102 protein-coding genes and 2 tRNA genes (1 of these 104 cut by a window edge) are annotated in these 115343 nt (G+C 60.5%); 51 read left to right on the forward strand and 53 right to left on the reverse strand.

The genetic code is table 11. From position 1 onward, the window contains the following. The 6 genes from O2N64_RS06845 to O2N64_RS06870 all read left to right on the forward strand — a co-directional run. Positions 1-1044: the 3' portion of an asparagine synthase-related protein gene (locus O2N64_RS06845; protein WP_271079529.1), read on the forward strand. The gene continues 858 nt to the left of window position 1, outside the view; 1044 of the gene's 1902 nt are visible here — the last part of the coding sequence; its start codon lies off the left edge, out of view; the stop codon is at positions 1042-1044. Beyond that, positions 1041-1958, forward strand: coding sequence for a hypothetical protein (locus tag O2N64_RS06850; RefSeq protein WP_271079530.1), 918 nt, complete (start codon positions 1041-1043; stop codon positions 1956-1958). The genes O2N64_RS06845 and O2N64_RS06850 overlap by 4 nt, the downstream gene beginning before the upstream one ends. Then, a complete protein-coding gene (locus O2N64_RS06855) occupies positions 1955-2797 on the forward strand; it encodes a sulfotransferase domain-containing protein (RefSeq protein ID WP_271079531.1) in 843 nt (280 codons plus the stop codon). Before O2N64_RS06850 ends, O2N64_RS06855 begins: the two co-directional genes overlap by 4 nt. Before the next feature lie 86 nt (positions 2798-2883). Next, positions 2884-3774 (forward strand): LOG family protein, encoded by an 891-nt coding sequence (locus O2N64_RS06860; protein ID WP_271079532.1) that lies wholly within the window; start codon positions 2884-2886, stop codon positions 3772-3774. 100 nt (positions 3775-3874) lie between these two features. Next, on the forward strand, positions 3875-4954 hold the full coding sequence (locus O2N64_RS06865; RefSeq protein ID WP_271079533.1) for a PAS domain-containing protein: 1080 nt from the start codon (positions 3875-3877) through the stop codon (positions 4952-4954). Between the two features lie 8 nt (positions 4955-4962). Beyond that, positions 4963-5328, forward strand: coding sequence for a response regulator (locus O2N64_RS06870; protein ID WP_271079534.1), 366 nt, complete (start codon positions 4963-4965; stop codon positions 5326-5328). 56 nt (positions 5329-5384) lie between these two features. Here the strand turns inward: O2N64_RS06870 and O2N64_RS06875 are convergent, their stop codons facing one another. From O2N64_RS06875 to glmM, 4 genes are read right to left on the reverse strand one after another with little or no spacing between them, the layout of a single operon-like run. Continuing rightward, complete coding sequence (locus O2N64_RS06875) at positions 5385-6302, reverse strand: acyl-CoA desaturase (protein ID WP_271079535.1); 918 nt, start codon at positions 6300-6302, stop codon at positions 5385-5387. Continuing rightward, positions 6299-7054, reverse strand: coding sequence for a bifunctional hydroxymethylpyrimidine kinase/phosphomethylpyrimidine kinase (gene thiD, locus O2N64_RS06880; protein ID WP_271079536.1), 756 nt, complete (start codon positions 7052-7054; stop codon positions 6299-6301). Before thiD ends, O2N64_RS06875 begins: the two co-directional genes overlap by 4 nt. A 6-nt stretch (positions 7055-7060) precedes the next feature. Continuing rightward, on the reverse strand, positions 7061-7285 hold the full coding sequence (locus tag O2N64_RS06885) for a DUF1272 domain-containing protein (protein ID WP_271079537.1): 225 nt from the start codon (positions 7283-7285) through the stop codon (positions 7061-7063). Between the two features lie 3 nt (positions 7286-7288). Then, positions 7289-8626, reverse strand: a complete 1338-nt coding sequence (gene glmM, locus O2N64_RS06890) for a phosphoglucosamine mutase (RefSeq protein WP_271079538.1) — start codon at positions 8624-8626, stop codon at positions 7289-7291. Between the two features lie 185 nt (positions 8627-8811). On the opposite strand from glmM, the gene O2N64_RS06895 reads away from it, so the two are divergent. Beyond that, the gene (locus O2N64_RS06895) at positions 8812-9423 is read left to right on the forward strand and encodes a superoxide dismutase (RefSeq protein ID WP_271079539.1); all 612 of its coding nucleotides are present in this window, start codon (positions 8812-8814) and stop codon (positions 9421-9423) included. A 61-nt stretch (positions 9424-9484) separates the two neighbouring features. Here O2N64_RS06895 and O2N64_RS06900 read toward each other — a convergent pair whose 3' ends face one another. Genes O2N64_RS06900 through O2N64_RS06910 form a run of 3 tightly spaced genes read right to left on the reverse strand, consistent with a single transcriptional unit; the run spans position 9485 to position 11504 of the window. Continuing rightward, on the reverse strand, positions 9485-10642 hold the full coding sequence (locus O2N64_RS06900; protein ID WP_271079540.1) for an AI-2E family transporter: 1158 nt from the start codon (positions 10640-10642) through the stop codon (positions 9485-9487). 47 nt (positions 10643-10689) lie between these two features. Then, positions 10690-11325 carry a sigma-70 family RNA polymerase sigma factor gene (locus O2N64_RS06905; RefSeq protein WP_271079541.1) on the reverse strand — a complete coding sequence of 212 codons (636 nt, stop codon included), beginning with the start codon at positions 11323-11325 and terminating at the stop codon, positions 10690-10692. Then, on the reverse strand, positions 11322-11504 hold the full coding sequence (locus tag O2N64_RS06910) for a NepR family anti-sigma factor (RefSeq protein ID WP_271079542.1): 183 nt from the start codon (positions 11502-11504) through the stop codon (positions 11322-11324). The genes O2N64_RS06905 and O2N64_RS06910 overlap by 4 nt, the downstream gene beginning before the upstream one ends. Before the next feature lie 163 nt (positions 11505-11667). On the opposite strand from O2N64_RS06910, the gene O2N64_RS06915 reads away from it, so the two are divergent. From O2N64_RS06915 to O2N64_RS06930, 4 genes are read left to right on the forward strand one after another with little or no spacing between them, the layout of a single operon-like run. After that, positions 11668-13350, forward strand: a complete 1683-nt coding sequence (locus O2N64_RS06915; RefSeq protein ID WP_271079543.1) for a CHASE domain-containing protein — start codon at positions 11668-11670, stop codon at positions 13348-13350. Positions 13351-13400: 50 nt separating this feature from the next. Continuing rightward, positions 13401-14171, forward strand: coding sequence for a molybdate ABC transporter substrate-binding protein (modA, locus tag O2N64_RS06920; protein WP_271079544.1), 771 nt, complete (start codon positions 13401-13403; stop codon positions 14169-14171). Continuing rightward, positions 14168-14857: a molybdate ABC transporter permease subunit gene (modB, locus tag O2N64_RS06925; protein WP_271079545.1), complete on the forward strand. Its 690-nt coding sequence runs from the start codon at positions 14168-14170 to the stop codon at positions 14855-14857. Before modA ends, modB begins: the two co-directional genes overlap by 4 nt. After that, a complete protein-coding gene (locus O2N64_RS06930) occupies positions 14847-15473 on the forward strand; it encodes an ATP-binding cassette domain-containing protein (protein ID WP_271079546.1) in 627 nt (208 codons plus the stop codon). The genes modB and O2N64_RS06930 overlap by 11 nt, the downstream gene beginning before the upstream one ends. 18 nt (positions 15474-15491) lie before the next feature. Here O2N64_RS06930 and O2N64_RS06935 read toward each other — a convergent pair whose 3' ends face one another. From O2N64_RS06935 to O2N64_RS06960, 6 genes are all read right to left on the reverse strand, one after another. Then, positions 15492-16613 (reverse strand): endo-1,4-beta-xylanase, encoded by a 1122-nt coding sequence (locus tag O2N64_RS06935; protein ID WP_271079547.1) that lies wholly within the window; start codon positions 16611-16613, stop codon positions 15492-15494. After that, entirely contained in the window at positions 16606-17646 is a 1041-nt protein-coding gene (locus O2N64_RS06940) for a formylglycine-generating enzyme family protein (RefSeq protein ID WP_271079548.1), read from the reverse strand. Before O2N64_RS06940 ends, O2N64_RS06935 begins: the two co-directional genes overlap by 8 nt. A 7-nt stretch (positions 17647-17653) precedes the next feature. Beyond that, positions 17654-17986 (reverse strand): hypothetical protein, encoded by a 333-nt coding sequence (locus O2N64_RS06945; RefSeq protein ID WP_271079549.1) that lies wholly within the window; start codon positions 17984-17986, stop codon positions 17654-17656. A 67-nt stretch (positions 17987-18053) separates the two neighbouring features. After that, positions 18054-19532 carry a sulfatase gene (locus O2N64_RS06950; RefSeq protein WP_271079550.1) on the reverse strand — a complete coding sequence of 493 codons (1479 nt, stop codon included), beginning with the start codon at positions 19530-19532 and terminating at the stop codon, positions 18054-18056. A 24-nt stretch (positions 19533-19556) separates the two neighbouring features. Next, complete coding sequence (gene gluP / locus O2N64_RS06955; protein ID WP_271079551.1) at positions 19557-20831, reverse strand: glucose/galactose MFS transporter; 1275 nt, start codon at positions 20829-20831, stop codon at positions 19557-19559. Positions 20832-20847: 16 nt separating this feature from the next. After that, positions 20848-22269 (reverse strand): sulfatase-like hydrolase/transferase, encoded by a 1422-nt coding sequence (locus O2N64_RS06960; RefSeq protein WP_271079552.1) that lies wholly within the window; start codon positions 22267-22269, stop codon positions 20848-20850. Positions 22270-22457: 188 nt separating this feature from the next. Here O2N64_RS06960 and O2N64_RS06965 point away from each other — a divergent pair, with 188 nt between their 5' ends. The 3 genes from O2N64_RS06965 (at position 22458) to O2N64_RS06975 (ending at position 28713) form a co-directional block, all read left to right on the forward strand. Further along, on the forward strand, positions 22458-25340 hold the full coding sequence (locus O2N64_RS06965; RefSeq protein WP_271079553.1) for a TonB-dependent receptor: 2883 nt from the start codon (positions 22458-22460) through the stop codon (positions 25338-25340). Positions 25341-25428: 88 nt separating this feature from the next. Continuing rightward, entirely contained in the window at positions 25429-27024 is a 1596-nt protein-coding gene (locus O2N64_RS06970; protein ID WP_271079554.1) for a sulfatase family protein, read from the forward strand. 21 nt (positions 27025-27045) lie between these two features. Next, positions 27046-28713 carry a sulfatase family protein gene (locus O2N64_RS06975; RefSeq protein ID WP_271079555.1) on the forward strand — a complete coding sequence of 556 codons (1668 nt, stop codon included), beginning with the start codon at positions 27046-27048 and terminating at the stop codon, positions 28711-28713. Here O2N64_RS06975 and O2N64_RS06980 read toward each other — a convergent pair. The 3 genes from O2N64_RS06980 to O2N64_RS06990 are packed head-to-tail and all read right to left on the reverse strand — an operon-like array spanning position 28682 to position 33598. Further along, positions 28682-29905, reverse strand: a complete 1224-nt coding sequence (locus O2N64_RS06980; RefSeq protein ID WP_271079556.1) for an MFS transporter — start codon at positions 29903-29905, stop codon at positions 28682-28684. The two genes, O2N64_RS06975 and O2N64_RS06980, sit on opposite strands and share 32 nt — an antisense overlap. Continuing rightward, a complete protein-coding gene (locus tag O2N64_RS06985; RefSeq protein WP_271079557.1) occupies positions 29902-30978 on the reverse strand; it encodes a LacI family DNA-binding transcriptional regulator in 1077 nt (358 codons plus the stop codon). Before O2N64_RS06985 ends, O2N64_RS06980 begins: the two co-directional genes overlap by 4 nt. A gap of 16 nt (positions 30979-30994) precedes the next feature. Further along, a complete protein-coding gene (locus O2N64_RS06990) occupies positions 30995-33598 on the reverse strand; it encodes a glycoside hydrolase family 3 protein (RefSeq protein ID WP_271079558.1) in 2604 nt (867 codons plus the stop codon). A 135-nt stretch (positions 33599-33733) separates the two neighbouring features. Here O2N64_RS06990 and O2N64_RS06995 point away from each other — a divergent pair, with 135 nt between their 5' ends. Next, complete coding sequence (locus tag O2N64_RS06995) at positions 33734-35221, forward strand: sulfatase (protein ID WP_271079559.1); 1488 nt, start codon at positions 33734-33736, stop codon at positions 35219-35221. Between the two features lie 108 nt (positions 35222-35329). Here O2N64_RS06995 and O2N64_RS07000 read toward each other — a convergent pair whose 3' ends face one another. The 7 genes from O2N64_RS07000 to O2N64_RS07030 all read right to left on the reverse strand — a co-directional run bounded on the left by O2N64_RS07000 (position 35330) and on the right by O2N64_RS07030 (position 42730). Then, positions 35330-36619 carry a spinster family MFS transporter gene (locus tag O2N64_RS07000; protein ID WP_442866746.1) on the reverse strand — a complete coding sequence of 430 codons (1290 nt, stop codon included), beginning with the start codon at positions 36617-36619 and terminating at the stop codon, positions 35330-35332. 121 nt (positions 36620-36740) lie between these two features. Next, the gene (locus O2N64_RS07005) at positions 36741-37604 is read right to left on the reverse strand and encodes a crotonase/enoyl-CoA hydratase family protein (RefSeq protein WP_271079560.1); all 864 of its coding nucleotides are present in this window, start codon (positions 37602-37604) and stop codon (positions 36741-36743) included. After that, positions 37597-38529: a hypothetical protein gene (locus O2N64_RS07010; RefSeq protein ID WP_271079561.1), complete on the reverse strand. Its 933-nt coding sequence runs from the start codon at positions 38527-38529 to the stop codon at positions 37597-37599. The genes O2N64_RS07005 and O2N64_RS07010 overlap by 8 nt, the downstream gene beginning before the upstream one ends. Further along, on the reverse strand, positions 38526-39497 hold the full coding sequence (locus O2N64_RS07015) for an NAD(P)H-dependent flavin oxidoreductase (RefSeq protein ID WP_271079562.1): 972 nt from the start codon (positions 39495-39497) through the stop codon (positions 38526-38528). Before O2N64_RS07015 ends, O2N64_RS07010 begins: the two co-directional genes overlap by 4 nt. A 136-nt stretch (positions 39498-39633) precedes the next feature. Next, a complete protein-coding gene (locus O2N64_RS07020; RefSeq protein WP_271079563.1) occupies positions 39634-40632 on the reverse strand; it encodes an NADPH:quinone oxidoreductase family protein in 999 nt (332 codons plus the stop codon). A 20-nt stretch (positions 40633-40652) separates the two neighbouring features. Then, positions 40653-41459: a tyrosine-protein phosphatase gene (locus O2N64_RS07025; protein ID WP_271079564.1), complete on the reverse strand. Its 807-nt coding sequence runs from the start codon at positions 41457-41459 to the stop codon at positions 40653-40655. Next, complete coding sequence (locus O2N64_RS07030) at positions 41456-42730, reverse strand: TetR/AcrR family transcriptional regulator (protein ID WP_271079565.1); 1275 nt, start codon at positions 42728-42730, stop codon at positions 41456-41458. The genes O2N64_RS07025 and O2N64_RS07030 overlap by 4 nt, the downstream gene beginning before the upstream one ends. Before the next feature lie 116 nt (positions 42731-42846). On the opposite strand from O2N64_RS07030, the gene O2N64_RS07035 reads away from it, so the two are divergent. From O2N64_RS07035 to O2N64_RS07065, 7 genes are all read left to right on the forward strand, one after another. After that, the gene (locus O2N64_RS07035; protein WP_271079566.1) at positions 42847-43890 is read left to right on the forward strand and encodes a phosphotransferase family protein; all 1044 of its coding nucleotides are present in this window, start codon (positions 42847-42849) and stop codon (positions 43888-43890) included. Positions 43891-43917: 27 nt separating this feature from the next. After that, positions 43918-44694, forward strand: coding sequence for an SDR family NAD(P)-dependent oxidoreductase (locus O2N64_RS07040; protein ID WP_271079567.1), 777 nt, complete (start codon positions 43918-43920; stop codon positions 44692-44694). Continuing rightward, complete coding sequence (locus tag O2N64_RS07045) at positions 44694-45494, forward strand: SDR family NAD(P)-dependent oxidoreductase (protein WP_271079568.1); 801 nt, start codon at positions 44694-44696, stop codon at positions 45492-45494. The genes O2N64_RS07040 and O2N64_RS07045 overlap by 1 nt, the downstream gene beginning before the upstream one ends. A gap of 244 nt (positions 45495-45738) precedes the next feature. Beyond that, positions 45739-47775 carry a 3-hydroxyacyl-CoA dehydrogenase NAD-binding domain-containing protein gene (locus tag O2N64_RS07050; protein WP_271079569.1) on the forward strand — a complete coding sequence of 679 codons (2037 nt, stop codon included), beginning with the start codon at positions 45739-45741 and terminating at the stop codon, positions 47773-47775. Beyond that, a complete protein-coding gene (locus O2N64_RS07055; RefSeq protein ID WP_271079570.1) occupies positions 47768-48952 on the forward strand; it encodes an acyl-CoA dehydrogenase family protein in 1185 nt (394 codons plus the stop codon). Before O2N64_RS07050 ends, O2N64_RS07055 begins: the two co-directional genes overlap by 8 nt. Before the next feature lies 1 nt (position 48953). After that, positions 48954-50090, forward strand: a complete 1137-nt coding sequence (locus O2N64_RS07060; RefSeq protein WP_271079571.1) for an acyl-CoA dehydrogenase family protein — start codon at positions 48954-48956, stop codon at positions 50088-50090. 8 nt (positions 50091-50098) lie between these two features. Further along, positions 50099-51598, forward strand: coding sequence for a class I adenylate-forming enzyme family protein (locus O2N64_RS07065; protein WP_271079572.1), 1500 nt, complete (start codon positions 50099-50101; stop codon positions 51596-51598). On the opposite strand, the gene O2N64_RS07070 is transcribed toward O2N64_RS07065, so the two are convergent. Genes O2N64_RS07070 through O2N64_RS07085 form a run of 4 tightly spaced genes read right to left on the reverse strand, consistent with a single transcriptional unit; the run spans position 51595 to position 56409 of the window. Then, entirely contained in the window at positions 51595-52668 is a 1074-nt protein-coding gene (locus O2N64_RS07070; RefSeq protein WP_271079573.1) for an acyl-CoA dehydrogenase family protein, read from the reverse strand. The two genes, O2N64_RS07065 and O2N64_RS07070, sit on opposite strands and share 4 nt — an antisense overlap. 3 nt (positions 52669-52671) lie before the next feature. Beyond that, on the reverse strand, positions 52672-53868 hold the full coding sequence (locus O2N64_RS07075; RefSeq protein WP_271079574.1) for an acyl-CoA dehydrogenase family protein: 1197 nt from the start codon (positions 53866-53868) through the stop codon (positions 52672-52674). Positions 53869-53893: 25 nt separating this feature from the next. Further along, positions 53894-55102 (reverse strand): thiolase family protein, encoded by a 1209-nt coding sequence (locus O2N64_RS07080; protein ID WP_271079575.1) that lies wholly within the window; start codon positions 55100-55102, stop codon positions 53894-53896. Next, a complete protein-coding gene (locus O2N64_RS07085) occupies positions 55099-56409 on the reverse strand; it encodes an acyl-CoA dehydrogenase family protein (protein WP_271079576.1) in 1311 nt (436 codons plus the stop codon). Before O2N64_RS07085 ends, O2N64_RS07080 begins: the two co-directional genes overlap by 4 nt. 222 nt (positions 56410-56631) lie before the next feature. Between O2N64_RS07085 and O2N64_RS07090 the strand changes: the two genes are divergently transcribed. Then, complete coding sequence (locus O2N64_RS07090) at positions 56632-57663, forward strand: Zn-dependent alcohol dehydrogenase (protein ID WP_333781580.1); 1032 nt, start codon at positions 56632-56634, stop codon at positions 57661-57663. Positions 57664-57675: 12 nt separating this feature from the next. Here the strand turns inward: O2N64_RS07090 and O2N64_RS07095 are convergent, their stop codons facing one another. Next, positions 57676-59421, reverse strand: a complete 1746-nt coding sequence (locus O2N64_RS07095) for a class I adenylate-forming enzyme family protein (protein WP_271079578.1) — start codon at positions 59419-59421, stop codon at positions 57676-57678. Positions 59422-59559: 138 nt separating this feature from the next. On the opposite strand from O2N64_RS07095, the gene O2N64_RS07100 reads away from it, so the two are divergent. The 4 genes from O2N64_RS07100 to O2N64_RS07115 all read left to right on the forward strand — a co-directional run bounded on the left by O2N64_RS07100 (position 59560) and on the right by O2N64_RS07115 (position 65440). Continuing rightward, a complete protein-coding gene (locus tag O2N64_RS07100) occupies positions 59560-60810 on the forward strand; it encodes a serine hydrolase domain-containing protein (RefSeq protein ID WP_271079579.1) in 1251 nt (416 codons plus the stop codon). A gap of 206 nt (positions 60811-61016) precedes the next feature. Beyond that, positions 61017-63779 carry a TonB-dependent receptor gene (locus tag O2N64_RS07105; RefSeq protein WP_271079580.1) on the forward strand — a complete coding sequence of 921 codons (2763 nt, stop codon included), beginning with the start codon at positions 61017-61019 and terminating at the stop codon, positions 63777-63779. A gap of 89 nt (positions 63780-63868) precedes the next feature. Beyond that, positions 63869-64741 carry an acyl-CoA thioesterase gene (locus O2N64_RS07110; RefSeq protein WP_271079581.1) on the forward strand — a complete coding sequence of 291 codons (873 nt, stop codon included), beginning with the start codon at positions 63869-63871 and terminating at the stop codon, positions 64739-64741. A gap of 402 nt (positions 64742-65143) precedes the next feature. Next, entirely contained in the window at positions 65144-65440 is a 297-nt protein-coding gene (locus tag O2N64_RS07115) for a hypothetical protein (protein WP_271079582.1), read from the forward strand. A 158-nt stretch (positions 65441-65598) separates the two neighbouring features. Here O2N64_RS07115 and O2N64_RS07120 read toward each other — a convergent pair whose 3' ends face one another. From O2N64_RS07120 to O2N64_RS07165, 10 genes are all read right to left on the reverse strand, one after another. After that, complete coding sequence (locus tag O2N64_RS07120) at positions 65599-66390, reverse strand: alpha/beta fold hydrolase (RefSeq protein ID WP_271079583.1); 792 nt, start codon at positions 66388-66390, stop codon at positions 65599-65601. Positions 66391-66741: 351 nt separating this feature from the next. Continuing rightward, positions 66742-67359 (reverse strand): hypothetical protein, encoded by a 618-nt coding sequence (locus tag O2N64_RS07125; RefSeq protein WP_271079584.1) that lies wholly within the window; start codon positions 67357-67359, stop codon positions 66742-66744. Continuing rightward, a complete protein-coding gene (locus tag O2N64_RS07130; protein ID WP_271079585.1) occupies positions 67359-68678 on the reverse strand; it encodes an MvaI/BcnI family restriction endonuclease in 1320 nt (439 codons plus the stop codon). The genes O2N64_RS07125 and O2N64_RS07130 overlap by 1 nt, the downstream gene beginning before the upstream one ends. After that, on the reverse strand, positions 68679-69131 hold the full coding sequence (locus O2N64_RS07135; protein WP_271079586.1) for a very short patch repair endonuclease: 453 nt from the start codon (positions 69129-69131) through the stop codon (positions 68679-68681). A gap of 2 nt (positions 69132-69133) precedes the next feature. Beyond that, positions 69134-70264, reverse strand: a complete 1131-nt coding sequence (gene dcm / locus O2N64_RS07140; protein ID WP_271079587.1) for a DNA (cytosine-5-)-methyltransferase — start codon at positions 70262-70264, stop codon at positions 69134-69136. A 239-nt stretch (positions 70265-70503) separates the two neighbouring features. Then, the gene (locus tag O2N64_RS07145) at positions 70504-71115 is read right to left on the reverse strand and encodes a rolling circle replication-associated protein (protein WP_271076936.1); all 612 of its coding nucleotides are present in this window, start codon (positions 71113-71115) and stop codon (positions 70504-70506) included. A 333-nt stretch (positions 71116-71448) separates the two neighbouring features. Continuing rightward, positions 71449-71631, reverse strand: coding sequence for a helix-turn-helix domain-containing protein (locus tag O2N64_RS07150; RefSeq protein WP_271076937.1), 183 nt, complete (start codon positions 71629-71631; stop codon positions 71449-71451). 201 nt (positions 71632-71832) lie between these two features. Beyond that, a complete protein-coding gene (locus tag O2N64_RS07155) occupies positions 71833-73056 on the reverse strand; it encodes a tyrosine-type recombinase/integrase (protein WP_271076938.1) in 1224 nt (407 codons plus the stop codon). 166 nt (positions 73057-73222) lie between these two features. Continuing rightward, positions 73223-73298: transfer RNA gene (locus tag O2N64_RS07160), tRNA-Thr, on the reverse strand. A gap of 19 nt (positions 73299-73317) precedes the next feature. Continuing rightward, a tRNA-Cys gene (locus O2N64_RS07165) sits at positions 73318-73391 on the reverse strand. Between the two features lie 217 nt (positions 73392-73608). Here O2N64_RS07165 and O2N64_RS07170 point away from each other — a divergent pair. Beyond that, positions 73609-73893, forward strand: coding sequence for a PilZ domain-containing protein (locus O2N64_RS07170; protein ID WP_197922562.1), 285 nt, complete (start codon positions 73609-73611; stop codon positions 73891-73893). On the opposite strand, the gene O2N64_RS07175 is transcribed toward O2N64_RS07170, so the two are convergent. Together O2N64_RS07175 and O2N64_RS07180 are read right to left on the reverse strand one after the other, a co-directional pair. Beyond that, entirely contained in the window at positions 73848-74453 is a 606-nt protein-coding gene (locus O2N64_RS07175) for a winged helix-turn-helix domain-containing protein (protein WP_271076939.1), read from the reverse strand. The two genes, O2N64_RS07170 and O2N64_RS07175, sit on opposite strands and share 46 nt — an antisense overlap. Positions 74454-74732: 279 nt before the next feature. Beyond that, positions 74733-75935: an LL-diaminopimelate aminotransferase gene (locus O2N64_RS07180; RefSeq protein ID WP_271076940.1), complete on the reverse strand. Its 1203-nt coding sequence runs from the start codon at positions 75933-75935 to the stop codon at positions 74733-74735. Positions 75936-76089: 154 nt separating this feature from the next. On the opposite strand from O2N64_RS07180, the gene O2N64_RS07185 reads away from it, so the two are divergent. From O2N64_RS07185 to O2N64_RS07210, 6 genes are all read left to right on the forward strand, one after another. After that, entirely contained in the window at positions 76090-77973 is a 1884-nt protein-coding gene (locus O2N64_RS07185) for a PHA/PHB synthase family protein (RefSeq protein ID WP_271076941.1), read from the forward strand. A gap of 138 nt (positions 77974-78111) precedes the next feature. Further along, positions 78112-78996 carry a phasin family protein gene (locus tag O2N64_RS07190; protein ID WP_271076942.1) on the forward strand — a complete coding sequence of 295 codons (885 nt, stop codon included), beginning with the start codon at positions 78112-78114 and terminating at the stop codon, positions 78994-78996. A 200-nt stretch (positions 78997-79196) separates the two neighbouring features. After that, on the forward strand, positions 79197-79586 hold the full coding sequence (gene clpS, locus O2N64_RS07195; protein ID WP_271076943.1) for an ATP-dependent Clp protease adapter ClpS: 390 nt from the start codon (positions 79197-79199) through the stop codon (positions 79584-79586). A 134-nt stretch (positions 79587-79720) separates the two neighbouring features. After that, positions 79721-80965 (forward strand): LptF/LptG family permease, encoded by a 1245-nt coding sequence (locus tag O2N64_RS07200; RefSeq protein WP_271079613.1) that lies wholly within the window; start codon positions 79721-79723, stop codon positions 80963-80965. Next, entirely contained in the window at positions 80955-82052 is a 1098-nt protein-coding gene (lptG, locus tag O2N64_RS07205; RefSeq protein ID WP_271076944.1) for an LPS export ABC transporter permease LptG, read from the forward strand. Before O2N64_RS07200 ends, lptG begins: the two co-directional genes overlap by 11 nt. A 78-nt stretch (positions 82053-82130) precedes the next feature. Next, positions 82131-82388 carry a hypothetical protein gene (locus O2N64_RS07210; protein WP_271076945.1) on the forward strand — a complete coding sequence of 86 codons (258 nt, stop codon included), beginning with the start codon at positions 82131-82133 and terminating at the stop codon, positions 82386-82388. Between the two features lie 89 nt (positions 82389-82477). Here O2N64_RS07210 and O2N64_RS07215 read toward each other — a convergent pair whose 3' ends face one another. Then, complete coding sequence (locus tag O2N64_RS07215; RefSeq protein WP_271076946.1) at positions 82478-83563, reverse strand: fatty acid desaturase family protein; 1086 nt, start codon at positions 83561-83563, stop codon at positions 82478-82480. Positions 83564-83714: 151 nt separating this feature from the next. Here O2N64_RS07215 and O2N64_RS07220 point away from each other — a divergent pair, with 151 nt between their 5' ends. From O2N64_RS07220 to O2N64_RS07230, 3 genes are all read left to right on the forward strand, one after another. After that, positions 83715-84869: an N-acetyltransferase gene (locus O2N64_RS07220; protein WP_271076947.1), complete on the forward strand. Its 1155-nt coding sequence runs from the start codon at positions 83715-83717 to the stop codon at positions 84867-84869. Between the two features lie 82 nt (positions 84870-84951). Beyond that, positions 84952-85380 carry a response regulator gene (locus tag O2N64_RS07225; RefSeq protein ID WP_271076948.1) on the forward strand — a complete coding sequence of 143 codons (429 nt, stop codon included), beginning with the start codon at positions 84952-84954 and terminating at the stop codon, positions 85378-85380. A 355-nt stretch (positions 85381-85735) separates the two neighbouring features. Continuing rightward, a complete protein-coding gene (locus tag O2N64_RS07230; protein WP_271076949.1) occupies positions 85736-86530 on the forward strand; it encodes a response regulator in 795 nt (264 codons plus the stop codon). Here O2N64_RS07230 and O2N64_RS07235 read toward each other — a convergent pair whose 3' ends face one another. After that, a complete protein-coding gene (locus tag O2N64_RS07235) occupies positions 86531-87994 on the reverse strand; it encodes an MATE family efflux transporter (protein WP_271076950.1) in 1464 nt (487 codons plus the stop codon). It abuts the gene before it with no gap. A 163-nt stretch (positions 87995-88157) separates the two neighbouring features. Here O2N64_RS07235 and O2N64_RS07240 point away from each other — a divergent pair, with 163 nt between their 5' ends. Beyond that, the gene (locus tag O2N64_RS07240) at positions 88158-88736 is read left to right on the forward strand and encodes a (2Fe-2S)-binding protein (RefSeq protein WP_271079614.1); all 579 of its coding nucleotides are present in this window, start codon (positions 88158-88160) and stop codon (positions 88734-88736) included. Positions 88737-88754: 18 nt separating this feature from the next. Here the strand turns inward: O2N64_RS07240 and O2N64_RS07245 are convergent, their stop codons facing one another. Continuing rightward, complete coding sequence (locus tag O2N64_RS07245; RefSeq protein ID WP_271076951.1) at positions 88755-91031, reverse strand: TonB-dependent receptor; 2277 nt, start codon at positions 91029-91031, stop codon at positions 88755-88757. 117 nt (positions 91032-91148) lie between these two features. Between O2N64_RS07245 and arsC the strand changes: the two genes are divergently transcribed. Both arsC and O2N64_RS07255 read left to right on the forward strand, forming a co-directional pair. Next, entirely contained in the window at positions 91149-91490 is a 342-nt protein-coding gene (gene arsC, locus O2N64_RS07250; RefSeq protein ID WP_271076952.1) for an arsenate reductase (glutaredoxin), read from the forward strand. A 90-nt stretch (positions 91491-91580) separates the two neighbouring features. After that, positions 91581-92237 carry a class I SAM-dependent methyltransferase gene (locus O2N64_RS07255; RefSeq protein WP_271076953.1) on the forward strand — a complete coding sequence of 219 codons (657 nt, stop codon included), beginning with the start codon at positions 91581-91583 and terminating at the stop codon, positions 92235-92237. A gap of 6 nt (positions 92238-92243) precedes the next feature. Here O2N64_RS07255 and O2N64_RS07260 read toward each other — a convergent pair whose 3' ends face one another. Beyond that, positions 92244-93077 (reverse strand): glycerophosphoryl diester phosphodiesterase membrane domain-containing protein, encoded by an 834-nt coding sequence (locus O2N64_RS07260; RefSeq protein ID WP_271076954.1) that lies wholly within the window; start codon positions 93075-93077, stop codon positions 92244-92246. Positions 93078-93149: 72 nt separating this feature from the next. On the opposite strand from O2N64_RS07260, the gene lipB reads away from it, so the two are divergent. Continuing rightward, complete coding sequence (gene lipB, locus O2N64_RS07265; protein WP_271076955.1) at positions 93150-93833, forward strand: lipoyl(octanoyl) transferase LipB; 684 nt, start codon at positions 93150-93152, stop codon at positions 93831-93833. Further along, positions 93830-94135: a hypothetical protein gene (locus O2N64_RS07270; protein ID WP_271076956.1), complete on the forward strand. Its 306-nt coding sequence runs from the start codon at positions 93830-93832 to the stop codon at positions 94133-94135. The genes lipB and O2N64_RS07270 overlap by 4 nt, the downstream gene beginning before the upstream one ends. 2 nt (positions 94136-94137) lie before the next feature. Here O2N64_RS07270 and O2N64_RS07275 read toward each other — a convergent pair whose 3' ends face one another. Continuing rightward, on the reverse strand, positions 94138-95028 hold the full coding sequence (locus tag O2N64_RS07275; RefSeq protein WP_271076957.1) for an HpcH/HpaI aldolase/citrate lyase family protein: 891 nt from the start codon (positions 95026-95028) through the stop codon (positions 94138-94140). Positions 95029-95095: 67 nt separating this feature from the next. Here O2N64_RS07275 and O2N64_RS07280 point away from each other — a divergent pair, with 67 nt between their 5' ends. After that, complete coding sequence (locus tag O2N64_RS07280) at positions 95096-95983, forward strand: DMT family transporter (RefSeq protein ID WP_271076958.1); 888 nt, start codon at positions 95096-95098, stop codon at positions 95981-95983. On the opposite strand, the gene O2N64_RS07285 is transcribed toward O2N64_RS07280, so the two are convergent. From O2N64_RS07285 to O2N64_RS07300, 4 genes are all read right to left on the reverse strand, one after another. Continuing rightward, positions 95958-97298, reverse strand: a complete 1341-nt coding sequence (locus O2N64_RS07285) for a DUF2254 domain-containing protein (protein ID WP_271076959.1) — start codon at positions 97296-97298, stop codon at positions 95958-95960. The two genes, O2N64_RS07280 and O2N64_RS07285, sit on opposite strands and share 26 nt — an antisense overlap. Before the next feature lie 48 nt (positions 97299-97346). After that, complete coding sequence (locus tag O2N64_RS07290) at positions 97347-97649, reverse strand: hypothetical protein (RefSeq protein ID WP_271076960.1); 303 nt, start codon at positions 97647-97649, stop codon at positions 97347-97349. Beyond that, complete coding sequence (nadA, locus tag O2N64_RS07295) at positions 97649-98635, reverse strand: quinolinate synthase NadA (protein WP_271076961.1); 987 nt, start codon at positions 98633-98635, stop codon at positions 97649-97651. Before nadA ends, O2N64_RS07290 begins: the two co-directional genes overlap by 1 nt. A gap of 71 nt (positions 98636-98706) precedes the next feature. Further along, positions 98707-99480: a hypothetical protein gene (locus O2N64_RS07300; protein WP_271076962.1), complete on the reverse strand. Its 774-nt coding sequence runs from the start codon at positions 99478-99480 to the stop codon at positions 98707-98709. Positions 99481-99684: 204 nt separating this feature from the next. Here O2N64_RS07300 and O2N64_RS07305 point away from each other — a divergent pair, with 204 nt between their 5' ends. The 4 genes from O2N64_RS07305 to O2N64_RS07320 all read left to right on the forward strand — a co-directional run bounded on the left by O2N64_RS07305 (position 99685) and on the right by O2N64_RS07320 (position 107719). Beyond that, entirely contained in the window at positions 99685-101388 is a 1704-nt protein-coding gene (locus tag O2N64_RS07305) for a BCCT family transporter (protein ID WP_271076963.1), read from the forward strand. Between the two features lie 364 nt (positions 101389-101752). Next, on the forward strand, positions 101753-104437 hold the full coding sequence (locus O2N64_RS07310) for a TonB-dependent receptor (protein WP_271076964.1): 2685 nt from the start codon (positions 101753-101755) through the stop codon (positions 104435-104437). Positions 104438-104519: 82 nt separating this feature from the next. Continuing rightward, entirely contained in the window at positions 104520-106472 is a 1953-nt protein-coding gene (locus O2N64_RS07315) for a tetratricopeptide repeat-containing sulfotransferase family protein (protein WP_271076965.1), read from the forward strand. 32 nt (positions 106473-106504) lie between these two features. After that, a complete protein-coding gene (locus tag O2N64_RS07320; protein WP_271076966.1) occupies positions 106505-107719 on the forward strand; it encodes an MFS transporter in 1215 nt (404 codons plus the stop codon). Between the two features lie 6 nt (positions 107720-107725). On the opposite strand, the gene O2N64_RS07325 is transcribed toward O2N64_RS07320, so the two are convergent. Then, a complete protein-coding gene (locus O2N64_RS07325) occupies positions 107726-108412 on the reverse strand; it encodes a DUF4230 domain-containing protein (protein WP_271076967.1) in 687 nt (228 codons plus the stop codon). Then, the gene (locus tag O2N64_RS07330) at positions 108376-109275 is read right to left on the reverse strand and encodes an MBL fold metallo-hydrolase (RefSeq protein ID WP_271076968.1); all 900 of its coding nucleotides are present in this window, start codon (positions 109273-109275) and stop codon (positions 108376-108378) included. Before O2N64_RS07330 ends, O2N64_RS07325 begins: the two co-directional genes overlap by 37 nt. Before the next feature lie 34 nt (positions 109276-109309). On the opposite strand from O2N64_RS07330, the gene glpK reads away from it, so the two are divergent. Then, positions 109310-110785 carry a glycerol kinase GlpK gene (gene glpK / locus O2N64_RS07335; protein WP_271076969.1) on the forward strand — a complete coding sequence of 492 codons (1476 nt, stop codon included), beginning with the start codon at positions 109310-109312 and terminating at the stop codon, positions 110783-110785. A gap of 10 nt (positions 110786-110795) precedes the next feature. On the opposite strand, the gene O2N64_RS07340 is transcribed toward glpK, so the two are convergent. Both O2N64_RS07340 and O2N64_RS07345 read right to left on the reverse strand, forming a co-directional pair. Next, the gene (locus O2N64_RS07340) at positions 110796-111263 is read right to left on the reverse strand and encodes a DUF1465 family protein (RefSeq protein WP_271076970.1); all 468 of its coding nucleotides are present in this window, start codon (positions 111261-111263) and stop codon (positions 110796-110798) included. A gap of 115 nt (positions 111264-111378) precedes the next feature. Further along, positions 111379-111576 (reverse strand): YdcH family protein, encoded by a 198-nt coding sequence (locus O2N64_RS07345; RefSeq protein WP_271076971.1) that lies wholly within the window; start codon positions 111574-111576, stop codon positions 111379-111381. A gap of 276 nt (positions 111577-111852) precedes the next feature. Between O2N64_RS07345 and O2N64_RS14420 the strand changes: the two genes are divergently transcribed. The 3 genes from O2N64_RS14420 (at position 111853) to O2N64_RS07360 (ending at position 115233) form a co-directional block, all read left to right on the forward strand. After that, positions 111853-111939, forward strand: a complete 87-nt coding sequence (locus O2N64_RS14420; protein ID WP_442866750.1) for a DUF465 domain-containing protein — start codon at positions 111853-111855, stop codon at positions 111937-111939. A 79-nt stretch (positions 111940-112018) separates the two neighbouring features. After that, positions 112019-114289 (forward strand): phosphoenolpyruvate--protein phosphotransferase, encoded by a 2271-nt coding sequence (gene ptsP, locus O2N64_RS07355; protein WP_271076973.1) that lies wholly within the window; start codon positions 112019-112021, stop codon positions 114287-114289. Between the two features lie 98 nt (positions 114290-114387). Continuing rightward, complete coding sequence (locus O2N64_RS07360; protein ID WP_271076974.1) at positions 114388-115233, forward strand: helix-turn-helix domain-containing protein; 846 nt, start codon at positions 114388-114390, stop codon at positions 115231-115233. Positions 115234-115343: the final 110 nt, after the last annotated feature.

Here is a 115343-nt window from a genome sequence, read left to right on the forward strand (position 1 = left end):
AGCAGTGCCAGCGGTGACGAGTCCGGTCCGGTGCGCGCACTGGCCAAAATGTATCCGCAGCTCGACGCCCGCTTTGTCGATTGTGCGGGCATGAATTTCGATGCCGACCTGCATCAACTGACCGCATTGAGCGAAACACCCATTTATGCGGTGAAGAATACCCATTGGATCATCGGCATCAACCGCGCCGCGCGGGCGGCGGGGCTTGACGTTTTGTTTACTGGCGTCGGCGGCAGCACCAGCCTCACTGCGTCAGGTCGCAGCTTACCCGCCATGCAATTTCGCCAGCTGCAATTGGGTCGACTGATGTCGTCGCTTCGGGCCGTGGACAACGGCCGCGGCATGACCGCCAATTTCCTCAGCCTGGCTGTGCTTCCCAACTTGCCCGATGCCGCCATCGATGCAGTCGAAAGCTGGAAAGGCCGATCGGGTGATGCGGAATGGAAGGGGCTTTCCCCGCTCAATCCGGAATATGCCGCCGATATGCGGGTGACCGAGCGCAGGCGTGAAATGCTGCGCGATGCGAAATGGCAAGGCAAGCGCGATTTCCAGGCGAACAACCGGCTTTTGGCGACACGCGGCATGCGCGATGCCAGCCAGCCATTACGCTCTGCATTGCAGAGCCTGACCGGGATTCAGGCGCGTGACCCGCTGGCGGACCGCAAACTGTTCGAACTTTGCCTCGCCTTTCCGGCTGATCAATTCTTTCGCAATGGGCGCCCCCGCATGCTGGTGCGGCGGCTGATGAAGGACAAATTGCCGCGCGAAATTCTTAACGCACCCAAAGGGCGGCAGTCTGCGGACTGGCATCTGCGCCTGACGCGGGACCTGCCCAATCTCTCGCAGGAGATTGATCGTCTCGCCGATGATGATGAAATGGCACGGCGGTTCGATATTCCGCGTATCCAGCGTCTGCTGGCGACTTGGCCGGAAAAAACGCCCATAGGCACAAAAGACCATCCCGATTACCTTGTCGCGCGGCTGGGCCTGACACGGGTTATCAACACCGCGCGCTTCATCAATTGGGTGAAAGGCAAGAATTGATCTCCACCGTACCCTTCACCGCCACCGCCGATCTCGATCTCGGCAATCGCATCACACCTTATCTGGTGGAGGCGAGTGCCGACGTCGATATCCGTGAAGGGATCGTGCCGGAGAGGCTGCCTGAGGCACATCTGCATGAGCCTGCCTATGACGTTGGCGATGGGGCATTCCTGCTGCGCGTGCCCAATGGCGTCCGCCTGCTCGTGGAGGACGGTTCGCGCATTACCTATCACCGAGCCGGCAATAGCGATGGTGAGATCGCGCTGTTCCTTACGGGCTCTGCCTGGGGTGCACTATGCTATCAGCGCGGGCTGCTGCCGCTACACGCCAGCGGGATTTCGCTGGATGGAAAGATCTACGCTTTCACCGGGCCTTCCGGCGCGGGCAAATCGACCATCGCGGCTGGTCTCGGCAAAGCCGGGTTCGATTTCTTTACCGATGATATCGTCATCCTCGATCCAGCGACTGCAGGCGACCAGGTGACCGCCTATGCCGGGCAGCGCGATCTCAAGCTGTGGGACGATGCAATCGCCATGACCGCATCCGACACGCTGCAACCTGTCCGCGCTGGCCATGATATCCCGAAATTCTACAGCACCCCTGCGACGGGCGACGGGCCGACAAGCGGGCCCCTTGCCAAGATGATCGTGCTGGCGCGAACGAAGGAAACCGCTGGGCAGGAACGGCTGCACGATGTGCAATTGCTCGATGGCCCGAAAAGTCTGCTGGTGCTGCGCAACAATGTCTATCGCTCTCGCTTTGCCGAGGCGATCTGGGGCCGCCAGCGATTTTTCCAGACGTTAACCCAGATGCTCGGCATGTTTGAAATCTACACCTTCCGCCGACTTTTCCTGCCTGAGCATTTCGATGACAGCATCGCCGCAATGGCGGATTGGCTGCGCGAAAATTCATGATGCGGCGGGGCATCTACTGGATCGCGTCCTATCCCAAATCGGGCAACACTTGGGTTCGCATCCTGCTTTCCAATCTCGTTGGCGATGTGGAGAACACTGACCCCTTTCAGCTTGCGCTGGTGAGCGGCATTTCGAGCGACCGCCAGCAATTTGACGAGATCGTCGGCCTGTCGTCTTCCGACCTGACGCCCGAAGAAGTCGATATCTACCGCCCGCATCTTTATGCCCGTGTCGCAGCAGACAGCGAGACGCCAGTCTTCATCAAGGTGCATGACGGCTATCACCGTAACCGGGACGATGCGCCGATCTTCCCGCCGGAATGTTCGCTTGGTGTCATCTATGTCGTGCGCGACCCGATGGATGTGGCGGTGTCCTTCAGTCATCACCAGGCGCATACCGATTATGGACCGGCGGTGCGCCAGGTGAATGCCGAGGTGGTTGCGTCCAACAGCCGGCATACGCGGCAGTTGCGCCAGCAATTGCTCGGCTGGAGCGATCACTACCGCAGCTGGCACGATCAGGACGGGATACCGGTGATGACCGTGCGCTATGAAGACCTGCTCGCCGATACGGCGGGGTGCCTGCGCCGCCTCGCCGCCTTTGCGCAAATCCCCGAAGGCGAGGATGAAGCGCGCATTCGCCATGCTGTCGAGGCGTCGAGCTTTCGCAAGCTGCAGGAAACCGAGGCGGAGAAGGGTTTTCGTGAGAAGCCTGAGAAGGCGCAGCGCTTTTTCCGCTCCGGCCGATCGGGAGAGGGGCGCGAGAAGCTGACCCCCGAACAGCAACAGGTAATCATTGCTCGCAACGGGCCGTTGATGCGCGAACTCGGCTATCTTTGACCGGTGAGCCAGCGTTTGCGCGATCGAGACTTTCCAACACTGAAAACCGCCTCTAGGGCAGAGCCCTGTCCTAAAAGGAGAACTCCGTGAGCACGGATGATGAAAAAGGGTCTTGCGACTTGAAAGACCACAAATTTTACCACGCCGATAGCGAAGCTGGCTTCGCCGATTCCATCCCGCAGTCGACGCCGCAAACGCGCCATCCGGCCTATAAGCTTGCATTCCGCGATACCGATTTCCTGCTGCGCGAAGAACTTCGCCCGGTGCGCTTCCAGCTGGAGCTGCTGAAGCCCGAAATGCTGCTGGAAGAGGCCGGCGTCGGCTCGACGCTGGTCATGTATGGCTCGGCCCGCATTCCCTCTCCGGAGGAGGCGGAAGCCAAGATCGAAGCCGCGAAGGACGGCAGCGAGTTTGAGCAGACCGTCGCTCAGCGGCTTGCGGACAAGGCGAAATATTATCAGGTCGCTCATGATCTGGCGAAAATGGCGGGCGAGAAGGCAATCATCGAAGACGGCAAGCGTCAGTTCGTTGTCTGCTCCGGCGGCGGCCCGTCGATTATGGAAGCGGCCAATCGCGGCGCGAGCGAGGCAGGCGCGGAGAGCATCGGCCTCAACATCATCCTGCCGCACGAACAGGCGCCCAACACCTACGTGACGCCCTATCTGTCGCTAAACTTCCACTATTTCGCACTGCGGAAAATGCACTTCCTGATGCGCGCCCGCGCGGTGGCTGTCTTCCCCGGCGGCTTCGGAACATTCGACGAATTCTTCGAACTTCTCACGCTGGTGCAGACAGGCAAGATGAAGCCCATTCCGATCCTGCTGTTCGGCAAGGACTTCTGGACCCGCGTGGTCAATTTTGAAGCGATCGCCGAAGAGGGCACGATCTCGAAGAAAGATCTCGACCTCATCACCTGGTGCGAGACCGCCGAAGAAGGCTGGGACGCGATCGCGAAGTTTTACGATCTGGAGAGGTAAGGGGAACGAGTGGTTCCCTTGCAGCGTTAAAAGCCTTTCCGGGCGACCGATCCGTTCCATTTCGGATGAACGCCCACTCGTTCAGGGAGTGTGCCAGTTCATGGCCGATGACGATCCACCTTCCGGCCGGCTCAAATCTTCCGGTCAGGCTCACCGCGCCATCGTGCGCGGAGATGCGAATTTCGATGGCTTCAAGGGTGCGAGCGGCCTGCTTTTCGAGCAGGCCATGGCACAGACGCGCATGGCCGTCTGCCTGACAGATCCCAGCCTGCCCGATGATCCGATCGTCTTTTGCAATGAGGCCTTCCAGCAATTGACCGGGTACCGCCGTGACGAGATCGTCGGGCGAAACTGCCGCTTCCTGCAAGGACCGGATACCGACCAGGCGCAGGTTGCAAAGATCCGCGATGCGATCCGCAGCGAAGAGGTCGTCGTTGTCGAAATCCTCAATTATCGCAAGGACGGGACGCGGTTCTGGAACACGCTCCACCTCGGCCCGATCTATGATGAAGAGGGTAACCTAAAGTATTTCTTCGGCAGCCAGTGGGATGTGACTGATATTCACCTCTCGCGTGCGGAAGAACGGCATGCAAAGGCCATGGCGCGCGAAGTTTCGCACCGCCTCAAAAACGTCTTCGCGGTTATCGGCGGCATTGTGAACATTACCGGTCGTTCGATGGACGCGAAGGATGTGGCCGCGAAGATCAATGAGCGGGTGCAGGCCTTGGGCCGCTCGTACGAACCGACGCTGGATGAGGCCGTGCTCGGCACGATCCATGTCGGGCAGGCCATCCGCTCGGTGCTTTCGCCCTATGATCCCGAAGGCGACCGCATCCATTTCGATGGCAATGGCGTGCGAACGGAGCCGAATGCGATTTCGGCCATCGGCCTGACACTGCACGAACTTGCGACCAATGCGACCAAATATGGCGCATTGTCGAATGATACGGGGCAAGTGACAATTTCATGGCAGCATGACCGCGACCGGCTTGGCCGCTCGGCACTGCAAATCGACTGGCGCGAAAGCGGAGGCCCTCCGATCGATGGAGAGCCAGGCACCGGCGGTACAGGATTCAAGATCTCCGAGACACTGTTGCAGCATTCGCGCGGGATACTCGAGCGCAACTGGAACCGCGACGGGCTGCACGCCCGGATCACAATTCCTCTTCAGGGTGGATAATCTTACAAATGAAAAAATTTCTTGTGCTCGAAGATGAGCCATTCATTGCGATGGATCTGGTCCATGCGTTCGAGGATGCTGGGTTCAGTTCGGTTTCCGCAGTCGACAATGACGAGGCTGCGGCTTTGATCGAGAAAAATGACCTGTCAGGGGCGGTCCTCGATGTGTCGCTTGGCGGTGGGAAAACGTGTGAGAGAACCGCAGCCATGCTGAATGACTGCGGCATCCCCTTCATCCTTCACACCGGCGATCTCGACCGTGCCGGTGAGCGTTTGCGCCGCTTCGATGTGCCGGTGGTTGCGAAGCCCCAGCCGTCCGATCTTGTGGTGAAGCGCCTGCTTTCGTTGCTCGAGGACCCTGAGAAAGTCGCGTAGACGACGGCGCAACGCGCATAGTCTGCGCACATCTCGACATGGGCGAACAGCCAAGGTCAGTCGAAAACTTTGCCTTCAACATGGTGCGAGCGTTCGAACAGGTCGCCTCGCTCGTTCTCCTCCCTCGGCAAGCGCACGGCAAACACCCAGCCCGCTTTCTGCAATCTCTCGATTAGCCACCATGCCGGGTCGGTTTGCCCTTTCTCCAGCCCGATTTTCGCGGATTCGGGAAAAGCGTGGTGGTTGTTGTGCCAACATTCGCCATAGGTCAGCCAGCCGAGGCCGGGCAGGTTCGATGCCTGCACGCCTGCGCCTGTGACATGCCACCTGCCCGGGCCGGGATTGTGACAGAACCACGTGATCGTCCAATGTCCCGCCGTGCTGACAAATACGCGCGCGAATATGCCCCATAAGACAAATGGCCAGCCTCCGACCCAGAAAAGCAGTAAGGCGACCGGGATCTGCTGGAAGCGCCACGTCGCATCGAGCCAGTTAATTAACGGGTCGTCGGCGAGTTCGGGCTCGATTGTGACGATAGGTGCGCGCGCGAAGTCGAAACGATAGAACAGGTTCCATACGAGATCTTGCAGCAACGGACGGTCGTGATTGAAGAAATCGTGGCACACAGGCTGGCGCTGGGCCCAGTCACGCGTATCGTGAATGCGGATGATACCGAACGGCCCCGCTACGCCGACAATCGTGCCGACATAAATTAGCAATCGGCGCAGCCAAGTTTTTGCCTTAAAAGAGCGATGGATCATCATGCGGTGCATGCCCACGCTATGGCCGATGAGGAGTGTGGCATAGGTAAGCGCGACGAACAGCACGACCGCGCCGAGTGTCACGTGGAAAAGGGCAGCGAGCGTGCCTGCAAGCATCGTGCCGTTCCACAGTACTTTAGACCAATCGAGGACAGCCCTGCCGGTGCAGCAATCGGCTTGCTCGCCATTCACGCGGATGACGGGCTCCATCATAAGTGCACAGCATGATGCCCGAGCGGGCCGTTCCCTTGGCCGAAACCCGGCGCGTTCATCAGTGCCTCGCGCACGAAGCGGCGGCCTTGCGCGACTGCTTCCTCTAGCAGCAGGCCTTTGGCGAGGTGCGTGGCAATCGCGCTCGACAGCGTGCAGCCGGTGCCGTGGGTGTGCTTGGTAACGATGCGTGCCTCGCTCCACACCACATCTTCTACGCCGGGGCGCACGAGGCGGTCTTCAACCATCGGTCCATCGGCATCGCCGCCCTTGGCGAGATAGATAACGCCGCGTTTAGACATGCCCGCAGCGCCGCCCAGCGCTTCGAGTTCGGGCACATTGGGCGTGGTCAGCGTCGCCAGATCCATAAGCCATTCGAAGACTTCTACGGTCGCATCGTCTGCCAACACGCTGCCGCTGGTGGCGACCATCACCGGATCGAAGACAATGGGGCAGGGCAGGTCTTCCAGCCGGTCTGCCACGACTTCGGCAATATCCGCGCTGCCGAGCATGCCCATCTTCACTGCATCGACCCCGATGTCCTCCATGCATGCATCCATTTGCGCTGCGACGAAATCGGGATCGCAGGCCTCTACCGCCCGGACTCCGCGGCTGTTCTGAGCGGTAAGCGCAGTGATCGCGGTCATCGCGTAGCCGCCGAGCATGGTAATGGTCTTGATGTCCGCCTGAATGCCGGCGCCGCCCGAGCTGTCGGAGCCAGCAATGGCGAGAATACGGGGAGGGCGGACGGTCATGTCAGGTCAGCCCTTGAACTTGCGCTCTGTGCTGGCTGGATAATTGGCAAGCGCCTTGCCGCGCCGGGTCGGTCTGTCGACCAGGTCTCCGCCGCAATTGGGACAAGTGTCTTCCAGCGCGCCGGCGCACGGGGCGCAGAAGGTGCATTCGAAGCTGCAAATGAAAGCGCCCGGCAGGTCGGCGGGCGCATCGGCGCCGCAGCGTTGGCACTCGGGGCGCATTTCGAGCATTGCTCAGACCGCCTTCTTCACCGCATCGCAAATGCTGCCGACCACGCGGTGGACCTGTGCTTCGTCATCGCCTTCCGCCATCACGCGGATTAGCGGTTCGGTGCCCGATGCGCGGATGACCACGCGGCCGCTATCGCCCAGGTCCGCCTCGCCATCGGCGATCGCCTGCTTGACCTTCGCATCTTCCAGCGGGTTGGCATTCTCATATTCTACATTGGTCAGCAATTGCGGGACGGGATCGAACTGGTGCAGCAGCTCGCTCGCAGGCTTGCCGGTGCGCACCATCGCAGCGAGCACCTGCATTGCCGCAATAGTGCCATCGCCGGTCGTCGCGTGATCGAGCAGGATCATGTGCCCCGATTGCTCGCCGCCGACATTAAAGCCGCGCTTCTTCATCTCTTCGAGCACATAGCGATCGCCAACCTTGGCGCGCACCAGTTCCAGACCTTGGCTGTTGAGGAAGCGCTCCAGGCCGAGATTGGACATGACCGTGGCGACGATCCCGTCACCCTTTAGGAGGCCCTTGAGCTTCCAGCGGCTGCCGATCAGGGCCATGATCTGGTCGCCGTCGACCTTCTCGCCCTTCTCGTCAATCACGATCAGCCGGTCCGCATCGCCATCGAGCGCGATGCCGATATCCGCGCCTTCCTCGACCACTTTGGCCTTGATCGCATCGAGATGGGTGGAGCCCACACCATCGTTGATATTGGTGCCGTTGGGAGTGACGCCCATGGCCACCACTTCCGCGCCCAGTTCCCAAATGGCGGTAGGGGTCACATTGTAAGCGGCGCCATGCGCGCAATCGACGACGATCTTGAGACCGTCGAGACGCAGATCAGCAGGCAATGCGCGCTTGACCGCGTGGATGTAGCGTCCGCGGGCATCCTCGATACGGCGCGCACGGCCGATGGCATCGCCTTCTGCGAGTACCGGCTCTGCCGACATCGCAGCTTCGATCGCTTCCTCGTCCTCGTCGGAAAGCTTGAAGCCGTTGGGGCCGAACAGCTTGATGCCATTATCGGGATAGGCGTTGTGGCTGGCGCTGATCATGACGCCGAGATCGGCGCGCATCTCGCGCGTCAGCATGGCGACGGCAGGGGTGGGCAGCGGGCCGGTCATGATCACATCCATGCCCACGCTGGTGAAGCCTGCGACCAGCGCATTTTCCATCATATAGCCGGACAGGCGTGTGTCCTTGCCGATCACCACCCGGTGCTTGTGATCGCCGCGCTGGAAGTGACGGCCTGCAGCCTGGCCGACTTTCATCGCGATACTGGCATTGAGTTTCTTGCCATTGGCGCGGCCGCGAATGCCATCCGTGCCGAAATAGGTGCGTCCCATGTTTATCCTTGGAATTCGTGTGTCTGTCGTTGCCACAAGCAATGCCGGTTTGCCCGCCACTTGTCACGTGCGAAGCGGCGCAGAAGCCGCGTCGCGAGAATTCTCGCCCGATATGCAACTTGAGCGGCTCTCATGCGTTGCTAGAGCAACAGACAATTCCACTCACCAAGAAGGATCGACCAAACATGGCTTTCACACTCATGCCGCTTCCCTACGACAGCGAAGCGATTTCGCCCGCGATCACCGCTGAAACCTTCAGCTATCACCACGGCAAGCACCACAATGCCTATGTGAACAAGACCAATGATGCGATCGAAGGCACGGATCACGCCGACAAGTCGCTTGCCGAGATCATTTCTGCCTCGCGCAATTCGGACCAGGGCCTGTTCAACAATTCGGCCCAGGTCTGGAACCACGGTTTCTACTGGCATTCGCTGACGCCGAGCACGTCCGGCCCTTCCGGCGATCTTGCCGACAAGATCGATGAAAGCTTCGGCTCGCTCGATGAGCTGAAGGACAAGCTGAAGAGCAAGGGCGCAGGCCACTTTGCCAGCGGCTGGGTCTGGCTCGCGGAAAAGGGCGGCAAGCTCGAAGTCGTCGATACGCACGATGCCGATACGCTTGTCGACAGCGATTACAATCCGCTGCTCGTGATCGACCTGTGGGAGCACGCCTATTACCTCGATCACCAGAACGCCCGCCCGAGCTATCTCGATGCGGTGGTGGACAATCACCTGAACTGGGAATTCGCAGCCGACAATCTGTCTCGTGGCAGCACCTGGTCCTATCCCGCGTAATTACGCGCGAGCATACGCCAAAAGTGAAAAAGGCGCGTTCCGAAAGGAGCGCGCCTTTTTTTCAGTCGTCCTGATGCATGTCGAGGATATTGGTCGCAAAAAGCGGCTCACCAAAGATGAAGCCGATGAAATTGGGTCTGCCGAGATGGTCGACCAGCGCCGTCAGTGTAAGCAGGATCGGCACGGAGAGCAGCGCGCCTGCCACGCCCCAGATCCAGCCGAAATAGGAAAGGGCCAAAAGGATGGCGATCGGGTTCATGGTGAAACGCGCGCCAAGAACACTGGGCGTGATCACATTGGCTTCGACAGTGTGCAGCGCCAGATAGGCCGCTGCGGGGATCATCCCTACCCATAGCGATTCCGCAGAGCCGATCCCGAACAGGCTCAGCAGCACGACCATCATCAGCGGGCCGATATAGGGTATGAAATTCAACAACGCGGCGAGCCCGCCCCACATGATCGGCGCATCCATTCCCATCGCCCATGCACCGAGCGCGACGACCACTCCGACGCTCACGTTGATCAGGCCTACGGTGAGGATATAGGCTGCCACCCGGTCCTGTACCTCGCGCATGGCCCGCGCCGCTTTCAGGCTCGCGCCGACCTGTTGACGTTCCAGCAACAGGCGACGGCGCATGCGCACGCGCGCTTCGATCATGAAGAAAGCGAGCATGAAGGTGAGCAGCGTTTCGAGAAGAACCGTCGGGGTCGCCAGCGCCATCTGTTCAAGCATGGTCGGGCTGGCGAGGACAACCTGCGGTCCTTCCTCGCCGGTTAGAGCGGCGAGTTCGTCATTCAACTGGCCGATCCACGCAAAGGTGATCTGCAACTGGCTGAAATGCTCGCCGACCTGATCGAACATCGCCGGCACTTCGTCATAAAGCGAAATGGCGGGGGTGAAGACGGCGGTTAGCGCAAGGGCGAGAATGGTGAAGAAAACGAGCAGCGCCAGCAGGGACGACAGCACGTTGGGAATGCCCCAGCTCGCGAGCTTGTCCGCCAACGGCGACAGGATGATGGTGAGAATGAGCGCGGCGACCAGTGGCAAGAAGACCACCGAGCCGATCGAAAGGACGAAGGGAAGCGCGAAGAACAGGCCGATTGCGAGCAAGACAACGAGCGCTGAGATAAGCCGCAATTCCTGCGCGGCAAAAGCCATCGTCCGGCGACGCGTGGCGCCCATGCCTTCGCTGTCGCTGCTGTCACCCTCCGGATCCATTGGTCTCGCCCAAATCCCTTGCACGCACAGCGGATGCGCTGTGCGATCTATTTCGTGATGGCAGCAGTTTCCCCGCGACCGGCAGCAACTTCATCCAGCTCTTCGAGAATGGCGCGGTGCGCTGATGGATCTTCCAGCGAACGATCGGGAATGTCGCCATCCTGGATCATGCTCGACAGTGCGGCGCGGGCTCGGCCCACACGGCTCTTGATCGTGCCGACTGCGCAGCCGCAGATATTTGCGGCCTCTTCGTAGGAAAAGCCGCCAGCACCGACTAGCAGCAGAGCCTCGCGCCGTTCCGGCGGAAGGGTGAGGAGCGCACGGTGCAGATCGGAAAGATGGATTGGCTCTTCCTGACCGGCGGGAGCCGTCAGAATCCTTTCTGCCACGCCTTCATCATATTCGCCGCGGAAACGGTTTCGACGCATATCGGTGAGATAGGCATTGCGCAGGATAACGAAGGTCCAGGCGCGCATGGACGTGCCGGGCTCGAAGCGTTCCTGTGCAGCCCAGGCTTTCAGCAAGGCCTCCTGCACCAGATCATCGGCCATGTCGGCACGGCCGCACAGGCCGCGCGCAAAGGCACGCAGGTGCGGGACCACCTCGGTCAACTCGCGTTTGAACGCGCGTTTATCCTCGGCGCTACGCTTGGGCAGCTCGCGCTTTTGTTTCTTATCGCTCATTCGCCGTCGTTCTCATCCAGTTTGGAGAGAAGATCCTTGAAGCTATCCGGCAGCGGTTCATCAAGAACACTGTCATAAAAGCGTTTGAGGCCGGACGTCCATTCCGGTCCCATTTGCTTGGAAGCATCAGGTTTTTCGGACGATGAAGCAAGCTTCTTTTCGTCTTTTGGAGGTGTCATGAGAATCGTGTTACTTCCCGTCGGTGTGGCGCTTGATAAGCCAATCCACTCAGTATCAAGCGATATTGCGTGCGAATGGAACGGAATCCCTCGCCTCTGGTTCCCCGGTTGAGACCTTTTGTCTCGGCTCATGTAAAGTTGGCTGATCTGTTGAGGGATATTGGTGCAGCAAGCGGTTGAAAAACGCAGCAGAACCAAGCGGTGGCTCTTAGGCTATCCGCGTGCGCTGCCGCTCGCCATTTTCGGACTGATCGCTGCCATCACCATCCTCAGCGTTTTCGCGATAGAGCGCGGAGAGGCTGAAAGCGATGCCGCCCAGTTGAACGCCAGAGCAACGGCAATTTCCTCAGCCTTGGAACGGCGAGCGAACGCTAGCAGTGCCTATCTTCGCGCGGGCGCGGCCTTGCTTTCCACCATGGATGAAGTGCCGGCTGATGAATTTAGCCGCTTCGTTTCCGAATTGCGGCTGGATGCGGGTTACCGCGGCGCGGAAGGCATCGGTTGGGCGCAGACCGTTCGGCCCGGAGAGGTCGATGCTTTCAATGCGCTGATGGAAGAACAGGGTGTGGGTAACACCCAGCTGTATCCACCGCTCGAGGGTACGCAGCCCTTCGCCGTCCCCGTTACGTTTCTGCAACCCGATACGCAGCGCAATCGCCGCGCACTTGGCTTCGACATGTATTCAGAGCAAGTACGCCGCGCTGCCATGCAGGAAGCGCAGGAAAGCGCACGCCCGGTCGCCAGTGACAAGGTCGTTCTGCGTCAGGAAGGCGATGGCGAAGCACCCGGCTTTCTTATCTACATGCCGGTGTTTGAATCAGGCCCTTCCGGACGACAGCTGAAGGGTTTCATCTACAGCCCGTTCAGCGCGCAGGATTTTCTGCAGAGCGCGCTCGAGTTGGAAGACGCAGGCGTTTATGGCGTGGAGCTCTATTCGGATGATCCCGACGCGGGCCCAGCGTCCCTCTTGGCCAGCACATTCGAAGCGGAAATGCCGCGTGTACGCACGGTGCAGCATGAAGTGACAATAGCCGAAAATTCTTTTGTCCTGGTCATCAGCGAACGGCGAAGCCCTGCGCTCTCCGGCCTGTCCATGGCCACTTTGATCTTCGGCTTGCTGGTCGGCGGATTGCTGTTGCTGGTGATGCGCATTCTGACAGAGCAGGCGCAAGAGGATGAGGCGTCCTTGCGCTGGTTTGAAGAGCAGGCGAGTATCCGCAATTCGCTGACGCGTGAGCTCAACCACCGGGTCAAGAACACGCTTGCCAATGTGCTTTCGATCATCACGCTGACGCGCCGCCGTGCCGACAATGTCGAGGATTTCGCCGATGCACTCGATGGGCGGATCAGGGCGCTTTCGGCGACGCATGACCTGCTCACCCAATCCGATTGGGGTGCTACGCCGGTGCGTGCCGTGATCGATGCCGAACTGCTCCCCTATGCGCATAGCGCAGACCATCAGGTCGATCTGCAGGGGCCGGATGTTGAGCTTGCTCCCAATGACGCGCTTTCGCTCGGCCTCGCCATTCACGAACTCGCGACCAATGCCAGCAAATATGGCGCCCTGAGCCAAACGGGTGGGACAGTCACCGTGCACTGGGAGCGTGTCACCGATGACCAATTGCAGATCGAGTGGCTCGAACGTGGTGGCCCGCCTGTCAAAACAGAACGCAAGCGCGGCTTCGGCACCGATCTGATCGAGCGGATTGTGGCGCACGAATTGCGTCATCCGGTCCAGCTCGATTTCGAAAAGGCAGGCGTACGCTGTGTACTGACCATTCCGGTGCGCGAGCGTAGCGAATTCCAGATCCGCGCCGAGCGATCCGCCGCCGCATCGGGCGACTGATTGGTCGCTGCCGCTGGACGGCCATTCGGCCCCGGCTTACAGCATAAGGCGTGACGCGCTTTCCCATTCTCGCAATTGCGCTTTTATGCGCGTGGCTGAGTGCACTCACATCCTGCGCGCCATCGCGACCATCCGGCCCGGTGATCTTCGCTCCGGCGAGTATGCAGGAAGCGATGGTGGCCATCGCAAATGCATGGGAGGCGGAAGGGAACGCACGCCCGGTGCTCAACATTGCTGGCACGCCTGCGCTCGCGCGGCAGCTTGCCGAAGGTGCTCCGGCGGATGTTGTGATCACTGCAGATGCCCAGTGGATGGACTGGCTGGCAGCGCGGGATCTGTTGCGCGACGAAACGCGCGTAGATGTTGTATCAAATTCGCTTGTGCTGGTCGCTTCGGTGGCAAGAACAGTGCAGGTCACGTTTGATGATCCAGCTGCCCGAATTGCCATGGGCGATCCGGAAAGCGTTCCTGCAGGTCGCTATGCGCAGCGCGTGCTGATCCAATCGGGCGATTGGGACGAGGTCGTGCCGCGCATAGTGCCGACGGAAAATGTACGGGCCGCACTTGCCCTTGCCGAACGCGGCGAAGTCGATTTCGCCTTCGTCTACGGCAGCGACTTGCGCGAAAGGCAGAGCAGCTTGGAAATCGTCTCGCAATGGCCAGCATCGCAGGACCTGCCGATCGACTACCCGATGGCATTAGCCAGCGGTTCCAGTCATCCCGAAGCGGAGCAGCTGTCGCAATACCTTCAGTCGCGGGAAGCGGGTGCAATCTTTAGAGCGCATGGCTTCACACATTTGCCGCAGCAGGTCGCACCGTGAGCAGTGCGGAATGGGCCATTGTTCTGCTGTCTCTACGGGTCAGCCTTGTCGCAGTTCTGGTGAGCCTGCCGCTTGCCTATGCAATCGCATGGGTGCTGGCGCGGCGGCGCTTTCCCGGCGTGATTGTACTCGATGCACTCGTCCACCTGCCGCTTGTCCTCCCACCGGTAGTGACGGGGTGGATCCTGCTGATCGCCTTCGGCCGCAGCGGAGCGATCGGCGCATGGCTCTACGAGACTTTTGGCGTCACTCTGGTGTTCAGTTGGACCGGCGCTGCCCTTGCCGCCGCCGTCATGGCATTGCCGCTGATGGTCAGGGCGATGCGGCTTTCGATAGAGGCGGTGGACAGGCGGCTGGTCGGCGCAGCGCGGACCCTGGGTGCCTCGCGCTGGAAAGCTTTTCTCACCATCACCCTGCCATTGTCGATCCCGGGGATCGCGGCTGGGGCCATGTTGGGGTTCGCAAGGTCGCTGGGAGAATTCGGAGCAACGATCACCTTCGCGGCCAATATCGCAGGCGAAACCCGCACCCTGCCGCTCGCCATCTATACCGGCCTGCAGACACCCGGCGGGGAAGAGGCAGTCACAAGGCTCGCAGTCATTTCGATCGTCCTGTCGTTAGGCGCACTGCTGCTATCCGAATGGCTCGTCAGGCGCTCACAGGGAGGCCGCGCCCATGTCCTTTGATGTGAGCATCACCATCAGGCCGGGGGATCGCGATATTGCTTGCGATATACAGAGCGATGCACGCTGCACCGCACTTGTCGGCCCCTCGGGCGCAGGCAAGACCAGCGTGCTCAATGCGCTTGCCGGCCTGCTTCGTCCGCAAAGTGGTCGAATTGCAATCGGCGGGCGTGTGCTCTTCGATGCAGCAGAAAGCATCGATGTGGCACCCGAGAAACGCCACGCGGGATATGCCTTTCAGGACGCGCGCCTGTTCCCGCATCGCCGGGTCGGCGCGAACCTTTCCTACGCGCAAAAGCTCAGCCGAAGCAGGCAAGCGCCGATCACGCGCGACGATGCCGTGGCTCTGCTGGATATTGCCCCGCTGCTCGATCGGTGGCCCGCTACGCTCTCTGGCGGCGAGGTCCGCCGCGTCGCGATTGCGCGGGCCTTGCTGAGCGCGCCTGATTTTCTGCTACTCGATGAACCGCTCGCTGCCCTCGATCCTGAGCGGGTTGAGCGCCTTTCAACGCTAATCGAAAGGATTCGAGACAGGCTTGAGGTGCCGATTTTGCTGGTCAGCCATTCGCAACGCGATGTCGAACGGCTGGCCGATAAAGTGATCACCCTGCATCCGTAGGGCAAGCGGAGTGGGCCTCTATCTCTCCGGCGCATGTCCCAATGCGAGGGCGATTGCATCGCGCATGGCGGTCGGCTGTAAATCCTCATCATAGGGATGGCCGCGCATCGGGAGTCCGTCCGGACGACGACGCTCTTCAGGATATTGCGGCCGCCGCAGATAGCTGCCGCGATCGCTTATCGACCACAGCACCACTCTTTCGACATTGGTGAAGCTGAGCGTCACGTCGAGGAAATCCTTCACCTGCGCTGCGGTCGTCGCATCGCGCACCGCCGGGTCGCTCGATTCAACAAAGCGGTCGGAGCAGTCGAGTTCGGTAATGAGAACCTGCAGTCCCAGATCCCGAATCTCGGTCAGGAATTGCACCCACCCGGCTTCATCGATCGGATTGCCGACATTGCCGCCGAGATGCGCCTGAATGCCGAGGGCATCAATGGGTACATCGCGTGACAGCGCCCGCTCCAGAAGAGCGAGCACGCCATCGCGATGGTTGGGCCGCGCTTTCCAGTCCATGTAGTCATTGTAGACGAGCTGCGCTTCCGGCGCTTTGGCACGCATAATGCCGAAACCCACATCCATAACCTGTTCGCCGAAAATGCGGGTGAGTGCAGAATTGCGGATGTCGCCTTCCCAAGGGGTGATGACCTCGTTCACCGCGTCCCAGCTCTGGATGGTGGGGAAGGTGGTCACCAATTCCTCGGCGTAATTCCAGAGGTGGCGGATCAAGGCTTCGCCGCCATTGGCACCAAGCTCTTCTTCCTGCGCGTGGATCCATTCCGGAATGCGGTTATCCTGGTTCCAGATGAAGCAGTGACCGCGCATTTCCATGTCATTCGCATCGGCAAATTCGGTAATGGTCTCTGCCTCTTCGGACCGGAACACGGCTTCTCTTGGCTTCAGGTGTTTCCACTTATGTGCGTTCTCGCTGACAAGTACGGAGCATTCGCGCCGTATCAGCGCAGAAATTTCCGCATCATTGACCTCGCTGCCATCGGTGGCGGTTCCGAACCGCAGGCCCTTGCTCCGCGCAATCGCATCGAGCGAAACAAAGTTATCCGATTGGGCCAAACCCGACGCTGGAGACGCAGCCAATGCGCCCAGCGCGGCCGAGCGGCCCATGAATTGTCTTCTGTTAAGCATCTGGTCTCTCATCATAGGCCAGCCTGAAACCGACATTGCTGGTGCCCAATCCCGGATCTCTTCCCTGCCGTGAAGCGGGGCGATAGCGCTGGCAGTAATTGGGCGCGCAAAGGTACGATCCGCCTTTCATCACCCGGCTCGCCAATCCCGGATTGTATGGGTCGTAGGCCGCATTCTCGCTCGGGCCCGTCGGATTGTCATTGTCGTCCGGATCGTGGCCGGGGCGGTAGAAATCCTGTGTCACTTCCCACGCATTGCCGACCATGTCGTAAAGGCCGTTGGCGTTGGGCGCGAAGCAACCCACCGGTGCTATGCCGGCAAATCCGTCGGTCTCTTCGTTGACTACAGGAAAGGCTCCCTGCCAGCTATTCGCCGTCTCTCCATCGGGCTGCGCGGAATAGGGATCCGCCCCCGCGCTCGCCGCATATTCCCATTCGGCTTCGGTGGGCAGGCGTCCACCCGCCCAATTGGCATAAGCGACCATGTCATCCCAGGCGAGATGGACGACTGGTTGGTTTTCCTGCGCATCGGGTCCATCAGGGCCATAGGGTTTCATCCAATTTGCACCCGGCACATATTTCCACCAGTCGGTGTAGCGTGTGCTTGGCTGATCTGGCGGAGTGAAGACCGCCGATCCGGGCAGCAAGAGTTCTGGTGGGATCTGGTCTTCCGGCACGCCGAAAAGCGCTGGGTCGACCGGCTTTTCTGCGACCGTTTCATATCCGGTTGCTTCAACGAAAGCAGCGAACTGGCGGTTGGTCACTTCATGCGGATCGATCCAGAAGCCGTCGACGCGCGTTTCGCGCCGCGGGCCCTCCTCCGCATAGATATCGTCCTGCCCCATTATGAAGGTTCCGCCCGCAATCCGAATAGGTAGGTCGCCAATCGCAGCGCACTCGGCTGTGCTGGCAAAGTCGCTCGCTGCCTCAAAACCGGGCGCGTCGGAGGGCTCATCCGCGCTTTGCGAGCAAGCGGCCAAAGAGACCGCTGCAAGCAAAGGCAGAGTGAGGCGGGCGGAAACGGGGTTTGTCATGAACAGATTAGCTATTGCGTTCGCGCTGCGCTGTCACGTGGGCGACCATTTCTTCCATGGTAACGCTGCCATCGGAGTTGCCATCCATACGGCCGAATGCGCGCGCCGTGTTCTGCTCACTGGCCCATTGTTCGGGATGGCCGTTTTCAGCGACCCATGCGGTGCGGTATGTCTGAAATTCATCCAGCGTGACAACGCCATCCTCATTCTCATCCATGTTCTGCATGCGCCATTCAGCTGCATCTTCGGCAGAACGCTGCTGCGCTTGGGCGGTAGCGGGCAGACCGCTGGCCATTGCGATAGCAAGTCCTGTTAGCATCGCTTTGTCTATTGTCTTCATTGTGCCTCTCCTTGTGTAAGTTGGCATTTCTCGTCCCTGAAGCAGGGCGGCGCGGATTGCGCCGTGGTCAATTCCCGAACGAAACTCCGGGAACAGGCTCCCGACCGCGGCGGTCAAGAGACGGGGCGACTGCATCAATTTCGTTGAGATAATTCTCCAACTGCCCGCGCATGTCGGCGGCGCGTTGCGGATAGCGGCCTGACAAATCATTATTCTCGCCCGGATCTTCCGACAGGTCGAAAAGCTCGCTCGGCACTGCCGGATCGAAGCTCAGAACATATTTCCAATCGCCATCGCGAATGGCGGCAGATGCGCGGTCGCCAGTGCTCTGGACACGCGGGCGTGGGTTGTACCAATAGATCGGGCTGGAGACCTGCTCCCCGCCGGCAATCGCGGCAATCGGATTGCCATCTCTATGCCAGTCTGGGCGAAGCGGAAGCCCTGCGAGGGAAAGGAAAGTCGGAAACAGGTCGGTATTGTTGACGATTGTCGGGCTGGTGACACCGCCATCGAGATGGCCCGGCCATGCGGCGAGGAAGGGGACGCGCACGCCGCCTTCGTAAATGTGCCCCTTGCCCGCACGAAGCGGCCAGTTGGATGTCGGCAGGCGGCGTCCGCGACCAAGGCCGCGATTGCTCAGCCCGCCATGATCGGATGTGAAGATGATGATCGTGTCCTCGGCAACGCCGAGCCGATCGAGCGCGGCACGCAAATCGCCCACGCTCTGATCCACACTTGTGACCATCGCTGCGTAAACGGGATCGTTCTGGATAAGCTGTGTCTCACCATCCCGCTCGATGAGTTGAGGGCGGTCCGGCTCTTCCATCCTATCGAGCTTGCTTTCGTAATATTCGACAAGCTCGGCCGGTGCCTCGATCGGGGTGTGGACGGCATAATGTGAGAGGACCGCGAAGAACGGGCGATCGCTTCCGCTTGCTACGTGGCTTTCGAGAAATGCGACTGTTTCGTCAGTCAGCCTGTCGGTCAGATACTCACCTTCCTCGCCCTGCTTCAGGCCCGGTCCGATCGAACGCCGGTTTTCAGCGCCATACGGGAAGAAATGCGTTGCAACAGCTCCTGCTGAGCCGCCGCCGATGTTGATATCAAAACCCTGTGCGTCGGGCATTTCATCTGCTTCGCGGCCCAAGTGCCACTTGCCTGCGAAGAACGTTGTGTAATCGGCCTCCTGCATGGCTTCGGCGACTGTCACCACTTCGGTGCCGAGAGATTCCCCGCCGCGCCCGCCGGGCACCTGCGCGCGGGCAGGATTGCGGCCGGTGAAGAAAGCGTGGCGTGAAGGTACGCAGCGCGGGAAAGCGGCGTAGGCATTGGTAAAATCGATGCCCTCTGCAGCCAATTGGTCGATTTCCGGCGTCTCGTGGAAAACCGAGCCTGAATACCCGAGATCGCGTGCACCCAGATCATCGACTAGAATGACGAGAATGTTAGGCGCGCGCGCCGGGGCCTCTGCCTGGGCAAGAGTCTGCGGCGCGGCGCAAGCAGTGATTGCAGAGGCAATCGCGACGAGAGGGAGTGAGAGGCGCATGCAAAGATTCCTATCGAAAGCCATCTAGTGTCCGACCTGAACCGGCTCTGTGGCGATCGCCCTGCGATTGTCTGCAGATGCCAGCAGCGCAATGGCGCATAGGGCAATGTAGCAGGTGGCAGGGATGGCGAAGGCGATCGCGTAACCGTAGCTGTCGGCCATCGCTCCGGTAAGGACGGGAATAATCGCTCCGCCGATAATGGCAGTGCATAGGAAGCCTGATGTGGCTGCCGCCGACGCGGTGGAACGCTCGAGTGTCAGAGTGAAGATGACCGGGAACATGATCGAATTGAACAAGCCGATCGACAGTGCAGCATAGCCGGATGGTGCGCCGCCCACGACGACACAGAACAGGCACAGGGCAGCCGCCGAAGCTGTTGCGAGTGCGAGCAGATGTGCCGCGGCGAAACGCGTGAGCAAAGCCGAACCAGCGAAACGGCCAATCATGGCGCCCAGCCAATACAGGCTGACGTAGTAGCCAGCCTGCTGCAGTGAGAGGCCCCATACGCCATCATCTTCGAGGAACAGCGCCATCTGCGTGCCGATGGCGACTTCGGCACCAACGTAGAGGAAAATGGCACAGCCGCCGATCAGCGCCCAGCGCGATCCGGCCACCTCTTTGAGCGTTTCGGAAAAGCTCGCGGCCTTTGCGGGGGCGGGGGCTCCATCGCTGATGCGGCGGCGTGACCACCAGATGAAGGCGAGAAGTCCTGCGAGCATTGCGGCAATGATCAGGAAGCTCAGATCGATAGAACCGAGCGCAGCATCGCGCATGGCGGGATCGAGCGTTTCGCCTTCTGGAATTTCGACATTCTCCAGCAGTAGCTTCGCGCCCAACAGCGGGCCCACGACTGTGCCCAGCGAGTTGAACGCCTGGCTAAAGGTCAGGCGAAAATGGCTGCGTTCCCGAGTACCGAGAGAAGCGGCGAGTGGATTTGCCGCAACCTGCAACACGGTAATCCCGCTGGCCATCACGAACAGACCCAGCAGCACGCCTGTGTAAGTGTCCAGATTGCTGGCGGTCAGGATTGCAAAGCACGCCGCGATCATGAGGCCGATGGCCAGGATGATTGCCTTTACCGGTTTGAGCCGCGCGACCAGCATCGCTGCCGGGATCGAGACGAGACCATAGGCGATAAAGAAAGCAAAGGCCGTCAGCTGCGCCTCGACATTCGACAGCGAGAAAATGCCTTTTACCGCCGCGACCAGCGGGTCGATCAGCGAGGTGATAAATCCCCATGCGAAAAACAGCGTGGTGACGCTGGCAAAGGCACCGGAAGTTGATTTGGTTTGTGTCATCTCGCCCATCTGCTGATCAATTGCCGCGACGACGGCGATGCTCTTCGCGTTCGGAAATTGGAGTGGGAAGGGAGGCCCGCCATTCGGTGTAGCGTTCGCTCATATTGCGGAACCTGTTGGGTTGATCAGCCTGGATATCGCGCGTTTCGCCCGGATCATCAGCGAGGTTGTAGAAACTCGCCGCACCATCCTCACCGATGTACAATTTGAAATCGCCATGCCGCATCGCTGCGCTTTCGCGGCAGTTCGCCCGATTGCCACAGACGCGGCGCTGCCAGTACATGTCACGCGCTGTGATCGTTTCCGCCTGTCCAGTCAGCAGCGGAAGGAGGCTGGTCCCGTCGAAAAGTTCTCCTGTCGGCTCTTCGAAATCGAGAATGTCTTCGAATGTCCGGTAAAGATCGAGCGTGGTCACAGGTGTCGAATTGACTTGCCTGGCAGGAATCCGCGCAGGCCAGCTGGCAATGAAAGGAACGCGGATGCCGCCTTCGCGCAGAGTGCCTTTGTGCCCGCTGAGGGGCCCCGTGACACCCAGCACGGGGATATCCTCCCAATCGTCCGGATAGCCGCGAAAGCCGGGGGTGGCGGGACCATTGTCGCTGATGAACAGGATAAGCGTGTTCTCCGCATCGCCGTTGCGCTCAAGCGCGTCCATCACGTGCCCTACGCCTTCATCGACTGCCAGGATCATGGCGGCGTAAACACGCTGCGGTTCTGTCGGGAGATGGGCGACCGCCTCCTGATGCCGGGCAGCAGCTTCGATCGGACTGTGCGGCGCATTATATGCGAGGTAGAGAAAATACGGATCGTCGCCGCTGTGCCCGTCGATGAATCCGACTGCGCCGCGCGTGAGCCAGTCAGTCAGATATTCGCCGTCCTCATCCGGGTCGACCCAATGGCCCGAGGCATGGCCTCCAGCGCCGTAGCCAAACCCGACACCTTCATAGGCGCCGTCTTCACGCGGGTGGTAGACGCCGCCCCAGGTCATCGGTCCTATCGCGACATCGGATACGGACGACACATCGTTCGCAAGGTTCCACTTGCCGACGACTGCCGTGTCATAGCCATGCATGCGCAAGAACTGCGGCAGCAGCGGCTGGCTCTCCGGCATCGGCTCGCGCGTCGTGTCAGGGTTCCACCACACACCGAGGCGAGCGGGATTGGTGCCGGTGAGCAGGCCGACGCGGCTCGGCCCGCAGACCGCGGAAGCGGCATAGCCATTGGTGAAGCGCATGCCCGACGCTGCAAGAGCATCGAGATTGGGCGTTTCCACCCAGCTGTCGAGCCCGTTGGCGCTCATGTCGCCATAAGCCATATCATCGACAAAGATGAGGACTATGTTGGGCGCAGGAGCCGCTTCGACACCCGATTGCGCGACTGCCAAAGCCGGGCAGAAAGCAACTACGAGCAGCGCCAAGCGCTTCAAAATTCTCATCATTTTTCTCCCGTCGGCGTCCTGCTACGCGCTCTTTGCGGCGCGATTCGTAAAAATCATAATGATAATGTTGTCATTGTCTGTCAATATTGTCATAAAGTAACGGGAGGGCCGATTGATTCGGCCTTTGAATTGAGACCGGCTGATTCTTCGATAATGGGGTTACAGCGGCGAAAGAGGGAGGAAAGACCATGAAGGCCAAGTCATTTCGCGTGCAGGCGATGGCGTATCTGCTCACCGGGTGCAGCCTCGCATTTCTAGCTCAGCCAGCGATGGCGCAGGATGCGGATTGCGATCCGGAGGCCGAGGATTGCGAGGTCGATGACACGATCGTCGTCACCGGTATCCGCGCCGCTATTCAGAGCGCGACCAATGCAAAGCGCGAAAGCGATCAGATCACCGATGTGATCGATGCCGAAGATATCGGCGATCTTCCCGATACCAATGTGGCCGAGGCGTTGCAGCGCGTCACCGGTGTGCAGATCAATCGTGACCTTGGCGAAGGCTCGGAAATCGCGGTGCGCGGCTTCTCGCAGAATCGCGTCGAGATCAATGGGCAGACGCAAGTCGGTGCTGGCGCAGGTGGCGATGTGACCTATCAGGCCATTACGTCCGACGCTTTCCGCAGCATCGAAGTCATCAAGACGCCCGCTGCCGACGAAGTGGAAGGGGCGCTTGGTGCGATCATTCGCTTCAATACGCGCCGTCCGCTGGACAGCCGCCGCAATCTGCTGAGTGCTTCAGTCGACGCGCAGTTCGCTGAACGTGCCGATGCGTGGACGAACAATGCCAATCTGCTTGGCAGCTATCAATTTGAATCGAGCGGCGGCACGCGCTTCGGTATCCTTGGCAATCTGACCTATCGCGGGCGTCGCCTGCGACAGGACTTCCTCGATATCCGTGGCTGGGATGCGGTCGACGGCTTCGGGCGCGACCTCGATGGTGACGGAGTTGCTGGAGAGCTGGTCGAGCGCGACGAGGATGGCTTCATCCTGGACTTGCAGGATGGCGCCTACGTGCCGTTGCAGACTCGCCTCCAGGTGCGCGAACAGGATCGCGAGCTCTATACCGCCACTTTCTCTTTCCAGGCTGAGACCGAAGGCGGCTTTGAGCTGTTTGCAGATGCGCGTTTCACCCGGAATGAGGCTGGCGATACTCAGTTCCAATACACATCCTCATTCAACAGCGCATTGCAGGGACCGCCCGATGCGCTGCGCATCCGCCCGGTTTACCAGCAGCCGGAAAATGCGTTGATTTCCGATAATCAGACCGTCCTGAACGCTATTCTTGGTCAGGTCCGCCCGAACGGCAATCCGCAGCGCGGCGTGAACCTCAATATCTCCGGCAATTCCGCGCCGAATGAACAGGAAGTGCTAACGCTGGCGCTCGGGGCGTCGTGGGAAGTCGGTGACCGATTGGATATGAGCGTGGAATTCAACCACGGCACCGGCAATCAGGTGAACGACCAGTTTTTCAGCTCCAGCGGTGTGGCATTCAGCGAATGGCCGTTCTATTTCTATGATTTCTCCACCGGCACCGATCTACCGACAATTGTCCCCCTGGTGCGCGGCGGCAATGGCGATGCCACGACCGAATTCACCGATGACCGCCGGGTCGATTTGCTCGACCTGAATACTTACCGATTCAATAACATCGTGGCGCAGCGCCAGATGGAAGAGAATTACGAGACCGCCGCGCGGATCGACTTCGACTATGATTTCCGTTTTGGCCCGATCTATTCGCTCGAATTTGGCGGCCGTATTACCGAGGAGGTTGGTCGCCGCTCTCGCCTTCGTGGACGCGATACCAACAATACAGATGCTGATGGTAATCTTGGCGGACTGTCATTCGATGAACTCGAAGCGCGGTTCCCTGGAATCATAGTCCAGCAACCCTATGGTGATCTTTTCGACGGCGCGACAGGCGATTTCCCGCGCGAATGGTTCTCGCTCGACAGCGCTTTCATTCGCGATAACTACGATGAAATCCTTGCTGATGGCGGCATCGTCCGTACCCTCGATCGCAATTGGGGCTTCGACGTTTCACGTAATACGATCGCTGCCTATCTTCTCGCCAATTACGAATTTGCCCTCGGCGGTGTAAACGCATTCGGCAATTTCGGCGTGCGCTATGTCGCGACCGATCGCGTCGCGACGGGCGGCGTCGATGCAGGAAATGACACTTTCATTCCGCTGACCGTTGAACAGGATTATGACAACTGGCTCCCGAGTGCGAACCTCGTCATGGATCTCGGCGATGGCTTCTACGCCCGTTTCGGCGCCGCACGTTCCATGGCCCGTCCACGGCTGATCGATGTCGCGCCGCTGGTAAACATTCAATTCTTCGCTGGGGCAGGGAGGGGCGGCAACCCGCTGCTGGAACCGGAAGAAGTGACGCAGTTCGATGTCAGCTTTGAAAAATACTATGGCGAAGGCAATCTTGTTTCCGTCGCGCTGTTCTACAAAGACTTCTCGCAGCGGATCGAGGAAGGCATTTTCAACGGATGCTTCCCGCTCCCTTCCGATCAGTCGGAAGACAGCCCGGGCGACGATGGTTGCCTTGTCGGCGAAGACTTGATCCGCGTGAATTCGCCGGTGAATGCCGGTGCTACTGAAGTGCGCGGCGTGGAAATTGCCTGGCAGCAAAGCCTCGACTTCCTGCCGTCACCGCTCGACGGTTTCGGCTTCATCGCCAACTACACCTATGTCGATGCGGATGAGGATACCGTCAGTCTCAGTGGCCTGACCCTGCCAACGCAGGACCTCTCGGAGCACAGCTACAACCTTATTGGCTATTTCGAGAAATGGGGCTTTGAAGCGCGTGCTGCGTACAACTGGCGCAGCGAATTCTACGATGAGCGCTCCACCACCAATCAGGCGAGCTTTGCCGAGCCCTATGGTCAGCTGGATGCCTCGATAGGTTATCAGATCACGCCCTCGCTTTCGATCCGGGCTGAAGCCATCAATATCTTGAACGAGCCGGAAATCCGCTATCAGGAAATCGCCGAGCGTCCGCTTGGCTACAGGGTGAATGATCGCCGTTTCCTGATTGGCATCAGCTGGCGGATGCGTTGAGGCACTGAGCCCCGACGGTCGCAAACGGGGGTGACATCGCACAGCGAGCACCCCCGAAATGCCAAGAATTGAAGTGCGGAGAATGATGATGAAATCGATAAAACTGCTTGTGATGATGGCGCTGATTGTGACCGGTTGCGTTGCTCCGGGCATGCAGCCAGCAGCCATTGCGCAGGATCAGGCCGCTGAACGGCCCAACATCATTTTCATCCTCAATGACGATCAGCGTTTCGATGCGATGGGCTTTATCGATGAAACTCTCGATACGCCGAATATGGATAGGATCGCGCGCGAAGGGGTGCATTTCCCCAATGCCTTTGTAACGACAGCGCTTTGCTCCCCCAGCCGGGCCTCGATCCTCACCGGGCAGTACATGCACAATCACGGGATCGCCGATAACAACATCCAGTTCCGCGAAGGTACGCGCTTCTTCTCGCAGGATTTGCAGGAAGCAGGCTATGAAACTGCTTTCATCGGGAAATGGCACATGGGCGGCCATGGCGATGACCCGCAGCCCGGCTTCGATCACTGGATCAGCTTTCGCGGCCAGGGCAATTACCTGCCGGAAAACGGCAACGGCGTGCGCCACATGCTCAACATCAATGGCGAGCGCGTGGAGCAGCAGGGATACATCACCGACGAGCTCAACCAGTTCGCGCTCGACTGGCTGGCGGAGCAGGATGGGGAAGAACCCTTCTTCCTCTACCTTTCGCACAAGGCCGTGCATGCGGATTTCATCCCGGCGGAACGGCATGAAAACCAATACTCACGTGAAGATATTACTGTGCCTGCCAGCATGGCCAACACGCCGGAAAACAATGAAGGCAAGCCGATGTGGGTGATCAACCAGCGCAATGGCTGGCACGGGGTGGATTTCCCTTATCACTCGACGCTCGACATCGTCGATTACCGCCTGCGCTATAATCAGACGCTGTCTGCTGTCGACGATGGCATTGGTGCGATCATTGCTCAGCTCGAAGAACAGGGTCTCATGGAAAACACCATCATCGTGATGATGGGAGACAATGGCTTCATGTTCGGTGAGCATGGCCTGATCGACAAGCGCAATGCCTATGAGGAATCCATGCGCGTCCCCTTCATTGCTTTTGGTGCGGGAATGCCCGCCGGACGCACCGATGAGACCTTGATCGCCAATATCGACATCGCCTCGACCTTCCTCGACCTCGCTGGCACCCAGCCGAGTGCGCCGGTGGACGGTATGAGCTTTGCCAACCAGTTGATGGGGCTGCCCTATGATGGCGAATGGCGCGAGGGGCTGAATTACGAGTATTTCTGGGAGTACAATTACCCCCATACACCCACGACGCTCGCCATCCGTGGGGACCGCTACAAATACATTCAGTATCACGGCGTATGGGACACAGAAGAACTGTACGACCTCCAGGAAGACCCGAACGAGATGAACAACCTCATCGCTTCGCCTGAGCATCAAGAGGTACTGGAAGAGCTGCGCCGTGCACTGTTTGCCAATCTCGGCAGTGAAGACGGCCGCGCCTATGTCACGTTCACGCGCCGCAATGGGGAAGGTGCAGTGCTGCGCAATCGCAATGGATCGGAGGCTGCCGAATTCCCCGATCGCTGGCTGCGCGATGGTACGGAAACCGACCTCCGCGACAATTTGCGGACCGAAGGTGGCAATATCAACGATCCCAATCACGAATAGGTACGCGCTGTGCTTCGCTGGATGATCCTTTTTGCGCTGGTTGCACTTCAATCCTGCGCACCCGCCCCGGTTTCACACCTTACTCCCAATGCCGGGGCGGGACCAATTCAGCCGAACATCATCCTTATCACGGCAGAGGATCTCAGCCCGCGCTTTGGCTTCATGGGTGACGATGTTGCGGTGACACCCAATGTCGATGCGCTCGCGCAGGAAAGTGTGGTGTTCACCCGTGCTTTCACAACCGCGGGCGTCTGCGCACCGGCCCGCTCTGCGCTGATAACGGGGGCGTACCAGACGAGCATCGGCACGCAGCACATGCGCACCAGCATGTACGACAGAGTGGAAGGCGGCATTGCCTATGAAGCTGTGCCACCTGCCGAGGTGAAAGCCTTCCCGGAATTGCTGCGCGCGGCGGGCTATTACACCGTCAACGACCAGAAAACCGATTACCAGTTCGGCAATCCCTTCACCGTCTGGGACCAAAGCCGCGATCGCGCCGACTGGAACGCGCGCGCAACCGGCCAACCCTTCTTCGCGATGATCAATCATGAAGTGACGCATGAAGGGCGCACCTGGCCGCCAGATACCGACCCCGATATCCATCCCAACGTAGCCAATCGTGCGCGCCTCAACGCGCAGATCGACGCGCAAAAGGATTTCCCGCTCACCGATCCGGCAACGGTCCGCATTCCGGACTACTGGCCCGATACGCCGGTCGTGCGCCAGAACCTCGCACGATTCTATGACAATATCCGGCTTATGGATGAACAGGTCGGCGCGCTGCTCGATCAACTCGAGGCCGAGGGGCGATTTCAGGACAGCATCATCATCTTCACCACCGATCACGGAGACGGCTTGCCGCGGCACAAGCGCACGATCTTCGACAGTGGCACCCGCGTGCCGCTGATCGTGCGTTTCCCCGATGGCTATGGCGCTGGCACGCGTCGTCACGACCTGGTCAACTTCGTCGATCTGGCGCCGACGATTCTTTCGCTGGCGGGAGTCTCTGTGCCCGAATGGATGGATGGCCGGAATATCTTTGCCGATCCCTCACCCGATGCGATTTTCATGGCGGGTGATCGGTTCGACGAAGTGCCCCAGCGGTTTCGCGGTATTCGTGAAGAGCGGTTCCATTACATTCGCTATTTCGGTGATGCACCGGTTATTCCCTCGCTTGAATATCAGAACATCAATCCGATCATGCGCGAGATGCGGCGGCTCCATGCAGCGGGCGGACTGACACCGCTGCAGGCCTCCTACCTCGATGCTCCGGCACCGCGAGCATATTTGTTCGATACGCTGACCGATCCTGACGAGGTGAACAATCTGGCAGGTAATCCGCGCTACGCTGAAGTCGAAGCACGGCTGGCGGCTGAGCTGGGCCAGTGGATCGAGGTCAGCGGCGATATGGGCCGGATCCCCGAACGCCAGATGGTAGAAGCGATGTGGCCCGGCGGCGAGCAACCTGAAACGGCTGCGGTCACCGCGTGCCGTAATTCGGATGGTCGCATTGAATTGTCATCGCCCACGCCCGGCGCATCGATTGGCTGGGGCGGGGAAAGCGGTGAGAGCATGCTCTATTCATCGCCATTGACTGTTCAGGATACATTCGTCAGCCGCGCGATCCGTTATGGTTATGCACCAAGCGAACCGGTGATTATCCGGCCTGAGACGCTGGCAGATTGCTGACCTGCTCCTTGCCGAAACGCCAGGCGAATAGCGCAATGACCAGAAAGCAGGCGAAAGGCACGACCAGCGCCATTTCTATCGACACCCGGTCGGCGACCCCGCCATAAACAAGCGGCACGATTCCGCCCCCGACAATGCCGGTGCACAGCCAGCCAGCAGCTCGGGCGCGTGATGCAGGCTCCAGGTCAGCGCTGGCGATCGCGAAGATCGTCGGGAACTGAAGGCCGGCAAACAGCCCGCTCGCCAGAATGGCTACCGCAGCAATTGTGCCCCCAGCAAATGCGGCGACAATGCACAATATCGCACAGGCGACACCGGAAAATCCAAGCACGACGCGCCTGTCCAACCGGTCCAGCAAAGGCACTGACGCAAATCGCCCGACCAGCATACCGAGCCAGAAAACGGAAGTGAGCAATGCGCTGGAGGTGCGGGTGGCCGCGATCATGCCGTCCGCTTCCAGCAGATTGACGAGCGTCGTCGAGATCGACACTTCCGCGCCGACATAGAGAAACAGCGCCGCTACACCTGCGATAAGTCGATTGCGCTCAAACGGGGCAAGCCGGCTGACTGACGCAGGAGGAGAGTCTACGGGGACATGCTGCGGGCCGTGAGCCAGCAGCGACCGTGCGAGGAATGCCAGCAAGATCAACGCAAGGCATATTGCGCCGAATAGCCAACGGACCGGGGTCAGCGGCTCGGCAGCTGTGCCTAGAAAGGCTGCCGCAGCCAGCAATGGGGCGGCGACAGTGCCCAGAGAATTGAAGCCCTGGGCGAAGGTCAGATTGCCTTGTGTGGTCTTCAAACCCCCTTCAATGGCGGCGAGCGGATTGGCCGCGACTTGCAGGAAAGTGATGCCGGTCGCCATTACGAAAACAGCAGGCAAGAGTGCCGCAAAGGTCTGCAAAAGGGTGGCAACGGCCAGCCAAAGCGAGCCCACTGCCATGAGCGTTATTCCCAGCACGACTGCAGAGCGTAGGCCAATCCTCGCCACGACCGAGCCGCTGATGCGCGCGAAGAGCAGATAGGTGATGAAGAAGGCCGACTGGATCAGCAGCGCGTCGCGATAGCCAAGGTCGAATGTCTCGCGAAAATGCGGGACCGTCATGCGGACCAGCACGGCGACTATGCCCCAGGCGAAGAACAGTGAGAATAGCGTGACCCGCCCTGCCAAGGTCAGCCGCGTCGTGCTCATTCGGCAGGTTTGGCCGGGCCCGTCGATTGCCGGATGATCAGTTCGAAGGGAAGCTCGACGCTTTCGATCTCGCCGCCTTCCCCGCTTCGCTGATGCTCGATTATGGCATTGGCAGCCGCGGCCGCCATTTCGCGGACAGGTTGCGCGATCGTCGTCAGCGGGGGCCACATGGCCCGCGCGGTTTGGCTGTCATCGAAGCCGGCGATGGAGAGGTCTTCCGGCACTCTGAGCCCGCGGCTGTGGGCGGCTATCATCACACCGGCGGCCATGTCATCGTTCGATGCGAAAATGGCGGTTGGCGGCTTCTCGAGATCGAGCAGTGCATTTCCGCATTCGACACCGCTGCGCAGCTGGAAGTCGCCCTGGCAGCTCAGCTCCTGATCGAAGGGCAGGCCCGCTTCGGAAAGCGCATCGTTATATCCCGAGAGCCTCCTTCGCGTGGTGGCGGTTCCCTTTCGACCGCGAATAAAGCCAATCCTTGTGTGGCCATGATCGATCAAGTGATTGGTGATCGCCTTGGCCGCCCCGTAATCATCCATCGAAACGCTGAAGCCCAACGATGGCTTTTCGCTTGGAGCGATCCGGGCGAAAGGGCGGTTTATTTCCGAAAGCGCTTCCAGAACGCCGGGGTCGTCGCACAGCGGCGGCGGGACGATAACGCCTTCCAGATTACCCTGGATAATCAGCTCGGCCAGCGCTGGACCCGGCTGCTTCTCGCTCCGGTCCAGCGGCTCAAAAATCAGGTGATAGCCATTCGACCGCGCCGCTTCCTGCGCGCCGAGCAACAACTCGAACGTGTAGCTGGGGTTAGGGTTGTCGAATACCAAGCCGAGCAGGAAGCTGCGCGCGCTGACGGTTGAACGCGCAGAAATTGTCGGGCGATAGTTGAGCTCTGCGACAGCTTCCTCGACCACTTTGCGCGTGCCTTCGCTGACGTTGGGTTCCTTGCGCACGACCCGGCTGACCGTCTTGATGGAAACGCCCGCATGCTTGGCGACGTCCGTAATGGTCGATCGCTTCATCATGCCGGTAAGCGTTCCGTTTGAGCCGCCCGCTGGGTCGTTTCCTGCCATCGCGTCAGTCCATCCCCTATTGTGGACAGCTTACCGTGCGACCGCGCGAAGGGGCGATCCGCATGCTGGCGAGCTGAATGGCAAAGGCTCCAGAAGTCTCCAAGGCAAGCGGCATGTCCACCGATGCGAAATCGGCCGAGCCACCGGCAAAGCAGCGCAGAGGTATGCTTACTTCTTCCCATTGTCCGATGGAGAGTTGCCCCAGAACTTCAGTCAAGTCCACGCTGGCAGAGTTATTTGCACGGCCAAGGGACGCAGAAACCGTGGATTGGGGAGCTTCGAGCATCGCGAGTGAGATCACGATGGCCTCATCGCGTTCAAGATTGCGGGAGAAATCGACCGTATCGTAACCCAGCACGAAGACGCGGCCGGTGCCATCGCCGGTCCATCGAGCGATCTTGGTGTCTTCCTGACGATTGCGATCGGCGCTGTTAAACGACACTGCTCCGCCGTCACTGGTGACGAAGCGATCGCCTTCTGTCTTGAGACGCGAATTGGCGGCATCGCCGAGATAAATGCGCCATGGTGCAACTGCACGGCCATCGAGGAAGAAGGACGAGTTGGCGGCAGCGGCGAGCTGCATCTCGCTGAGGCCCGGGTCCTCGGCCAGCGTGCCGACATCTGCGCGCGCGCCGATCGAGAGCCCGTAGCCATGGGCGAACAACGGATCGTAGTCCGCATCACCGACGTTTAGCGCCGTCTGGCTGGCAAGCTGCGGCCAGGAGAAGGACAGACGACCGGTGAAGTCGTAGCGAGCAGCGCCATCGGCATCTCCAACCACGACGTCTGCTACGCCGTGGCCACCTTGCGTACCGGGAAGCCAGGCGGCGATGAAGGCGTCGGACGCATTGAGGTGCTGGTTCACCCAAAGCGGGCGACCACTGATGAATACCGCAAGCGTGGGGATGCCCTGTGCCTGCAGGCTGCGCAGCAGGGCAAGATCGGCATCGCCCTCTTCGGTCTGATAGAGCACGCTTTCGCGGTCGCCCTGGTATTCGGCGTAAGGTGTCTCGCCGAAGACAACGACTGCGTAATCGGGACGCTCCGTGTAGCTGCCGTCTGCGCTCAGTGTGGCTTCGCCGCCATGCGGCGCCAGGGCTGCGGACAGGCCGTCAAACACGCTGGCAGAGCCGGGAAAATCGTCATTCGTCAGGCCGGTGCCCTGCCAGTTCATGGACCATCCGCCAACGAGCATGGGCACGCTGTCCGCTCCAGCCCCGGTCACGAGCACGTTGGAGCTGGCGGAGAAGGGCAGGATCTCCTCGTCATCTTTCAGCAGCACCATGGATTGGCGCGCCGCGCGGCGAGCGACTTCGAGATGTTCTGGCGTACCGATATTCTCCGCACCAGCGAAGGGGCGCTCCGACGGGCGCGGCGCGTCGAACAATCCGGCGCGTTCCTTAACGCGCAGGATACGGCGCACTGCATCATCGAGGCGTGCCATCGGGATGGTGCCATCGTGAACCTGCGCGACCAGGCTGTCGTAGAGCTCGCGCCAATCGGCGGGGATCATGTACATGTCGACACCCGCGAGCAGCGCCTCCGGGCAATCGCCATTGGTGCATCCGGGGATGAGCGCGTGGCCGTTGAAATCGCCCACCACAAACCCGTCGAAACCGGCGTGCTCTTTCAGCATTTCGGTCAGCAGCGGGCCGTGGCCGTGCATGCGCACACCGTTCCATTTGGAATAGGATGCCATGATCGTCTGCGCGCCAGCTTCCAGCGTGGGGACATAGGGCTCCCAGTGGATCTCGCGCAGCTCATCTTCGCTCACCACGGCATCGCCCTGATCGCGGCCGTTTTCCGTGCCGCCATCTGCAACCATGTGCTTGGCCGTGGCGATGATCGAGCCTGCCGGGAAGAAATCGCCTTGCGGATCGCCTTGCAGGCCTAGCGTGTAGGACGCGCCAAGTTCGCCGGCGATAACCGGCTCTTCGGAATAGCCTTCATAGGAACGGCCCCAGCGATCATCGCGCGGGATGGAAAGCGCGGGGGCAAAGGTCCAGTCGGTGCCGATGGCTGCGGTTTCGACAGCGGTCACCCGTCCAATCTCAACCATCAAATCGGGGTCGTTGGCAGCGCCTAGGCCGATATTGTGCGGAAAGATCGTGCCGCCGAAGAAGGAGTTGTTGCCGTGCACCGAATCGATGCCCCAAATGATCGGAACGCCTACGCCGCCGTCGGATGTGTCGGTTGAGGCTTCCCAATATGCGTCAGCAAGATCGAGCCAGGCCGATGCTGGCGCATAGGGATCGCGGTTGGGCCGCCCGTTACCGCCATTGAGCACCGATCCGATATTGTATTCGCGCACTTCTTCAGGCGTGATGTTGGTGATTTCGGGCTGGAGGATCTGGCCGACCTTCTCCTCCACCGTCATGCGCGCGAGGATCGCATCGATGCGCGCTTCGGTCGCTTCGTTCATATCGGCAGGCACAGCCGATCCGACCACGGGCCAGTCGCTCAGGCCCAGCTCGACTTCGGTTGCCGGGAGGAGGTCACCCTGTATCGCAGACTGATATGATCCGGCCTGCTGGACGCCTGCCTCAACTCCCGGCTGACCCGCGCATCCGGCCAGCGCAATCGTCAGCGCACCAAGCGCGACAGTCGAAAATTTGTCCAAGCGAAGCATCCACATTCTCCCTCGCGGGTACTTCGGCTGAGCCCCGCTGATACAATTATTGGTCAGTTGACAATGTTGTCTATTGGGTGGACAAGGGGTCCGTCAAGTTAAAACATATGGGATAGGACAAGAGTAATGAGAACGCAGCTAGCACGTGTCGTTGCTGGTGTGGCGGGCGCGCTAGCGCTTGCTGCCTGCACTGCCACAGGCCCCGCCGAGACCGCGCGGTCGGCGAACCCGCATTATCCGCAACAGGCGCTGGGCGAAATGCCCAACGTGCTGTTCATCGCGATCGATGATCTTCGCCCGGACATCGGCGTTTATGGCAATCCGGTGGTCAATACGCCCAATATCGATGCCTTTGCCGAAAGCGCGCTTCTGTTCGAGAACGCCTTTGTATCGCAGGCTGTATGCGGCCCGTCGCGCGCCGCGCTGATGACAGGCCTTCGCCCCGATACGACAGGTATTACGACGCTCCAGCAGCCGGTGTCAGAAACCGTCCCTGATGCGGTTACGATGTCTCAGACCTTCCTCAATGCAGGCTATGAAAGCATTGGGATCGGCAAGATTTATCATCACAGGGATGATGACATGGAAGGGTGGACCGATCGCCCTGATGACGCGATCTATGAATGGCGGCAGTCGCGCCGCCGGGCTGGTATTCCCAATCTGTCCAATGAACGTTTCTCCGATATCGAGGAGATGCCGGACACGATGAATGTTCGCGACGCGCAGGAGCGCTTGCAGCGCCTAGGCGGCACGGACGATCCTTTCTTCATGATGGTTGGCATCCACCACCCGCACTTGCCTTTCAATTCAACCGACGAAGAATGGGAAGCGCTGGAAGGCGCCAATGTGCCCGCGCCGATCAATCCGGATGGCCAGGCAGGCGCACCGCCTTGGGCGCTCGTTTCCTATGAAATCTGGAATTACGATGACACGCCTGAAGGCCTGCCCATGCCCGATGCCCAGCGCGACGAGCTGCGCCGCGCCTATCTTGCCTCGGTCAGCTATGCAGACCGGCTTGTCGGTGAACTGCTGGCGGAACTGGAAGCAAGCGGCCGCGCTGACGATACGATCGTCGTGATCTGGAGCGATCATGGCTTCAAGATCGGCGATCATGCGAATTACGCGAAGCATTCCACCGCCGATATCGATATCCGCATTCCGCTTCTGATCCGGGTGCCCGGCATGGCAACAGCTGGTGAGCGCAGCGATGCGCTGGTGGAGTCGGTCGATCTCTACCCAACGCTGGCCGAGCTTGCGGGCCTTTCGACGCCGAACAATCTGGAGGGTCTTTCCTTCGTTCCGCTCCTCGCCGATCCGGCGCTGGACTGGAAAGAGGCGGCTTTTGCGCAATACGGTCGCTACATCCGGGATTCGCGTAGCGGCAATGGCCGCGGCACTGGCTACACTGTGCGTACGCAGCGCTATCGCTACACCGCATGGGTCATGGATGACAGCGGCGAGCTTGTGGCGCAGGAGCTGTACGATCTGGACAGTGATCCGGATGAAAGCACGAATGTGGCTGGCGAGAGCGCCTATGCCAATGACCTCGCCCATCTTGAGCGTCTGCGCACCAGCGGTTGGCAATCGGTCAGGGCAGGGGTCGCATTGCCCTGATCTCGATCATTGAAAAGATTGCGGGCCTCCATCCGGCGTTTGCCCCAGATGGAGGCCCGATTGATTCTGGCGAGTGTTGGTGTGCAACCCGCGTAATGCTGACAGCTCCTATTTCTCTTCCACCCAGTCGTTTTTGATCGTGCGCGTTGCCAGCAGCATCAGCAGGCCTGCTAGAAGGTATAGCGGCAGCACGGTGAGGATCGATGCGCGCAGCGAGCCATCGCCATAGATCGGGGCATAGGCATCGGAAATTGCGCCCAGCGCATAGATGCCGCCGCCAAGGCCGATCAGATTGTTAATCAGCAGGAACAGCGCCGATGCGGTGGCGCGCGCCTTGGGTTCGACAAGATGCTGGATGGCGGTGAGCACCGGGCCCAGCCAGACATAGGCGAGGCCTTGCGGGATGAGGAACAGCAGGAAGGCCAACACCAGATTGTCTGTCAGCACGCCGGCGATATAGATCGGGCAGCCGACGAAGAAGGCGATGGCCGGCAGGCGTGGATACCACGCCTTGTTGCCGCCAAGCCGGTCTGCCAGCGCACCGCCTGCCAGCATTCCCGAAACGCCGCCAATCAGCAGCACGCCGCCGATAAAGAGCGAGGTGTCCCACAGGCTGATTTCGAACGTGCGCAGGATGTAGCTCGGTTTCCAGAAGCCGATGCCATAGCCGAGCATCGAGCTGAAAGCCGCGCCAAAGGCCATGAACCAGAAGGATGGCTTGCGCGCGAGGATCTTGAAGACGGAGAGGACAGACCGGCCCCCCTTCGCAGCGGTGTCGGCCTCATCTTCGCGTGGAACGTCTTTCACCACCCATTTGAAGAGCGGGGCGATCAAAATGCCGAGGCCGCCCATCACGAAGAAAGCCACACGCCAGTCCACCGTTGAGGCGATCCAGCCGCCGCCCAGCACGCCGATGGCGCTGCCGATGGGAATGCCGAGCGAATAGACCGCCAGCGCGGTAGCCCGGCGGCGCGGGGGAAAGTAATCGCCGATGATCGCATAGCTCGGCGCAACACCGCCGGCTTCGCCCACACCCACGCCCACGCGGGCGAGGAAGATCTGCCAGAAATTCTGCGCCATGCCGCACAGGGCGGTAAAAGCGCTCCAGAACACCAGCGCAATAGTGATGACCCAGCTGCGACTGGTGCGATCCGCGACGGAGGATAGCGGCACCGCAAGCGTCGAATACAGCACTGCAAAGGCAAGCCCGCCGAGCAGGCCCATCTGCGTATCGGACAATCCCAGATCGGCCTGGATCGGGGCCGCCAGAATGGACAGCATCATCCGGTCGAGGAAATTGAAGATGTAGACCAGCAGCAGCATGGCCAGCACGAAATTAGCCTTGGCCGGCAAAACCTTCTTCGGTGCTTCGGTGGTGGGTGTGGTCGCCTCGGTCATGCGGGCAATTCCTCGTTACGGTAAAGTGTAGGGGCCGGATCGGCTGACCCGGCCCCTGTCCAGCCATGTTCGCTCATCTCGAGAGATGGAGTGAGGCGAGCGGTTGGTGGCTGAATGTGGTTCATGCGAAGGGCGGCTCTTTTGCCCAATCCATATCCGGCAGGTCGCCGGGTACGGTGTTGGGGAAATCGGCATCGCGCCGTTCCTTGAAGGCGGCGATGCCCTCGCGCACATCCTCGGCTCGCCCGCGCGATGCAAAGACGGCGCTGTCGATACGGTGCATGTCCATCGGATGCGCGAGGGTCTGCCCCTGCCACAGCATCCGCCGAGCGAGGGCGACCGAGACGGGCGCGGACGATGCGGTCATCTCCAGCGCCTTTTCCTTGGCTGCATCCAGCAGCGCATCGGGTGCGTGGACCGATTGGACGAGGCCCGCGGCGAGCGCTTCCTGCGCATCGAACACGCGGCCCGAGAATGTCCAGTCGAGCGCTTTCGCCATGCCCACGATACGCGGCAGGAACCAGCCCGAACACGCTTCCGGCGTGACCCCGCGGCGGGAGAATACGAAGCCATAGCGCGAATCCTCTGCCGCCATGCGCCAATCCATCGGCAGTTGCATCGTCGCGCCGATGCCGACTGCTGCGCCATTGGAGGCGGCGAGCACGGGCTTGAGGCTGCGGAAAATGCGCAGGGTAACGATGCCGCCGCCATCCCGGTCCGGCCCGCCGATGTCCTCGCGCCCCTCTCGCTTGTCGTAATCGAACGTGTCGCCGCCGCTGCCAAGGTCTGCCCCGGCGCAGAAGGCGCGGCCCGATCCGGTGAGGATCACAGCGCGCACGCCGTCATCCGCATCGGTCAGGTCGAACAGCGCCAGCAAGTCGCGGATCATCGCCGGATTGAACGTGTTCATCTGGTCCGGCCGGTTGAAAGTCGCGACGGCCAGCCCGTTGTCGATTGCGAGATCCAGTGTCTGGAAATCAGCCATTGAAGTGGTCTCCATAAAGTGCGCGGGCATCTGCCTCGTAATCGGCATAGCTCGCTTTTAGCGATGCCAGGTTGAGTAGCATTGTGGCGGCGGGCGCCGCGTCCTCGCCGCGAAAGATACGGTATTCGACCCACAGGCTTTCGGTCTTGCGGCTGCCGGTGCGGGCGATGACTTCGCGTTCGACTTCGTAAGTTTCGCCCACCAGCAGCGGGCCATCGTGCAGGCGAATTTCCTGATCGGCGAACAGGCCCACGCTGGGGCGGCGTACCGGGAAAGCTTCGACATCGGCTTTGGAATTGCCGAGTACGGAAATCATTTCGAACGGCAATTCGACATTGAAGCGGGTGTTGGGTTCGGTGATGACGGCCAGCTTGTCCGCCAGCGTGAAGGGGTAAAGTGCGCCCATGTGGGTGCCCAAATCCATGGTGACGGGCGTGCGCGAGGTTGTCGCGCCCACGGGCACGTCGGCCACGAGCACCGGCTGCGTGAGCCGATCGAGTGTTTCGAGCCTTGCGCGCAGTGCGCTTTGCGGCGCGTCTTCACCTACCGACATGGAGCCTGTCAGCACTTCGGTGCCGTCTTCTTTTTCCATACGGATCGCGGCGTAATCCGGTTGCCCTGCATCGAGCGTTGCGATGGCGCGCACCGCTTCGCCTTCGAATACCGGCGCACGGTAATGGGCGGAAATGCATCCGGCCCGCCGCCATTCGTTTCCCCAGAAAGCTTCGGCCAGCGGCTCGAACTGGGAGAAGTGCGTCGGCCCTTCGATAGTGCCGCCGGAAAAGCCGAGCTCCTGCGCGGTGCTGTCATCATGGATCGAGGTACTGCCCGATACCGCCTGCTTGGCGAGCATCTGGCGCGGGCGGCGCCATGGCCCTGTCAGCTTGTCACCTTCGCGGGCAATCTCGGTGGCAAACCCTGTCATGCGAGCAATGCGGGCAATCGTTTGTCGGATATTTCGTGCGCCTCTTTCATGATGCGCGAAATCAGCTCGGCGCAGGTCGGCACATCGTGGATCAGGCCTTGCGCCATGCCGGCCCAGTAAAGGCCATTGTCGAGATCGCCTTCCTCCATCACGTTCTTGCCGCGCGCCCCGGCGACAAGATGCGCGACATCCTGGAATGCTGCCTCGGGCTTGGAAAGGATATCGACCACCTCGTCCGAAACGCTGTTCTTGCCGACGCGGGCGGTGTTGTGGAGATTGCGGAAGATCAGATTAGTGTCCCGCTCGCTGCTGGCGACGATCTTGTCCTTCACATTGTGATGGATCTGGCATTCCTGCGTGGCGAGGAAGCGAGTGCCCATATTGACCCCCTCCGCACCCAGCGCGAGAGCCGCGACAAGCCCGCGCCCATCGGCAATGCCGCCACTGGCGATGATCGGGATATCGAGCGCATCGGCAGCCGCGGGAATGAGGATCAGCCCGCCAATATCGTCTTCTCCCGGATGTCCGGCGCATTCGAAACCGTCGATCGAGATGACATCCACACCCATGCGTTGGGCTGACAGCGCGTGGCGCACAGCGGTGCATTTGTGGATGACCTTCACGCCATTGGCCTTGAAGTCGTCGACATGCTCCTGCGGCTTGTGGCCTGCGGTCTCGACGATGGTAATGCCCGCCTCGATGATCGCCTGCCGGTATTCGGCATAGGGCGGCGGCTTCATCGTCGGCAGGATGGTGAGGTTGACGCCGAAGGGCTTGTCGGTCCGCTCCCGCGTGGCGGCGATTTCCTTGGTCAGGTCCTCGGGCGTAGGTTGGGTGAGGGCAGTCAGCACGGCCAATCCGCCCGCTTCCGCCACAGCAGCAACGAGCGGGGCGCGGCCGACCCACTGCATGCCGCCCATCATGATCGGATATTCGACCCCGAACATCTCGGTAAACCGGTTGCGCATGCTCTCTCCCTCACGCGAATCAATGGTTGCATCATTCCCCAGACCGCGCCGTGTGGCAACGGTGAAATGCGTTTTCTGAAAACCGGGAATGGTATTATTCGCATGTTTACGGCGGAGAGCCGAATGCAAAGTATGCTTATTCCATGGTGACGACCACTTTGCCCACCGCCTTGCGGTCTGCCAGGCGCTGGATCGCGTCACCGCCTTCATTCAGCGGATAGGTGCAGTCGATGCGCGGGGTGATTGTGCCATCCTGCCACCAGCTGATCAGCTGATCGACATGCTCGGCATTGCGCTTCGGGTCCCGCATCACGAAACCGCCCCAGAACACGCCGCGCACATCGCAGCTTTTCAGAAGTGTCAGGTTGAGCGGCAACTTGGGAATGCCCGCCGGGAAGCCCACAACAAGATAGCGGCCCTCCCACGCGATACTGCGCAATGCCGGCTCGCAATAATCACCGCCAACCGGATCGTAGATCACATCCGCACCATTGGGCCCGACCGCTTCCTTGAAAGCGGCGGACAGCGCCTTGCTCTCATCCTTTTCGAAGGGCGCGCGGCCATAGATCATCGTCGCATCGGCGCCCGCTTTCCTGGCTGCTTCAGCCTTCTCCTGGCTCGAAACGGCGGCGACCACGCGTGCGCCCATCGCCTTGCCGATTTCGACAGCGGCCAGCCCCACGCCGCCCGCCGCGCCGAGCACCAGCAGCGTCTGTCCCTCAGCCAGTTCGCCGCGATCTTTCAGCGCATGCAAGGTGGTCGCATAGGTCATCAGCAGCGCCGATCCTTCGACCGGGTCCGCCCCGTCCGGCAGGCGAAAAGCGCGCATCGCATCAACCGCAATGTGTTCGACAAGGCCGCCAAAACCCGTCACCGCGATCAGCCGGTCGCCGACCGACCAGCCTTCCACGCCTTCACCCACTGCGGTCACTTCGCCGGCGATCTCCGCGCCAGGCGCAAAGGGGCGGGGCGGGCGCATCTGGTATTTGTCCTCGATAATCAGGACGTCCGGATAATTGATCGAGCACGCCAGCACGCGCACGCCCAGCTGACCCTTGCCGGGGGAAGGCGCGTCGACTTCGGTCAGCTCGAGCGTTTCGGGGCCGCCGGGCGCGTTGGAATAGAGGGCTTTCATGCTTTCGGTCTCCGCTAAATTCAGGCTGGTTCGACAAGCAGTTGCGCAAGGCGCTCACGCATCTCCCGATCGACACCGATGGAATCGTAATATTGGTCAAGCGAGCCGTATTCGCTGGCGATGCCCGCAAAGGCGCTTTCAAGAAATTCGGGATTGGCTGAGCGCATCACTGCAATCGCTTCCGCCGGGAAAGCCTTGCGCATGGCGGATTGCGCCTTCGCTCCGCCATCGCGCCCGATGAATAGCGAGCGCGCCATGTCATCTTCGCTGGCGGCAATCCGGTCCGTCAGCGCGTAATCGTCAAGCACCGTTTCGCGCGGCACTCCGACCGATGAAAGGACCAGCGCAGCAGCCATGCCGGTGCGATCCTTGCCCGCCGAACAATGCATGACGCAGGGCACTGCGCCCTTGGCGATTTCGGACAGGATGCCTCCGAATGCGTGGCCGAGCGTGCGCGGCAGTTCGGCGTAAAAATCGAGCATCAACTGGCGCGCGCCATCGGCGTTTTGCGGGTATTCCAGGGCCATATCGACCAGTCGCCGCTTATGGCCGGGAGGCCACGTGTGGAAAGCAAGATGCTCCGCGTTCCAGGCGGTGGGATCGGCTTCGCGTTCACGCGGCGCGCGCAGGTCGAAGATGGCGCGAATGCGGGTTTCCTCAAGCGCCCGGATATCGTCTGCGCTGAGCATGGAGAGGCGATTGGACCGGAACAGCACGCCGGTTTTTATCCGCCCGCCATCATGCGTGTGATAGCCGCCGAAATCGCGGAAATTGCCTGCTCCTTCCAAGGGAAGGATACGCGCACGGTCGGCGTCGCTTAAACTCATGCGTCTTGCAGGATTGCGGCGGGATCGGCGAACATGCCGCGCGTCAGGCAGGATGCATAAAGGCGGATCGCCGTCGCGCGATCCATGTCGCTTGCCCATTTGCGCAAATCATAGGCGGAATTGAGCATGGCCGCGATGGTCTGGCTGGCAATATTGGGATCGACAAGGCGGATGGAGCCTTCCTGCGCGCCTTCGATCAGCGTGTTGCCATATCGCAAAGCTGTGCGATCGGACCGGTCCAGCACTTCCTCCCGCACGTCGAAAGGCAGGGCCTGAAGCGCGGATGTGCGGGTAAGCGGGAATTCGCCGGTGAACTGCAAATCCATCAGATAGGCCATCGTCGCTTCGAGATGCTCCCACTGATTGTTGCCTGCCTCCGCCGCAGCGCGCTGCACGCTGGAAATCCGGCGGAAGGACCGACGGAAACACTCCAGTATCAAATCATCCTTGCCTTCAAGGTGATGATAGAAACTGCCCTTGGTGACTTCCAGCTCATCGACGATGCGCAGGACGGAGGCCCCGCGATAACCGCTTTCATTGATCAGCCGTGTGGCCACGCCGAGGAAATTGGGCGCGCCGCGCGCTTCATCGTCGATCGGTTCGCCATCGGCATCGGCGGGCAATTCTATGGGAGACCATCCTGTGCCCTCCGGCGCGAGACCGCGTTCGAAAAGATCGCAGAGCTGCCGATGCACTCGCTCGAACTCGTCGATCGGATAGCGGCTCAGCCAGACCGGCAGCCAGAAGATCGTCTCCAGCAACAGGTGCGCGCGCGCCGACATCAATGGCTTGGCGCTCTCAGGGAAATCGCCCCATAGCGCGCGGGTGGCGCGGAACAGCTCGACATAGCGTTGCAGCAATGGATCGCGGATCGCATCGTCCAGCGTGCGCACTTCCGACAATGTGGCGATCGGCACGCCTGTGCCGCGCACGACATCGGCGCGCAGGGCAAAGTGCAGCTCCAGCACCTTGCGGACGCGGGCCTGCGGCGTGGGTTCGCTGCTGGCCTGCTCGACGATATCGTGAAGCCGCTCCATCGCGCGCTCGAAAACCGCCGCTGCCAGCACGTCCTTGCGGGGGAAGTAATAGGTAACGCTAGTGGTGCTGAGCTCCACCGCTTTGGACACCGCCTGCAGCGTCGTCGCCTTGGCGCCATGTTCGTTAATCAGCGCCGTTGCCGCATCGAGCAGCGCATCCCGTTTCCGCTCGTAGCGGGCGCGGCGACCGGGGGTGGTCACATCATCGCTGGAAGGCATCGCCTGATCGTTCATTCCGCTTCCATGCCGCAAAGATGCGCGCTCGCCAAGTGTCAGTTAGCCGGATTTCTGGTTGAACCGCGACAAGATTCGAACGTATGGTATCCAAAACCAGCCTGGGAGCATGGATAATGAATGACGGCGACAGCGATCGCTTTGCCGACCTTGATGGGGAGCGACTCGGGACGTGGCTGGGGGCAAATGTGGACGCTGCTGTCCCTTTGCGGTCCGTCACGAAATTTGCTGGCGGGCAATCCAATCCGACTTATCGGGTGGAGCTGGGCGACAAATCCTACGTCCTGCGGCGAAAGCCCTTCGGAAAAATCCTCCCCTCCGCCCATGCGGTGGAGCGCGAGTATCGGCTGATCCATGCCCTGCATCCGCTCGGCATGCCGGTCGCGAAACCCTATGCGCTGTGCGAAGATGAGTATGTCATCGGCGCGCCATTCTACATCATGGATATGGTGGAGGGCCGGGTGTTCTGGGACGGCGCTTTGCCCGAGGTTTCGAAGGAAGAGCGCGCGCCGATATACCGCTCGATGGTGGATGCGCTGGCGCAGCTGCATTCGGTCGATCCGCAGGAGGCGGGGCTCGGCGATTACGGCGCGCCGGGCAATTATTTCGAGCGGCAGGTCGGCCGCTGGACCAAGCAATATCGCGCCGCGCAGACCGACGAATTGCCCGCCGTTGAGCGCTTGATCGAGTTTCTGCCCGGCACCGTGCCTGAGCAGGAGCGGACCAGCATCATCCACGGCGATTACCGCATCGACAATATGATCTATGCGCCCGATGGGCCGCAGGTTCGCGCCATTCTCGATTGGGAGCTGTCGACGCTCGGCGATCCGCTGGCGGATTTCACCTATCTCGCGATGAACTGGGCACTGCCGCGCACGGGGCGCAACGCGCAGCTTGGCGGGCTCGACCTGGACGATCTCGGCATACCCTCACTGGAAGAAGTGACCCAGCAATATTGCGAGGCCACGGGGCGCACGTCGGTGCCCGATATGAACTGGTATTTCGCCTACAACCTCTTCCGCCTCGTCGGCATTCTGCAGGGCATCAAGAAGCGCATCATCGACGGCAATGCCTCGAGCAAGGATGCCCAGAAGAAAGCCGCCATGGTCGAACCATTGGCCGATGCTGCGCTGAATTTTGCCCGCAAGGCGGGTGCCTGATTTTCGCTAATTCCCAAGGAGTTATACATGTCCCTATTCGATTGCACCGGCAAGGTCGCCGTCATCACCGGATCCTCGCGCGGGATCGGCCGCGCCATTGCCGAGGAGCTGGCTGAGCATGGCGCGAAAGTCGTCATCTCCAGCCGCAAGCAGGATGCCTGCGAAGAGGTGGCGAGCGCGATCAACGCCAAGCACGGCGAGGGCACGGCGGTCGCCATCGCGGCCAGCATTTCGGAGAAGGAAGCGCTCGAGAATCTCGTGGCGCAAACGCATGAACAGCTCGGCCCGATCGACATCCTCGTCTGCAATGCGGCGAGCAATCCCTATTACGGATCGATGGACGGCATCACCGATGAACAGTTCCGCAAGATCCTCGACAACAATGTGCTCTCCAACCACTGGCTGGTGCAGCTTGCCCTGCCCGACATGCGGGCGAGCGGGGGCGGCGCGATCATCGTCGTCTCCTCCATCGGCGGGCTTCGCGGCTCCGCGATGATCGGGGCCTATAACATTTCGAAAGCGGCGGATTTCCAGCTGGTGCGCAACTATGCAGTGGAAGTCGGCAAGGACAATATCCGCATCAACGCCATCGCCCCCGGCGTGGTGAAAACCGACTTCGCTCGCGCCTTGTGGGAAGACCAGAAGATGCACGATGCCACCGCCCGCGCCACGCCGATGAAGCGGCTGGGTGAACCACGCGATATCGCCGGGGCGGCAGTCTATCTCGCCAGCGATGCAGGCGCGTGGATGACGGGGCAGATGATGGTGATCGATGGCGGCGTAACCATCGGCGCGGGGATCTGATGGGCCAGCTATCGGGCAAGATTGCCTGCATCACCGGTGCTGCTTCCGGGATCGGCCGGGCGAGTGCTCTGCTGTTCGCATCCGAAGGAGCGAAAGTGGTCGCTTTCGATCGCTCCTCCGATGTCTCGAGCACGGTGGAAGCGATCAAGGATGCAGGCGGGCAGGCGCTCGGCATGAGCGGCGATGCAGCGAGCGAGGATGACATCGCGGCGCTGGTGGCGCAGGCGCGGGAGGCGTTTGGCGGGCTGCATATCTTCTTCGCCAACGCCGGGATCACCGGAACCGCGCGCGGAGGGTATTTCGACAGCAATGCGGCGAACTGGATGGAAGTCCTGCGCGTCAATCTCGTCGGCCCGTTCTGCGCGGTGAAGCACGCTGCGCCGGCTATCGAAGCTTCGGGCGGCGGCGCGATCGTCTGCACCGCTTCAGTCGCCGGATTGCGTTCGGGCGCAGGTCCAGCGCCGTATTCGGCCAGCAAGGCAGGGGTGATCAATCTGGTGCAGACAGCCGCGCAGCAGCTTGCAGGGACAGGCGTGCGCATCAACGGCATCTGCCCCGGCCTGATCGAAACCGGCATGACCGCGCCGCTCTACGAAAATGCCCGTGCCAAGGGCGTCGAAGACCAGATCGGTCTATTGAACCCGCTCGGCCGCGGCGGGGAGCCGGAGGAGATCGCCAGGGTCGCCCTCTTCCTCGCTTCGGATGCGGCAAGCTACCTTCACGGCCAGTCGATCCCGGTCGATGGCGGCCTGTCGACCACCCACCCCGTGACCCGACCTCCCGGGCTCCAAAAAGGCTGAGTTCGCGATAGCACCGGGCAGGTGCAGCAAGGGGCAGGGAAAGGACAGCAAGGGACAAGGCCGTGCCAGCGCCGGCCTGATCTGCACGTTCCTGGGATCGGCCGTGCTTCCGATCCGATGCCTGCCTTTGCGACACCTCAATGCACCTTGTCTGAAAACACGGTATGTAATAGGTCCGTCTCAGAAACGGAGTCGTGCCATCGATTGACGGTGGCGGGACGCACACGATTGAATGGGAGCCAGCATGTCCAAAGTCACCACCAGCCGCGATGGCGAAGTCCTTGTCGTCACGCTCGACAATCCGCCGGTCAACGCCTTCAGCACCGAAGTGCGCAACGCCATGGCTGCTGCCGTCGAGGAAGCTGCCGGTGATGATAGCGTAAAGGCTGTCGTGATCCGGGCGGAGGGCCGCATGTTTTCAGGCGGTGCGGACATTACCGAATTCGGTAAGCCGCTCGTTCATCCCAGCCTGCCCGAACTGATCGACAGCATCGAAGATCTCGCCAAACCGGTGGTCATCGCGCTGAACGGCACGGCGCTGGGCGGCGGATGCGAAATTGCGCTTGGCTGCAATTACCGGATCGCCGTGCCGCAGGCCAAGATCGGCCTGCCCGAAGTCAAGATTGGCATCCTTCCGGGCGCCGGCGGCACGCAGCGCCTGCCACGCGTCGTCGGTGTGGAAGAGGCGCTCCCAATTATTGTGACCGGCAATCCCATTTCCGCGAAAAAGGCGGAGGAAATCGGCCTGGTCGACAAGATCGTCGCACCCGAAAACCTGCGCGAAGAAGCCATCGCCTTCGCTCGCGAAATGGCTGGGCGTGACAGCCACCCCGTCTCCAGCCAGCGCACCGACAAGATCGACAGCCACGATCCGGGTGTGTTCGATGCATTCCGCGCGAAGCACGGTCGCCGCCTGAAGGGTCTCGAAGCGCCGCAGAAATGTATCGAGGCGGTGAAGCTTTCTACCGAGCTGCCCTATGAAGAAGGCATCGCCAAGGAGCGTGAATTCTTCATGGAACTGGTGATGGGCGACCAGTCGAAGGCGCTGCGCCACGTCTTTTTTGCCGAACGTCAGGCGGGCAAGATCGACGGTCTTCCCAAGGATGTGCAGCCCCTCCCGATCAGGAAGGTCGGCATCATCGGGGCAGGCACGATGGGCGGCGGCATCGCGATGAATTTCCTTTCCGCCGGATATGATGTGACCATCGTGGAGCGGGAGCAGGATGCCCTCGACCGCGGTGTGGGCATCATCCGCAAAAATTACGACGCCACCGCGCGCAAGGGCCGAATGACACCGGAGCAGGTGGAGAAGGCCATGGGCCACCTCACCACTTCGCTCGATTACCAGGATTTCGCCGATTGCGACCTCGTGATCGAGGCCGTTTTCGAACTGATGGAGATCAAGAAGGACGTGTTCGGTAAGCTGGATAAAATCTGCAAGCCCGATGCTATCATGGCGTCCAACACCAGCTATCTCGATGTGAATGAAATTGCCGCCTGCACCAGCCGTCCCGAGCAGGTGCTGGGCCTGCACTTCTTCTCGCCCGCCAATATCATGCGGCTGCTGGAAGTCGTGCGCGGTGACAAGACCAGCCCGCAGGTGATGGCAACGGCGATGGACCTCGCCAAGAAGATCGGCAAGGTCGCGGTCGTTTCCGGCGTATGCCACGGCTTCATCGGCAACCGCATGCTCGCCAAGCGGCAGGAACAGGCCAATGCGCTGCTGATGGAAGGCGCGCTTCCGGCTCAAGTCGACAAGGTGCTGACCGATTTCGGCTTTCCGATGGGGCCGTTCCAGATGGCCGACCTTGCCGGCCTCGACATCGGCTGGGACCCGGACAAGACCGCCAGCCGCGATGTGCGCGAAGTGCTGTGCGAGCGCGGCCGTCGCGGCCAGAAAACCGGCAAGGGTTTTTACGATTACGACGAGAACCGCCAGCGCACGCCTTCGGATGAAGTCAATCAGGTGATCGCCGACTTCGCTGCCAAGAGCGGCAAGGAGCAGCGTGATATCTCGGACGAAGAAATCCGCGAGCGCCTGCTCTACCCGATGGTCAATGAGGGCGCGCTGATCCTGGAGGAGGGCATCGCCCAGCGCGCGAGCGACATCGATACGGTCTGGGTCAACGGCTACGGCTGGCCGCCCTACACCGGCGGGCCGATGTTCTGGGCTGATACGACCGGTCTCGATACTGTGCTGGCGGGGCTGGAGAAACACGGCATGGAGCCGAGCCAGCTGCTGCGCGACAAGGCCGGCAAGGGCGAACGCTTCAATGGCTGAAGATCTCGACACCTTCCGCGCCGAGACGCGGCGCTGGCTTGAGGCGAATTGCCCGCCCGAAATGCGCACGCCAATGACATCCGAAAAGGACGTGTGCTGGGGCGGGCGCAATTTCACCTTTCAGAGCGAAGCGCAGAAGCAATGGCTGAAAGTCATGGGCGAGCGCGGTTGGACCGTGCCCGACTGGCCGAAGGAATATGGCGGGGGCGGATTGTCGCCTGCCGAAACCAAGGTGCTGCGGCAGGAAATGGCTGCGCTCGGCTGCCGAAAGCCGCTCGAAAGCTTTGGAATTTCGATGCTCGGTCCGGCGCTGCTGAAATACGGCACCGAAGAGCAGAAGCACGAACATCTGCCCAAGATCGCCCGCGGTGAAATCCGTTGGTGCCAAGGATATAGCGAGCCCAATGCAGGCTCCGACCTCGCCAGTCTCGCCACCAGTGCGGAGGACAAGGGCGATCACTTCCTCGTCAACGGGCAGAAAGTGTGGACCAGCTATGCCGATCAGGCCGACTGGATTTTCTGCCTGACGCGGACCGATACGTCGACCAAGCAGGGAGGCATCACCTTCCTGCTGTTCGACATGGAATCGGAAGGCGTCTCGACCAAGCCGATCCTGCTGATCAGCGGCAACTCGCCATTCTGCGAGACCTTTTTCGACGATGTGAAAGTGCCCAAGGATCAGGTACTCGGCGAGATCAACCAGGGCTGGAGCGTCGCCAAATACCTGCTCGGCCATGAGCGGGAGATGATCTCCGGCATGGGTGGTCGCTCGCAAGGACCGTCGCTCTCCGACTATGCGCTGGGTAAGATCGGGAAGGACGAACACGGGCGCCTCGACGATCCCGTCCTGCGCGCCCGCATCGCCATGTATGAAGTCCGCAGCCACGCCTTTGCTGCCATGAGCGAACGGTTCATGGACCGGTTGAAGGCAGGCAAAATCCATCCCGCTCAGCCGAGTATGATGAAATATTATGGCACCGAGCTGAACAAGGATCGGCACGAGCTGTTCATGGCGGCTGGCGGCAGCGATGCGCTGGAATGGGACAGCGAAGGCTCAGGCGGAGGGAAGGCGGCGCGCGCTTGGCTGCGCACCAAGGCCAATTCCATCGAAGGCGGGACAAGCGAAATCCAGCTCAACATCGTTGCCAAGCGCATCCTCGAATTGCCGGAGGCCTGACATGCCGCTGTTCCTAGACGACGACCAGGAGACGCTCGCCGACACCGTCCGCCCCTTCATGGCGGAAAAGGCGCCTGTCTCGCATTTGCGGAAACTACGCGATGCGGACGATCCGGCGGGCTTCAGCCGTGAGCTGTGGCGCGAATTCGGCGAAATGGGCTTCACCGGCGTGCTGGTGGACGAGGCCGATGGCGGGCTCGGCATGGGTCATGTCGAAGCGGGCATCGTGCTCGAAGAGATCGGACGCAATCTGACACCTTCGCCCTTCATCGGCACCGCCATCGGCGCGGTCGAAGCACTGCGCGGAGCCGACGCGGCTTTGAAGCAGCAATACCTTCCAGGCATCGTCTCGGGCGAGACCGTCGCCGCGCTCGCATTGGACGAAGCGGCGCGCCATCGCCCGCAGCGCATCGCGTGCAAGGCAGAGAGGCATGGCAATGGCTTCCGCCTGTCAGGCGCCAAGCAATTCGTGCCGTTCGGGCATGAGGCCGATATGTTGCTGGTCTCTGCGCGCACATCCGGCAGTGAGAGCGACGACGACGGCGTGACGCTGTTTGCAGTGCCCCGCTCGCATGCAGGTGTGACCGTGAATGCCGAGCGGTTGGCGGACAGCAGCTTCGCCGCGCGCGTGGAATTCGATGGCGTGGAGATCGATGGCAGTACGGTCATCGGTGAGGTCGATGACGGCCGATCCGTGCTGACCCGCGTGCTCAACGCCGTGCGCGCCGGCGTATCGTCAGAAATGGTCGGCGTGGCAGAAGGCGCGAGCGCGATGACGCTCGACTATCTCAAGCAGCGCAAGCAGTTCGGCAAGACCATCGGGAGCTATCAGGCGCTGCAGCACCGCGCCGCGCATCTCTACTCCGAAATGGAAGTCGCTCGCGCCGCAGTGCTGAAAGCGCAGCAATCGCTCGATAGCGGAAGCGAGGATGCTGACCGCGACGTTTCCGTTGCCAAGGCGATGGCCGGCATGGCAAGCTCACTCGCCGTGCGAGAGGCGGTGCAGATGCATGGCGGCATCGGCATGACCGACGAATACGATGTCGGCTTCTTCATGAAGCGCCAGCGCGTGCTGGCAGAGCTATACGGCGATGCCGATTTCCATGCGAACCGGCTTGCGGTGCTCGAAGGGTATTGAAGCGGGGCGTGCCGGACAACTTCGCAGATTTCGGCACCGTGCTGGCCCGCCATGCCGCGGAAATACCGGACGCGCCATGCATCATGGATGCGGAGCGCTCGCTTAACTGGGTGGAATTCGGCGCGCTGATAGATCGCATCGGCGCAGGTCTGCAGCGAGACGGCGTCACCCGAGGCGAGGCGGTTGCCATTCTGGGGCGCAACAGCATTCCCTATGCCGCCGCCTTTTGCGCCGCGGTCGCGATCGGCGCGGTCGCCGCTCCGCTGACATCCTCGGCCACCCCGGCAGCTCTTGCAGCGATGGTGTCCGATTGCGGCGCGCGGATTCTGTTCGCAGACGATGAGGCGATTGCCGAGCTTGGCGATGTTTCGCTGGGCAAAGTCAAACTCGTGCCGTTCTCGCAGCTCGAAGACTGGCTCGGCCCGGACAGCAGCGCGCCGACACCTGTAACGATAGCGCCGGGCGACGCCTTCAACCTTATCTATTCTTCCGGCACCACTGGCACGCCCAAGGGTATCGTCCAGGACCACGCCATGCGCGCCGCGCATATCGAGCGCGCGTCTGCCTTCGGTTACGACCGGACCGCGACGACTCTGATTTCGACGCCGCTCTATTCCAACACGACGCTGGTCGCATTCCTGCCCGCTCTCGCAGGCGGCGGGCGCGTGGTGCTGATGCCCAAATTCGATGCGGGCGAATTCTGCCGCCTGTCCGAAAGTGAGCGCGTGACCCACGCCGCGCTGGTCCCGGTGCAATATGATCGGCTGATGGCCTATCCCGGCTTCGACGATCACGACCTGTCCACCTACCGCGTGAAGACCAGCACCTCCGCGCCCTTCTCAGTCGAACGCAAGGCCGAAGTGCTTTCGCGCTGGCCCGGCAAGCTTGTTGAAATCTACGGCATGACCGAAGGCGGAGGCACCTGCCTGCTCTTCGCCGACGAATTCCCCGACAAGCTGCACACCGTCGGCCAACCCGCGGAAGGCCACGACATCCGCCTCATCGATGCCGACGGAAACGAAGTCGAACGCGGCGAAATAGGCGAAGTCGTCGGCCATTCGGGCGGAATGATGCGCGGCTATCACAACCGGCCCGAAGCGACGCGCGATGCCGAATGGTACAGTGAAGACGGTCGCCGCTTCATCCGGCACGGCGATCTGGGGCGTTTCGACGCGGACGGGTTCCTCGAACTGGTGGGCCGCGCGAAGGATGTGATCATTTCGGGCGGGTTCAATATCTACCCGTCCGACCTTGAAGCCGAGCTCATCGCCGAGCCCGAAATCGCCGAAGCCTCCGTGGTCGGCATACCGTCAGAACAATGGGGCGAAACGCCGGTCGCATTCGTGGTGCTGCACAATAGTGCCGACCTCGAGGCCGTGCTGGCGCGCGTGAACGAGCGCCTCGGCAAAACCCAGCGTATCAGCGATATCGTCGCCGTGGACGAGCTACCGCGCAGCAGCATCGGCAAGGTCCTCAAGCGAGTCCTTGCCGATACTTACCCAGCTTAGGCGGCGCGCATCAGTTCAATATAGCGTTGCAGGTGCTCGTCCTCGTCGCCGAGGATGTGACCGAGCATCACCATGCGCTTGGCATAATGCGAGAGCGGCAACTCCCACGTCATGCCGATGCCGCCATGGATCTGGATGGCTTCCTCCGCCGCCAGTGAGCCGACGCGGGCGCATGTATATTTGCCCGCTGCGCAATATTGGTCCCGCTCCGGCTTGTCGAAATACGCCGCCGTGTTGATCGCGGCAGAACGCGCCTGTTCGATTTCCAGCGCGAGCGTCGCCATGCGGTGCTGCAGGGCCTGGAATTTGCCGATGGGAACGCCGAACTGCTTGCGCGTGCGCATGTATTCCAGCGTCTGGTCTTTCAGCTGGTCCATGATGGCGACGCTTTCCCAGGTCAGGCCGACAATGCCCGCCGCCACAGTTTCCGCAATCGCCGCGCCGTCCACACCGGACAGTTCTTTGGCCGAAGCGCCGGACAGGCGAAGCTCGCCGCCCGAACCGCCATCGACCATCTTGTAGTCCACCTTCTCGACGCCGCCTGCTGAAGCGTCGACGAAATACGCCTTGTCTCCCGCCGTCACGACGATCAAATCCGCTGCGCCGAGGTACTCGACCACGCCCTTCGCGCCGTCGAGCGTTGAGGTATCGCCCGATCCCGATGCTGTGGCATCGGAGGTCTTTCCGGTCTCCGCATCGTAAGCCGGCTCATGTGCGAACGTGACCAGCTTCTCGCCCGAGATCACGCCTTCCAGCACCTCGTGCTCGCCAGCTGCCGCGAGCAAGCGCCCGGCCATCAGCGTGCCAAGGAAGGGGCCCGTCGCAATCGCGCGCCCGACTTCACCGAAGACGGTGCCGATATCGAATGCGCTGCCGCCAAAGCCGCCCGCATCTTCGCTAAAAAGCGCGCCCAGCACGCCGAGCTCGGCCATCTGGTTCCAGACATCGCGATCGAAGCCGTCATCGGTCTCGATAGTTTTGAGCCGCTTTTCCCAGCCGAATTCCTTCGCGAGGAAACGCGACATCGTGTCCGCCAGCATCTGCCGGTCGTCGCCGATTGAAAAATCCATGACTCAGAGCTCCAGAATAGCCTTGGTGATGATCTCGCGCTGCACTTCATTGGAGCCGCCGAAGATCGAGAGTTTGCGGTGGTTGAAATAGTCGGATGAGACCGGGCCGACCCATTCCGGCCCGATGGGCGCGCCGTTGTATCCTTCGTCGAGGCTCTCGCTGACGAAGGGCTGGGCGTAGCGCCCTGCCGCGCGGCGCATCAGGCTGCCGATTTCCTGCCGGATTTCGGTGCCGCGGATTTTCAGCATGGAACTTTCCGCCACGGGCGCGCCTCCCTTGCCCGCCGAATCGAGCACGCGAAGGTTCGTGGTCTTCATGTTTTCGAGATCGATTTCCAGCTTCGCCAGACGCTGCGCGAACAGCGGCTCATGGATCAGCTTGGTGCCGTTCTTCTCGGTCGTGCGCGCGATTTCCTTCAATTGCTCGAGAGCGGCCATCGAAGCGCCGATCCCGGCGATATTGGTGCGCTCATAGGTCAGCAGGTACTTGGCGTAGGTCCAGCCCTTGTTCTCTTCGCCGACAAGGTTTTCGACCGGCACTTTCACATCGGTGAAGAATACCTCGTTCACTTCCTCATCGCCATCGAGCAGCTTGATCGGCCGGACTTCGATGCCCGGGCTGTCCATGTCGATCAGCAGGAAGGAAATGCCCTCCTGCTTCTTGCCGGTATTGTCCGTCCGCACGAGGCAGAAGATCCAGTCGGCATGCTGGCCCAGCGTGGTCCACGTCTTCTGGCCATTGACGATGTAGTGATCGCCTTCGCGCACTGCGCTGGTCTTGAGACTGGCAAGGTCGGACCCTGCACCCGGCTCCGAATAGCCCTGGCACCACCAGTCGGTGCCATCGAGAATGCGCGGAAGATAGTGCTCGCACTGCTCTTCGGTGCCGTATTTGATCAGCACGGGGGCGAGCATCGAAAGGCCGAAAGGTACGATGCGCGGGGCATGCGTGGTGGCGGTCTCGGTCTCGAAGATGAACTTCTGCATCACCGTCCAGTCGGTGCCGCCGTATTTTTCCGGCCAGTGCGGCGCGAGCCAGCCTTGTTCGTTGAGGATGGCGTGCCATTCCTCCATGTCGGCCTTGGTCAGCCGCTTGCCGGTGCGCACCTTGTCGGACAGCCGCTTGGGCAGCTTTTCCTTCAGGAACGCGCGGACTTCCTCGCGGAAGGCTTCTTCTTCGGGAGTATATTCGAGGTTCATTGTTTCTCTCGCTTACGCAAAAAAATTAGGCAGAAATTTCGAACAGGCCGGCAGCGCCCATGCCGCCGGCGACGCACATGGAGACGACGGCATAGCGTTCGCCGCGGCGGCGTGCTTCCAGCAGTACACTGCCGACGAGGCGCGATCCGGTCATGGCGAAGGGGTGGCCGATGGCGATGGCGCCGCCGTTCACGTTGAGCTTTTCGGGATCGATGCCGAGATGGTCGCGGCAATACAGCGCCTGGCTGGCAAAGGCTTCGTTGATTTCCCACAGGCCGATGTCGCCGACCGACAGGCCTGCGCGGTCGAGCAGTTTGGGAATGGCGAAGACGGGGCCGATCCCCATTTCGTCAGGCGCGCAGCCTGCTGCAGCAAAGCCACGGAACACGCCGAGCACGTCGCGCCCTTCAGCCTCCGCGGTCGCGCGGTCCATCAGCACCTGTGCCGCCGCGCCGTCCGAAAGCTGGCTCGCATTTCCTGCGGTGATGTGCCGGCCTTCCTTGACCTTCGCGCCGTCCTTGAAAACCGGGTTGAGGCCCGCGAGAGCTTCATAGGTCGTCCCGGGGCGGATGCCTTCGTCGGCTTCGAGCGTCACCGTTTCGCGGCCTGTCTCGCTGCCGTCCTTGGCGCGGATCACCTTTTCGGTTTCCAGCGGCACGATTTCATCGGCGAGCCGACCGGCCTCGGTCGCGGCAGCAGCGCGTTGCTGGCTTGTCGCGGCGAAGTGGTCCTGCGCTTCACGCGAGACGTTGTAGCGGTCGGCCACGATCTCGGCGGTCTCGATCATCGCCATATAAGCGTCGGGCTCGTGCTCGAGCACATTGGGTGACTTCCAGTTCTCGCCCACGATGCCGGGCACCATGGTGAGCGAGATGGATTCGCCGCCGCCCGCTACCAGCACATCGGCGTCGCCCGCCATGATGCTGCGCGCGGCAAGTGCCACGGTGGTGAGGCCGGATGCACACTTGCGATCGAGCGTCATCGCCGGAACGCTTTGCGGCAATTTGCTGCCGAACACGCTCATGCGGCCGAGATTATAGAATTGCGGGCCATACTGGTTGCCGCAGCCCCAATAGAGATCCTGCACGCGTTCCGGATCCACACCGGCGCGGTCCAGCGCGGCGTCGATCACATGCGCGTTCAGCACATCGGGCATGGTGGCGTTGAAAGCACCGCGATGCGCCTTTCCGATGGGCGTGCGGGCGGTGGAAACGATGGCGGCTTCACGTGTCATGCGTTTGCTCCTGCGCCTGAAGGCGTGTTGCTGCGCGGTTCGCCCGGCTTCGCTTTCAGGTCGGTGTATTTGGAAAATTCATTGCGAGCGATGGCGCGGTTGTGGACCTCGTCCGGCCCGTCGGCAAAGCGCAAGGTGCGGATGCTGGCCCAGGTCGCGGCAAGCTCGTGATCCGAACTCACACCGCCGCCGCCATGCGCCTGGATGGCATCATCGAGGATGCTGAGCGCCATGTTGGGCGCCTGCACCTTGATCATCGCGATCTCGTTCTTCGCGGCCTTGTTGCCTGCGCGGTCCATCATATCGGCGGCCTTCAGGCACAGGAGGCGGCTCATCTCGATATCGATGCGGGCGCGCGCCACGCGCTCTTCCCACACGCTCTGCTGGTAGATGAACTTGCCGAAAGCGACGCGGCTGGTGAGGCGGCGACACATGGCCTCCAGCGCTTCTTCCGCCACGCCGATCGTGCGCATGCAGTGATGGATGCGCCCCGGGCCAAGGCGGCCCTGCGCGATTTCGAAACCGCGCCCTTCGCCCAGCAGGATGGCATCCGCCGGCAGGCGCACATTGTCGAGGCTGATCTCCGCGTGGCCGTGCGGGGCGTGGTCGTAGCCATAGACGCTGAGCATACGCTCGATCGTCACGCCTTCAGTATCCATCGGTAGCAGGATCATCGACTGGCTGCCGTGGCGCGAGCCATCGGGGTCGGACTTGCCCATGACGATGGCCACCTTGCAGCGCGGATCGCCTGCGCCGCTGGACCACCATTTGCGGCCGTTCAGCACCCACTCGTTGCCGTCCTTGATGATGCTGGCCTGGATATTGGTCGCATCGGAAGAGGCGACATCGGGCTCTGTCATCAGGAAAGCGCTGCGGATTTCGCCGTTCATCAGCGGGGTCAGCCAGCGATCCTTCTGCTCTCGCGTACCGTAACGATAGAGCACTTCCATATTGCCGGTGTCGGGAGCGGAGCAATTGAACACTTCGCTGGCCCAGTAAACGCGGCCCATTTCCTCGGCGCAAAGAGCATACTCAAGATTCGAAAGCTGTTCTCCATCGAACTCGAACGAGTCGTCTACATGCTCCTGTCCGGAATGCGGCGGCATGAACAGGTTCCACAGTCCCGATTCGCGCGCAACGGGCTTCAATTCCTCGATCACGGGGTTGGGCTGCCAGCGGTCACCGGCATCGTCCGCCGCCTTCGCTGCCGCCTTGTAATCGCCTGCGCGGGGGCGAATTTTCTCGTCGATGAAGCTCTTCACCCGGTCGCGCATCGCGCGTTGCCGATCGCTCAGGTCGAAATCCACTTTTAGCCTCTCCTGCCTTTCGGCACCGTCTGTTCGAATTGCGCCAAGACTGCACGTAAATGCGCCGCTTGTCTACATACGCATTTTTCGGAAAATGCAAATTGGTGCTTGGCAAAGGGTGCATTTTTCGCGACCTTGCGTGCACAATTCAAATCCTTGCGGAGAGTAAGTGTGAAAGCAGCAGTCTTGCGCAAAGTCGGCGCCCCCCTTCAGATCGAAGACGTGGCCATTTCCAAGCCCGGTCCCCATGAAGTCCTGATCCGCGCTGCGGCGACAGGCGTGTGCCATTCGGACCTGCACTTTGTTGAAGGCCACTATCCCACGCCCATGCCCACCGTGCTCGGCCACGAATGCGCCGGTGTGGTGGAACAGGTCGGCAGCGAAGTGCGCACGGTAAAGCCCGGCGATCACGTGGTGACCTGCATCTCCGCCTTCTGCGGACATTGCGAATTCTGCGTCGGCGGGCATTTGTCGCTGTGCAACGAACCCGATGTCAGCCGCGCGAAGGATGAGGAGCCCCGGCTCGGCAGCAGCGATGTGCCCATGTCGCAATTCCTCAATCTGTCGGCCTTTGCCGAACAATTGCTGGTGCATGAGAATGCCTGCGTGAAGATCCGTGAGGACATGCCGCTGGACCGGGCCGCTTTGCTCGGCTGCGCCACGATCACGGCCTATGGCTCGGTCGTGCGCACCGCAGAGGTCCGTCCCGGGCAAAGTGTCGCCGTTATCGGTTGTGGCGGGGTGGGCCTCGCCACTATCAATGCCGCGCAGATTGCCGGGGCGGGGCGCATCATCGCCATCGACATGGTCGCCGGAAAAGAGCAGCTAGCCCGCGCCTTCGGAGCGACCGATTTTATCGACGCGTCGGAAGGCGATGTCTGGAAGAAGGTGCTTGGCCTGACCAATGGCGGGGTCGATCACGCCTTCGAAGCCATCGGCCGCGCGGACACCGCATCCGACGCTTTCCGCATGCTGCGCCGCCGCGGCATTGCCACGGTGATCGGCATGATTCCGGTCGGCCAGAAAGTGCAGATCAACGGTTACGAGCTATTGCAGGAAAAGCAGCTGCGCGGATCGATGATGGGATCGAACCAGTTCCCCGTCGACATCCCGCGCCTGGTCGATTTCTACATGGCCGGAAAGCTGAAGCTGGATGAGTTGATCTCCCGCCGCATCGCGCTGGGTGATGTGAACGAGGCGTTCGAGGAAATGAAGACCGGGCAGATCGCCCGGTCTGTCATCACCTTCGATTAGGACCGCTGGCGGTCAGAACAGCGCTGGCAAGTCTTTCTTCAGGATCTTGCCATTGGCGTTGCGCGGCAAAGTCTCTTCGGTGAAGAGGATCCGGACCGGTACTTTGAAATGGGCGAGGCGGGCAGCAACCCATTGCTGCAACTCTTCCTCGCTCGCGCTTTCGCCATGGGCCAGGTGCACCACGGCTGCCGGTTCCTCTCCCAATTGCTTGTGCGGCAGGCCGACGACGGCAGCGTCGGTCACGGCAGGATGTTCGTAGAGGACGTTTTCGACTTCGGAGGAATAGATGTTCTCGCCGCCGCGGATGACCATGTCCTTCGCCCGGTCGACGATGTAGCAAAAGCCTTCATCGTCCAGCTTCGCCAGATCGCCTGTGCGCACCCAGCCGCCGACGAAAGTCTCTGCCGTCGCATCGGGCCTGTTCCAGTAACCCTTCGCGACCATCGGGCCATAGGCATAGAGTTCGCCCACTTCGCCCGTAGGCAATTCCGCGCTGCCATCCGCGGACATGATCTTCAGATCGGCCACCGCGACAGGCGGGCCGCAACTGTCCGGGCGGTTGAGATAATCCTCTGCCGCGTGGCCGGTGACCGTGGCCATGGTTTCGGTCATGCCCCAGCCATTGCTGGGTGCAGCGCCAAATTTGTCGGCAATCTGGCGCACCAGTTCCGGTGCAGCAGGCGCGCCGCCATAGCCGATCATTTCAAGGCTGCTGAGATCGTAGTTCTTGCGCGCGGGATTTTCGATCAATTGCCACGCGATCGTGGGGACCCCGCCGGTCAGGTTGATCTTCTCGCGTTCGATCAGGCGGAAGGCTTCTTCCGTATCCCAGTGATGCATGAAGACGGTCGTGTGGCCGCTGAAAATATATCCGACCATGGCCGCCGAACAGGCGGTGACGTGGAACAGGGGAATGACCAGCAACACGGTTTTCGGCACCGGCTCGGGCGGCATTTCACCGCGCCGAAGCGGGGCGCAGGCGAGGTTGTATTTGCTGCTCAAGACATTGGTGCAGATATTGCGGTGGGTACCCAGCGATCCCTTCGGTTTTCCGGTCGTGCCGCTGGTGTAGAAGATTGTCGCTTCATCGTCGGGTGCGATTTCGACCGGGGGCAATTCTCTCTCTGGCAATTTAGACCAGCTGTCAGGCGCTCCGATGATATCTTCAAGCCGCTCTCCGCCACTCGCCCTATCGTCGCAGCGCGAGACGATACACGTCTGCAAATGATCCAGCTTCTCGCAGGCAGGGGCGATGCGTTCCCAGCGCTCTCCATCGCAGATGACCGCTTTGCTGCCTGAGTCCTCAAGCGCGAAGGACAATTCCTCCGCAGTCCACCACGCGTTGAGCGGGACGCAGATTGCTCCGATCGATGTGATGGCGAAGAACGCCACCGGCCATTCGGGCAAATTGCGCATGGCCAGCGCGACGCGGTCTCCCTTGGCGATACCGCTCTCATGCAGATGGTTGGCAAGCGCCGCTACTGCGCGAAAGAAATCGGCGAACGATGCGCGCTCGCCTTCATAGACGGCATAGGTCGCATCGCCATGGGTGCGGGCGAGCTCTGCAATGGCGCGCAGCGATGGCGGGGCATTCTTCCACGCACGGACAGAGCGGCCATCGATCTGGACGGTTACCATTTCGAAGGGCTGTCCGGGTGCCGTCAGCAATTCGAGCACTTTCGCGCGGCTCATCGCGGGCCATCCGGCAGGCGGTGTCCAGCCCGCTTCGCTTGCGGAAGTCGTGGCAGAATCAGTCATTGGCATTCTCTCTCCTCGCTCCCCAGGCTAACCGAAACGCACTTAGCTGTGCAAGCGCTGATACTAAAACTGAATATTGGGTATGAGGCTATTGCACTCAATCAAAACGGCGATATGGTAAGGCCCGGAATAACGGGTATGGAGAGGTTGCACGGTATGGAAGGCATGGTCGATCCGGGGGAGAAGGGCTTCAACGCAAGCCGGCTCGAACGGATTGGAGCGTTCTTGCGCGAGGCCTATGTCGATGCGGGCCGCCTTCCGAATGCCGAGCTTCTGGTCGCCCGTGATGGAGCGCCGGTGTACCACACCACTGCTGGAAAGCTTGGAGAAGGGCGCGGCGATCTGCCGGAGAATGCGCTGTTCCGCATCGCCTCGATGACCAAGCCCGTCACCTCGATCGCTTTCATGCAGCTGGTCGAGCAATGTAAGGTCGCGCTGGAAGATCCGGTCGCCACGATCCTTCCCGAGTTTGCGTCGCTGGGTGTCTATGCCGGTGGCGGCGGGGCGGTGCCGTTCAGGCCTGTCGCCCCTGCGCGCCCCATTCGCTTTGTGGACCTGCTGACGCATATGTCGGGACTGACATATGGCCTGCAGAACCGGACCAATGTCGATGCCGCCTACCGCGACGCGAAAATCGATCTTCCCCGCGATGGATCATTGGACGATTATATTGCGACACTTGCAAAGCTGCCGCTGCAGCATGCGCCGGGTGAACGGTGGAATTACTCGGTCGCGACCGACGTTCTCGGCGTTGCGATCGAGCGACTGACGGGAAACAAGCTCGGCGACTATTTTCGCGAGCATATCTTCGCCCCGCTTGGCATGGACGAAACCGGTTTCGACCTCGCCGAGGAGCACCGCGCGCGCCTGGTCGATAGCTACGCGTACAATCCCGGTGGCAAGCCCATGCTGGTCGAGCCGGGCGAACAGAGCACGCATTTCAAGCCTGCGGGTTTTCACAGCGGCGGCGGAGGGCTCGTCAGCACGATCGCCGATTACCATCGCTTTTGTGCGATGCTGCTGGGCAAGGGCCAGCTCGATGGCGCGCGAATCATCGCGCCCAAGACGCTCGACCTGATGACCGCGAATCATCTTCCGGGCGGAGCGGACCTCACCGAAATGAGCGATGCGCTGTTTTCGGAAGCGAGCAATGCCGGCACCGGATTCGGCCTGGGCTTTGCCGTCGTCACCGATCCGGCGCGCACGCTGATGCCGGCCAGTCGCGGCGAGTTTTATTGGGGCGGTGCCTATTCCACGGCCTTCTTCGTCGATCCGGTGGAGCGGATCAGCATGGTTTTCATGACGCAGCTTTACCGATCCACCGTCTATCCCATCCGCCGCCAGCTCAAGACGCTGATCTATTCCGCGCTCGAGAAAAGCCACGCCTGAGAGGGCGGCAGTGCAAAAAGGTCACATAAAGATACCGTATGTTCAAATTGCTTGCTTAACGACACAGAAGAACGCAGAATACACATCAAGGAAGGGAGATTGTCACCGCGTAAAACAAGGTCCGCAAGAGACCGTGGAGCGAAAATTCGCACTCCAGCGCGCAGGGCATACTCTTCACAGAAAAACGATTGAGCTGGGAGAGAGCTATGAAGTCGGTTATCCGTAATTCCATCGCCCGTGGTGCACTTGCTGTTGCACTGTTGGGTTTCCCCACAATGGCCGCTGCGCAGCAGGCACCCACCGGGCAGGATGATCTTGCCGAAGGTGGTGATGTCAATGATGAGCAGGAGCCGGATGGTCCTGGTCAAGTCGACCCCTATACTATCGTGGTCACGGCGCAGGGCCGTACGCAGTCGCTGGCCGACGTGCCGATTGCGGTGTCCGCGGTTTCAGGCGAGCTGCTCGAACGCTCGGGCACGACCGACATTCGCGAGCTGAACCAGGTTGCACCTTCATTGCTGGTCTCCTCGACCGGTAACGAAGCGAACGGCTCTGCACGTATTCGCGGCATCGGTACGGTGGGTGATAATGCCGGCCTCGAAAGCTCGGTCGCCGTGTTCATCGATGGCGTATATCGCTCACGTTCGGGTAATGCCCTGTCGGAGCTCGGCCCGATTGACCGGGTGGAAATCCTGCGCGGCCCACAGGGCACGCTTGGCGGACGCAACTCGACTGCCGGCCTCATCAATATCTACACCGCGCCGCCGGAATTCGATTTCAGCGGCTATGGTGCCTTTACCTACGGCAATTATGACGCGATGCGCATCGAAGGCGGGATCAACGTCCCGATCGGCGATACCATCGCTGCACGCGTGGACGGCGTGTATTTCGAGCGTGACGGTTTTTACAACGATGTCACCAATGGCACCGATGTAAACAATCGCGACCGTTACCTCGTCCGCGCACAGGCTTTGTTCGAGCCGACGGCGGACATCTCGTTCCGCCTCGTGGCCGATTATTCCTTCAAGGATGAAGCATGCTGTGCGGCAACTTTCGTGCAGACCGCCTTCGCGCCATTGGCGCGCGTGAGCCCGGGACTCGATCAATTCACCCGTCCGGAGCCGGCTGCGCCTGCGCTGACGAGCACATCGAATCCGATCGTTCCGATCCTGCTGGGCCTCGGACAGGACCCGCGCGCCTTGTCGCAGGACACCTTCAACCGCGATATCTACCCGACGGCTGGCCGCTCTTACCAGGGTGAGACCGAGGATTACGGTATCTCCGGTGAACTCAACTGGACCTTCGGCACCACCACGCTGACATCGATCACCGGCTACCGCGAATATTCGAACTTTCAGGGGTCGGACACGGACTATACGACTGTCGACCTCATCTATCGTGCGCCGAACGAATTCGGCGGCGCGCGTGCGTTCGAAACCTTCACGCAGGAAATCCGTCTCAACGGTTCCCTGTTCGATGACCGGCTGGATTGGCTTGTCGGCGGTTATTATGCGAGCGAGAGCCTGCGGTCGCAAGACAACCTTCGCTTCGGTGAAGATTACGGTACCTTTGCCAATTGCCGCATCGCACTGGCGATCAACCCGGCGCTGGCGAATCCTTCGGCCGACAATTGCTTCGGTCCGGCTATCGCATTTCTCGATGGCACGATTGGCGCACCTGCATTCGGCCCGGCAACTCCCCTGATTATCGCCGGTATCAATAATCTGGCACAGGTCCGCGATCTTGGCGGCACCGGCGATGTGTATGACCAGCAGAGCGACAACTTCGCGCTCTTCACGCATAATATCGTCCACATCACCGACACGATCGATCTGACACTCGGCCTGCGCTACACGAATGAGACGAAGGATTTCTCCGCAACATTCGGTAATGACAACACCTTCTGCCCGGCCAACCGCGCTTTGCTGTCACCGCTGCTGCAGGTGCAGGCACTGGCTCCACTGGCAGGAGGCCTTCTCGCATTGTCCTGCCAGGGCAATAGCACTTCGGAGCTGGACGGCGTTTCGCTTTCCGATACGCGGGATGAGGATGAATTCACCGGTACGGCCGTGCTGTCATGGCAGCCAAACCCGGACCTCCTGTTCTACGCCAGCTATTCGCGCGGCTATAAGGCTGGCGGTTTCAACCTCGACCGTTCGGCACTGTCGAATCCTGTTACGTTCAACGTGAATGCGCTGGATCCCACTAGCCTGCAGTTCGAAGAGGAAACGGTTGACGCATACGAGCTCGGTTTCAAGTATTCGACGCGTCCGCTCTCGATCAGTGTCGCCGCGTTCCGTCAGGAATTCACCAACTTCCAGTTGAACACCTTCAACGGTTCGGTCTTTCTGGTGCAGAACGTCAATGCATGCGGTGCCGATCTCAATGGAGCCGATCGTGACGCCAGCGCCACGACCGGAGCCTGCTCGCCAGACGATGTGGAGCCGGGTGTGGTAGCGGAAGGCATCGAAATCGAAACCACGATTTCTCCCATCCCCGATCTGGTAGGTACTTTCGGCATTACCTATGCCAACACCACCTATCAGGACAATCTGATCGGCAACGATACGGGTGCTCCGCTCGATCCGGCGCTGCGCCTGCTGCCGGGCGACAATCTGTCGAACGCGCCCGAATTCACCGCGACCAGCTCGCTGACCTGGACGCCGCCGATCGGCAATTCGGGAATGTCGGGCCTGTTCTTCGTCAATGCCCGCGTGAGCGACGATTACAACACGGGTTCGGACTTGCTCTTCGGCAAGGAGCAGAATGCCTTCATTCTTGTGAATGGCCGGGTCGGCCTCGTCGGTCCGGATCGCGCTTGGTCGGTCGAACTGTGGGCGAACAATGTGTTCGATGTCGATTACACGCAGGTCGCCTTCAACACCCCGTTTGTCGCGCCGCAGCAGACCTATTCTGCCTATCTGGCAGAGCCGCGCACCTATGGCGTCACCGTTCGCGGTCGCTTCTAAAGCACCAGATTGGCAATCACGGACAGGGGGAGGGCCGGGATTTTCCCGGCCCTTTTTCGTCTCAGGCGATTGCACCAGCAGGGGATTGCATGACCACCTTCCATGACATGCTGTCACTCAGCCGCGAGAGCGAGCATAGCTGGGTGGGCGCGCCGGGGCCGGGCATCGGAAAGCGGATGTTCGGCGGTCATGCGCTGGCGCAGGCTGTCATGGCGGCAACGCTGGACGATCACGATGATCGCCATGTGCATTCATTGCACGCCTATTTCATGAAGCCTGGAGCGGCCGACCAGCCGATCTCCTACACAGTCACGACGCTTGCCGAAGGGCGCAGCTTCGGCACGCGCAGGATCGACGCGGTGCAGGGCGATCGGCAAATCCTCACGATGACCGCGTCCTCACAAATATCCGAGCCCGGCCTGCACCATGCTGCCGCGATGCCGGAAGTGCCCGATGTCGACACCGCGCAAAGGACGCTTGATAGCTGGCGAGCGAAACAAGAGGATTTCGACGCGCTGCCGATTATCGGCCGCCTCTCCTCTCGACCGATCGAGGCCGTCCCGGTGGATGTCGAAGGCACTTTCGGCAATGCCGCGCGATCGCCGAGTTCCAGCTGCTGGATGCGCATACGCCAGCCTGAGGGCCTTTCAGAGGCGATGCAGCGCCCCGCCATGGCCTATGCCTCAGATATGCTGTTCCTCCGCAACGCGCTGCTGCCCCATGGCATACGGCCGGGTGAGAAGGGCATCCAGATCGCCAGTCTCGATCACGCGATCTGGTTCCACAAGACACCCGATTTCAGCCAATGGCATCTCTACGCCGGCGAGAGCCCATGGTCCGGTGCCGCACGCGGCCTGAGCAAGGGGCACTTCTTCGACAACAAGGGGCGTCTTGTGGCGACAGTCGCCCAGGAAAACCTGATGCGCGTCAGGGACGATCGCCTGGACCAGACCGATGCCTAAGGCGGCAGAGCTGATGGTTCGGCTTTTCGCTGTGATCAAAAAAAAGGTGCCGCTCACATGACTCGAACAGGTGACCCCATCATCACGAACCGATGAGAGGCGTCTTGAAAAGGGCATACTCATCATCGGGTGAGCGGGGCACTCGGCTTGTACTTGCACTCTTTCGCAAACACATCCCAAATTCGCTGCCTAGCAACGCTGACATTCTGCGGCAGAAAACACACCGGCTCGGTCGCGGCTAGCAAATTGTCGCCCACCATTTCACTTTTGAATATTGGACGGCGACCAAATCATCCGCCGCGAATTTCCGTTATTGGAGGCAACTCTGCGATAGCTTACCGTCTGCAATTGGGGTGGGAAGCAGTCGTTGCCGTTCGCCCGGCGAAGAGTTAGTCCGCTCTTATGCTTTGGAACGTAATCGACAAGCGCAAGCGGCCCTATCGGTGGCGTGAAGTCAACGCGATCGTTGAGGCAACCGAGCACGACAATTCGTGCGCTGATGCCGATCAAGCGCCCGAAAGCGACCCAAAAGTTATAGTGGACTACGAGGCGCTTGAAGCTGTTTCAGTGTCCGAGGCAGTAAAATGGGCAGAGAGTCAAAACTGCCCAGTCACTCTCTACCTTTATGACCTCGGCGCGGGTTTTGGCGATGATCAGCATTTCACGAATATGGAAGCGCGTTTTGACGACGAGAATTGATACTTAGCCAATTTCCACAACCGGGTCGGTGGCCAAATGTCGGCTTTCCTGCCTTTTGGGTTCTTAAGCAGACCGACCGAAAACGGCCCAACAAATGACCTTTCAATGGGATTAGCCCCTGCTTAGGCCCTCGATTTGCTAAGCACCCAGTTGCACTATTATTTCGATTCCGAATTGCTCGTTGCATCAAGAATCACGCGGACGGTTTCTTCTGGCTGATCCCACATCGGGAAGTGACCGCTACGCTCGAACCAGTGCAGCGTCGCCTCAGGGAAGGCTTTCATCGCGCGATCCGCCTGCTGCGGTAGACACAGCCGATCTTTGCGTCCCCAGCCGATGACGACCGGCGCAGCCGTGTCCGCAGGGCCACCCTGCATTGCGCCATTGGCGAGGTCCCTCACTAGCGAATTGACGGTACTTGTATCCGCCAGTGACTTCAGTTCGCGCGCGACGAATGCCCCGTCGAGTGCCCACGGCCTTGCAGAGAGCTGGGCCATGAGCGCGGTCCGGCCTGCGACATTTCCGGTGATGGCAGAAAGCGCCGGTCGCAGTGCGCGAACCAGTGCAACCGATGGCGTTATGGTGGTCTTGAAGAAAGTGCGCTCCCACCCCTGCCAGAAGCCTCCCGGATCCAATGCGACAACCGCGCCCGCTCGGCCGCGCCGCGCCATTTCGAGCACCAGGCGAGCACCCAGCGAGCTGCCGACCATATCGATACCTGTGAGATTCTCCGCGCCGAGCCAATCGTCCAGACTGCGCGCAAGTCCGTCGAACGTACCGCTGTCCGCCTCTTCGGGTGTCTGCCCGTGGCCGGGCAGGTCCACGGCAATTACCTCCCTGACTTGAGAAAGCGCAGGCGAGATCGTGTCCCACGAGCCGCAGGTCGCCCCCAGTCCATGGACCAGGAGGAGGGGTTTTCCGCGTCCTGTGCGCGTATGGTATAAGGTCATGTACTGGTAACGTCCCACACCGACTTATGGGGCCGAGGATGTGTTTTGCCTAAAGTGAGGCCAAGAGCGGACGGTCCGCTTCCGGCCCATTCTCAGGCGAAAGGCAGATAGTTTCGGTAACCGCTGGGAAATCATCCCCAAGGCTTCCTGAAAAGGGCCCAACGATGCGACCGGCCGAAAGCACTTCGAACCGATAGACCGACGATGTCCTAGGGAAAGAGATGGTGCGCTTACGTGACCCGCATACAGACTTTAGTTCTTTGATTTAATTTGATAGTTTTTCAAGCGCTCGCCCAAGTGCCCCCAAAAGTGCCCCCAGTGGTGCAGCTTTACCACCAGAAAAATGTGCTGCTACTTGGCACGCATGAGGCCGATCAAGCGCATCATTTCCACCGCGCACAGCGCGTCCAATCGCCAGTATTCCTCTTCCAGCCGCGCATAGGTTCGCCGATGCATACCTTTGGGGCGGCGTATGGGTTGCTCCCATCCTTGTGTGCATCCTAAACGCTTCTGCAATCGGAAGAGCGCCTCGAAAGCTCGATCCCGTTGATTTACGCGCTGCGAATGATAGCCCAGCCGCCAAGCCTTTCGAGATGCGAAGCGGTCCCCGCTTAAAGGCAGATAGAGCTTGCCGACGCGGTGCCCGCGATAGGGGCAGATCATCCACCAGCGTTTGCCGCCGAAATGCGGGCGGGTGAAAGTGAGGGGGATTATCTGCTCGACGGATTCCCGATCTTCGCCTTCGCCGCGCGTGTAGCTTAAGATCATGCGTTCACGGCCTTCGCACTTCATCTCGGCTCGATAGGAAATACTCCCAGCCGGACTATCGCCGCATGTGAAATGGATGCTGCCGGAAAGATCACGTCCCTCGACTGCCAAGCCCTTGCGCATCATCCACGCCAGATCGACCTTGCGCGATGCGTCCGCCGTCGGCTGCCCATATTGCCGCCCTGATCCGAAACCGCCCATCAAAGCAAATTCTCAGTTACGGTCTCTTCATAAAGACCATGAAGCTCTGAGTGTTTTACCCTAAACTGGCTCCGTCGCTTCAGCTTGGGGGCTCGGGTCGAAACTTTCTCAAGTTTGATGCCTGGATCATAGTAAACGAGCCCTGCCGAAACAGCCTTTAAATACATCAGGAAATCCGTCCGCTCGCAGAGGAGGGCTTTTGGCCCGTAGGAATACTGTGGTGGCGGGTGCTTATAAAGTGACGGAACGTAGGCTGCCTGCGCATGCTTTCGGTTCCAGTGCTTCATGAGACTTTTGAAAGCCCAGCTCGCGGCCAGCTTGCCTTCATTCGAGACGAGGGCAATTGCGCCATCCATATCTGTAATTTTGTCATTTTCACTATCATAGCCGACCAGCTCAAGCTGTAGCCCAGTCTCTTTATGAAAGGTTTTGCCGCATGCGTAGACCCCTCCGAAGTTCATGCGATCGGGCTTGCCGCTCTTATCAGGATAGCCGTAGCTCATCACGAAAGTATCCGGCCCCTTTTCGCGATACAAACCGCCAGTTGGCTCCGGGGTCATGAGAGTTACAGGCGACTTTGGCCGGAACGATTTAAAGTCTGCAACGCCATACTGCTTGATTTCCCAGCCCAAAAAATCGGGCTCAGCATAACCGTTCGGAGATACCCCGAGTTCTGCTTCCAAGGTGTAACCTCCCCCGTTACGTGCTGCATACGGGTGTTTCGTACCGTCGGGTGCGAGCTTTTGAGACAAGATCCAATTGAGTTCGTAAATGCGACGCAGTTCTGACAACAATATTGATCGGGAGGTTCGCTTTTCCTTACCGGCTGGGAGCAGGTCAAAGACACCAATCATTTGCCACTGAGACAAGCGCACCTCGCGCGCAATAGGGTGATCGGCTTCGACCGCAAAGCCCAACACTCTGCCTTCTGGGGCCACTCCGAGAACCAAAACCCTGCCCTCATCACGGACTGTCAGAATTTTGGAGGGAGAGTTTTTGCACCCCTTAAGAAAGCCGGAAAAGCGAACCTCTGGGTATTTCGGATAGAGTATCAAATTCGCATGCGGTGCTCGGTCTAGTCCCGCAGCGCTGAGCCACCAGAAATCAAGAGAGGCTTTCGCGCGGTCACGCCGACCGCCACCCTGCGACCCATCATCTGTGTAAATTTCACCATGTGGTAGAACATTGAGGGCGGAAAAATCTCCGCCGAGATATATCTGATTTTTTGAGTTATCGTTTGGAGCTAGTCGCTTGGCATAGAAGCGGGTGGCACCGTGCGTTTGCATCAGATCAATCAGCTGTTTTAAGCATTCGATCATCTATCTTCCCCGCATCTCGATCTCGGCCACATTCGATAGTAGCCACGTTTTGAGGTCCGAAATCAGATTCTCGAATTCTAGCCGACCCTTCCCACGCAGTGCGCATTCCCAGATAACTCCCACTCGCCAAGCTCGGCTTTTGAGCTCAGCGACATTGCGCTGGTCGCGCTCTACATTTTTCGTGAGCTTGTGTTGCCAAAAATCCGCTCGGCTTGCAGGCATACGAAAGAGTTCGCAATCATGGCGGTGCCAGAAGCAGCCATGAACGAAAATGGCCGCGTTATATTTTGTGAGAACAATATCCGGTCTGCCTGGCAGCGACCGCACATCTAAGCGATAGCGAAACCCTTCAGCGAACAGTCTACGCCTGATCAGAAGCTCAGGTTTTGTGTCCCTGCGACGCACCGCCGACATATTTTTCGAACGAACGACCGCAGAATGGACATCGGCCAAGATTAAGCAGCCTGCGAGGATGCGCGTCCCGTTAGCACAGCTCCGATATGCGGCTGCATCGCGCGTGCCACCTCACGGAACACAGGAACCGCAACAGAATTGCCAAATTGCTTATAAGCCTGCGTATCAGACACCGGAATTGTGAAGTTGTCCGGATAGCCCATAAGCCGCGCGCACTCTCGCGGAGTCAAACGCCGGGGGTTTCGCTTTGGCCCCTGATCGATGAGAATTTCCGACCCATCCTTGTAATATCGCGCAGAAAGCGTTCTGGCCACATCGTCGGGCCCTACCAGCCCGAAACCGAATCCATTGCCTTTCGCGCGATGCTTTGCGGCATACCCCTTCAAATAATTCCAAAGCTTGTCAGACAATGTGTATTTGTCGCTCACCTTAGCCAAGGGTCCGAGAGTATAGTGCGCCTCCGGTTTTTCAGAGCCATCCTCAGGATGAAGAATTTGCGACATTCGCTGCGTCCCTTTCTCTGGCAGTTTTAGTGCTTCCCAAGAAAACGCAGTTGGCTCGCGAAATCCAACAATTACAATTCTTTCGCGATGCTGAGGAACGAAGTGCTGCGCATCGATAACTTTATAGAAGATCTGGTAGCCAAGCTCCTCACGAAGAGTCTTCTGAATAACCGCGAACGTCCGCCCCTTATCGTGACTGACCAAATTCTTGACGTTCTCAAGCAGAAAAGCAGCAGGCCGCTTAGCCTCAAGAATGCGCGCTACATCGAAAAATAGCGTCCCCTGCGCTTCACAGGCGAATCCGTGCTTGCGGCCCAAAGCATTCTTTTTCGAAACCCCGGCAATCGAGAAGGGCTGGCAAGGGAATCCCGCTAGTAAGACATCATGAGGCGGAATTTCGCTTGTTGGAATTTTAGTTATGTCGCCGCCGGGCGGGTGATTATCTCTGAAATTGCTCGCATAGGTTTTCTGAGCGAACGTGTTCCATTCGGATGTAAAAGCGCAGTGACCGCCGATAGCTTCAAAACCCATCCTAATGCCGCCGATGCCTGCAAACAGATCAATGAAATTGAAACGGCAGGGGTCGTCCTGCCCATAGATCGGGACAATGGGGCGGCTAAGCGCTGAGTTCTCAGGATCAACTAACATTTTGGACTGACTTCTCATCATTCAGCGGCTCAATCAAGCCTTTTGTTCTCTTATTGTTCGCGTGGAGGGGCAATATCCCAAGTTTTGTGTGCGCAATTCGCTTCGGCCAAATTTTCCTAAATCAATTGTGAAATTCGCATTTTCGGAACGTGCGGATGCAATGGCGCACAATATCTCGCGCGCGAGAAAAACTGGATTAGCAATTCAGCAGGCTAGCCAGCATCGGTTTCCGGTCAAAGCGTCTGGAGATTTGGCGACCCCTAGGCTTTGCGGGTTTGCCACACGCCCGCCCGTTTGCCGATCACGCGGCTGGATTGCCCCCATGGCTTGTGCCCCCAGCCGATCATGCCCAGCGGCTCATCAAGCTTCGCTGGCGTGCATTTCAGCATGTAGTGGAGCTTTCCCATTAAGCGTGCCCGATAAAGCTCAGGATTGGCGCTATAGGCCTCGCCCAGCTTTTGGGTGTCCACGGTGTCCTTGACGTAACCTTGCCGCACAATCGCCTTCGCCCAGCGCAGCGGCATCGGGCGGAAGAGCAGGTCTAGCTCTTTTGGAACGTGCAACAGGATATGTGCGTGTTGGCCGAATCTCTTGCCGCGCTCCTGCACCCAAACCCAAGGCATCGGGTGGCCATGCCGACGCATCCAATCGCGCGCCATTTTGATAAATTCGCCGGTTGCCTTCACCGCGTCGCCCGCCTCGATTTCTGCCAGCCCCCACGCCAGCGTGATAAAGCGGCTCATCGGAGTCCCTGCTTCCCAAGCGTCGAAGCTGCGGTCGATAACCATGCGGCATTGATGCTCGCTGAGCTGCCAGCTTTCGCGGTCTGCCCGATTGCGCGCGCCGCCGCGCTGTAGTCCGGCTGGTGGCAAGAAAACGCCCCTAATATAGGCAGATCGGGAGTCAGTTGCGCAAGCCTATGAAATCGCGAAAGGAATGCGAATTTGGCTGGAACAATGGGGAATGATCCGCCGCAAGTTTCAAAGATACAGAGAGACACAGCACGGCACCAACCGCGTGTGGTGGAGCAGGGCGACTATTCCAGATGGTCCAGCCGCCCCGCTTATTTGGCACGGTCCACATTTTGTGTGGACGGGCCGCTTAGCCTTTGGCAGTAAAGCTGCATCCAATGGAGAGAAACCTTAGGATGCGAGCGTCGGTAAGGGTTCCAGCCTTATCGGCGCTTTTGCTCTTTTGCCGCCGGATCAGTCATTGGCATATTGCTCGCAAAGCGATGCATACCAGCGTTCCGCATCCTCGCGCCGAATGCGCGTTGCGCGCCCGATCTTGATGTGCGGAACATCGCCGTTATCGCGCAGGCGGTAGGCGGTGGAGCGACTGATACTGTATTCTTCGCAAAAGCGTTTGATGGTCAAAAGTGCTGCCATTCGTCATGGTCTCCAAAAACGGCCGAAGTGGCCAAGATTTACGAGCTGGAACAGCAGGGTGTTCCCTGCATGTTCACGCGGCTCGCAAATGCACCATGAGGCTTTTGGATGGAATCGCGCAAGTCAGGGGTGACAACTTTTATTGCACACTCCCTGTGGAAAACGGGGACTATCGCTAAATCCCCATTTCGCGTTAGCTATTCAGGCTTCACGCGCTTGAAAATCCACAACCTGTCCACCGATCCGGATGCGGTCGAGATAATCGCTCCACCATTGCGCCATCTGAACGCGTTCCTCCCAATGCTGCCCCCTCGCATAGGTGCCGCGCACCTTGTCGCTGTGCCCATGCGCCAAAGCCCGCTCGATTGCATCGGGGTGCCATTTCCCGCTCTCATTAAGCAGGGTAGACGCGGTGGAGCGCATGCCATGCGATGTGACGGTATCGCCGTCAAACCCCATGCGTCGGAATGCAGAGTTCATCGCATTTCCGCTCATCGGGCGAAGGTGTGAACGCTGGCCAATGAACATTAGCTCAAAGCCATCGGAATGCTGTTGCAGTTCGCGAAGCATCGCTGTGACTTGGCGGGATAAGGGCACAGTATGCGGGCGGCGCAGCTTCGTCCGGCTGGCGTCGATTGTCCAATGGCCTTCCTCCCAGTTGACCTCCTCCCATCGCGCCCTTCGCAGCTCTCCTGGCCTAAGGAATACGTGCGGCGCTATCTGCATCGCCAGCTTAACAATCGGGCCGCCGGTGTAGTTGTCTACAGCGCGCAGAAATTCGCCGAGAGGCTTTGGCTCGATGATGGCCGCGTGATGTTTTACAAGGGGTGTGGCCAGCGCTCCAGTCAGCAGCGCAGCAGGATCGGCTTCGCATCGTGCCGTCGCCACACCATGGCGGAAAACGCGGCTGGCAAAGTTTCTGGTGCGCACAGCCGTTTCGCGGTGGCCACGCCGCTCGATCTTCTTGAGGGCTTCCAGTAACTCGGCTGGTTTGATTTCGGAAATTGGGCGATTGCCGATTGCGGGTGCAAGGTGAGACAGAAACCAGCGCGCCTTTTTGATCGTGGCCGCGGCTTTCTCATTGGCTACCAGCTTTGTTGCGATGAAATCCTCTGCGACTGTCTGGAAGGTATTGCCCGCACCAATGCGCTTTTCGATCTTCTCCATTTTTCGCTCGAATAGCGGATCACGCCCGGCCTTGATTTCTGCGCGGGCCTCATCGCGGGCCGTCCGTGCATCGGCTAGGGTCACGTCGGGATAACTACCTAAACCCAGCCGCTTTTCTTTCCCGTCTATACGATACTTGAGAAACCAAAGCTTTGATCCGCTTGGGCGAATTTCGATATAGAGACCTTTCTCGTCGCTTTTGCGATAGGTCTTCGTGGAAGGCTGAAACGCCTTAACTTCCAACGCTTTAAGAGCCATATGGGGGCACCTGAATGTGGCTTTGCGGCTGGTGCCCCCATAAGTGCCCCCAAATTCGGCGATTTCTGGGGGCACTAGCAGGAGCGCCAAGCGCTTGTGAGACACATTCTATCCCGCAAAAACGGCGGAATTTCAAGGCTTCCAGCGATGTTGAGAAATGAGTTGGTGGTGCCGCTTACGTGACTCGAACACGTGACCCCATCATTACGAATGATGTGCTCTACCAACTGAGCTAAAGCGGCACATCCCGGTTAAGGGAAGTGGAGGCCCGAGCCGGAATCGAACCGGCGTGCAAGGATTTGCAGTCCTCTGCGTAACCACTCCGCCATCGGGCCTCGCGAAGGCGCGCCAACTAACCCAGCTAGGCCGCCTGTGCAATGCCCAATCTTTATCGCGCCCTCGCGGTCTGCGGGAATTGGGAAGAGGGTGAATGCGGCTTTAAGCCTGAATGCGAGCAAGTGCTTAGAGAATGGGGTTTAGAGCACCTTAACGGGCCGATGCCACAATCGGATCGCGAATCAGCCCAGCGGGCCTTCTGAAGAAAGCAAAACCATGGCGTCTGCCGCTCTCGACAAGCAGGAATTGCGCATCAAATGCCGATCGCGGCGCGGCATGAGTGCTGACCTGGAAGTGCTCGATCTGTCGATTGGCGGGGCAATGGTGGAAGCGCGCGGCTGGAGCGCCAGCCCTGGTGACCGGGTGCTGGTCACTCTGCCAGGTCTCAGCGCCCAGCCGGCCGAGCTGGTGTGGAATGAAGATGGCCGGGCGGGGATCGCTTTCGAGCAACCGCTTCACGAAACCGTGTTCGACAAATTCGCGGCGCAATTGTCCGGCTGATCGGCGGCTTCGCGCATCCAGCCGAGGCTGCGCAGATAGGCATCGAGTGCGTCCTCTCCGGGCGGCTCATCGGGAAACATCATGTCCGCCGTGTCGCCCAGCCGATAACCGCCGTTGGGCGCGGTCTCGACCATTCCTTCAGCGCCAGCGCCCGCCAGCTTGCTGCGCAGGCGTGAGATATGCACTTCGACGCTATTCGTCTCGGGCTCATGATTGAGCCGCCAGACATCGGTAAGCAATTGCTTGCGGGTAACGCGTTCGCCCGGGCGATCTGCCAGCCGCCAGATCACACCGAATTCGCGCGGGTGGAGCCCCAGCCAGCGCGCACCCCGCCGCGCATCGCGGTGGAAGAGATCGAGCGTGAGCCCGCCGACATTGCGCCAGCGCGGCAACATGCCGAACATGTCGCTCACCCGCTGTGAACGGGCCATCAGCTCGGGCAGATCGGTTTCCGCTGGCAGAGCCTCTGCGCAGCCAAGGTTGAGCAATTGCGCGCGTTCCTCGGGCCGCTCGACGCCGATCATGATGAGACGCCAGGCCGGCTGGTCCGCCTGCGCCATGGCGATTCGCTGTTCTCCGGTAAGCTCGCGCGTGTCGCAGACCAATACGTGGCGGCATTCCGCCCGGCAGCCACAGCGCCCGTGACACAACATCCAGTCGTGTCGACGCAGATCCCACCGTGGCGGAGGCTTAACCCCTCGCGCTATCCACCCAAAGAATGGCAATCGCCCGCTCCATAAGCATCACGCTCTATGCAAGCGTGTTCGCCTTCCAAGCGCAAGATTGCAATGCGTTAAGTGGAAATGCGGATGCGCACTCCGGGTACGCGATGTGCGCAATCACTCGTTTGGCGCGTTCACGCCCATGCTTTGCAAATAGCGCTTGATGTTGCGCGCGGCCTGCCGCAGCCGCTGCTCATTCTCTACCATCGCGATGCGGACATAGCCTTCGCCGTCTTCGCCATAGCCAACGCCGGGTGCCACGGCGACTTCGGCCTGGGTCAGCAATTGCTTGGAAAACTCGAGGCTGCCCATGTCCTTCAGCGCGGGCGGTAGTGGTGCCCAGGCGAACATGCTGGCTGGCGGGGAGGGGATTTCCCACCCGGCGCGGGTGAAGGAATCCACCATGACATCGCGCCGCTTGTGATACATTTCGCGGGTTTTCTCGACGTAGTCCTGCGGACCGTTCAGCGCAGCACATGCCGCCGCCTGGATCGGCGTGAAGGCGCCATAGTCGATGTAGCTTTTCACCCGCGTGAGTGCGGAAATCAGCGTGCGATTCCCCACCGCGAAACCCATGCGCCAGCCCGCCATGCCATAGGTCTTGGAAAGGCTGGTGAATTCGATGGCGATATCCTTGGCGTTCTTCGCCTGCAGGATCGAAGGTGTCGGCTTTCCGTCATAATAGAGTTCCGAATAGGCGAGGTCGGACAGGATCCAGACCTTGTGGAACTTCGCCCAGTCGACCAGCCGCTCGTAGAAATCGAGATCGACGACTTCGGCTGTCGGGTTGGAAGGGAAATTGACCACCAGCACGGTGGGACGCGGAACAGTGAAATTCACTGCCTGATCGAGCGCTTTCCAGTAATCCTCGTCCGGCGTGGTCGGCACGCTGCGGATGCTGGCGCCGGCAATGATGAAACCGAACGTATGGATCGGATAGCTCGGATTAGGGGCGAGGATGGTGTCACCCGGCGCGGTAATCGCGGTGGCGAGGCTGGCGAGCCCTTCCTTCGAGCCGAGCGTGACAACGACTTCGGTTTCCGGATCGAGATCGACCCCAAAGCGGCGCTCGTAATAATTGGCCTGAGCCTTGCGCAGGCCGGGAATGCCCTTGGACTGCGAATAGCCATGTGCATCCGGGTTCTGGGCAACTTCGCAAAGCTTGTCGATCACATGCTGCGGCGGGGGCTGATCGGGATTGCCCATGCCAAGATCGATGATGTCGCGTCCTTCTGCACGCGCCGCCGCGCGCATCGCATTGACTTCTGCAATGACATAGGGCGGCAGGCGTTTGATGCGGTAGAAATCATTATCGAGCATGGGCGGTTCGTTTGCTCCCTTTTGCGGATAGGCGATTGCTGGCGATCAATGACGGAAACACATTGCCGGTGCAACGCGTTCCATAGGGCAGTGTGCCAAATTCGTATGCGCGCACCTTAAACAATTGCTCGGGCGCAGGTATAGGGGCCGAACCATGGCAAAAGACACGACATCAGGCGACACGCCGCCACAGGACGCGGCCGACATCTTCACCGAAATGCTGCGCATTCAGGGCGAGGCGGCGCGCCAGATGATGCAGTCGATCGCTCCGGAGGCAGAGGCGAGCGTGCCCGATCAGAGCGCGATCGACGCGATGGGCGATGCCATGATGGAGTTCCAGAAGACATGGCTGCAGTTCTGCCTGCCCGAAGAACAGCGCCCTGCGCCGATGCTGACCACACCGTCCAACTGGCTCGATGCGATGCGCAATTGGTCCGCCGCCATGCCCATGCTCGATCCGGTGCAGCAGCAGAAGATGTGGGCCGATGGCGTCGAGCTGTGGCAGAGCGTGCTGTCGCAATATTCCGCCAAACCCGATGATGGCGACGCCGCCGATCCGCAGCTTCCCCGCCGTGATCGCCGCTTCGCCGACAAGGCATGGCGAGAGCAGCCGGTGTTCGCCCTGCTGCACCAGACCTATCTGCTGATTGCTGAGCGCCTGCGCGAAAGCGTCGACACTGCCGAAGGGCTGAGCGATGAAGAGCGTAAGGATCTGCGCTTCGCCACGCAAAATGTGCTCGACGCGATGAGCCCGGCCAATTTCCCGCTGATGAATCCGGTCGTGCTCGAACGCACGATGGAAACCGGCGGCGACAATATCATGAAGGGGCTTGAGCGGCTCTCTAGCGACCTTGAGAAGGGGCAGCTCACCCACACCGATACCAGCCAGTTCGAAGTCGGCGGCAATATCGCCGCGACGCCGGGCAAGGTCATTTACGAGACCGAGCTGTTCCAGCTCATCCAGTACACGCCGACCACGCCAGAGTTGATGGAAACGCCGCTGGTGATCTTCCCGCCGTGGATCAACCGCTTCTACATCCTCGATCTCAACGCGAAGAAGAGCTTCGTCAAATGGGCGGTGGATCAGGGCATCACCGTTCTGATGGTGAGCTGGAAGTCGGCTGACGACAGCCTCGCCCATATCGATTGGGACGATTACTTCCTCGCCCAGATGGAAGCGATCGACGTGGTGCGCGACCGGCTGAAAGTGAAAAGCGTCCACGCCATCGGCTATTGCGTCGCGGGCACGACGCTGGCGGGCACGCTGGCGGTGCAGGCGAAGCGCGGCGAAGCGGACAAGGTCAAAAGCGCAACCTTCTTTACCGCCCAGGTCGATTTTACCCATGCGGGCGATCTCAAGCTGTTTGTCGATGACGGGAAGCTCGAATTCATCCGGCAGGCGAGCAAGGGTGGCTATCTCGACGGGCGCTATCTCGCCGCGACCTTCAATATGCTCCGCGGGTCCGACCTGATCTGGAATTACGTGGTCAATCACTATCTGCTGGGAGAAGAATATCCGGCGTTCGACCTGCTCTACTGGAATGGTGACGTCACCAACCTGCCAGCCAAGTGGCACGCGGCCTATCTGCGCGATCTCTACCGTGACAATCTGCTGGTGGAGCCCGGTGCGCTCACCGTCGAGGACACGCCGATTGATCTGACCGAGGTCAAGGTGCCGAGCTATGTGCAGGCAGGCCGCGAGGACCATATCGCTCCCCCCGACAGCGTTTGGAAAATCACCGAGAATTTCAGCGGCCCGATCCGCTTCGTGCTGGCGGGCAGCGGCCACATCGCCGGCGTGGTCAATCCGCCCGATGCGAAGAAATACCAGTATTGGACCAATGAAGGCGAGTTCGACTCGCTGGCAAGTCTCGTCGAAGGCGCGACGGAGCATCCCGGCAGCTGGTGGCCGGACTGGCTGGAATGGCTTCGCGCGCAGGATCCCAAGACCGTAAAAGCGATCGGAGCACGCAAGCCTGGTAGCAAGGCCAATCCTGCGATCGAAGATGCTCCGGGCCGCTATGTAAAAGCGCGTTGACGGAATTAATCGCTTAATTTACAGACAGATGTGCTTATTGTGCACTGCACAAAAAGTCCTTGACTTCGCACCTGCACAAACCTATATTGTGCACTGCAACAAGAGGTCGCAATGGTGCGACCACGAAAGCGAGGACACATGGCCGATTCAGATACCAAAAGTGATGCCAGCGCAGAGAAGGCCTACGCCGCAGCCGCGTCTGAGGTGAAGCCTGCCAAGGGCAAGCTTGTCGAATCGCTCAAGGCTGATGCAGCCGAGAACAAGGATAAGGCGCCCGCTGAAAAGGCTCCCGCCAAGGCGGTAGAAGCCGAAAAGCCTGCTCCGGTGAAGAAGGCCGCTCCTGCCAAGAAACCGGCAGCGAAGAAGGCCCCGGCATCCAAGAGCGCATCGCCGAAGAAAACGCCTGCGAAGGCAGCCGCCAAGAAGAAGGCTGCTCCTACAAAGGCAAAGGCTGCTCCGAAGAAAGCAGCTCCGAAAAAGACCACAGCCCCCAAGAAAACCGCAGCGAAGACCGCAAAGAAAGCGGCACCTGCGACAACCAAACCAACTGTTACAGAACTTAAGGAAACCATCATGGCCACCAAGACCACCGATTACACCGCAGTAATGACCGAAACGATGACCGATGCTGCCAAGGAGATGCAGGATCGCACGCAGGCTGCCTATGAAAAGGGCACCGCTGCAATGACCGAAGCTACCGACTTCGCCAAGGGCAACGTCGAAGCTGTCGTCGAAAGCGGCAAGATCCTCGCAGAAGGCGTGCAGACCATGGGAAAGACCTATGCTGACGAAGCCAAGAGCGCGTACGAAACCATGACTGCAGACCTCAAGGAAATGGCTGCGATCAAGAGCCCGACCGAGCTGTTCCAGCTGCAGGGCAAGATTCTCCGTCGTAACTTTGATGCGATGGTTGCTGCCACCTCCAAGAACACCGACGCAGCAGTGAAGCTGGCCAACGACGCCGCCGCTCCGATTTCGGGCCGCGTGAACGTCGCAGCTGAAAAGCTTTCGAAGGTCGCATAACCTTCCACAATTAGCGTCAGACCGCCATCTCCTCTCTCCCGGCGGTCAGATAACGGGCCGGGCAGCGCAAGCTGTCCGGCCTGATGCTTTTGGTCCCAATGTTTTTCCATTCGTGAACGGCGCGGAAAGCTCGGGCTTCAAGGTATTTGTAAGAGAACCCCTTGAAGCTTGGCCACGCGATGCGATATTCGGCGCTTCCTATGCAAAACCTGCTTTCTTCTACTGATGCCCTCTCATGGGCCGTAACCGCCGCCGGTGAGGATGGCGGGGACGATGGCGATGACGCAGATGGCGAAGGGCAGGTTGGCCTCGCCACCAAAACGCGCGCCAAGCCGAAGAAGCCGAGCCAGTACAAGGTACTGATGCTGAATGACGATTACACGCCGATGGAATTCGTCGTGCTCGTCCTGAAGCGTTTCTTCCGCATGGATCTGGAAGAAGCGACCCGGGTAATGCTGCAGGTCCACCAGCGCGGCGTCGGCGTTTGCGGGATTTTCCCCTACGAAGTGGCCGAGACCAAGGTCAATCAGGTGATGGATTTCGCCCGCGAAAACCAGCACCCGCTGCAATGCACGCTGGAGAAGGCGTAATACCGTAAAGTGTAGGGGCTGACCCGGTTGAAAATTGCCGCTAAGGCGCGGTGACGCACACTTTTGAAACGATCGCCTTGTCCCGCTTTTTAACCGCCACAGACCGATATATCTTCCGGCTCACGATTGTGCCGATGATCGGTATTTTCATTCTCGCTGCCAGCCTGCTGCTGCTCGAGAAGATGCTGCGGTTGTTTGAATTCGTCAGCACCGAAGGCGGCCCCATCGGCATCGTTTTCGAGATGCTGCTCAACGTCATACCCGAATATGCCGGCCTCGCGATTCCGCTGGGGCTGATGCTCGGCGTGCTGTTTGCGTTTCGGAAGCTCGCGCTGTCGAGCGAGCTCGACGTGATGCGCGCGGTCGGCCTTTCCTATACCCGGCTGCTGCGTGTGCCCTACATGCTCACTTTCGGCCTTATGGCGATCAACTTTGCCATCGTCGGCTTCATCCAGCCGCAGGCGCGCTTTGCCTATGAGGAAATGGAATTCGAACTGCGATCGGGCGCGCTGGGCGCATCGATCAAGGTGGGCGAATTCAACACGATCGACAGCCGCATGGCCCTGCGCATCGAGGGCAGCCGCGATGACGGGCGTGAGCTTGAGGGCATTTTCGCCCGTTTTGCCGACGATGAAGGCCAGGTCCTTTCCATCACTGCGCGCGAAGGGCGCTTCCTCGCCAATCGGGAAGATCGCAACACCATCATCCTGCGGCTGGTGGATGGCACGATCATCCACGAAGTGACCGAAGGCTCGCCGCGCGTCCTGAGTTTCAGCCAGCACGATTTGCCGATCGATCTTCCCGCCCTGCAGGAATTTCGCGACCGCGGCGAGGATGAGCGCGAATATGTCATTCCCGAATTGCTCGAAATCGGCTGGAGCCCGCAGAGCAGCTCAATCGAACGCGCCGCCAGCCAGGCCGCTTTCAATTACCGCATGGTGGAAGTGGTCATGATGTTCATGCTGCCATTGCTCGCCGTCGCGCTAGCCATTCCGCCCAAGCGATCGACCAGCGCGCTCGGTATCTTCCTGTCGATCGTGATTGTCGTGTCCTACCACAAGATCAATCAATACGGATCGGAAGTCGCCGCCATCGGCCAGCTCGATCCCTTCCTCGCGCTGTGGGGGCCGTTTGCAGTCCTCGCCGCGTTGATCGGCTGGATGTATTATCAGGTCGCCTTCGTGCCGGGCGGGCAGGCCATCGGCTTCCTCGAAGCCTTCTACGCCAAGGTCGGCCGCTTCATCAGCCGCATCCTCGGCCGCAACCGGCTGAAAGGTGTGGTACCCGAAGGCGAATTCGGCACGGAAGACGACCAGGCGGCGCAGCAAGAGGTGCTTGAAGAAGCGCAGCTGACGAAGGGAGCGGGCCATGCTGCTTGATTTCTTTCCCTCCCGCCAGTTGACGATCTATCTGGCAAAGATGTTCGCGCTTCGCATCATTGCGGTGCTGGCGATGCTCGTGCTGGTGCTGATGATGCTCGATTTGCTCGGCAAGACGGGCGACATTCTCGCTATTGACGGCAATGGTGAGGCGGAACTGTGGAAATACGCTTCGCTGCGCACACCGCAGTTAATCGCGCGTTTCCTGCCCTATTCGGTGCTGCTGGCGACGATCATCACGCTGGCTGGCCTAAACCAGAATTCGGAAGTGATCGCGATGAAGGCCGCAGGGCTCTCCGCGCACCAGATCCTCGCGCCGCTGCTGCTGATGGGCATGATCGTCGCCGTCGTGTCGTTCGCCTTTAACGAGAGGGTCGTTACACGCGCCTCGGCGACGCTCAAGGCGTGGGAAGCGGTAGAATATGCCGCTGTGCCCGATGATCCGGCGGTGCGCAGCAATGTCTATTACAACGACGGCAATGACATACTCATGGCCGCTACCGCCGGGGGGAGGGCGGATGCGACGGTGCTGACAAATGTCACTTTCTACGAGCGCGACGATAACGGCATGATCACCCGCCAGGTGAGCGCGGATCGCGCCACTTTCGCTGGCCCCGGTTGGCGGCTGGAGAACGCCAGCGTGTTCAACGTAGCGACTGCCGATACGGAAGAACTGGGCGAGACCGTGGTCGCGCCGGGCGTCGAGATCGGACAAGTCGAATTGCGCCGCGTCGATCCGGATGCCGAGACTTTGGCAGAGCTTTCGCGCAGCATCGACGCCTTGCAAAGCGCGGGTCGCCGGACCAGCGAGCTTGAAGCGAAATGGTGGCACAAGATATCGGGGCCGCTCTCCGCTGTGCTGATGCCGTTGCTGGGCGCTGTTGCAGGCTTCGGCCTCGCGCGTTCGGGCAATCTCTTTATCCGCGCGGTGATCGGCATGGCGCTGGGCTTTGCCTATTTCGTCGTCGACAATGCAGCGCTCGCGATGGGCAGTTTCGGTGGATACCCGCCGCTTCTCGCCGCCTGGGGGCCGTTCTTCCTCTTCCTGCTGCTGGGTGAGACGGTGCTCGTCCGCACCGAAGAGTGAGCGCAGAGGTTTCCCAATCCGGAACGCGCGGGAAGCAAGACAGTTTGTGATCTAAGCCAACTCGACAGGAGAAATCCCATGAAGACATCAATGCTCGCGATACCTGCCATCGCCCTTTTCGCCCTGACAGCCTGCGAGGCAGAGCCCGAAGAGGCCGACGATCAGGTTGAAGTGATGACCGAAGGCTCGACCGTGATCGAAGGCGAAGTGGACGAGCCGCAGGAAGTCATCCCGCAGACCGCCGAAGCGCCATACGTCGAAGAGGCAATGGATGATGAGCAGGGCCTGCCCGAAGACAACACGGGTGAAATGGGCGGTGACGACAGCGAGATGTAATCGCGCTAGCTCCTCACTAACGGAATACACAAAGGAAAGGGCCGCTCCCATCCGGGGCGGCCCTTTCCTTTTGTGCTCTTGGCTCAGGCTTACGCGCGTCGGCCCATCGTGCTGCGCGCGATCCGGCCGACCAGCGGCCACATGCCCGGGTGGCTCGCCTGATCGAATGTCGATCCCGCGCCCAGATGGGTGCTGATGCGTTTATGCGCTTCATGCAGCGAGTGGTACGGCAGCGACGGCATGAGATGGTGGAGCGCGTGATAGCGCAGGCCCACCGGTGCCCAGATGCCGGCAAGGAAGCGCGGCACATTAACGCTGTCGAGATATTGCGCGGTCACCGTCATCGCCTCGCCATCATTCTCCCACAAATGCGCGACCAGCGTGCGCAACTGGTTGAACACGGCGACAGCGGCAGTGATGCCCGCAGCGATCAGCAGTGGCTGCCAGCCGAGCCAGAACGGCGTGGTCATAAGGAAAATCGCCCAAACGCTTGCGCCCACCTGCTGGAACAGGAACCAGTTGCGCTCCTTTTCCTCAGCCGGGCGGCGACGGAATTCAGGGTTGATCGCCAGCGTCGAAAAGCGCTCCCACGCCACTTTGCGCAAGGGAGGGATGATAAGGCCCAGCGGGGCAAGGACGCCCCAGCGGATCAGCAGGCCGATCGGCGCCAGAGCGGCCACCAGCACGAAGATAGGCAGGCTCCACGGTTTCATCAGGGCGAGCGGCATGTATTCGGGGTCTTCCACCGTGCCATATTGCGTGCGCTTGTGATGGATGCGGTGCGGGCTGTCATACATCAGGCTGGGCGTCAGCATCGGAATGCCGACGATGAGGTTCCATGCCGTGCGAAAGCCGGGAAGGGCATCGCGGTGCAGATGGCTGATTTCGTGGATGAACAGCAGCGCGCGGTAGAGCGCGAACACAGCGACAATCGCGCTGACCCATGCCATCCACGGCGTTTCGAACAAAATCGCTCCCGCCAGCGCGCCATAACCCACTGAAGCGCTGATCAGCATATCGGGCCAGTAAATTTCGGGGCGCGCCTTGTTGATGTCGCGCGTCAGCTCTGCCGCAGCGCGCAGCATCGCCTTGTCATCGGGAATTTGCGAATGCACGCGGCGCCCTCCGGCATCGGGGCCGGATTTCGCGTTCTCGGGAATAGTCGTCGCATCCATTGCGATAAAACTCTCGAATTGTCCTGTTGCAGCGCCCCATGCGCCGGTTTTTCCGCCTTAGCCTATTTGGCAGGCGCTTGACATACCGCCTCAAGCATAAGCAGTGCTGCTGGCTCATGAACAAAACTGGTGAGCAGGCAGGGCGGGCTTCGTGGCAGGCGAAATAGTGATTACCCCGGTTTCGGGCAAGAGTGACCTCAACGCATTTATCGATTGCGCTTATCGACTGAATGCCAATGACCCCAATTGGGTGCCGCCGCTGCGTGCCGATATGGTGGAACTGCTGACGCCGGGAAAGAACCCGTTCCACGAACATGCCAAAGTGCAATTGTTCCTCGCCCGGCGCGGGGGAGAAGTTGTGGGGCGGATTTCCGCGCATTATGATGAGCTGGCGCTCGCCCAGCCGCCCGAGCAGGGCATGGGCCCGGGAACGGGCAATTGGGGCCTGATGGAAGCCGATAGTGAAGAAGTAATGTCCGCCCTGATCGCCCGCGCCGAGGAATGGCTGCGCGAACGGGGCATGACCCGCGTGCTCGCTCCGATCAGCCTCTCCATCTGGGAAGAACCCGGCCTGCTGGTGCAGGGCCACGATCACCCACCGATGCTCCTCATGGGACATCACAATGCCGCCTATCAGGGCTGGGTCGAAGCGCAGGGCTATGAAACCGCCAAGCGGCTCTACACATACGATCTGGATGTCCGCAGCGGGTTTCCAGAACTGATCAAGCGGATCGTCAAATCGGGTGAACGCAGCAGCCGGATCACCGTACGCACGGTCGACAAATCGCGCTTTGCGGAAGAGGCCGCGATTGCCATCGATATCCTCAACGATGCGTGGTCGAAGAACTGGGGTTTCGTCCCATTCACGGAGACAGAGAAGGCCTATGGCGCGAAAAAGCTGAAACCGCTGATCCTCGAAGGCGCGAATATGATTGCGGAGGTGGATGGAGAGCCCGCAGCCTTCATGCTCTCCTGGCCGGACATCAATCAGAAGCTCAAAGATTTCGACGGAAAGCTCTTCCCCTTCAACTGGGCCAAGCTGCTGTGGTGGCTGCGCAATCCCAAGGATGCGGGCTTTCGCGTGCCGCTGATGGGCGTAGTGTCCCAATACCAGAATACACGGCTCGCGAGCCAGCTGGCCTTCATGATGATCGAATATATCCGGCGATATGCGGTCGAAGAGCACGGCGCGTCGCGAGGTGAAGTTGGCTGGATCCTTGAAGACAACAAGGGAATGGTCGCGATCGCCGATGCCATCGAGTCCAAAATCAACCGCGAATACCGCATTTATTCGAAGACGCTGTAATCGCAGCTATTTCGGCGGGAACGCACTGGCGGGTATGCACGTTTGGTCCGGTGAGGCAGCGATGGCGCTGCAGGGATGAAATGTGGCCACCAAATCAGCAGAGACCAAAAGCGCAGGCAAACCGTTCGCCCATGCGCTGATCGTGGAGGATGATGCCATCCTCGCGATGTCGCTGGAAGACGCCTTTCGTCGCAGCGGCACGCACGAAGTTACCGTTGTCTCCACGATGAAGGCGACCATGGAAGCTCTGAACGATGGTGCGAAGCCCGATGTCATCATCCTCGATGTTCACCTGGCCGATCGTGACGACGGCTGGGCTATCGCGGAGCTCGTCAGCCTGCTCGGCGCCAAACTTCCCAAAATCGTCTTCTCCACCGGAGCCCCTCAGGATATTCCCGGCGAGATCGCGGAAATGGGCACGGTCTTTGAAAAGCCTTACGATCCCGATGTGTTGGTCGAGAAATTGACCGCTTCGCGCCGGCTCGGCCCCTTCGCAAAACTGCGCCGTTAAGCGCTCCCTGCCTGTTGCGAGACGTCCGGACAGGGCTCGCATTTTCACGCGCAATTTGTTCAGATCCAAGAAAAAAGGCCTCCGCTCTTTTGAGCGAAGGCCTTTCGGGATCGTATCACTGCCGTTTTGGACGGGAGGGGGGTCTCGGCGGTGATGTAAGGATAATGGCTCGCCTGAAAATCGGTTCCCGCGGTGTGAATTTTTTTTCCAATTTTTTCTCGGCTTCGATTTTGACCGTCCAAATTTGCGCAATTTTCGGTAATTCGAATTCGAATGGAACCGTGTTGGAGAAGGCGCGTTGGACATGAATGCATGTCTGACTGCCGTACCGGCGGTCTGCTGGAGAGGGTACTATATGACTATTGGGGCCGAAGTCGCCGCACATCTTCCATTTCTTCGTCGCTACGCTCGAGCTCTCACGGGTTCGCAATCGACCGGAGACACTTTCGTCAAAGCAACGCTGGAGGCCGCCATCGCTGATGAAGAGCTGGCCTCTTCCCTGCGCGAAGGCCGTGTTGCACTCTATAAGGCGTTCACCAAAATGTGGTCGAGCGCTTACATGGAAGTCGCCGAACAGAATGACGACGTCCAGGGTCATGAGGCTGCCGCCCAGACCCAGCTGAAGCGCATCACGCCGGTCAACCGGCAGGCGCTACTGCTCACCACGGTCGAGAACTTCTCTTCCGCCGAAGCGGGCGAGATCATGGATGTCAGCGAAGACGATGTCGATTCCCTCGTGCGTGAAGCGATCGAGGAAATCGAACGCGAAACCACCACCAATGTGCTGATTATCGAAGATGAGCCGCTGATTTCGATGCAGCTGGAAGATCTGGTCCGCTCGCTTGGCCACGATATCTGCGGCACGGCTGCCACGCGCACCCAGGCGCAGGAAGTGGTGGCAAAGGAACGTCCGGGCCTCGTGCTCGCCGATATCCAGCTTGCCGATGGTTCGTCGGGCATCGATGCGGTCGAGGATATTCTCGAAATCGCGCCGGTGCCGGTGATCTTCATCACCGCCTATCCCGAGCGCTTGCTGACAGGTGACCGGCCGGAGCCGACCTACCTCATCACCAAGCCTTTTGAAGAAAACACCGTGCGCGCGGCGATCAGCCAGGCACTGTTTTTCGGATCGAACAAGCCGCTCGGCTAATCAGGATTTTTCGCCGCTTTCCCTCGCCTTCGCCCGGTGCCACATCACCCACCAGGCGAGGGCGGCGGCAATGATCCCGCCTGAGAGGTTCGCCACCAGCTCTGCGATGTAGATCGCTTCGGTGCCCAGCGCCGCGCGGGCGAACCATGCAAAAGGTATCATCACCAGCAATACGCGGGTGAGCGAGAGGGCAAGCGCGCGGCTGGCCTTGTCGATCGCATTGAGCGCGCCGTTCACGACGATCAGCACGCCGTAACCGGCATAGCCCCACACCGAGATCGCCAAATACTTCACAGTGGCATCGAGCACTTGCGGCTCTTCGCTGAACAGCCCCGCGAACCAGCCGCGCGCGAAATACAGAATGAGGCCTGCAGCAAGCCCATAGCCAAGGCAGAAAAGCCCCGCTTGCCAGAGAGCGCGGCGGGCACGGTCGTACTGGCGCGCGCCCCAGTTCTGGCCGATGATCGCGCCGATGGATCCGGACAGGGCGAGCAGCGGCACCACCGCAAAACTCTGCAAGCGCCCGCCTGCGCCGAAGCCCGCGACTGCGGCCTGGCCTTCGACCGCCAGGAATGAGGTCAGAATGGCAAGGCCAGCGGGATTGATTGAATTGGTGAAAGCGGCAGGACCCGCGACGCGCGATATGGCCGCCAGCTGCTGCTTCCAATTGCAGTGGCGCGTGGTCGATGGCTTGAAGGGGAGATCGTGTCGGCCCAGCAGCCAGAAGGCTGTTACGATGCCGGTGATCCATCCGCCAATCGTGGCATAGGCCGCTCCGGCAATGCCGAAACCGTCCAGCCCGAATGCTCCGGTGATCAGCAGCGGATCGAGTATCCAGTTGGTCACCGAATAGACGACCAGCACTGCTGTATTGCTTTTCGCCGCGCCTTGCCCGCGCAGCACACCGTTCATCCCCATCATGGAGAGCATCAGCGGAAAACCGAGCGCGAAAGGCGCCATATATTCGTCGATCAGCGGCAGTGTTTCGGCATCCGCCTGCATCAACGAAAAGAGCGGTTGGCGCAGCGCAAACAGGGCAAGGCCGATCAGCAGGCCCGCAATCACGCCGACGATAATGCCGACATTGGCACGGGCGTGGGCGCGTTCCTCATCGCCTTCACCCAATGCGCGGCTGACCACGGAATTGATGCCGACCATCATGCCGACGCCAAGACTGGAAAGAGCGGTGGTGACCGGGAAGATGAAGCTGATCGCGGCCAGTTCAGCGCCGCCCAATTGCCCGACGAAATAGGCATCGATCACGCCGACCGACATGATCGCGGCAACGCCCACGATCGCAGGCGCGGTTTGCGCCACGAGATGTCCGGGGATGGATCCGCTGGCGAGCTTCGCGCGCCCGCTCTTGCTGTCTGGCTCGGAATTGTGGGCAGGCGTCGTTTCGGCTTCGGCCATGGTCTTGGGAGAGACTTTCTGCTGGCGGCCGGATTGACCGTGTCGTGGCACTAATCGGCATGACGGTCGCAATCAACCGCGCGGACGATTGGCCCGAAGATTTCGCTTAATCGTGCAGAGCGGCTCTCTCGCACTCGACATTCTATGCATGTCGCGCAAAAGAGTTTCGGGACAGGCCCGCACCGGGCCGCTTGTGGAAGAGGCGACACCAGCAATGCCTGCAATGACCGTCAACGACGCGCCGGTCATGTTCGATATGGACCCTGAGACGCCGCTTCTCTGGGCCCTGCGCGATGCCGCCAATCTCACCGGCACCAAATATGGCTGCGGCGTGGGCGATTGTGGTGCCTGCATGGTGCTGATCGATGGGGAAGCGCTGCGCAGCTGCCTTGTCACCATTGCCGAGGCCGAAGGCCGCACCATCACCACGATCGAAGGGCTAAGCCGCGATCGCTCGCACCCGGTGCAGCAGGCGCTGGTGGCGGAGCAGGCGATCCAGTGCGGTTTCTGCACGCCCGGCATCGTCATGGCGGCGGCATCGCTCCTGCGCCGCAATCCCGATCCGAGCGAAGCGGACATTCGCGAGGCTATTCCAAACCTCTGCCGTTGCGGCGTCTATCCGCGTCTCATCACCGCCGTGCAGCGCGCTGGACGCGTCACAAGGCGGCGTGAAACGATTAGCGCCGCGCCTGCCCCTGGGATTGACCCGGCAGACGCGGCGCGTGCGGTTCCGGCCATGGGCTCCGCTTCGGGGGGTGAAGCGGATGGCGGAACGACAGAGCCCGAGGATTAACCCCGCAGCTCCGGGGGATTAGAACCTTCCGGTAATCGCAAACCGTGCATTGATCGGCGCGCCGACGCTCGCCTGATGCGTGCTGTGCGAATTGGGGAAGTATGTCGTGTCGGTCAGGTTCTCTACATTGACCTGCGCGCGCAGATTGTCGGAGATTTCATAGCTGATCGATGCATCGATGCGGGTGTAGGCGGGCAGCGTAGCGCGCGTCGTGACGCTCGCTCCGCCGCCTGCATCATAGGTCACCGGTCCGTTGGTGATGAAGCTGTCACCCTGATGCGTCAGGCCAATGCCGAAGCCGAGGCGATCCGTCACTTCCACCTGGTTCCAGATGGAGAAGGTGTGTTCGGGCAGCTCACGCGGGCGCAGGCCTTCATTGCCGAAGGCATCCACCTGCGCGCCGTCGAGATAGCTGTAACCGGCAGACATGAACCAACCTTCGGTCACTTCGCCGCGCAATTGCAGCTCTGCGCCCTGAATGGTGGAATCGATCACGTCGAGCGTGGAGGGATCATTGTCATTGGGCTGCGGTGAGCTCTGCTCGATTTCGAAAACGGCTGCCGTCAGGCTGAGGCCATTGTCGAAATCCCATTTCAGCCCGGCTTCGAGGTTCGAATAGGTGTCCGGAGCCAGCGCATCGGCATTGCCGTTGATATTGGCGAACTGTTCGCCAGAGCGAGGCAGGAAGGTTTCCGAATAGCTGGCATAGATGGAGATGTTCTCCATCGGCTTCAGAATGATGCCACCGCGCGGGGAAAATTCCTCGTCCCGGCGCGTGCGGATATCGCCCGCCACCACATTGTTCACCGTGATGTCGAAGCTGTCGTAACGGCCACCCACGACAAGGTGCAGCCAGTCCGTAACCTCGACCTCATCCTGGATGTAGAGCGAGAACACGTCGATGCCGACGCGGGTATCGTCATTGATATCGACCGAGAAATCATTGGTCGTGGTGACGCCTGCGGGATCGGTCGCAAAGCCGATGCCCACACCGCCGCGCAGCGCCAGCGGACGCGCGATTTCGAAGATTTCATTGTCGTCCTGCGTGGTGTCCCAGAACGAATTGAAACGCGCCTGGTCGGAAGACGTATTGATATACTCGCCGCCGAACATCACCGTGTGGTCGATCGTGCCGGTTTCGAACGTGCTGATCAGATTGCCCGACAGGATCAGGTTCTGCCGCTGCGTGTCGTCGACATAACCATCCAGCGTCACGAAATCGGGCGTAAGAAGCTGGTTGTAGTCGGACGCGTAGAAATTCGAATAGACCTTGTCGTAATCGCCGTAGAAGGCGCTGAACACACCCTTCAGATTGTCCGAAAAGCGGTGCTGCAGATTGGCGCGCAAAATATGCGCTTCAAGCTCGTGGAAGTTCAGTTCCGGATCGCCAAAGACGATGTCCTCGAACGCTTCGACCGGGCGACCATCGCTGCCGGTGGGAATGCCGCGATCGATGAAGCGATCGTGATTGGCATATTCGTAAGACAGGTCGAGCAGCGTCGCTTCGCCGAGCTCGATACGCGCGGTCGGGTTGAAGCCGATACGCTCACCATCGTAGAAATCACGGTGGTTGTTGAGATTTTCATAGGCGGCATTGATGCGCAGCGCGGCATTGTCAGCCGCATCGATATTGATATCCACCTGGCCGCTGAATTCGCCGAAGGTGTCGACCGCAATCTGGCCGCCGACGAAGCTATCCCCGATCACGCCCTTCTTGGTGACGCGGTTGAGGATGCCGCCTGTGCCGCCACGGCCGAACAGCAGCGCATTGGGGCCGCGCAGGATTTCGACCTGCTCAAGATTATACAGGCCGCGATAATATTGCACGTCGTCGCGCATGCCATCGATGTAGAAATCGGCGGTCGAGCGAACGCCGCGGAAGACGATCGAATCGCGGTGGCCTTCGCCCTGCGAGTTGACGACGCCGGGGGTGTAATCGACGATCTGGCTGATCGCGGTGAAGCCGCGCACTTCGATCTCTTCGCTGGTCACGATGGAGAGGCTCTGCGGCACGTCGAGGATCGGCGTGGGTGTGCGCAGGGCAGTGATTTGATCGCTATAGAGCACTTCGCCTTCGACGATGATTGGATCACCCATATTCTCTTCCAGCGCTGCACCTTCTTCGGCGGCAGAGCCGGCTTCCTCTGCCGTGTCCGAGAAGGGGATGGGCTCTACATTCGATTGGGCGAAGGCAGGGCTGGCGAAAGCTGCGCTGGCGAGCAGGGCGGCGGTAATACGAATGAAACTTCTCCTACGGGGCGCGAGTCGAGACTCGCTAATGCGAATAATTTGCAAGAACGCCTCTATTGAGAATGATTATCAGTGACAACAGCAAATCTGCACTTGGCCCGATTTTTTTGACGCGCTAGGCCGCGCGGCAACGATTTTGGTCATCGCGAGAGGAACAGGCACATGAAGGCGACAATCTGGCACAACCCCAAATGCGGCACGTCGCGCAACACGCTCGCAATCCTGCAGGAGCGCGGCGTCGATGTGGAAGTGGTGGAATATCTGAAGAATCCGCCCACCCGCGAAAAGCTGGTGCAGCTCTATGCCGACGCCGGACTGGAGCCCTCTGATGCGCTGCGCATTCGCGGGACCGATGCGAAAGAACGCGGATTGACGGAGGCGGATGCGGACACTGTGCTCGATGCCATGGTTGCCGAGCCGATCCTGATCGAACGGCCGCTCGTGGAGACCGAAAAGGGCGTGCGACTGTGCCGACCAAAGGAAACGGTCGAAGAGATTCTCTGACGCTTTTGCCCACACACGCTGCCGCACGCCGCTTGCATTACAAAAGCATGGGTGCAAGGCAGCATAGATGCATCGGGGAATAATCTGATTATGAAGAGCAATGATCTGGCCCGCCAGGGCAAGACCAGCATCCGCACCCGGGTAAAGCGTGCGCTTGGCCCGGCAGGCGTTTTCTTCAAGGGCTTCCTCGAAGAACCGCGCATGGTCGGCTCCGTGATTCCCTCATCGAAGGTGACCATCGATGCGATGCTCGATCCTCTGGATTGGGACAATTGCCAGCTGTTCGTGGAATACGGTCCGGGCGTCGGCACCTTCTGCCCGCATATCCTCGACCGCCTTCCGCGCGGCGGCGAATTGCTGGTGATCGACACCAATCCGCTCTTCATCGACTATCTGCGCAAGACCTTTGGCGACAGCCGCTTCCACGCCGTGCTCGGATCGGCCGAGGATGTGGAGGCTATCGTCAAATCGCTCGGCCACGAATCCGCCGATTACGTGCTGTCGGGCCTACCCTTCTCGACGCTGCCGGACGGGGTGGGAGAAAACATCGCAGCGGCAACCTATCGCGTGCTGCGAGAGGGCGGTGCTTTCCTGACCTACCAGTTCAAGGGCGTGGCGCGCGATTTGACAGCGCGGCATTTCCCGCGCGTTGAAACAGGCTTTGTCTGGCGCAATATCCCGCCCTGCATCCTTGCCTGGGGCTATAAGGATACGAGCGCGAAAGCTGCCGACGCGCCCGCTGAGTAAACTACTTTAAGCGAATGTATCGGTCACAGCGCCGGGTGTGCCGCCCGTCAGCTGGCGATGGACTGCGGCCAGCACCGCCAGGATCACAACCACGCCAATCATATTGATGAGCGCGCCGCCGATTGCGCTGGCGAACAGGCCAACTTCATCCCCGGCAATCGCGAAGATCGTGAAGAACATGCTGGCGATTGCGCTGATCACGATCAGCACCAGGAAGAGCAGCACGAAGAAGGCGAACAGGCGGAAGGAATTGCCCTTCGTGATCTGCCATGACCGGGTTACGGCGGTGATCGGGTTGAGCTGGCGTTCGATCGCTATCACCGGCGAGGTGAGCGAGAGTTTCACCATAACGTAGACCACCAGCACAAAGCCGACGACGCCCATCAAGACAACACCCAAGGTGCCGATCATCGCGCCCAGCACCACAGGGAGGACGAACACGGCTGTCAGCACCACAACGCTGATCAAAGAAACAGCAATGTAGGTCAGCAGGCCTTTCGCGCCGAAGCCGAGCGCCTCGCCCACGGTAGGGCGGCTGCTGTCCGTGAACAGCGCCAGTAGGCCGAGCGTGCCGATGGCCTGCATGATGATGAGCGGAATGAACATCCACCAGATGCTGGCATACATATCCAGCATCATGTCGCTCATCGCCTGCAAGTCCTGCGGACTGCCCGATGCTGCCATCGCCTGCAATTCCGCCGATTGCGGCATCATCACGGTGGCAATCGCATTGGGCAGGAAGAAGAACACGCCGGCCACGATGGCAACGACATCCTTGTTTGCGGTCAGGATGGCCACGGCCTCGTTCCAGGCCTGCCCCATATCCAGCTTGATCGGCATGCGATGTCCTTAAAATTGCGATTGCAGGCTTGATAAGCTGCACAAGGGTCGCCACGCAACAGCCACAAGATCATGACGCACGCGATTCCCACGAAAAGTCACGCCGATATCGAATGGCGCCGCTCTGCCGGGCAGGTACCCTATCGCGCGGCGCTGGACGAGCAGGAATTGCGCAATGGCGCGATTGCCAAAGGCGAAGCGGCACAGCTGATCTGGATGCTGGAACATCCGCCCGTCTACACCGGCGGAACCAGCGCCGACACGTCAGAACTGGTCGATCCGCGTTTCGATGTGGTCCAGACCGGGCGCGGCGGGCGCTATACCTATCACGGACCGGGCCAGCGGGTGACCTATGTGCTCCTCGACCTGACCCGCCGCAGCCGCGACGTGCGCAATTTCGTCCATTCCATGGAGGATTGGGTGATCGGCGCGCTCGGCGATTTCGGCGTAGAGGCATGGTCCGTATGCGACCGGGTGGGCATCTGGACGCACGGCAAGGACGGGCAAGAAGCCAAGATCGGTGCAATCGGCGTGCGCGTGCGGCGCTGGGTCACGATGCATGGCTTTGCCGTCAATCTCGATCCCGATCTCACCCATTTTTCCGGGATAGTTCCCTGCGGCATCGCCGATTTTGGCGTGACCAGCCTTGCCGATCTGGGGATTTCGGTTACCGCAGAGCAATGGGACGAGGCACTGCTCGCACGTGCGGACAGCTTCCTCGCCGCGCTTGAGAGTTCGGAGACACAAACGGCATGAAACACGCCTGGACCGCTTTTCCCGCGCTGATGCTGCTTGCCGCGTGCAATGGCGATCAAGCGCCAGCCGACGACGATACGCGCGAAGCCAGCGGCGAAGTGCTCGAAGGCACGATCAGCGACGATATGATCCCGATCGATCAATTGCGCTCCCAGCCCCCGCTCGCAGAGCCTGACCCGGAAGAGGGCGGAAGCGGCAGCGGATCAGGCAATGCCAGCGCGAGTGAGGATGGCGTCGCGGACGAGGCGGAAGAGCCCGCAGCGGCAGAGCCCGAGCCTGCCGCAGAGCCGACCGAAGAATAAGCCTAGCTGACGCTGGCGAGCAGCTTGCGCGCCTGATCGAGATGCGGCTGGTCGATCATCCGCCCATCCAGTTGCAGCGCGCCCACGCCGGGATTCTCGGCAAACAGATCCACAATCGCGCGCGCCTCGGCCAATTCGTCTTCGCTTGGAGTGAAGGCTTCGTTGATGATCGGCACCTGCGCGGGGTGGATCGCCATCATGCCGGAAAACCCGTCCTGATAGCTTTCCCGTGCGACCTTTCGTAAGCCCTCCTCATCGCGAAAATCGGCATGCAGCGTATCGATTGCGGCGACGCCTGCCGCGTGGGAAGCGAGCAGCACCTGCGCGCGGACCATGCGGAAGAGGTCGGTCCACACGCCGCGATCATCGCGCTTGCGGCTCGCGCCGATGGCGGCGGAAAGGTCTTCGGCGCCCCATGTAAGGCCGGCAAGGCGAGGCACTTCGGAATCGGCGCGGCCATAATCGGCGATGCAATTGGCCGATTGCGGCGTTTCGCTGACCAGCGGCAGCAGCCGTGTGCTGCCCGGCGCAATGCCATTGCGCGGCTCCATTTCGTAAAGAACTGTGATCAGGCGGCGCAGCTGTTCAGGGCCAGCGGCTTTGGGGACCATGATGCCATCGGGTTTGCCCGGCAGCACGCTTTCGACATCGTATTGCCACAGCGTGGAATCGAGCGGATTGATGCGCACCCAGAGCTGCGTCCCTTCGGTCGCCTCCGGATTGGCGCGCTGTTCTTCCAGCCAGCTGCGAGTGGTCTCGCGCGCGATCTCTTTCGCCTGCGGCGCGACCGCATCTTCCAGATCGAGGATGATCACATCAGCCCCGATGGACGGCGCCTTTGCCAGTTTGCGTTCGCTGTCACCCGGAACGAACATCCAGCTTCTGATCGGCAATGCACTTCTCCGTTACGTGTCTGCGATTTCCTATAGCCAAGACAGCGCGCGGCGCTAGACCGGGCCTGTGGAGCAAGCACAGGGCCAATTTCGCGAACGGCTGCTGCCGTTCGCCGCGCTGATCGGCGGCAATGTCGCGCTGGCGCTGGGGCCATGGCTGGTGCGGCTGGCCGATAGCGGCGCTGTGTCCGCAGGTTTCTGGCGGGTGGCGCTGGCGCTGCCGTTCCTGGCGCTGATGGCGCGGGCGAATGGCCAGCGTATGACAGGCATGAGCCGCAAGATGGTGCTGGCCGTGCTGCTCGGCGGTGTGTTCTTCGGTTTCGATATTGCCAGCTGGCACGTGGGCATCGGCGACACGCGGCTCGCCAATGCGGTGCTGTTCGGCAATTCGGGGAGCATCATCCTCATGCTGTGGGCCTTTGTTGCGCTGCGGCGCTTGCCGAACGGCCGCGAATGGCCCGCCATCATCGCGGCACTCGCGGGCGCTGCGATCCTGCTCGGTCGCTCGCTGGAGATTTCGCAGGCCAATCTGGTGGGCGACCTCTTCTGCCTGCTCGCCGGCCTGCTCTATGCCGGCTATCTGCTCATCCTCCACGATGCGCGGAAGGAACTTGGCAGCTGGAGCCTGCTCACCCTTTCGGGCCTGGCCAGCGCCCCGGTCCTGCTTGGCACGGCATTGATGCTGGGCGAGCCTGTGTGGCCGACCAACTGGACACCGCTCATCGTGCTCGCCTTTTCCAGCCAGCTCGTGGGGCAGGGGCTCCTTGTCTACGCGCTGCGGCATTTCCCGCCATTGGTAATCGGCATTGCGCTGCTCACCCAGCCGGCGGTTGCGGCGGTGGTGGGCTGGTTCGTCTTCGATGAAGTGCTGGTGCCGCTCGATTTTATCGGCATTGCGCTGGTGGGCAGCGCCTTGGCACTCGCGAAAGCTACGACACCGCGCGTACGGGCTTAGGCCTATCCAGCTTCGTGCTGAACTCACGATAGCGCACTTCGACCTCTTTCAGATCGGGTCCCTTCAGCGAGTGCTCTGCCTGCTTCATTAGCAGGTCACCTTCCAGACGCAGGACGGCTCTGCGGCCTTCGTGCTTGATCGGCACGGCAGCGTTTTCCAGCGTTTCCAGCATCACTTTTGCCGCTGCGGGATTGGTCGCAACCGCGCTGCGGATCGAGCCAAATCCGCGATCGGCATAATGCTGGAAATCGTCAGCGGCGGGAATGATGCGGCATTCCTTGCCTTCCGAACCGCACACATCCTTGTGCAGATCGCGCCGTCCGACTTCCGCAGTCGCCGCTCCCAGCCAATGCAGGGCGGTGATGGCGGTGAAGGGATCGTTGATACCGGGCGAAAGCGCGCGCAGGCCGATTTCCACCAGTTCGTCTATCAGGAATTGCGGGTCCTGTTCGGGAGTGCGCGTCGGGCCGAGCGAGAAACACTCGCGTACGCGCTCCTCTATGTCTTCCGGTTTGCAGTCCTTCACTTCCATCAGCGTCAATTCGCGGTGCACGAAATCGCCAGTGCGCACTTTGAGGGAGAAGGTGCCGCCGCATTCCTCGGCGATCGCTTCCAGATCTTCGAAATCGATCATCTGGATATAGCCGGTTTCCCAGGACGTCACCGGCTCACCGCCTTCGGGTTCGCGCGCTTCGCCCAGATCGTCTTCAATCGGATAGGTCTCGCGTATCGCGCCGAGCAGGCGTGATCCGATCCCCTCCAGCACCTTGTTGATGCGGATTGATGAGGGGATGTGGTTGAGGAAAAACACCAGCACGCCAACGCAGATCGCCAGCAAAATGTACGCCCCCAGCAGGGAGAGTTGCGGGGTAAAGCCGGGGAGTGCCGTCATCGCGTCGCCGCCGGCTACCGGCGTCTCATCTTCCGCGCGCACCGAACGCAGCACGATAAGGGCGTAAACGAAGCTGGCGATGAAAGTCGCGAGGCTCAGCTGATTGCCGCGATCTTCCATGAAATTGGTCAGCAGGCGCGGGCCGTAATTGCCGCTGGCATAGGCGACGGCTGCGATTGTGATCGAGAAAACGGTAGCCGCCGTGCCGATCATGCTGCCCGCCATGACAGTGAGCATGTCCGCCGCGCCCTTGGGCCGCGCGGGGGCGAGCCATTCGACGTTGTTCAGCCACTGCGCCGCACCACTGCGATCCAGATAGATCATCAGGAAGGCAAGCGCCGCAGCGATCAGCGAGAACAGTGCCGGATAGAACCAGTAATTCGCGTTCAGCCGCGCCCAGAGAAATTTGATTTCAGCGGTCATGTCTGTGGTCTAACTATCCAAGGGCGGGTTGGTTGCGCCAAAATGCGCCTACTGTTCGTCCATACCGTCGATGCCGAACCAAGTCGCTCCAGATACTCCTTCTTCTTTTGAGAAGCTGAGCAACTCGTCTGTGGAGTCGATCAGCAGCTCAATCCCGTCAATTTTGTCATGAAGCTGCGTGAACTCGCGAAGAAGCCATTCCCGAGTGTGATGTAGTGCGAGCGCGTTGGCAGTGCCTGAGTCTGGGGCCTCCACCCGAGCGGTAGTGAAGAAGCCACAAAACTGGTGGTTGCCTTCAATCATATCTCCCGGCAGGCGTTTGCCTTCAACCACTACAGCAAAGAGCGGCATCAAACCCGCCCTAGATCACCCTTGCCGATGGTCCCCGCAGCCATTTCGAGCATCTTGTCGAGGCTCGCCTTGGCTTTGAGGCGCAGGTCTTCTTCGATCTCGATGCGCGGTTCGAGATCGCGCAGGCAGAGGTAGAGCTTTTCCATCGTGTTGAGCGCCATGTAGGGGCAGATGTTGCAATTGCAGTTGCCGTCCGCACCCGGCGCGCCGAGGAAGGTTTTCTCGGGCAGCGCCTTTTCCATCTGGTGGATGATGTGCGGCTCTGTCGCGACGATCAGCGTGTCGCCTTCGAATGTCTTGGCGAATTGCAGGATCGAACTGGTCGAGCCGACGTGATCCGCGTGGTCGATGATGTGCGGCGGACATTCGGGATGCGCGGCGATCGGCGCTTCGGGGTGCTGAGCTTTCAGCTTCATCAGCTCCTTCTCGCTGAATGCCTCATGCACGATGCACACGCCCGGCCACAGCAGCATGTCGCGATCGAACTTGCGGTTGAGATAGCCGCCAAGGTGGCGATCCGGACCGAAGATGATCGGCTGGTCTTCCGGGATTTGCGAAAGGATCGTCTCCGCGCTGGAGCTGGTCACGATCACGTCCGAAAGGGCTTTCACCTCGGTAGAGCAGTTGATGTAGGTGAGCGCGATGTGATCGGGATGCTTTTCGCGGAAGGCGCGGAACTTGTCCGGCGGGCAGCTGTCTTCGAGGCTGCAACCTGCGTCCATATCCGGCAGCACCACGATCTTTTCCGGGCTGAGGATCTTGGCGGTATCGGCCATGAACTTGACACCGCAGAAAGCGATCACATCGGCATCGGTCTCCGCCGCTTTCTTCGACAGCTCCAGCGAGTCTCCGACGAAATCGGCAAGGTCCTGCAATTCAGGCTTCTGGTAGTAATGCGCAAGGATTACCGCATTGCGCTCTTTTCGCAGGCGGTCGATCTCTTCGCGCAGGTCAATTCCTGTGGGGATGGAGGTCTGGTCGTTCATGTCGTGATCCCGTCAAATGGCATTTGCGTGCTCTTATAGAGGGAATGAACAGACTGGCGAGGGGGTTCCGCCTACATGGTGAAACCGGGCGGCAGGAAGGCGTCCATAGGCCTCTCCGCACCCGGAGTTCCCGCGATGACCCAGTCCGTGATGGCATAGCCGAGCGGCGAGTAGGCAAGCAGCATCGAAAGCACGAACACCGCAGCATAAACGCCCGTGCCCCATATATAGGCGGGATGCACGCGACCATCGCGGCGCTTGTCCGCAATCATGCCGATGATCGGAAACAGGAAGGTCACGCAGACGGTGATCGTCCATGAATAGGGGATCATCAGTGGCAACGGCAGCAGCCGCCCGAGGCCCGGCCCGGTCAGGATCGCCATCGCGACAAGCATCAGCCGCCGATGCCAGCCATTGTAGCGGCGGCGCGAGAGAGACCACATGGCGAGCCCTGCAAAACACCATAGTGTTGCCAGATTGCTGATCAGGAATTCGCTGACATTGAAGAAGAATGGCCCGCCCGTGCGGCGCGCCACCACCACCATCACCGCGCTGCCTGCGATGACCATTGCCGGAACAAGGAAATAGGCCAGCTTGCCGAGCGACCGGTGGAGGCCAATTGCGCCTGCCGACATGGTCATATGCTGGGCGAGATACAGACCGATCCAGCTCATGAATATCACGGCATGGACATGGTACGCGGCAGGAACGTCGAAACTCGACCGCCCCATGGCCAGATTGAGTGAAAATCCCGCGATGATGATCACGGACATGATCCACGCCATGATGGTGTAGAACCGTGTCGTACCCACCGGCGCAGCAGCCGTTTGCGCTTGCGTTGCCACTGCCAATCCCCCCTTTAGCTTTGGTAGCCCAACAGGAAGAATTGCCGCTGCCATCGCTGTCGGTCAAGGGGGCTGGGGATTAGGGCGGCATTTGCATTGCTGGGCCAACTCCCTATGCTCCGCAGCGATCTTCCCGTTGACCTGGCCGCGACGCGCAATTCTGCGCCCGGCGCAGCGTCGATTTGCAACACAGAAAGTCATCGCGTGACACAGCAGGCGCCTGCCGGCGAAACGAAAGATTTTCCAATTGATCCGCCATTGGTGGACCTGCCGATCGATACGCATGATCGCGGTTTTTACGATGGCTTCAGCCGGGAGGTGACGATCCCTGCTAAGATCATCGTCTCCCTGCTGATCATGTGGGCGATCTTCTTCCCTGTGTCGGCGACTGAAACACTCTCGGCCGCAAATTCCAGCATTATCGCCAATTTCTCCGGCTGGTACGTTTATTTGGTCGCGACGGTGATGGCGGTGGCCCTGCTGCTCGCGGTGCTGCCACTAACCGGTAAACTGCGCATCGGGGCTCCGGGCGAGAAGCCGGAATTCGGGCGGTTCAGCTGGTTCGCCATGCTGTTCGGCGCAGGCATCGGCATCGGCATGCTGACCTATTCTACCGGCGAGCCGCTGGCGCACTGGTCCAACAATCCGGACATCATTCGCGGCCAGATCGAGCCGCTGACACAGGAAGCGATCCGGCCTGCCTATATCTATACTTTCCTGCATTGGGGCTTCGCCGCCTGGGGTACCTATGGGCTTGTGGGCCTCGCGATCGGCTATGTGGCGTATCGGCGGGGTCTCCCGCTCACGATCCGCTCCGCACTCGCGCCGTTGTTTGGCCGGGTGATGTCGGGCGCGGCGGGGCATGTCGTCGATATCGTAGCCGTGGTCGCCACCATCTTGGGCGTGGCTGTCACCATGGGGCTCGGGGTCGAGCAGTTTATTGCCGGCCTCTACCGCCTCGGCGTGGGCGAGTGGCTGGTCGATGCCGAGGGGTCATCGACGCCAGCGGCCATCATCGCTGCACTCGTCCTGCTTGTCGGCGCATCGACGATCAGCGCGCTTTCGGGCGTGGGGCGCGGGATCAAATGGCTGTCCAATCTCAACATGGGCCTGTCCTTCGCTCTGCTCGCACTCTTCGCAATTGTCGGATCGGGCATGCTCGGACTGGAACTGCTGACCATCGGGGTGTTCGACTACCTCCGCACGCTGCCGCAAATGGCGCTGACACTGTTCAGCTCCGACGGAAGCGAGACGGGCGACGCGCTGGTGCAGTGGCAGCTCGACTGGTCGGTGTTCTACTGGGCGTGGTGGATCGCCTTTGCGCCTTTTGTCGGCATGTTTATCGCCCGCATTTCGCGCGGCCGCACCGTACGCGAATATGTGCTGGGCGTGCTGCTCGTTCCGTCCATGATGTGTTTCGTATGGATGGCGCTGGTTGGCGGCACGGCGATCGATCTTGAGCTGAGCGGCGCTGCCGACGGAGCCATCCTCGGCGCGAATATCTCGGACCAGCTGTTCGCGACACTCGCCATCCTGCTCGATCCCGCTGTCGCCTCGGTGGTCTCCGGCCTCGTGGTCATCCTGCTGATGACTTATCTCATCACCAGCGCAGACAGCGCGATCCTGATCGTGAACACGATCAATGGCGCGGGCGAGAACGAGGGCCAGCATCGCAACCATATCCTGTTCTGGGGCGCTGCACTGGCCTTCGTGGTCGGCTCCATGCTGATCATCGGCGGCATCGATGCGATCCGCATCACCATGATTATTGGCGCGCTGCCATTCTCTTTCGTGGTCGCGCTGATGGCAATCGCCATTGCCAAGGCGATCATCTTCGACATTCGCCGCAAGCGCTACGGCGTTCCGACTACGGCTGAGGCCTGTGAGGAGTGGCTGGAAGGCAAGTAATTGGGAAGAACCAGCCAAGTGTAAGATTCTTGCTACACGAAGCGATAAATCGATAGTTTGTCATTTCGGCACTGAATTCGTGCTTTTCCGCAAGACAAAATCTGAAAACACAGTCAAAGAGCTTTAATAAATATCGCAAGATACGATGTTGTATGGCTGTATTTCGCCATGACTTTGAGTGTAACGTGATGGCAACATCTGCCTGCGGAGTCCGTGATACGGACTTTAGCCGGTTGGAATGCGGTCGTTGACTCCGCTATTAATCCGCCATCCAAAAATGCAATTTATCTCGCGTGCCGATTTTCGGACGGTTTTCGATTATTCTCGGCGCGCATTTCTCAACAAACAGGCGGAAACCCATAACATGTTGAAATTCTCGACCGGTGCATCAGTAGGTGCACTCGCGATCGCCATGGCCACTCCCGCACTTGCGCAGGATGCCGGCGAACAGGAAACACAGGCACGCCAGGGCGGCGTCGGCACGATCGTCGTTACGGCACAGCGCCGTGAGGAAGATCTGCAGGACGTTCCGGTTTCGGTACAGGCGCTCGATTCCGAAGGCCTTCAGGAACTGAACATCTCCACCTTCGACGACTACCTCGACCAGCTTACCAGCGTAACCGCTGGCGGCAGTGGCCCGGGCCAGTCGACGATCTATATCCGCGGTCTCGCTTCGACGACACCGAACCTGACGACTGCCGGTGTGGCGGGCCTCGCCCCCAATGTTTCGCTCTATCTTGACGAGCAGCCGCTGGCGCAGCCGGGACGTAACCTTGACGTTTACGCAGCCGACCTTTCGCGCATCGAAGTACTGTCGGGTCCGCAGGGCACGCTGTTCGGCGCCAGCTCACAGGCCGGTGTTGTCCGCCTCATCACCAACAAGCCGGATCTTTCGGGCTTCGATGCAGCGGCTTCGGCTGGGGTGTCTTTCACCGAAGGCGGTGAGACGAGCTACAACGCGCAATTCATGCTCAACGTGCCGGTGACGAGCTCGATCGCGCTGCGCGGTGTCGTCTATCTCGACGACCAGGGCGGCTATATCGACAATGTGCAGGGTACGCGTGACCTGACCGAAAGCGCGCGCTTCCGCCCCGAGGGCACTGTCCGCTCGAACGGTGTTCCGGTGAGCAGCCTTCGCGCTGGCTTCCAGTCGGCAGATGATCCGACGACACCGTTCAATGAGAACCCGGTCAACAATCCGAACGTTAACTTCCTTACAGCGGACAACAGCCGCCTTGTCGAAGAGAACTTCAACGATACGCAATATGCCGGTTTCCGCGCCACGGCGCTTTGGGAAATCACCCCCGACTGGACGCTGACCGTGGCTCACAGCCGCCAGAGCGTGGAATCGGACGGTGTGTTCTTCGCCGATCCGGAACTGCCGGGCGGCCTTGATGAACTGAGCATCCAGCGCTTCGAAGACGATACGCTGGAAGACGACTTCTCGAACACCAGCTGGACGGTCGAAGGCCGCCTCGCGATGCTCGATATCGTCTACACCGGTGCCTACACCGATCGCGAGACCAACCAGCGGGTCGACTACACCGATTACCTGTTCGTGGGTCAGTACCTGCCTTACTACATCTGTGATGGCGGCGTGACCTATCCGGGTGCTGGCGGTCCGTCGGGCACATGTCAGGAACCCAACCTCTACGTCAGCTCGGTCAGCGACACGACCGTGTTCACGCAAGAACTGCGTTTCAGCACGCCGGAAGACTGGCGCATCCGCTTCCAGGGCGGTGCCTTCTATTCGGATCTCGAACTGCAGGAACGCAACGACTTTGCCTATCCGGGCAATGTCGATGCGGCGCCGTTCGGCCCGTTCAAGCCCAACTTCCCGCAGGAAGGCTTCACCACCGATCCGGGTCCGTTCCCGGCCGACACGATCTTCCGTAACGATATTCGTCGCACGGATGAGCAGCTCGGCTTCTTCGGCGAAGTCAGCTTCGACGTTGTGCCGGACCTGATCACCACCACTTTCGGTGCCCGCTATTACGATATCGAAGTCGATTTCGAAGGCAGCGCGAACGGCTCATTCTGCAACAGCTTCAGCGCCGAAGACCAGAACGCTTTCGGTACCGACATCAACGACCTGTACGATGGTGATGGCGTCTACACCTTCATCGGTTCGTGTAACCCGGACCTGCGCCAGACGTTCGATCTGAATGACAGCCTGCAGGACATCCAGGATGCCGGCCTCAGCGCTACGCAGGCGCAGCAGGTGTTCAACGCAGTGCGTGCACCCGATGTGGCCGCAGCCGATGGCTTCATCTTCAAGGGTACGATCAACGTTACCCCGACACCGGACACGCTCATCTACGCGACCTATTCGGAAGGCTTCCGTCCGGGTCTGCTGAACCGTCCGGGCGGCGCGACCAATGGCGCGGGCTTTACCGTTCCGTTCGAGCTCGAAACCGACGAAGTGCAGAACTATGAAATCGGCTGGAAGCTCGATCTTGTCGACGGCCAGCTGCGTTTCAACGGCAGTGCCTTCTACGTCGATATCAGCCGTCTGCAGACGACGATCTTCGATCCGAGCATCACCAATCTGTTCTTCTCGGACAATGCGGCCAATGCAGAGATCTACGGTCTGGAAGCAGACTTCACGATCGCGCCTTACGCGGTTCCGGGCCTGACGGTGGCGGGTGCCTTCTCGATCCTCGATACCGAGATCACCGAAGTGCTGACCCCGACCGATGACGTGAATGTCGGCGATGACCTCGCCTTCGCTCCGTCATTCCAGGGCAACATCCGCGCGCGCTACGAATGGGACCTTTCCAGCGATCTGGAAGCCTTCGTGATGCCGCAGGTCAGCTATTCGGCATCGAAGTTCACCGACATCATCGACATCAACCGTCTGGAGCTGGCGAGCTACACCATCGTCGATTTCTCGGCCGGTGTCGCAATGGACCAGTGGCGCTTCGAACTGTTCGGCGAAAACCTGACGGACGAGCGTGCCGAAATCTCCGGCAACTACGTCAACGATCGCCCGCGCATCACGGTCAACCGTCCGCGCACGGTCGGCCTGCGGGTATCCTACCAGTACTGATCATCCTGCGATTGCAGTGACACACAAGGCGGGGGCGAGCTTTCGGGTTCGCCCCCGCTCTCGTCTTTGTTAGGGGGACGCCATGAGCGATAGAGACCAGCAGATTGCCGACGCGCAAAAGGCTTTGCAGGCGGGCGATTTCGCTGGTGGTCTCGCGCAGGCTGAGGCCGTGCTGGCAGGGGCGCCGGACGATGCCGATGCGCTCTATATGGCCGCAGTCGCGCACCGCTATCTCGGCCAACCCTCGGAAGCGCAGGAGGCTCTCGCCAAGCTTCACGCGGCGATGCCAGAATACGGCCGTGCGTGGCAGGAGGCGGGTCACCTGGCGCGAACGCAAGGCCGCGCTTCGGAAGCGATAGAAGCCTTTACCCGCGCCACCCGCTTTAATCCCGCGCTGGAGGCAAGCTGGCGCGCGCTTTCGGAATTGCAGGGCGGGGCGGAAGCCGCGGCCGCGAAGGCGCAGGCAGACCGGATCAAGGCGCTGCCGGCCGAGCTTTTCGCCGCCACCAACCACCTTGCCGAAGGGCGGTTGTTGAAAGCCGAGGAATTCTGCCGTCACTACTTGCGAAGCAATCCCAAGAGCGCGGAGGGTATGCGGCTGCTCGCCCAGATCGGCATCAAGCTGGGCATTCTCGACGATGCCGAGTTCTTGCTCGAAAGTGCGCGCGTATTTGAGCCCGACAATGTGCAGATCCGCCTAGACTATATCGATGCGTTGCGGCGCCGCCAGAAATTCGCCCGCGCGCTGGAAGAGGCCGAAGCGCTCTACCAGACCCAGCCCAACAATCCGCTCTTCCAGTCACACCTCGCCATCGAAAGCATGCAGACCGGCGACTATGATCGCGCCTTCCAATTGTTCGACGCTGTGTTGGAGAAGCTGCCCGCCGATCCAGCCACGCTGACCAGCCGCGGCCACGCGCTGAAAACGACGGGGCGCACTGAAGAAGCGGTCGAAAGCTACCGCGCAGCCTTTGCTGCCAAGCCCGACCATGGCGATGCGTGGTATGCGCTCGCGAACCTGAAGACCTACAGTTTCACCGATGAAGAAATCGCGGCGATGGAAGCGCATGTCGCGGGCGATACGCTCGCCTTCATGGACCGGGTGCATATGACCTTTGCGCTGGGCAAGGCGCATGAGGATCGTAAAGACTACGAAGCGAGTTTTCGCTATTACGAGCAGGGCAATGCGCTCAAACGCGCGCAAACCCGCTACAGCGCGGACCAGATGAGCGAAGAGCTCGCCAAGCAGCGCGAGACTTGCACGCCAGAACTGTTCGCCAAGCATGAGGGCAATGGCGACCCGTCACCCGATCCGATCTTCATCCTCGGCCTGCCGCGCGCGGGCTCGACCCTGCTCGAACAGATCCTTGCCAGCCACAGCCAGGTCGATGGCACGATGGAATTGCCCGACATTCTCGCGCTCGCCCATCGGCTGCGCGGTCGGAAAGCGGGCCAGTCGCGCTATCCTGAAATTCTCCACGACCTGAAGCCCGAACAACTCGCAGCTTTCGGCAAGCAATTCATCGAAAATACCCGCATTCACCGGCAGGGCGCGCCGTTCTTCATCGACAAAATGCCGAACAATTTTCGCCATATCGGGTTGATCCACCTGATCCTGCCCAATGCGAAAATCATCGATGCCCGCCGCGCGCCGATGGATTGCTGTTTCTCCGGCTTCAAGCAGCTCTTCGCCGAAGGGCAGGAGTTCACATACGGCCTCACCGAAGTCGGCCGCTATTACAGCGACTATGTCGATCTGATGGACCACTGGGACAAGGTATTGCCCGGCCGCGTTCTACGGGTGCAGCATGAGGACGTGCTCGACGATCCCGAGGGCCAGATCCGCCGGATGCTCGATTATTGTGGGCTCGACTTCGAAGAAGCCTGCCTCAATTTCCACCAGACCGATCGCGCGGTGAAAACCGCCAGCAGCGAGCAGGTGCGCCAGCCGATCAACCGCAAGGGGCAGGGCGCATGGGTACCATTCGATCCGTGGCTGGGCGACTTGAGAGAGGCGCTGGGCGACAATCTCTAGCGTAACCTTCCGACCATAGCTAAGGGGCGAAAATGGTCGGCTCGCTCCTCTCCGTTCGCACAATGCTGCTGGCGATTTTCGTCCTGATGGCGGGCAGCGGCTTCCTGTCGACGCTTATCGCGATCCGGCTGGAAGAGGCAGGCGCCGGCGATTTCGTCATCGGCCTCGTCGGCACCAGCTATTTCGGCGGGCTGACGCTGGGTGCATTTACCGTCGCGCGCGTGATCGAACGGGTCGGCCACATCCGCGCCTTTGCCGCTTTCGTTTCCATCTTCTCCGCCAGCAGCCTGACCTATGCGGTGATCGATTTGCCCGCGACGTGGACCGTGCTGCGCTTTATCGACGGCTTCATGATGAGCGGCGTTTTCGTCTGCCTCGAAAGCTGGCTCAACCGCGTGGCACGGCCAGACAATCGCAGCGCGATCCTCGCCTCTTACATGATCGCGCTCTACGCGGGGCAAGCCATCGGGCAGTTCCTGCTGAACCTGCAGGACAACGCACCCGCGCTGCCGTTCATGTTATCGGCAATCCTGCTGTCGCTCTCGGTTCTGCCGGTCGTGCTCACACGGATCGACCAACCGGTGCTCGAAGAGGTCGCACCATTTACGCTGAAACGCCTCTACAACGCTTCGCCATTGGGGATCGTCGGCACGCTGGCGACCGGAATGATGCTCGGCGCGTTCTACGCCCTGGGTGCGGTGTTCGTGCAGCGCGTGGGACTGCCGCTCTCGCAGATCGCGCTGTTCACCTCCTGCGTGATCGCGGGCGGTGTGGTCCTGCAATATCCGCTCGGCATGCTGTCGGACAGGTTTGACCGGCGGCGCGTGATTATCGCAGCGATGCTGGCAGCGGCGGGCCTTTGCGCGGCGCTTGCCTTCACAAGCGAGCCGGCGCTGATCTTTATCGTCGGCGCAGCATTCGGCGGGTTCGCCTTTGCGCTTTACCCGCTCTGCGTGGCGCATTCGAACGACCATCTGGACGAAAGCGAGCGCGTGGGCGCAAGCAGTGGCCTAGTGCTCGTCTATTCTTTCGGCGCGATGCTGGGGCCGCAGTTCGGCTCGGCCTCGATGAGCTGGTTTGGCCCTGCCGGCCTGTTCGGCGCGATCGGTGTGGTTGCTCTGGTAGGAGCTGTCTTCGGCATCTGGCGAATGATCGTCAGCCCGCCGGTTGCCGAGGACGATCAGCAGGATTTCCAGATTCTGCCGCGCACCACGCCTATGGCGTCGGTGTTACAGGACGATAGCTAGCCCGCGCTATTCATCGGCGAAGCGGACGCGCACATCGACATCGCCGAAGCCGGCAACTTCCAGCGGAATGGCCAAATTCTGCCGCACCGCTTCACGCGCGGCGCTGCGTGCAAGGCCCATGATCTCCGCATTGCTGGCAAATTCGCGCGCGCGCCGTTCGGCGATCTGCGAGTTGGAGCGACTAAGCGAGGCGGACGCATCACGGCTCACCCAAGCGCCATCGGTGAAGAAGCGCGCCTGACCCTCGTTTAGATTCGGGGTGGAGACCGTGATCTCGGGCAATTCGACTTCGAGCACTTGCGTGTTCTCGTCCCAGCCGAAGTCGCTTGTGTCCATGCCCGACAAATCGAGACGGTATTCGACCGTCGCCGGAACGATCATTGCCTGCCGCGATTCAAGCAGATCGATATCGAGCGGGCCGATGCTTGGCGTGGACGTGCTCTCGGCTACCACATCGAACCGGCTGGAAAACACAGTGAGCGAATTCTGCCTCTCGAATGCGAGCATCGAGGTGGCAACGATGTCGCCTTCATCCTGCGGGCCCCACTTTTCCCAGGCGAGCCAGGCCAGTGCAACCGCCATCAGGGCGACGACGATCCACGGCGCGATGCCGGTCGAACGATCGGCCACCTCGTTACTGGGCTTCGGTTCGGCAATCAGGCTGCCGGTGCGGGATTTGGTTTCGCTTTCCATAGATTCTGAGAACGGTTGACGAGGCCACGCTGTTCCAGATGAATAAGATGAGCCCAGACGCTCATCTGCGCGGCGGGCCAGAGGCGTTTATCGACGCCTGCATACATGCGCGCGACCAGATCCTCGATCGGCTGTGCAGCCTCGTGCAGCAGTTTCAAAATTTGCCCCTCGCGCGCCTTGCGGTGGCCGATATTGCCGCGCACCAATTGCTTTGGCTTCTCGACCGCCGGGCCATGCGCGGGGTAGTAAATGCGATCATCGCGCTCATAGAGTTTGTGCAGGCTCGCCATGTAATCGCCCATGTCGCCATCGGGCGGAACGATGACGCTGGTGGACCAGCCCATGACATGATCGCCGGTGAAGACCGCGCCCGTTTCCTCCAGCGCAAAGCACAAATGGTTGGAGATATGGCCGGGGGTGAAAAGCGCGGTGAGCGTCCAGCCGGTGCCGGTCATCGCCTCACCATCTTCCAGCACGCGATCGGGCTCGTATTCCTGATCATAGGCGGCCTCGACACCGCCACCGCCTTCCATCCGCAACGGCGCGCAGCCCACGATGGGCGCGCCCGTCCGCTCGGCCAGCGGCATGGCGGCGGGCGAATGATCGCGGTGGGTGTGGGTGCACATTATCGCGCGGATCGGACGGCCATCTACGGCGCGGATCAGGGCATCGAGATGCTCTTCATCGGCAGGCCCGGGATCGATCACCGCCAAGTCTTCGGTCCCCACCAGATAGGTTTGCGTGCCGGTATAGGTGAAGGCCGAAGCATTGGGCGCGAGCACCCGCGCAACCAGTGGTTCAAGCTGTTCGAGGTCGCCGGTGGGCCAGGTGCTGGGATCATGGGCTTGCGGAGTATTTGCCATCCTGCGCATATGGCGGGGAGGAGAGAGAAAGCCAATGATCGATCAGTCGATACTCGTTCTGGATGAAGGCACGACGAGCACCCGCGCCATGCTGTTCGCGCAGAACGGCAGCCAGCGCGGCGTGGCGCAGGCGGAGCTGACCCAGCACTATCCGCGCAGCGGCTGGGTGGAGCATGATGCGGCCGAAATCTGGGACAAGACGCTCGCCTGTGCGCGCGACATGGTCGAGCAGGCGGGCGGACCGGACCGGATCGCCGCCATCGGCATTACCAACCAGCGTGAGACCGTGGTCGCATGGGACAAGGCGACGGGCGAACCGCTCCACCGCGCTATCGTCTGGCAGGACCGCCGAACCGCCGATTTCTGCGCGCAGCTGAAAGATGCCGGGAATGAGGAAATGGTGCGGGCTAAAACCGGCCTGCTGCTCGATCCCTATTTCTCCGGCACCAAGATGCGCTGGCTTCTCGATAACGCGCCTGATGTGGCGAAAGCGGCAAAGGGCGGACGGCTGGCGCTGGGCACGGTCGAAAGCTGGCTGGTGTGGAAACTGACGCGCGGCAATTCGCATATTACCGATGCCAGCAATGCCAGCCGCACCATGCTGATGGCGCTCGATGGCGAGGGCTGGGATGATGAGCTGTGCGATCTGCTCGGCGTTTCGCAATCCGCGCTCCCGGCGATCGTGGATTGCGCGGGCGAGCTTGCAACCACCCATGCCGATCTGTTTGGCGCGCCGATCCCGATCTGCGGCATGGCGGGAGACCAGCAATCCGCCACCATCGGGCAGGGCTGCCTCTCGCCGGGCGATACCAAGGCGACCTATGGCACCGGCGCTTTCGTGCTCGGCAATACGGGAACGCAGGTCCCGCGATCGCAGCATCGCATGCTCGGCACGGTGCTCTATCAGCTCGGCGGAGAGCGGCACTACGCGATTGAAGGCGCGGTCTTTGTCGCAGGCAGCCTGATCAAATATCTGCGCGATACGCTGGGCCTGATCGGCAGCGCTGCGGAGACCGAGGAGCTTGCTCGGTCGATCCCCGACAATGGCGGAGTCGTGATCGTGCCTGCGCTATCCGGCCTTGGCGCACCGCACTGGCGGCCAGAGGCGCGCGGCATTATTTCCGGCCTCGGTTTCGACACCGGCCGCGCGCAGATCGCCCGCGCCGCTCTCGAAGCGATGGCGCATCAGACCTACGATTTGGCGAGCGCCTTTGCTGCCGATGGCGCAGAATGGAAAAGCCTGAAGATCGATGGCGGAATGGCCGCCAACGAGTGGATGGCGCAGGATATCGCCGACCTGCTCGCTATCGAAGTGGTCCGGCCCGATTTCGTCGAGACGACCGCGCTGGGCGCAGCCATGCTGGCGGCGGTGGGTGCAGGGCTGCACGCTTCGCTGGAGGACGCCGCTGCGGCGATGATCGGCGCTGCCAAAACCTTTACGCCGGGAATGGATCAAGACGTTCGCGAGGCTCGCCTGAAGGAATGGGAGCAAGCGCTTTCGAAGGTTTGAGCGAAGCCGCTTAGCTTACAGCAAAAGCCTGGCCGATCCGCTCGCGCAGGCGATGCACCGCTTCGGGCTGCATCGCATAATGCCTGCGCCATGCTGCATCCAGCCGCTCGATCCGCGCATACAGCGCCTTGCTGCGATCAATAATGCTACGGGTGTAGAGGTCCATCATCGCCAGGTGGCGCGCGTCGCTTTCGGGCTGCGGCGGCGGCAGGCGGCCATGGCGGCGCAGCTGGAACTCGGTCATCTCGCCGGCGAAATAGGCGCGGTGGTTCAGCAGCCAGGCGATGGCGTGCATGATCCGCGTGGTGGTGCGCAGTCCCTCGCAAGACAGCGCGATGCGGAACTGCGTTTCCTCATCATCGAAGGGCGCGCGGGCTTCCTGCGTGTCAAACAGCGCGCGCGCTTCCTCGGCCAGCTGAAGAGCATCTTCATACAGCGTCTCGACAATCGCCGGGCTTATGGTTGCAGGGTCTCCCATATGCGTACTTTGGCTAGCGGCTCCATGTCCTGTCTGCCAGTCGGAACATGGTTAACGTGCACAAGGAATTTCCCCTGTCCCAGCAAGACACGGATTGACCGCGAGGAAAAAGCGCTCAGGCGATGATGTCGGGGGTCAGATAGTCTTCGAGGATCGCGATCTGGTCGCGCAGCGCGAGCTTGCGCTTCTTCAGCCGCGCGACCTGCAATTGATCGGGCCCGCCATTGGCCAGCAAGGCACCGATGGCGATATCCAGATCGCGGTGCTCCACTTTCAGCGCGGCGAGGCGTTTGCGCATCTCGTCTTCAGTCATGCGAGCAAACGATCCATTGCCGGGCTTTCCACTAATTACAAAATCGACCCGATTATCGGCGAGTCAGGGCGATTCATCGCCGCGCGAATTGAAGAATTAAATTGATTATGGTTTGATGACAATTGCGGCGCTCGTCGCACTGGCGAGTCGCTGCATTTGTGCAACGACAGGCTGCACGCGCAGCCGCAACCGCCAGGAGATGCGCATATGGATTCTTCGCACGTCAACGCCCTCAACGCAAAGCATGAAGGCCTCGACCGTCGACTTCGGGAAGAAATGAACCGACCCGCTCCCGATGCAGCGAAAATTCAGGCGCTCAAGAAGCAGAAACTCCGCATCAAGGAAGAAATCGCCTTTCATTAAGACCGGTGATGCAAATTCTTGGGTTGCCTGGAGCAGCGGTATAATTTGCAAAACATTTTACGTGCTATAGGCGGTAGCTATGTCAGCTGCCGCCTCCGCACGAACGATCCTTACCAACCTCCATGAAATCATGGCGTCGCGCACGCATGCGCAGGCCAAGCTCAATCAGGTGGTGGAGACGATCGGCGAATCGCTCGATAGCGAGGTGTGCTCGATCTACCTGCTGCGCGACGGCATGCTGGAGCTGTTTGCGACGCGCGGGCTGAACCAGGCCGCGGTCCACGTCACCCGGCTGGCGGTGGGTGAAGGGCTGACGGGCACCATTGCCCAGAACATCGAAACGCTGAACCTCGATGAGGCCGCGACCCATCCCGAATTCCAATATCGCCCCGAAACGGGCGAGGAGAAATTCCACTCTTTCGCCGGCGTACCGATCGTACGGCGCGAGCGCGCCATCGGCGTTGTCAATGTGCAGCATATCGAACCGCGCAAATACGAAGAAGTAGAAATCGAGGCGCTGCAGACCGTCGCCATGGTGCTGGCAGAGCTCATCAACAATGCGGGCCTCGTCGACGATGTCGACCTTGAGGCAGGCACGCAAAAGCTCACCGGGCAGGAGACTGCCGAGGGGCTGAAACTGGTCAAAGGCCTCGCGCTGGGTGAAGCGGTTTTCCACCAGCCGCGCGTGCAGATCGAACAAACCGTTGCCGAAGATACCGAGGCAGAGCGCCAGCGCGTCTACCTCGCCTTCGACAAGATGCGCGAACAGATCGACAATATGGCGAACCAGGCTGAATTCGGCGTGGGCGGGGAGCATGAACAGGTTCTCGAGACCTACAAGATGTTCGCCTATGACGAAGGCTGGAGCCGCCGGATCAATGAAGCGATCGATTCAGGCCTCACCGCCGAAGCCGCGATCGAACGCGTGCAGCAACGCACGCGCATGCGCATGCGCGAGATTTCCGACCCGCTGCTGCAGGACCGGATGCATGATCTGGAAGACCTCGCCAATCGCCTGATCCGCATCGTGTCCGGCCAGCTTGGCACGGCAGCGCAAAAGGGCCTGTCCAAGGACAGTATCCTCGTTGCCAAAAACCTAGGCCCTGCAGAACTGCTGGAATACGACAAGCGCCGTTTGAAAGGCGTGGTGCTGGAGGAAGGCTCGCTCACCGCGCATGTGGTGATCGTGGCGCGCGCCATGGGCGTGCCCGTGGTCGGCCGAATCCGCAATCTGCGCGGGCTCGTGCGCGAAGGCGATACGGTGCTGGTCGATGGGGACAAGGGCTCGGTGACTCTGCGCCCGGGCCAGGGCGTGCTTTCCGCCTTTGAAACCCGCTTTGCCCGCAAGCGTGAAAAGCAGGCCGCCTACGCCAAGCTGCGTGATGTCGAGCCCTTCACCCGCGATGGCGAACGCATCGAGGTGATGATGAATGCGGGCCTGCGCGATGACATGAGCATGCTCGCCGTCACCGGAGCGGATGGCATCGGCCTTTATCGCACCGAATTCCAGTTCCTTGTGTCCGCAGCGCTTCCCCAGCGTGAGCGACAGGCGCGGCTTTACCGCGATGTGCTCGACGCGGCGAAAGGCAAGAAGGTCGTCTTCCGCACGGTCGATATCGGCGGCGATAAATCTCTGCCGTACATCCAGAACGATAATGCGAAGGAAGATGAGAACCCGGCCATGGGCTGGCGCGCCCTGCGCCTTGCGCTGGAACGCGAAGGCCTGATGAAAGTGCAGGCGCGCGCTCTGCTGGAAGGATGCGCGGGCAGGGAGCTCAACGTGATGTTCCCGATGGTGTCCGAGCCATGGGAATTCGACGCCGCGAAAGAGGTGTTCGAAAGCCAGCTCGCCTATCTGAAGAAGCGCAAGCATCAACTGCCCAGCGCGATCAATTACGGCGTCATGCTGGAAGTTCCCTCGCTGGCAGAGCAACTGGATCTGCTATTGCCCAAACTCAAATTCATCTCCATCGGCACCAATGATCTGACGCAGTTCCTGTTTGCTGCCGACCGCGCCAACCCGATGTTGGCGGAACGTTACGACTGGCTCAGCCCGTCGATCCTGCGCTTCCTCGCCCGCGTGGTGCAGACCTGCGTCGGCCAGCCGGTCGACCTGGGCGTGTGCGGTGAAATGGGCGGCAGGCGGCTGGAGGCACTGGCGCTAATCGGCCTTGGTATCCGGCGCCTATCGATCACCCCGGCTGCGGTCGGCCAGATCAAGGAGCTGGTGCGCAAGGTCGATACCAAGGAAATCGGCGATGCCATGCGCGGCTGGCTCGCATCCCCGCCGCCCGATATGCGCGCGGCCCTGACGGAATGGGCGGAAGCGCGGGAAATCGAGGTCGATTAGGCGAATTGTGCAACGCAGCGCTTGACTCTGCGGGGCCTAACATAGTTTCTGCGCGCAAAGGGTTAGCAAAGACCCAGCACCCCCCAGCTGGAGCGGCAATGTCCGACGAAGAAAACTTGGAAAATGAAAACGCTGCTGCTGCGGCAGCTGATGGCGTGGGCCCGCAATTGCGCGCTGCACGCGAAGCAAAAGGCCTGTCGATCGAGCAGGTCGCCGCCGAAACGCGAATTTCCAGCCGCCATATCGAAAACATCGAAGCGGGCGATTTCAGCGAATTGCCTGGTCGCACCTATGCGATCGGATTTGCCAAGACGATCGCCAAGACCGTGGGCCTCGATCAGGGCGATGTTGCGGCGATGGTCGGTGCTGAAATGCAGGACGATGCTCCGCGCGAGCGCAATGGTTCTGGCAATACATTCGAGCCGGGCGATCCTTCGCGCGCGCCCGGCGGGAAGCTGGTTTGGTTCTCGCTTTTCGCAGTCGTCCTGCTGCTGGTCGGCATTTTCTTCGCTTCACGCGCGCTTTTCGCTCCGGCGGCAGAATTGCCTGCCCTGACCGAGGAAGAAGAGGTCGAGCCTGAAGGTGCGAATACCACAGCGGACGCAGCGCCCGGTGCTGCTGACGCCGATGCGCCTTCGGCAGGCGATCCGGTTGTTTTTACCGCTGAAGGCGAGGTGTGGGTGCGCTTCTATGACGCGCAAAGCCGCGTGCTGAGTGAACAGACGCTCAGCGAAGGAGACAGCTACACGATTCCCGCCGATGCTGACGGACCGCGCATCATAACCGGTCGCCCCGATCTGCTCGCCATCACCATTGGCGGGCGAAGCGTGCCCAAGCTCTCGACTGAGATCGAAACGCTGGAAGATGTCGAGGTATCGGCAGGCGCGCTGCTCTCGCGGCAGGCAACGGCACCATCGGATAGTGAAACAGGCTCGGTGAACTGACTGCTATTTACGGGGAATAAGGCTTCGTCCCGGGTTTCTCGGGCGCGTTAATCCTCTATCTTGGCTGGGCGTGGCACTGTGCCACCCGAACGCGTGACATTTCAGGAGGT

This window comes from Aurantiacibacter sp. MUD61, from assembly GCF_027912455.1.
GTDB lineage: Bacteria > Pseudomonadota > Alphaproteobacteria > Sphingomonadales > Sphingomonadaceae > Alteraurantiacibacter.

What these genes read in the sequence shown, in the direction of transcription:
- O2N64_RS06855 (WP_271079531.1), top strand. Translation starts at nt 1,955, where the DNA reads ATGATGCGGCGGGGCATCTACTGGATCGCGTCCTATCCCAAATCGGGC.
- O2N64_RS06865 (WP_271079533.1), top strand. Translation starts at nt 3,875, where the DNA reads ATGGCCGATGACGATCCACCTTCCGGCCGGCTCAAATCTTCCGGTCAG.
- O2N64_RS06870 (WP_271079534.1), top strand. Translation starts at nt 4,963, where the DNA reads ATGAAAAAATTTCTTGTGCTCGAAGATGAGCCATTCATTGCGATGGAT.
- O2N64_RS06875 (WP_271079535.1), bottom strand. Translation starts at nt 6,302, where the DNA reads ATGATGGAGCCCGTCATCCGCGTGAATGGCGAGCAAGCCGATTGCTGC.
- thiD (WP_271079536.1), bottom strand. Translation starts at nt 7,054, where the DNA reads ATGACCGTCCGCCCTCCCCGTATTCTCGCCATTGCTGGCTCCGACAGC.
- O2N64_RS06885 (WP_271079537.1), bottom strand. Translation starts at nt 7,285, where the DNA reads ATGCTCGAAATGCGCCCCGAGTGCCAACGCTGCGGCGCCGATGCGCCC.
- glmM (WP_271079538.1), bottom strand. Translation starts at nt 8,626, where the DNA reads ATGGGACGCACCTATTTCGGCACGGATGGCATTCGCGGCCGCGCCAAT.
- O2N64_RS06895 (WP_271079539.1), top strand. Translation starts at nt 8,812, where the DNA reads ATGGCTTTCACACTCATGCCGCTTCCCTACGACAGCGAAGCGATTTCG.
- O2N64_RS06900 (WP_271079540.1), bottom strand. Translation starts at nt 10,642, where the DNA reads ATGGATCCGGAGGGTGACAGCAGCGACAGCGAAGGCATGGGCGCCACG.
- O2N64_RS06905 (WP_271079541.1), bottom strand. Translation starts at nt 11,325, where the DNA reads ATGAGCGATAAGAAACAAAAGCGCGAGCTGCCCAAGCGTAGCGCCGAG.
- O2N64_RS06910 (WP_271079542.1), bottom strand. Translation starts at nt 11,504, where the DNA reads ATGACACCTCCAAAAGACGAAAAGAAGCTTGCTTCATCGTCCGAAAAA.
- O2N64_RS06930 (WP_271079546.1), top strand. Translation starts at nt 14,847, where the DNA reads ATGTCCTTTGATGTGAGCATCACCATCAGGCCGGGGGATCGCGATATT.
- O2N64_RS06935 (WP_271079547.1), bottom strand. Translation starts at nt 16,613, where the DNA reads ATGCTTAACAGAAGACAATTCATGGGCCGCTCGGCCGCGCTGGGCGCA.
- O2N64_RS06940 (WP_271079548.1), bottom strand. Translation starts at nt 17,646, where the DNA reads ATGACAAACCCCGTTTCCGCCCGCCTCACTCTGCCTTTGCTTGCAGCG.
- O2N64_RS06945 (WP_271079549.1), bottom strand. Translation starts at nt 17,986, where the DNA reads ATGAAGACAATAGACAAAGCGATGCTAACAGGACTTGCTATCGCAATG.
- O2N64_RS06950 (WP_271079550.1), bottom strand. Translation starts at nt 19,532, where the DNA reads ATGCGCCTCTCACTCCCTCTCGTCGCGATTGCCTCTGCAATCACTGCT.
- gluP (WP_271079551.1), bottom strand. Translation starts at nt 20,831, where the DNA reads ATGACACAAACCAAATCAACTTCCGGTGCCTTTGCCAGCGTCACCACG.
- O2N64_RS06960 (WP_271079552.1), bottom strand. Translation starts at nt 22,269, where the DNA reads ATGATGAGAATTTTGAAGCGCTTGGCGCTGCTCGTAGTTGCTTTCTGC.
- O2N64_RS06965 (WP_271079553.1), top strand. Translation starts at nt 22,458, where the DNA reads ATGAAGGCCAAGTCATTTCGCGTGCAGGCGATGGCGTATCTGCTCACC.
- O2N64_RS06970 (WP_271079554.1), top strand. Translation starts at nt 25,429, where the DNA reads ATGAAATCGATAAAACTGCTTGTGATGATGGCGCTGATTGTGACCGGT.
- O2N64_RS06975 (WP_271079555.1), top strand. Translation starts at nt 27,046, where the DNA reads ATGATCCTTTTTGCGCTGGTTGCACTTCAATCCTGCGCACCCGCCCCG.
- O2N64_RS06980 (WP_271079556.1), bottom strand. Translation starts at nt 29,905, where the DNA reads ATGAGCACGACGCGGCTGACCTTGGCAGGGCGGGTCACGCTATTCTCA.
- O2N64_RS06985 (WP_271079557.1), bottom strand. Translation starts at nt 30,978, where the DNA reads ATGGCAGGAAACGACCCAGCGGGCGGCTCAAACGGAACGCTTACCGGC.
- O2N64_RS06995 (WP_271079559.1), top strand. Translation starts at nt 33,734, where the DNA reads ATGAGAACGCAGCTAGCACGTGTCGTTGCTGGTGTGGCGGGCGCGCTA.
- O2N64_RS07000 (WP_442866746.1), bottom strand. Translation starts at nt 36,619, where the DNA reads ATGACCGAGGCGACCACACCCACCACCGAAGCACCGAAGAAGGTTTTG.
- O2N64_RS07005 (WP_271079560.1), bottom strand. Translation starts at nt 37,604, where the DNA reads ATGGCTGATTTCCAGACACTGGATCTCGCAATCGACAACGGGCTGGCC.
- O2N64_RS07010 (WP_271079561.1), bottom strand. Translation starts at nt 38,529, where the DNA reads ATGACAGGGTTTGCCACCGAGATTGCCCGCGAAGGTGACAAGCTGACA.
- O2N64_RS07015 (WP_271079562.1), bottom strand. Translation starts at nt 39,497, where the DNA reads ATGCGCAACCGGTTTACCGAGATGTTCGGGGTCGAATATCCGATCATG.
- O2N64_RS07020 (WP_271079563.1), bottom strand. Translation starts at nt 40,632, where the DNA reads ATGAAAGCCCTCTATTCCAACGCGCCCGGCGGCCCCGAAACGCTCGAG.
- O2N64_RS07025 (WP_271079564.1), bottom strand. Translation starts at nt 41,459, where the DNA reads ATGAGTTTAAGCGACGCCGACCGTGCGCGTATCCTTCCCTTGGAAGGA.
- O2N64_RS07030 (WP_271079565.1), bottom strand. Translation starts at nt 42,730, where the DNA reads ATGAACGATCAGGCGATGCCTTCCAGCGATGATGTGACCACCCCCGGT.
- O2N64_RS07035 (WP_271079566.1), top strand. Translation starts at nt 42,847, where the DNA reads ATGAATGACGGCGACAGCGATCGCTTTGCCGACCTTGATGGGGAGCGA.
- O2N64_RS07040 (WP_271079567.1), top strand. Translation starts at nt 43,918, where the DNA reads ATGTCCCTATTCGATTGCACCGGCAAGGTCGCCGTCATCACCGGATCC.
- O2N64_RS07045 (WP_271079568.1), top strand. Translation starts at nt 44,694, where the DNA reads ATGGGCCAGCTATCGGGCAAGATTGCCTGCATCACCGGTGCTGCTTCC.
- O2N64_RS07050 (WP_271079569.1), top strand. Translation starts at nt 45,739, where the DNA reads ATGTCCAAAGTCACCACCAGCCGCGATGGCGAAGTCCTTGTCGTCACG.
- O2N64_RS07055 (WP_271079570.1), top strand. Translation starts at nt 47,768, where the DNA reads ATGGCTGAAGATCTCGACACCTTCCGCGCCGAGACGCGGCGCTGGCTT.
- O2N64_RS07060 (WP_271079571.1), top strand. Translation starts at nt 48,954, where the DNA reads ATGCCGCTGTTCCTAGACGACGACCAGGAGACGCTCGCCGACACCGTC.
- O2N64_RS07070 (WP_271079573.1), bottom strand. Translation starts at nt 52,668, where the DNA reads ATGGATTTTTCAATCGGCGACGACCGGCAGATGCTGGCGGACACGATG.
- O2N64_RS07075 (WP_271079574.1), bottom strand. Translation starts at nt 53,868, where the DNA reads ATGAACCTCGAATATACTCCCGAAGAAGAAGCCTTCCGCGAGGAAGTC.
- O2N64_RS07080 (WP_271079575.1), bottom strand. Translation starts at nt 55,102, where the DNA reads ATGACACGTGAAGCCGCCATCGTTTCCACCGCCCGCACGCCCATCGGA.
- O2N64_RS07095 (WP_271079578.1), bottom strand. Translation starts at nt 59,421, where the DNA reads ATGACTGATTCTGCCACGACTTCCGCAAGCGAAGCGGGCTGGACACCG.
- O2N64_RS07100 (WP_271079579.1), top strand. Translation starts at nt 59,560, where the DNA reads ATGGAGAGGTTGCACGGTATGGAAGGCATGGTCGATCCGGGGGAGAAG.
- O2N64_RS07105 (WP_271079580.1), top strand. Translation starts at nt 61,017, where the DNA reads ATGAAGTCGGTTATCCGTAATTCCATCGCCCGTGGTGCACTTGCTGTT.
- O2N64_RS07110 (WP_271079581.1), top strand. Translation starts at nt 63,869, where the DNA reads ATGACCACCTTCCATGACATGCTGTCACTCAGCCGCGAGAGCGAGCAT.
- O2N64_RS07115 (WP_271079582.1), top strand. Translation starts at nt 65,144, where the DNA reads ATGCTTTGGAACGTAATCGACAAGCGCAAGCGGCCCTATCGGTGGCGT.
- O2N64_RS07120 (WP_271079583.1), bottom strand. Translation starts at nt 66,390, where the DNA reads ATGACCTTATACCATACGCGCACAGGACGCGGAAAACCCCTCCTCCTG.
- O2N64_RS07125 (WP_271079584.1), bottom strand. Translation starts at nt 67,359, where the DNA reads ATGGGCGGTTTCGGATCAGGGCGGCAATATGGGCAGCCGACGGCGGAC.
- O2N64_RS07130 (WP_271079585.1), bottom strand. Translation starts at nt 68,678, where the DNA reads ATGATCGAATGCTTAAAACAGCTGATTGATCTGATGCAAACGCACGGT.
- dcm (WP_271079587.1), bottom strand. Translation starts at nt 70,264, where the DNA reads ATGATGAGAAGTCAGTCCAAAATGTTAGTTGATCCTGAGAACTCAGCG.
- O2N64_RS07150 (WP_271076937.1), bottom strand. Translation starts at nt 71,631, where the DNA reads ATGGCAGCACTTTTGACCATCAAACGCTTTTGCGAAGAATACAGTATC.
- O2N64_RS07155 (WP_271076938.1), bottom strand. Translation starts at nt 73,056, where the DNA reads ATGGCTCTTAAAGCGTTGGAAGTTAAGGCGTTTCAGCCTTCCACGAAG.
- O2N64_RS07170 (WP_197922562.1), top strand. Translation starts at nt 73,609, where the DNA reads ATGGCGTCTGCCGCTCTCGACAAGCAGGAATTGCGCATCAAATGCCGA.
- O2N64_RS07175 (WP_271076939.1), bottom strand. Translation starts at nt 74,453, where the DNA reads ATGGCGCAGGCGGACCAGCCGGCCTGGCGTCTCATCATGATCGGCGTC.
- O2N64_RS07180 (WP_271076940.1), bottom strand. Translation starts at nt 75,935, where the DNA reads ATGCTCGATAATGATTTCTACCGCATCAAACGCCTGCCGCCCTATGTC.
- O2N64_RS07185 (WP_271076941.1), top strand. Translation starts at nt 76,090, where the DNA reads ATGGCAAAAGACACGACATCAGGCGACACGCCGCCACAGGACGCGGCC.
- O2N64_RS07190 (WP_271076942.1), top strand. Translation starts at nt 78,112, where the DNA reads ATGGCCGATTCAGATACCAAAAGTGATGCCAGCGCAGAGAAGGCCTAC.
- clpS (WP_271076943.1), top strand. Translation starts at nt 79,197, where the DNA reads ATGCAAAACCTGCTTTCTTCTACTGATGCCCTCTCATGGGCCGTAACC.
- O2N64_RS07200 (WP_271079613.1), top strand. Translation starts at nt 79,721, where the DNA reads ATGATCGGTATTTTCATTCTCGCTGCCAGCCTGCTGCTGCTCGAGAAG.
- lptG (WP_271076944.1), top strand. Translation starts at nt 80,955, where the DNA reads ATGCTGCTTGATTTCTTTCCCTCCCGCCAGTTGACGATCTATCTGGCA.
- O2N64_RS07210 (WP_271076945.1), top strand. Translation starts at nt 82,131, where the DNA reads ATGAAGACATCAATGCTCGCGATACCTGCCATCGCCCTTTTCGCCCTG.
- O2N64_RS07215 (WP_271076946.1), bottom strand. Translation starts at nt 83,563, where the DNA reads ATGGATGCGACGACTATTCCCGAGAACGCGAAATCCGGCCCCGATGCC.
- O2N64_RS07230 (WP_271076949.1), top strand. Translation starts at nt 85,736, where the DNA reads ATGACTATTGGGGCCGAAGTCGCCGCACATCTTCCATTTCTTCGTCGC.
- O2N64_RS07240 (WP_271079614.1), top strand. Translation starts at nt 88,158, where the DNA reads ATGCCTGCAATGACCGTCAACGACGCGCCGGTCATGTTCGATATGGAC.
- arsC (WP_271076952.1), top strand. Translation starts at nt 91,149, where the DNA reads ATGAAGGCGACAATCTGGCACAACCCCAAATGCGGCACGTCGCGCAAC.
- O2N64_RS07255 (WP_271076953.1), top strand. Translation starts at nt 91,581, where the DNA reads ATGAAGAGCAATGATCTGGCCCGCCAGGGCAAGACCAGCATCCGCACC.
- O2N64_RS07260 (WP_271076954.1), bottom strand. Translation starts at nt 93,077, where the DNA reads ATGCCGATCAAGCTGGATATGGGGCAGGCCTGGAACGAGGCCGTGGCC.
- lipB (WP_271076955.1), top strand. Translation starts at nt 93,150, where the DNA reads ATGACGCACGCGATTCCCACGAAAAGTCACGCCGATATCGAATGGCGC.
- O2N64_RS07270 (WP_271076956.1), top strand. Translation starts at nt 93,830, where the DNA reads ATGAAACACGCCTGGACCGCTTTTCCCGCGCTGATGCTGCTTGCCGCG.
- O2N64_RS07285 (WP_271076959.1), bottom strand. Translation starts at nt 97,298, where the DNA reads ATGACCGCTGAAATCAAATTTCTCTGGGCGCGGCTGAACGCGAATTAC.
- O2N64_RS07290 (WP_271076960.1), bottom strand. Translation starts at nt 97,649, where the DNA reads ATGCCGCTCTTTGCTGTAGTGGTTGAAGGCAAACGCCTGCCGGGAGAT.
- nadA (WP_271076961.1), bottom strand. Translation starts at nt 98,635, where the DNA reads ATGAACGACCAGACCTCCATCCCCACAGGAATTGACCTGCGCGAAGAG.
- O2N64_RS07310 (WP_271076964.1), top strand. Translation starts at nt 101,753, where the DNA reads ATGTTGAAATTCTCGACCGGTGCATCAGTAGGTGCACTCGCGATCGCC.
- O2N64_RS07315 (WP_271076965.1), top strand. Translation starts at nt 104,520, where the DNA reads ATGAGCGATAGAGACCAGCAGATTGCCGACGCGCAAAAGGCTTTGCAG.
- O2N64_RS07320 (WP_271076966.1), top strand. Translation starts at nt 106,505, where the DNA reads ATGGTCGGCTCGCTCCTCTCCGTTCGCACAATGCTGCTGGCGATTTTC.
- O2N64_RS07325 (WP_271076967.1), bottom strand. Translation starts at nt 108,412, where the DNA reads ATGGAAAGCGAAACCAAATCCCGCACCGGCAGCCTGATTGCCGAACCG.
- O2N64_RS07330 (WP_271076968.1), bottom strand. Translation starts at nt 109,275, where the DNA reads ATGGCAAATACTCCGCAAGCCCATGATCCCAGCACCTGGCCCACCGGC.
- glpK (WP_271076969.1), top strand. Translation starts at nt 109,310, where the DNA reads ATGATCGATCAGTCGATACTCGTTCTGGATGAAGGCACGACGAGCACC.
- O2N64_RS07340 (WP_271076970.1), bottom strand. Translation starts at nt 111,263, where the DNA reads ATGGGAGACCCTGCAACCATAAGCCCGGCGATTGTCGAGACGCTGTAT.
- O2N64_RS07345 (WP_271076971.1), bottom strand. Translation starts at nt 111,576, where the DNA reads ATGACTGAAGACGAGATGCGCAAACGCCTCGCCGCGCTGAAAGTGGAG.
- O2N64_RS14420 (WP_442866750.1), top strand. Translation starts at nt 111,853, where the DNA reads ATGAACCGACCCGCTCCCGATGCAGCGAAAATTCAGGCGCTCAAGAAG.
- ptsP (WP_271076973.1), top strand. Translation starts at nt 112,019, where the DNA reads ATGTCAGCTGCCGCCTCCGCACGAACGATCCTTACCAACCTCCATGAA.
- O2N64_RS07360 (WP_271076974.1), top strand. Translation starts at nt 114,388, where the DNA reads ATGTCCGACGAAGAAAACTTGGAAAATGAAAACGCTGCTGCTGCGGCA.